The sequence below is a fragment of the Terrabacter sp. 05T424 genome (genome assembly GCF_056396225.1).
The window spans coordinates 1-86,062 of the sequence record NZ_JBFTLB010000016.1; the positions used below are offsets into that span (position 1 = coordinate 1).

At 71.7% G+C, this 86,062-nt stretch carries 78 protein-coding genes, 1 tRNA gene, 2 pseudogenes and 1 riboswitch; of the genes and pseudogenes, 40 read left to right on the plus strand and 41 right to left on the minus strand.

The window, feature by feature from the left end; genetic code table 11:
- Positions 1 to 569 (minus strand): annotated as a pseudogene (locus AC1DE0_RS21325) (helix-turn-helix domain-containing protein); the annotation flags it as partial.
- Positions 570 to 1,383: 814 nt separating this feature from the next.
- Between AC1DE0_RS21325 and AC1DE0_RS21330 the strand changes: the two are divergent.
- Entirely contained in the window at positions 1,384 to 1,524 is a 141-nt protein-coding gene (locus AC1DE0_RS21330) for a hypothetical protein (protein ID WP_478105437.1), read from the plus strand.
- Positions 1,525 to 1,585: 61 nt separating this feature from the next.
- Here AC1DE0_RS21330 and AC1DE0_RS21335 read toward each other — a convergent pair whose 3' ends face one another.
- Positions 1,586 to 1,867: a hypothetical protein gene (locus AC1DE0_RS21335; RefSeq protein WP_478105439.1), complete on the minus strand. Its 282-nt coding sequence runs from the start codon at positions 1,865 to 1,867 to the stop codon at positions 1,586 to 1,588.
- 111 nt (positions 1,868 to 1,978) lie between these two features.
- Between AC1DE0_RS21335 and AC1DE0_RS21340 the strand changes: the two genes are divergently transcribed.
- The 6 genes from AC1DE0_RS21340 (at position 1,979) to AC1DE0_RS21365 (ending at position 8,386) form a co-directional block, all read left to right on the plus strand.
- On the plus strand, positions 1,979 to 2,140 hold the full coding sequence (locus AC1DE0_RS21340; protein WP_478105441.1) for a hypothetical protein: 162 nt from the start codon (positions 1,979 to 1,981) through the stop codon (positions 2,138 to 2,140).
- A 249-nt stretch (positions 2,141 to 2,389) separates the two neighbouring features.
- The gene (locus tag AC1DE0_RS21345) at positions 2,390 to 3,562 is read left to right on the plus strand and encodes a magnesium and cobalt transport protein CorA (protein ID WP_478105443.1); all 1,173 of its coding nucleotides are present in this window, start codon (positions 2,390 to 2,392) and stop codon (positions 3,560 to 3,562) included.
- 34 nt (positions 3,563 to 3,596) lie between these two features.
- Positions 3,597 to 4,436 (plus strand): DUF72 domain-containing protein, encoded by an 840-nt coding sequence (locus AC1DE0_RS21350; protein WP_478105445.1) that lies wholly within the window; start codon positions 3,597 to 3,599, stop codon positions 4,434 to 4,436.
- Between the two features lie 138 nt (positions 4,437 to 4,574).
- The gene (locus tag AC1DE0_RS21355) at positions 4,575 to 5,111 is read left to right on the plus strand and encodes an OsmC family protein (RefSeq protein ID WP_478105447.1); all 537 of its coding nucleotides are present in this window, start codon (positions 4,575 to 4,577) and stop codon (positions 5,109 to 5,111) included.
- 9 nt (positions 5,112 to 5,120) lie between these two features.
- Complete coding sequence (gene pta / locus AC1DE0_RS21360; RefSeq protein WP_478105449.1) at positions 5,121 to 7,208, plus strand: phosphate acetyltransferase; 2,088 nt, start codon at positions 5,121 to 5,123, stop codon at positions 7,206 to 7,208.
- A complete protein-coding gene (locus AC1DE0_RS21365; protein ID WP_478105451.1) occupies positions 7,205 to 8,386 on the plus strand; it encodes an acetate/propionate family kinase in 1,182 nt (393 codons plus the stop codon). Before pta ends, AC1DE0_RS21365 begins: the two co-directional genes overlap by 4 nt.
- On the opposite strand, the gene AC1DE0_RS21370 is transcribed toward AC1DE0_RS21365, so the two are convergent.
- Positions 8,383 to 9,249 carry an SDR family oxidoreductase gene (locus tag AC1DE0_RS21370; protein ID WP_478105453.1) on the minus strand — a complete coding sequence of 289 codons (867 nt, stop codon included), beginning with the start codon at positions 9,247 to 9,249 and terminating at the stop codon, positions 8,383 to 8,385. The two genes, AC1DE0_RS21365 and AC1DE0_RS21370, sit on opposite strands and share 4 nt — an antisense overlap.
- A gap of 124 nt (positions 9,250 to 9,373) precedes the next feature.
- Here AC1DE0_RS21370 and AC1DE0_RS21375 point away from each other — a divergent pair, with 124 nt between their 5' ends.
- On the plus strand, positions 9,374 to 10,588 hold the full coding sequence (locus tag AC1DE0_RS21375) for an AI-2E family transporter (RefSeq protein WP_478105455.1): 1,215 nt from the start codon (positions 9,374 to 9,376) through the stop codon (positions 10,586 to 10,588).
- A 327-nt stretch (positions 10,589 to 10,915) separates the two neighbouring features.
- Here the strand turns inward: AC1DE0_RS21375 and AC1DE0_RS21380 are convergent, their stop codons facing one another.
- The 5 genes from AC1DE0_RS21380 to AC1DE0_RS21400 form a co-directional block, all read right to left on the minus strand.
- Positions 10,916 to 12,031: a hypothetical protein gene (locus AC1DE0_RS21380; RefSeq protein WP_478105457.1), complete on the minus strand. Its 1,116-nt coding sequence runs from the start codon at positions 12,029 to 12,031 to the stop codon at positions 10,916 to 10,918.
- A 70-nt stretch (positions 12,032 to 12,101) separates the two neighbouring features.
- Positions 12,102 to 12,734, minus strand: a complete 633-nt coding sequence (locus AC1DE0_RS21385) for a GNAT family N-acetyltransferase (RefSeq protein WP_478105459.1) — start codon at positions 12,732 to 12,734, stop codon at positions 12,102 to 12,104.
- Between the two features lie 70 nt (positions 12,735 to 12,804).
- A complete protein-coding gene (locus AC1DE0_RS21390) occupies positions 12,805 to 13,299 on the minus strand; it encodes a MogA/MoaB family molybdenum cofactor biosynthesis protein (RefSeq protein WP_478105461.1) in 495 nt (164 codons plus the stop codon).
- A complete protein-coding gene (gene moaC / locus AC1DE0_RS21395; protein ID WP_442293122.1) occupies positions 13,292 to 13,717 on the minus strand; it encodes a cyclic pyranopterin monophosphate synthase MoaC in 426 nt (141 codons plus the stop codon). The genes AC1DE0_RS21390 and moaC overlap by 8 nt, the downstream gene beginning before the upstream one ends.
- Positions 13,718 to 13,818: 101 nt before the next feature.
- Positions 13,819 to 16,461, minus strand: a complete 2,643-nt coding sequence (locus AC1DE0_RS21400) for a UTP--glucose-1-phosphate uridylyltransferase (protein WP_478105463.1) — start codon at positions 16,459 to 16,461, stop codon at positions 13,819 to 13,821.
- A 59-nt stretch (positions 16,462 to 16,520) separates the two neighbouring features.
- Here AC1DE0_RS21400 and AC1DE0_RS21405 point away from each other — a divergent pair, with 59 nt between their 5' ends.
- Positions 16,521 to 17,150 carry a 5-formyltetrahydrofolate cyclo-ligase gene (locus tag AC1DE0_RS21405; RefSeq protein ID WP_478105465.1) on the plus strand — a complete coding sequence of 210 codons (630 nt, stop codon included), beginning with the start codon at positions 16,521 to 16,523 and terminating at the stop codon, positions 17,148 to 17,150.
- A 10-nt stretch (positions 17,151 to 17,160) separates the two neighbouring features.
- Here AC1DE0_RS21405 and AC1DE0_RS21410 read toward each other — a convergent pair whose 3' ends face one another.
- The gene (locus tag AC1DE0_RS21410; RefSeq protein WP_478105582.1) at positions 17,161 to 19,692 is read right to left on the minus strand and encodes a penicillin acylase family protein; all 2,532 of its coding nucleotides are present in this window, start codon (positions 19,690 to 19,692) and stop codon (positions 17,161 to 17,163) included.
- 218 nt (positions 19,693 to 19,910) lie between these two features.
- Here AC1DE0_RS21410 and AC1DE0_RS21415 point away from each other — a divergent pair, with 218 nt between their 5' ends.
- The 5 genes from AC1DE0_RS21415 to mscL all read left to right on the plus strand — a co-directional run bounded on the left by AC1DE0_RS21415 (position 19,911) and on the right by mscL (position 24,060).
- A complete protein-coding gene (locus AC1DE0_RS21415) occupies positions 19,911 to 21,431 on the plus strand; it encodes a potassium/proton antiporter (RefSeq protein WP_478105466.1) in 1,521 nt (506 codons plus the stop codon).
- 43 nt (positions 21,432 to 21,474) lie between these two features.
- Positions 21,475 to 21,876, plus strand: coding sequence for an FmdB family zinc ribbon protein (locus AC1DE0_RS21420; protein WP_478105468.1), 402 nt, complete (start codon positions 21,475 to 21,477; stop codon positions 21,874 to 21,876).
- Between the two features lie 72 nt (positions 21,877 to 21,948).
- Complete coding sequence (locus tag AC1DE0_RS21425; RefSeq protein WP_478105470.1) at positions 21,949 to 22,815, plus strand: S-methyl-5'-thioadenosine phosphorylase; 867 nt, start codon at positions 21,949 to 21,951, stop codon at positions 22,813 to 22,815.
- Complete coding sequence (locus tag AC1DE0_RS21430; protein ID WP_478105472.1) at positions 22,815 to 23,501, plus strand: SAF domain-containing protein; 687 nt, start codon at positions 22,815 to 22,817, stop codon at positions 23,499 to 23,501. The genes AC1DE0_RS21425 and AC1DE0_RS21430 overlap by 1 nt, the downstream gene beginning before the upstream one ends.
- Before the next feature lie 193 nt (positions 23,502 to 23,694).
- Entirely contained in the window at positions 23,695 to 24,060 is a 366-nt protein-coding gene (mscL, locus tag AC1DE0_RS21435; protein ID WP_478105474.1) for a large conductance mechanosensitive channel protein MscL, read from the plus strand.
- A 118-nt stretch (positions 24,061 to 24,178) separates the two neighbouring features.
- Here mscL and AC1DE0_RS21440 read toward each other — a convergent pair whose 3' ends face one another.
- The 4 genes from AC1DE0_RS21440 to AC1DE0_RS21455 form a co-directional block, all read right to left on the minus strand.
- Positions 24,179 to 24,604: a tetratricopeptide repeat protein gene (locus tag AC1DE0_RS21440; protein ID WP_478105476.1), complete on the minus strand. Its 426-nt coding sequence runs from the start codon at positions 24,602 to 24,604 to the stop codon at positions 24,179 to 24,181.
- Between the two features lie 75 nt (positions 24,605 to 24,679).
- Positions 24,680 to 28,831, minus strand: coding sequence for an AAA domain-containing protein (locus AC1DE0_RS21445; protein ID WP_478105478.1), 4,152 nt, complete (start codon positions 28,829 to 28,831; stop codon positions 24,680 to 24,682).
- Positions 28,832 to 28,974: 143 nt separating this feature from the next.
- Complete coding sequence (locus tag AC1DE0_RS21450; protein WP_478105480.1) at positions 28,975 to 29,460, minus strand: hypothetical protein; 486 nt, start codon at positions 29,458 to 29,460, stop codon at positions 28,975 to 28,977.
- A 269-nt stretch (positions 29,461 to 29,729) separates the two neighbouring features.
- Entirely contained in the window at positions 29,730 to 30,002 is a 273-nt protein-coding gene (locus tag AC1DE0_RS21455; RefSeq protein ID WP_478105482.1) for a hypothetical protein, read from the minus strand.
- Between the two features lie 187 nt (positions 30,003 to 30,189).
- Here AC1DE0_RS21455 and AC1DE0_RS21460 point away from each other — a divergent pair, with 187 nt between their 5' ends.
- From AC1DE0_RS21460 to AC1DE0_RS21485, 6 genes are all read left to right on the plus strand, one after another.
- Positions 30,190 to 30,771, plus strand: a complete 582-nt coding sequence (locus AC1DE0_RS21460) for a DinB family protein (RefSeq protein WP_478105484.1) — start codon at positions 30,190 to 30,192, stop codon at positions 30,769 to 30,771.
- Between the two features lie 20 nt (positions 30,772 to 30,791).
- The gene (locus tag AC1DE0_RS21465; RefSeq protein ID WP_478105584.1) at positions 30,792 to 31,292 is read left to right on the plus strand and encodes an NUDIX domain-containing protein; all 501 of its coding nucleotides are present in this window, start codon (positions 30,792 to 30,794) and stop codon (positions 31,290 to 31,292) included.
- 99 nt (positions 31,293 to 31,391) lie between these two features.
- The gene (locus AC1DE0_RS21470; RefSeq protein WP_478105486.1) at positions 31,392 to 31,721 is read left to right on the plus strand and encodes a hypothetical protein; all 330 of its coding nucleotides are present in this window, start codon (positions 31,392 to 31,394) and stop codon (positions 31,719 to 31,721) included.
- Positions 31,722 to 31,774: 53 nt separating this feature from the next.
- Positions 31,775 to 31,900 (plus strand): hypothetical protein, encoded by a 126-nt coding sequence (locus AC1DE0_RS21475; protein WP_478105488.1) that lies wholly within the window; start codon positions 31,775 to 31,777, stop codon positions 31,898 to 31,900.
- Between the two features lie 265 nt (positions 31,901 to 32,165).
- Positions 32,166 to 32,241: transfer RNA gene (locus AC1DE0_RS21480), tRNA-Arg, on the plus strand.
- Between the two features lie 80 nt (positions 32,242 to 32,321).
- Entirely contained in the window at positions 32,322 to 32,711 is a 390-nt protein-coding gene (locus AC1DE0_RS21485; RefSeq protein ID WP_478105489.1) for a hypothetical protein, read from the plus strand.
- Positions 32,712 to 32,964: 253 nt separating this feature from the next.
- Here the strand turns inward: AC1DE0_RS21485 and AC1DE0_RS21490 are convergent, their stop codons facing one another.
- Together AC1DE0_RS21490 and AC1DE0_RS21495 are read right to left on the minus strand one after the other, a co-directional pair.
- Positions 32,965 to 34,299, minus strand: a complete 1,335-nt coding sequence (locus AC1DE0_RS21490; protein WP_478105491.1) for a SpoIIE family protein phosphatase — start codon at positions 34,297 to 34,299, stop codon at positions 32,965 to 32,967.
- Positions 34,300 to 34,425: 126 nt separating this feature from the next.
- Entirely contained in the window at positions 34,426 to 35,268 is an 843-nt protein-coding gene (locus AC1DE0_RS21495; protein WP_478105493.1) for a hypothetical protein, read from the minus strand.
- Between the two features lie 277 nt (positions 35,269 to 35,545).
- Between AC1DE0_RS21495 and AC1DE0_RS21500 the strand changes: the two genes are divergently transcribed.
- Both AC1DE0_RS21500 and AC1DE0_RS21505 read left to right on the plus strand, forming a co-directional pair.
- Positions 35,546 to 37,666 carry an ATP-binding SpoIIE family protein phosphatase gene (locus tag AC1DE0_RS21500; protein WP_478105495.1) on the plus strand — a complete coding sequence of 707 codons (2,121 nt, stop codon included), beginning with the start codon at positions 35,546 to 35,548 and terminating at the stop codon, positions 37,664 to 37,666.
- Positions 37,663 to 38,202, plus strand: a complete 540-nt coding sequence (locus AC1DE0_RS21505) for an STAS domain-containing protein (RefSeq protein ID WP_478105497.1) — start codon at positions 37,663 to 37,665, stop codon at positions 38,200 to 38,202. The genes AC1DE0_RS21500 and AC1DE0_RS21505 overlap by 4 nt, the downstream gene beginning before the upstream one ends.
- Here the strand turns inward: AC1DE0_RS21505 and AC1DE0_RS21510 are convergent.
- The 6 genes from AC1DE0_RS21510 to AC1DE0_RS21535 all read right to left on the minus strand — a co-directional run bounded on the left by AC1DE0_RS21510 (position 38,187) and on the right by AC1DE0_RS21535 (position 44,079).
- Positions 38,187 to 39,521: a zf-HC2 domain-containing protein gene (locus AC1DE0_RS21510; protein ID WP_478105499.1), complete on the minus strand. Its 1,335-nt coding sequence runs from the start codon at positions 39,519 to 39,521 to the stop codon at positions 38,187 to 38,189. The two genes, AC1DE0_RS21505 and AC1DE0_RS21510, sit on opposite strands and share 16 nt — an antisense overlap.
- Positions 39,522 to 39,743: 222 nt before the next feature.
- Positions 39,744 to 40,427: a DsbA family oxidoreductase gene (locus tag AC1DE0_RS21515; RefSeq protein WP_478105501.1), complete on the minus strand. Its 684-nt coding sequence runs from the start codon at positions 40,425 to 40,427 to the stop codon at positions 39,744 to 39,746.
- 85 nt (positions 40,428 to 40,512) lie between these two features.
- Positions 40,513 to 41,295, minus strand: a complete 783-nt coding sequence (locus tag AC1DE0_RS21520; RefSeq protein WP_478105503.1) for a C40 family peptidase — start codon at positions 41,293 to 41,295, stop codon at positions 40,513 to 40,515.
- 2 nt (positions 41,296 to 41,297) lie between these two features.
- A riboswitch (cyclic di-AMP (ydaO/yuaA leader) is annotated at positions 41,298 to 41,468 on the minus strand.
- 197 nt (positions 41,469 to 41,665) lie between these two features.
- Complete coding sequence (locus AC1DE0_RS21525; RefSeq protein ID WP_478105505.1) at positions 41,666 to 42,361, minus strand: iron-dependent transcriptional repressor DtxR; 696 nt, start codon at positions 42,359 to 42,361, stop codon at positions 41,666 to 41,668.
- Positions 42,362 to 42,390: 29 nt separating this feature from the next.
- The gene (locus AC1DE0_RS21530; protein WP_478105507.1) at positions 42,391 to 43,662 is read right to left on the minus strand and encodes an MFS transporter; all 1,272 of its coding nucleotides are present in this window, start codon (positions 43,660 to 43,662) and stop codon (positions 42,391 to 42,393) included.
- A 78-nt stretch (positions 43,663 to 43,740) separates the two neighbouring features.
- The gene (locus tag AC1DE0_RS21535; protein ID WP_478105508.1) at positions 43,741 to 44,079 is read right to left on the minus strand and encodes a hypothetical protein; all 339 of its coding nucleotides are present in this window, start codon (positions 44,077 to 44,079) and stop codon (positions 43,741 to 43,743) included.
- A 3-nt stretch (positions 44,080 to 44,082) separates the two neighbouring features.
- Between AC1DE0_RS21535 and AC1DE0_RS21540 the strand changes: the two genes are divergently transcribed.
- Both AC1DE0_RS21540 and AC1DE0_RS21545 read left to right on the plus strand, forming a co-directional pair.
- The gene (locus AC1DE0_RS21540; RefSeq protein WP_478105510.1) at positions 44,083 to 45,261 is read left to right on the plus strand and encodes a hypothetical protein; all 1,179 of its coding nucleotides are present in this window, start codon (positions 44,083 to 44,085) and stop codon (positions 45,259 to 45,261) included.
- Positions 45,258 to 45,500 (plus strand): hypothetical protein, encoded by a 243-nt coding sequence (locus tag AC1DE0_RS21545; RefSeq protein ID WP_478105512.1) that lies wholly within the window; start codon positions 45,258 to 45,260, stop codon positions 45,498 to 45,500. The genes AC1DE0_RS21540 and AC1DE0_RS21545 overlap by 4 nt, the downstream gene beginning before the upstream one ends.
- Before the next feature lie 193 nt (positions 45,501 to 45,693).
- Here AC1DE0_RS21545 and pdxH read toward each other — a convergent pair whose 3' ends face one another.
- Positions 45,694 to 46,431 carry a pyridoxamine 5'-phosphate oxidase gene (gene pdxH / locus AC1DE0_RS21550; RefSeq protein WP_478105514.1) on the minus strand — a complete coding sequence of 246 codons (738 nt, stop codon included), beginning with the start codon at positions 46,429 to 46,431 and terminating at the stop codon, positions 45,694 to 45,696.
- A 108-nt stretch (positions 46,432 to 46,539) separates the two neighbouring features.
- Between pdxH and AC1DE0_RS21555 the strand changes: the two genes are divergently transcribed.
- Positions 46,540 to 46,944, plus strand: a complete 405-nt coding sequence (locus tag AC1DE0_RS21555) for a hypothetical protein (RefSeq protein ID WP_478105516.1) — start codon at positions 46,540 to 46,542, stop codon at positions 46,942 to 46,944.
- Between the two features lie 45 nt (positions 46,945 to 46,989).
- On the opposite strand, the gene AC1DE0_RS21560 is transcribed toward AC1DE0_RS21555, so the two are convergent.
- Positions 46,990 to 47,616 carry a pentapeptide repeat-containing protein gene (locus AC1DE0_RS21560; protein WP_478105518.1) on the minus strand — a complete coding sequence of 209 codons (627 nt, stop codon included), beginning with the start codon at positions 47,614 to 47,616 and terminating at the stop codon, positions 46,990 to 46,992.
- 108 nt (positions 47,617 to 47,724) lie between these two features.
- Between AC1DE0_RS21560 and AC1DE0_RS21565 the strand changes: the two genes are divergently transcribed.
- The 4 genes from AC1DE0_RS21565 (at position 47,725) to AC1DE0_RS21580 (ending at position 53,967) form a co-directional block, all read left to right on the plus strand.
- Positions 47,725 to 48,846, plus strand: a complete 1,122-nt coding sequence (locus tag AC1DE0_RS21565; protein ID WP_478105520.1) for a citrate synthase 2 — start codon at positions 47,725 to 47,727, stop codon at positions 48,844 to 48,846.
- A 210-nt stretch (positions 48,847 to 49,056) separates the two neighbouring features.
- Positions 49,057 to 51,021 (plus strand): PQQ-dependent sugar dehydrogenase, encoded by a 1,965-nt coding sequence (locus AC1DE0_RS21570; protein ID WP_478105522.1) that lies wholly within the window; start codon positions 49,057 to 49,059, stop codon positions 51,019 to 51,021.
- 235 nt (positions 51,022 to 51,256) lie between these two features.
- The gene (gene serC / locus AC1DE0_RS21575; RefSeq protein WP_478105586.1) at positions 51,257 to 52,381 is read left to right on the plus strand and encodes a phosphoserine transaminase; all 1,125 of its coding nucleotides are present in this window, start codon (positions 51,257 to 51,259) and stop codon (positions 52,379 to 52,381) included.
- A 215-nt stretch (positions 52,382 to 52,596) separates the two neighbouring features.
- On the plus strand, positions 52,597 to 53,967 hold the full coding sequence (locus AC1DE0_RS21580; RefSeq protein ID WP_478105524.1) for a lytic transglycosylase domain-containing protein: 1,371 nt from the start codon (positions 52,597 to 52,599) through the stop codon (positions 53,965 to 53,967).
- Positions 53,968 to 54,095: 128 nt separating this feature from the next.
- Here the strand turns inward: AC1DE0_RS21580 and AC1DE0_RS21585 are convergent, their stop codons facing one another.
- The 3 genes from AC1DE0_RS21585 to AC1DE0_RS21595 all read right to left on the minus strand — a co-directional run bounded on the left by AC1DE0_RS21585 (position 54,096) and on the right by AC1DE0_RS21595 (position 57,525).
- On the minus strand, positions 54,096 to 55,394 hold the full coding sequence (locus AC1DE0_RS21585; RefSeq protein ID WP_478105526.1) for an MFS transporter: 1,299 nt from the start codon (positions 55,392 to 55,394) through the stop codon (positions 54,096 to 54,098).
- Positions 55,391 to 55,840, minus strand: a complete 450-nt coding sequence (locus tag AC1DE0_RS21590; RefSeq protein ID WP_478105528.1) for a MarR family winged helix-turn-helix transcriptional regulator — start codon at positions 55,838 to 55,840, stop codon at positions 55,391 to 55,393. The genes AC1DE0_RS21585 and AC1DE0_RS21590 overlap by 4 nt, the downstream gene beginning before the upstream one ends.
- A gap of 185 nt (positions 55,841 to 56,025) precedes the next feature.
- The gene (locus AC1DE0_RS21595; RefSeq protein ID WP_478105530.1) at positions 56,026 to 57,525 is read right to left on the minus strand and encodes an NCS2 family permease; all 1,500 of its coding nucleotides are present in this window, start codon (positions 57,523 to 57,525) and stop codon (positions 56,026 to 56,028) included.
- A 59-nt stretch (positions 57,526 to 57,584) separates the two neighbouring features.
- Here AC1DE0_RS21595 and AC1DE0_RS21600 point away from each other — a divergent pair, with 59 nt between their 5' ends.
- Positions 57,585 to 57,836, plus strand: a complete 252-nt coding sequence (locus AC1DE0_RS21600; protein WP_478105532.1) for a DUF2530 domain-containing protein — start codon at positions 57,585 to 57,587, stop codon at positions 57,834 to 57,836.
- A 21-nt stretch (positions 57,837 to 57,857) separates the two neighbouring features.
- Here the strand turns inward: AC1DE0_RS21600 and AC1DE0_RS21605 are convergent, their stop codons facing one another.
- From AC1DE0_RS21605 to AC1DE0_RS21615, 3 genes are all read right to left on the minus strand, one after another.
- Complete coding sequence (locus AC1DE0_RS21605; protein ID WP_478105534.1) at positions 57,858 to 58,778, minus strand: DUF3027 domain-containing protein; 921 nt, start codon at positions 58,776 to 58,778, stop codon at positions 57,858 to 57,860.
- Between the two features lie 4 nt (positions 58,779 to 58,782).
- Entirely contained in the window at positions 58,783 to 59,175 is a 393-nt protein-coding gene (locus tag AC1DE0_RS21610; RefSeq protein ID WP_478105536.1) for a cold-shock protein, read from the minus strand.
- A 114-nt stretch (positions 59,176 to 59,289) separates the two neighbouring features.
- Entirely contained in the window at positions 59,290 to 60,231 is a 942-nt protein-coding gene (locus tag AC1DE0_RS21615) for an aldose 1-epimerase family protein (RefSeq protein ID WP_478105538.1), read from the minus strand.
- 70 nt (positions 60,232 to 60,301) lie between these two features.
- Here AC1DE0_RS21615 and AC1DE0_RS21620 point away from each other — a divergent pair, with 70 nt between their 5' ends.
- Entirely contained in the window at positions 60,302 to 62,608 is a 2,307-nt protein-coding gene (locus AC1DE0_RS21620) for a helicase-associated domain-containing protein (RefSeq protein ID WP_478105540.1), read from the plus strand.
- Positions 62,609 to 62,614: 6 nt separating this feature from the next.
- On the plus strand, positions 62,615 to 62,989 hold the full coding sequence (locus AC1DE0_RS21625; protein WP_478105542.1) for a DNA polymerase ligase N-terminal domain-containing protein: 375 nt from the start codon (positions 62,615 to 62,617) through the stop codon (positions 62,987 to 62,989).
- A gap of 5 nt (positions 62,990 to 62,994) precedes the next feature.
- Here AC1DE0_RS21625 and AC1DE0_RS21630 read toward each other — a convergent pair whose 3' ends face one another.
- Complete coding sequence (locus tag AC1DE0_RS21630; protein ID WP_478105544.1) at positions 62,995 to 63,927, minus strand: hydroxymethylglutaryl-CoA lyase; 933 nt, start codon at positions 63,925 to 63,927, stop codon at positions 62,995 to 62,997.
- A 113-nt stretch (positions 63,928 to 64,040) separates the two neighbouring features.
- Between AC1DE0_RS21630 and AC1DE0_RS21635 the strand changes: the two genes are divergently transcribed.
- The gene (locus AC1DE0_RS21635; protein ID WP_478105546.1) at positions 64,041 to 65,693 is read left to right on the plus strand and encodes a DNA repair helicase XPB; all 1,653 of its coding nucleotides are present in this window, start codon (positions 64,041 to 64,043) and stop codon (positions 65,691 to 65,693) included.
- A 39-nt stretch (positions 65,694 to 65,732) separates the two neighbouring features.
- On the opposite strand, the gene AC1DE0_RS21640 is transcribed toward AC1DE0_RS21635, so the two are convergent.
- Complete coding sequence (locus AC1DE0_RS21640; protein WP_478105548.1) at positions 65,733 to 66,500, minus strand: sulfite exporter TauE/SafE family protein; 768 nt, start codon at positions 66,498 to 66,500, stop codon at positions 65,733 to 65,735.
- A gap of 258 nt (positions 66,501 to 66,758) precedes the next feature.
- Here AC1DE0_RS21640 and AC1DE0_RS21645 point away from each other — a divergent pair, with 258 nt between their 5' ends.
- From AC1DE0_RS21645 to AC1DE0_RS21670, 6 genes are all read left to right on the plus strand, one after another.
- Positions 66,759 to 67,481, plus strand: a complete 723-nt coding sequence (locus AC1DE0_RS21645) for a response regulator transcription factor (protein WP_478105550.1) — start codon at positions 66,759 to 66,761, stop codon at positions 67,479 to 67,481.
- An 11-nt stretch (positions 67,482 to 67,492) separates the two neighbouring features.
- Positions 67,493 to 69,013, plus strand: coding sequence for a sensor histidine kinase (locus AC1DE0_RS21650; RefSeq protein ID WP_478105552.1), 1,521 nt, complete (start codon positions 67,493 to 67,495; stop codon positions 69,011 to 69,013).
- 68 nt (positions 69,014 to 69,081) lie between these two features.
- On the plus strand, positions 69,082 to 70,374 hold the full coding sequence (locus tag AC1DE0_RS21655) for a S1C family serine protease (protein WP_478105553.1): 1,293 nt from the start codon (positions 69,082 to 69,084) through the stop codon (positions 70,372 to 70,374).
- A gap of 230 nt (positions 70,375 to 70,604) precedes the next feature.
- Entirely contained in the window at positions 70,605 to 72,125 is a 1,521-nt protein-coding gene (locus AC1DE0_RS21660) for an SDR family NAD(P)-dependent oxidoreductase (protein ID WP_478105555.1), read from the plus strand.
- A 463-nt stretch (positions 72,126 to 72,588) separates the two neighbouring features.
- Positions 72,589 to 72,990, plus strand: coding sequence for a VOC family protein (locus AC1DE0_RS21665; RefSeq protein WP_478105557.1), 402 nt, complete (start codon positions 72,589 to 72,591; stop codon positions 72,988 to 72,990).
- Between the two features lie 103 nt (positions 72,991 to 73,093).
- Complete coding sequence (locus AC1DE0_RS21670) at positions 73,094 to 73,915, plus strand: nucleotidyltransferase domain-containing protein (RefSeq protein WP_478105559.1); 822 nt, start codon at positions 73,094 to 73,096, stop codon at positions 73,913 to 73,915.
- Positions 73,916 to 73,994: 79 nt separating this feature from the next.
- On the opposite strand, the gene AC1DE0_RS21675 is transcribed toward AC1DE0_RS21670, so the two are convergent.
- The 4 genes from AC1DE0_RS21675 to htpX form a co-directional block, all read right to left on the minus strand.
- Positions 73,995 to 74,540 carry a GNAT family N-acetyltransferase gene (locus tag AC1DE0_RS21675; RefSeq protein WP_478105562.1) on the minus strand — a complete coding sequence of 182 codons (546 nt, stop codon included), beginning with the start codon at positions 74,538 to 74,540 and terminating at the stop codon, positions 73,995 to 73,997.
- On the minus strand, positions 74,537 to 75,379 hold the full coding sequence (locus AC1DE0_RS21680) for a nucleotidyltransferase domain-containing protein (RefSeq protein ID WP_478105564.1): 843 nt from the start codon (positions 75,377 to 75,379) through the stop codon (positions 74,537 to 74,539). Before AC1DE0_RS21680 ends, AC1DE0_RS21675 begins: the two co-directional genes overlap by 4 nt.
- A gap of 4 nt (positions 75,380 to 75,383) precedes the next feature.
- Positions 75,384 to 77,894, minus strand: a complete 2,511-nt coding sequence (pepN, locus tag AC1DE0_RS21685) for an aminopeptidase N (protein WP_478105566.1) — start codon at positions 77,892 to 77,894, stop codon at positions 75,384 to 75,386.
- Between the two features lie 82 nt (positions 77,895 to 77,976).
- On the minus strand, positions 77,977 to 78,852 hold the full coding sequence (gene htpX / locus AC1DE0_RS21690) for a zinc metalloprotease HtpX (protein ID WP_478105568.1): 876 nt from the start codon (positions 78,850 to 78,852) through the stop codon (positions 77,977 to 77,979).
- Between the two features lie 186 nt (positions 78,853 to 79,038).
- On the opposite strand from htpX, the gene AC1DE0_RS21695 reads away from it, so the two are divergent.
- A complete protein-coding gene (locus tag AC1DE0_RS21695) occupies positions 79,039 to 79,626 on the plus strand; it encodes a hypothetical protein (protein WP_478105570.1) in 588 nt (195 codons plus the stop codon).
- Between the two features lie 125 nt (positions 79,627 to 79,751).
- Here the strand turns inward: AC1DE0_RS21695 and AC1DE0_RS21700 are convergent, their stop codons facing one another.
- From AC1DE0_RS21700 to AC1DE0_RS21725, 6 genes and pseudogenes are all read right to left on the minus strand, one after another.
- Positions 79,752 to 81,362 (minus strand): NADH-quinone oxidoreductase subunit N, encoded by a 1,611-nt coding sequence (locus AC1DE0_RS21700; protein ID WP_478105572.1) that lies wholly within the window; start codon positions 81,360 to 81,362, stop codon positions 79,752 to 79,754.
- A complete protein-coding gene (locus AC1DE0_RS21705) occupies positions 81,359 to 82,864 on the minus strand; it encodes a complex I subunit 4 family protein (RefSeq protein WP_478105574.1) in 1,506 nt (501 codons plus the stop codon). The genes AC1DE0_RS21700 and AC1DE0_RS21705 overlap by 4 nt, the downstream gene beginning before the upstream one ends.
- Complete coding sequence (locus AC1DE0_RS21710; RefSeq protein WP_478105576.1) at positions 82,855 to 84,852, minus strand: NADH-quinone oxidoreductase subunit 5 family protein; 1,998 nt, start codon at positions 84,850 to 84,852, stop codon at positions 82,855 to 82,857. Before AC1DE0_RS21710 ends, AC1DE0_RS21705 begins: the two co-directional genes overlap by 10 nt.
- A complete protein-coding gene (nuoK, locus tag AC1DE0_RS21715) occupies positions 84,849 to 85,244 on the minus strand; it encodes an NADH-quinone oxidoreductase subunit NuoK (protein WP_478105578.1) in 396 nt (131 codons plus the stop codon). Before nuoK ends, AC1DE0_RS21710 begins: the two co-directional genes overlap by 4 nt.
- Positions 85,241 to 85,795 carry an NADH-quinone oxidoreductase subunit J family protein gene (locus tag AC1DE0_RS21720; protein WP_478105580.1) on the minus strand — a complete coding sequence of 185 codons (555 nt, stop codon included), beginning with the start codon at positions 85,793 to 85,795 and terminating at the stop codon, positions 85,241 to 85,243. Before AC1DE0_RS21720 ends, nuoK begins: the two co-directional genes overlap by 4 nt.
- Positions 85,792 to 86,062: pseudogene (locus AC1DE0_RS21725) on the minus strand (hypothetical protein); the annotation flags it as partial. The gene AC1DE0_RS21720 and the pseudogene AC1DE0_RS21725, both read right to left, overlap by 4 nt.

An 86,062-nucleotide genomic window follows, 5' to 3' on the forward strand; every position in this document is an offset into this window, starting at 1 on the left:
GAGGTGGCCCGCTCGATGACATGGGCCAGCACGCAGAACCTCGAATGGTCATCCACCCCCGTCACGAGCTTCGCGTCCCGCACCACCCCGGTGGCCACGTCGACCAACTGGATCCCGCCGACGATGTCGATCCCTCACAGCTGCATCGGCCCCGGACGCTCGAACCGCACATACGCGCTCTTCGGCTTCTTCCGCGGCCGGGTCCGCAGCAGGCCCTGCCGGATCAAGATCCGATCGATCGTGCGCTCCGCCGGCACCGTCACCCCCTCCACGGGGTGACGCATCAACTCCATCCGGATCCGACGCGACCCCCACCGCGGATGCCTGCGACGCATCTCCACGACCGCTGCCTCGACCACCGAAGCCACCTGCTGCGGACACGACACCGGCCGATGTGACCGGTCCGCCAAGCCCGCCAGCTGATCGGTCAGGTACCGACCCACCCACCGATGCACGCTCGAGCGATGCACCCCACACCCCGCCGCGACCTCGGTGACATCCGCACCAGCCAACACCGCCCGGACCGCGTCCAACCGCTGCTCGATGACAGACAAGACAACCAGTGCCAATCCCGGCCTCCTCGAGTCCGGACGCCCCACGGAGACGCCCGAACCCACGGTGCCGAACCACGCCCCTGTCGCACATCACCTGACGGACGACTGTCGCGCATCACCTGAGGGAGGACAGCAATCGGGATACGAGTCGGTGAGGAGTTTCTGTACTGGTTCAAGCTACGCCTCCGGCGCAGAAAAGCGCGGGGACCCGCGGCAGGGACCCCGCGCTGCGGGCGGCGCTGGCGCGCCGTCCTCGCGCACCCCGCCGCCCCCACGCTTCCAAGAGCTCAAGGCGGCGCCCGACCCGTCGAGAACGCTCCCCACGGCAGGCTCAGCGAGCCGTCGTCGAGACACAAGCGCCTGGACGAGGGAAGCCCCAGCCGTCGCCGCTCCAGTCGAGCCCCAGGGAGGACCACTGCCCACCTCGAGCGCGAGGTGCCCGCTCCAGCCCGCGCGGCTGAGTCGATCAAGCGCCTTCTGCGCGGCGCCGCCCAGCGCGGAGCCTTCCCGTCACTGCGCAGACCCGCGTGCTCGAGTCGTGTCCCCCCGGTGTCCCCCGGGCCCCAAAACGCCCACCCGTCAAGGGTGCCCAGGAAACGCATGCAGCGCACCAGGACGAGCACGACAACGGCCCCGCACCTGTTCGCAATGAGAAGGTCAGGGGTTCGAATCCCCTCAGCTCCACAACATGAAGAAGGACCGGACACGCTTTCTGTCCGGTCCTTCTTCATGTTCTGGATGCTTATGGGCGGATTCGGGGAGGAGCCCGGAGCGCGGCGGAGGGCGACGGCTCCCCCTCAGTTGCACTGGACCTGCTCGCCCGCGACTTGTGGAAACGGCGCTGGCCTGGGGCGCGGGGGGAGACTTCGCCATCGTCTCCTCCGGCATGCGCGAGTGCCTCACGTCGCCAGATGGAATCAGCGCCGAGGACCAGTCCACCATGGAGAAGCTCTTCCTCACCCTCGCCTGACAGTGACGGTCCCGGTCGAGGAGACCGGGACCGCCAAGGTCGAGAACACACACAGGCGTGCTCACGGCGGACTGCGCTCCCGACCACGGCGCCGGAGCGCAGTGGTGGTCTGCGAAGACGCACAGCGCGTCGGCCGGGACTCGAGGGCTGCGCCGCATGCAGGACGTGCCGGCTCGGAGGCGGGCGGCTCGAGGGAGGGTGTCCGCGCGCCGAAGCCGGCTTGCATCAGGGCCTCGAACTCGAGGCGGACGAGCTCGTCGTCAGCCAGTACCAGTTCCATGAAGGCCGCATCGACGTCGCGCTGCGGCGCCGGCATCGCCGTCGTCATCATCATCGTCGTCACCTCCGTCACTCGTCGAGCGCCGTCCTGGATCCCAGCCAGATCTGTGGTGGATGCGATAGATTTTTTGTAGCACCAGCAGGACGCTGATGCAAGACCCGGATCCGAGGCACCGTGAACCCAGCGCCCGTCGGCGAGGACGACCCCGAGCTCGGCCTCTACGGCATCACCGTCGCAGCCGAGCTCGTCGGCGCAGGCGTCCAGAACTTGCGGCTCGAGGCGCGCGTCCAGGACCTCGAGTCGGAGGCCGGCCTCCACGGGCGTCGGCGGCGCTGAGCGCCGGGCCCGCAGTGGCCTGACTCGGAACGCGCCACGCCGACCCCGCCCGCAGGTCTAGACTCCCCCAGGCGACGGCATACGGGCGGGTCGCGGCGACAGCAGGAGGTGGGTCCCCATGTGTGGCGAGCCTCCCAGTCATACGACCCACGAGAGCTGACCGCTCGAGACCCAGGCACCACCGACCGGGCTCGCAGCGGCTCTCGTGACGCTGTCCGCCGCCCCTTCGTCCCGCCACGGGAGGTCGCCATGTCCGAGCGCACCCGCACCACCACCCGCAACCCCATCCGCACCCTCGCCGGCCGGGTCCGGCGACCCGGCGCCGCGAACGACACGTCGCAGCCGTCGCAGCCGTCGCACCCGAACGACCAGCCGGGCTCCAGCCGCCAGCGGCGACAGGGCGCCAGCGTCGTCGACAGCGCCATCTACGTCGACGGCCGGCGCACGTCGTCACCCGAGGGCCTGGCCGACACGTTCCGCGCCCTGCGTGAGCTCGACAGGTCGATGGGCTGGATCGGGCTCTACCGACCGACGCAGGACGAGCTGGCCGCTCTCGCAAGCGAGTTCGACCTGCACGAGCTCGCCGTCGAGGACGCGATCGTGGCCCACCAGCGCCCGAAGATCGAGCGCTACGGCGACACCCTCTTCGTCGTGCTGAGGGCCGCACGCTACGTCGACGCGTCCGAGCAGGTCGAGTTCGGCGAGGTCCACCTCTTCGTCGGCCCCGACTTCGTCATCACCGTGCGCCACAGCGAGGCGCCTGACCTGTCCGCGGTGCGCCGGCGCCTCGAGAGCGACCCCGAGCTGCTCGCGCGGGGTCCCGAGGCGGTGCTCTACGCCATCCTCGACCGGGTGGTCGACGGCTACCTGCCCGTCGTGCGGGGGCTGCACAACGACATCGACGAGATCGAGACGGAGGTGTTCCGGGGCGACCCGGCGGTCTCGCGACGCATCTACGAGCTGAGCCGCGAGGTCATCGAGTTCGAGCGTGCCGTGCGGCCCCTCGCCACGGTGATCCAGTCGCTGTCGGCCGGGTTCGAGAAGTACGGCACGGACGAGGAGCTGCGCCGCTACCTGCGCGACGTCGAGGACCACCTCACCGCGGTGCGCGAGCAGGTCGAAGGCTTCCGCCACCTGCTCCGCGACATCCTCACGGTCAACGCCACGCTCGTCGCGCAGAAGCAGAACGAGGAGATGAAGACCCTCACCGAGGCGAGCATGGACCAGAACGAGGAGGTCAAGAAGATCTCGGCGTGGGCCGCCATCCTCTTCGCCCCGACCCTGATCGGCACGGTCTACGGGATGAACTTCGACGCCATGCCCGAGCTGCACTGGCGCCTCGGCTACCTGTTCGCGCTCGGCATGATGGGCGTCGTCAGCGCCGCCCTCTGGGGCGTCTTCAAGGGCCGCCGCTGGATCTAGCCACGCAGGGGAGCCGGCGGGGTATGGGTGCAGCATGCCCCGTGCACTCGTCGGCGTCTCCGGGTGGCGCTACCCCTCCTGGCGGGGTGACTTCTACCCGAAGGGGCTCCCCCAGCGGCTCGAGCTGACGTATGCCGCCGAGCGGATGTCGTCGATCGAGGTGAACGGGTCGTTCTACTCCCTCCAGCGCCCGAGCTCGTATGCGGCGTGGCGGGCCGCCGCTCCTCCCGACGTCCTGTTCGCGGTGAAGGGCGGACGCTTCATCACCCACCTCAAGGCGTTGCGAGACGTCGAGACCCCGCTTGCCAACTTCTTCGCGAGCGGGGTCCTGGCCCTCGGTGCGCAGCTCGGGCCCATCCTCTGGCAGCTGCCCGAGCGCCTGCACTTCGACCACGACCGCCTGGCCTCCTTCTTCGAGCTGCTGCCGACCACCACGGGTGCGGCGGCCACCCTCGCCGCGAACCACGACGACAAGGTCAAGGAGGACCGCAGTCTCACGACGACCGAGGTCGACGTGCCACTGCGCCACGCCCTCGAGCCGCGCCACGAGAGCTTCGACTCGGACGAGGCCCGGGGGCTGTGCGCGGAGCACGGAATCGCAATGGTCGTGGCCGACAGTGCCGGGAAGTGGCCCGTGATGCACGACGCGACGAGTGACTTCCGCTACGTGCGCCTCCACGGCGAAACCGAGCTCTACGCCAGCGGCTACACCGACGAGTCGCTCGACCGGTGGGCCCAGACGTGCACCGGATGGCTCGACGAGGGGCACGACGTGCACGTCTACTTCGACAATGACGCCAAGGGCCACGCACCTCACGACGCCCTGCGCCTGCTCGCCAGGCTCGGTATCGACCGCGTCCCACGCGAGCCGTAGACCATGCGCGGCCCTTACCGGGCGGGGCGCGAGCGCCGACGGCAGCAGACCGCATACGTTGGCTGTGACCGCGTCCGTCGATCAGGGAGGGCCCATGAGCGACCACGTCCAGCACGCACCACGCCCGAAAGCGCACGGATGAACCGCGACGAGCTGCGCGCCGCGCAGACACCGCTCAAGCAGCGCTACCGCGACGAGCCTGCGAGCGCACTGACACCCGTCTCGGCGACCGCGACGTTCGATGTGCCGCCGACCGTCGAGGTCGCCACCTGGGCGGGCCCCGTGCGCGCCGGACTGCACCGCGCCACGGGTGGCGACGGCACCGACGCGTGCTCGGGCGACATGCTCATGGAGGCCCTCGTCGCGTGCGCCGGCGTCACGCTGCACACGGTCGCCGTCGCGTTCGGCGTCGACCTGCGCGACGTGACGGTGCGTGCCGAGGCCACCTTCGACGTACGCGGCACGCTCGGGATCGACCGGGACGTCCCGGTGGGCGTCATCGCGCCACACGTCGTCGCCGAGGTGACGACCGATGCCGACGACGCCACCCTCGAACGGCTGGCGACGGCGACGGAGCGCTACTGCGTGGTCGGGCAGTCGCTGAGCCAACCACCGACCTTCACGGTGTCGCGCCGTGACCCCGGTGCCGACCCGACGCCGGTGGCCGTTCGCTAGGTTCGTGTCGTGAGCCGAAGCGTCTACGTCACCTCTCCGGAGGGCCTGACGGGCAAGTCCGCCGTGGCCCTCGGCCTGCTCGACGCCCTCCTCCGCGAGGTCGGTTCGGTCGGCGTCTTCCGACCGCTGACCACCCTCGGTGGGAGCGGCCCGGACGACGAGGTCGACCACATCGTCGAGATGCTCGTGAGCCAACCGGGCATCGACCAGACGTACGACGAGGCCATCGGCGTCACCTACGCCCAGGCGCACGACGACCCCGACGAGGCGCTGCACGTCATCGTCGAGAAGTTCGGGGCACTCAGCTCCCGCTTCGCCGTGGTCGTGGTGGTCGGCTCCGACTACACCGACGTCTCGACGGGAACCGAACTGTCGTTCAACGCCCGCATCGCCGCCAACCTCGGCTCGGCCGTCGTCCTCGTCGTGCACGGCCGTGGCCGCACGCCGGACCAGATCCGGGTGGCGGCCGACGGCGCGGTCGCCGAGCTGCGCGCCAACCACGCCCAGACCGTGGCCGTCGTCGCCAACCGCGTCGAGTCCGATGACCTCGGCGAGGTGCGAAGTGCGTTGTCCTCGTTGCCTTTTCCCGTCACTGGCGCGATCCCCGAGAACGCCCTGCTGTCGGCCCCGAGCTTCCGCGCGCTCGCCGAGGCCATCGACGCGCGGCTGGTGCTCGGCAGCGAGTCATGGATGGACCGCGACAGCCTGGGACTCGTCGTCGCGGCAATGAGCCTGCCGAACGTGCTCGCCCGTATCGGCCCCGACGTCACGATCATCGCCCCGAGCGACCGCAGCGACCTCATCCCGGGCCTGCTCCTCGCGCACCAGTCGGGCACGTTCCCGACCCTGGCCGGCATCATCTTGACCGGCGGCTATCCGATCCCCGAGACCATCGCACGGCTCTCGGCAGGCGTGCAGCAGGACCTGCCGATCGCGCTCACCGACGACGGCACGTTCCGCACGGCCGAGCGGCTCATGCAGGTGCGCGGGCCGATGACCAAGGGGTCACGCAACAAGATCGAGACGGCCCGACGCCTCTTCTCCGAGAGCATCGACGTCACGGCCCTGCTCGCAGCCGTCGACGTCTCCGCGTCCGAGGTGCGCACGCCGCTGATGTTCGAGTTCCAGCTGATGGAGCGGGCCCGCGCCGACCGGCGACACATCGTGCTGCCCGAGAGCCAGGACGACCGCATCCTCCAGGCCGCCGACGTCCTGCTGCGCCGCGGCGTCGCCGACCTGACGCTGCTCGGTGACGAGACGAAGGTGCGCGCCCGCGGCTCGAGCCTCGGTCTCGACCTCGACGCCGCAGCCGTGGTGTCGCCCACCGACCCCGACCTCGTCGAGCGCTTCGCCACGGAGTATGCCGCCGCGCGGGCCCACAAGGGCATGACCGTCGAGCGCGCCCGAGAGGTCGTCACCGACATCTCCTACTTCGGCACGATGATGGTCCACCTCGGCCTCGCCGACGGCATGGTCTCGGGCGCGGTCAACACGACCGCACACACCATCCGCCCCGCCCTGGAGTTCGTCAAGACGGCCGACGGTGTGAAGACCGTGTCGAGCGTCTTCCTCATGTGCCTCGCCGACCGCGTGCTCGTCTACGGCGACTGCGCCGTCATCCCCGACCCGACCGCGGAGCAGCTCGCCGACATCGCGATGTCCTCGGCCCAGACGGCGCACCAGTTCGGCATCGAGCCGCGCGTCGCGATGCTGTCGTACTCCACCGGCGCCAGCGGATCGGGTGCCGATGTCGAGAAGGTCAGGGCCGCAACGGAGCTCGTCGCCCAGCGCTCGCCCGAGCTCGCCCTCGCCGGGCCGATCCAGTACGACGCCGCCATCGATCCCGACGTCGGCCGGGCCAAGATGCCCGACTCCCCCGTCGCCGGGCACGCCACCGTGTTCGTCTTCCCCGACCTCAACACCGGCAACAACACCTACAAGGCGGTCCAGCGCAGCGCCCACGCCGTCGCCGTCGGACCTGTGCTTCAGGGTCTGCGCAAGCCGGTCAACGACCTGTCGCGTGGCGCACTCGTCGACGACATCGTCAACACCGTCGCCATCACGGCGGTCCAGGCCCAGCAGGGAGCATCCCGTTGACCGACACCAACGCCCAGACCTCCGGCGCCGCCACCGCGGCTCCGCCGGTGCTCGTCCTCAACGCCGGGTCGTCGTCGCTCAAGTTCCAGGTCGTGGTGCCCGAGACCGGTGAGAAGCGGGCAGGCGGCACCATCGAACGCATCGGTGAGTCGGGCAGCGACGTTGCCGACCACGCCGCCGCCCTGAAGCGGATGACCGACGACCTGCGCGCCGACGGCGTGGACCTCGACAGCGTCCCGCTGCGGGCCGTCGGGCACCGGGTGGTCCATGGCGGTCCCGACTTCTCCGAACCGGTCGTCATCGACGACGCCGTGCTCGAGCGCGTTCGCGAGCTGAGCGCCCTTGCGCCCCTGCACAACCCGGCAGCCGTGACCGGAATCGAGGCGGCGCGCGAGCACTTCGACGTGCCGCACGTGGCCGTCTTCGACACCGCCTTCTTCTCCTCCCTGCCGCCCGAGGCGTCGACGTATGCCGTCCCGCGCGACCTCGCGCGCAAGCACGCGATCCGCCGCTATGGCTTCCACGGCACGTCCCACCAGTGGGTCTCCCGAGCTGCGGCCGACCTGCTCGGACGGCCGGTCGGCGAGCTGCGCCAGGTCGTCCTGCACCTCGGCAACGGCTGCTCGGCCTCGGCCGTGCGCGGCGGCGTGGCCGTCGACACCTCCATGGGCCTGACGCCGTTGCAGGGACTCGTCATGGGCACCCGCTCGGGTGACGTCGACCCCGGCCTGCACGCATACCTCGGTCGTGAAGCCGGCCTGTCGCTCGACGAGATCGACACGCTGCTCAACAAGAAGTCCGGCGTGCTGGGACTCAGCGGTGTCAACGACTTCCGCGAGCTCGAGAAGCGGCTCGCCGACGGCGACACCGAGGCCCGCCTCGCGTTCGACGTCGTCGTGCACCGGCTCAAGCACTACGTCGGCGCCTACCTCGCGGTGCTCGGCGGCATCGACGTGCTCGTCTTCACCGCCGGCATCGGAGAGAACAGCATCGCCCTCCGCGCCGCCGTCACCGAAGGGCTGGAGGGACTCGGCATCGCGATCGACCGCGCCCGCAACGGTGCCCGATCGAGGCGGGCACGCGTCATCTCGCCCGACGGGTCACCCGTGGTCGTCGCGGTCGTGCCGACCAACGAGGAGCTCGCGATAGCCCGCCAGACCGCCGAGCTCGTCGGTTAGCCGCGCTTCGACTCGAGGTAGGCCCGCAGCGACAGCGGCGGCCGGCCGGTGAGCCGCTCGACGTCGTCGGTGACGCCGTCGAGCTCGCCCTTCGCTACGGCCGTGTAGGTCGAGACCCAAGCATCCACCTGCCAGTCGGGTGCCCCGTAGACCGCGCGCGACGCGTACGCCTCCTCGAGGGTCTCGTCGTGGAAGGTGACCTCGCGTCCGGTGACCTCGCTGACGACGGCTGCCATCTCGGCGAAGGTCAGCGCCTCGGGCCCGGTCAGGCTGTAGGTCTGACCGGCGTGCGACTCGGGGCCGATGAGCACCGCGGTCGCCACCCGCGCGATGTCCTCGTGGGCGACCACCGCTGCCTGCCCGTCCCCGGCCGGCCCGCGGATCACGCCGTCCTCACCCATCATCTGGTCGACGAACTCGAGGTAGAGGTTGTCGCGCAGGAACGTCCACGCCATGCCCGAGTCCCGCAGGCGCTGCTCGGTCGCCGCGTGGTCTCGGGCCAGCGTGAAGGTCGCGTCGGGCGCGGCCCCGAAGAACGACACGTAGACGACGTGCCGCACGCCCGCGGCGGCCGCGGCCTCGATGAAGGCGTAGTGCTCGGCGAGGCGATCCGCGTTCTCGGCGGCCGAGACCATGAAGAGGGTCTCGACACCCGCCAGCGCGCTCTCGGCGGCGACCCGGTCGGCGTACGCGGCCTGCACCGGCCACGCGCCCGGGAGGTCGGGTGCGCGACCGACGTCACGCACGAGGAGCCGCTGCGGCACTCCACGGTCGGCGAGCTCGCGGGCGACGAGCCCGCCCAGCCATCCGGTCGAGCCGGTGACAGCGAGGGTCGGGCGGCCGGTGACGGATGCGTCGCTCATCCCCCGAGCGTACGCAGCCGTGCCGTTCTGCCGATGCGCGATCGTGATCGTGACGCCGGGTTTCACGGCCGCATGGGGAAGGGTCGTTGCCCCGTGGCCGCGCCGGGCAGCATACGGTGTCACCGTGACCGACAAAGCGGCTGACGCCCCCTCCGTCCGGACGCCCGAGCCAGCGGCCCCCGCACCGACCGCGGCCGGCGACGTGACCCCTCCCCTCGCGCCCGAGCTGCCCGGCATCGAGGCGGCGGAGGTGCCGCCCGGCATGCGGGTGGCGGCCGACTGGGCGTGGCGCATCGTGCTCATCGGGGCAGCCCTCTACGTGCTGTCGCAGGCGGTGCGCGCCGTCTCCGAGATCATCGTGCCGGTGGCCATCGCGATCCTGGTCACCGCCCTGCTGCGGCCGGTCGCCCTGTGGCTGCAGGCACGGCGGCTCAAGCCCGGCGGCGCCGCGGGCCTCACCGTCCTCGGTGTGCTGATCCTCGTCAGCGCGCTGTTCACGCTCGTCGGGTCGCAGTTCAGCAGCGGCTTCTCCGACCTCACCTCCCAGGTCGCGACCGGCCTCGAGCGCATCCGCGACTGGGTGCGCACGAGCTTCAAGATCACCGACGCGCAGTTCGACCAGTACTTCAACACGATCCGCGACAAGGTCAGCGAGTCGGGCAACCTCGGCGACACCGCCACGTCGGTCGGCCTCACGGCGACGCACTTCATCGCCGGCCTCTTCATCGCGCTCTTCTCCCTCTTCTTCTTCCTCTACGAGGGGCCGCGCATCTGGGGCTGGGTCGTGCGACTCTTCCCGCGCGCGACCCGCCCGCGCGTCGACTCGTCCGGCATCATCGCCTGGCACCAGCTGTCGGCGTTCGTGCGCGCGACGATGATCGTCGCCCTGGTCGACGCGATCGGCATCTCGGTGGGTGCCGCGATCCTCAAGGTGCCGTTCGCCTTCGCGATCGGCATCCTGGTGTTTCTGCTGGCCTTCATCCCCATCGTCGGCGCGCTGCTGTCGGGTGCGGTGGCGGTTCTGCTTGCGCTGGTCGCCCACGGTCCGGGCGTCGCGCTGATCATGCTGGCCGTCGTCATCGGTGTGCAGCAGCTCGAGTCGCACGTGCTCCAGCCGTTCCTGCTCGGCAAGGCGGTCAGCGTGCACCCGCTCGCCGTCATCCTCGCCATCGCGACCGGGTCGATCATCGCCGGCATCGTGGGCGCCCTCGTCGCCGTGCCGTTCGCGGCCGTGCTCAACGCGGTCGGCAAGCACCTGTTCAGCGACGAGAGCACCCGACAGCTCGACCGCGAGCTGTCCGACTCCGCAGACGAAGGCAGCTCCCCCGCCAACGCCTGACGTTTCCGTGGTCAAGACCTGTGGGGCCCGTATGCCGGCAGGCCCAGACAGGCGCCCACCCGTCGGATCCGGCGCCGCGGCCCCCAAACCGTCGCCCAGACCGACGCCCACCCGTCGGATCCGGCGCCACGGCCCCCAAACCGTCGCCCAGGCAGGCGCCCACCCGTCGGATCCGGCGCCACGGCCCCCAAACCGTCGCCCAGGCAGGCGCCCACCCGTCGGACCCGGCGCCACGGCCCCCAAACCGCCACCTGGACCGACCGATCCCGCGCGCCAATTCAGCCGGGGCCGGATTTGCGGCGGCTGCGGCGAAGGGTGGGACGGCTCTTACTGCGAGACGGCGCGGCGGGCGAAGAGGGCTCGGTCGTCGAGCTCCTCGGCCTCGTCGGCGAACTCGGGTGTGTCAAAGACGTCGGCGGGGATGCCGCCCTCGGTGAAGCGCGGCTCGGCCTTCGCCTTGAGCGAATAGGTGGGCTTCGGCACGGGGACCGGGCTCCAGCTGCCCTCGGGCGCCGCCTGCGGCTCGGGCTGCGCGGCGGGGGCCTCACCCGCGACCGGGGCCTGCACGTCGAAGACTCCGGGCTCGGCGTGCGCGGCTCCGGACGCCCCGACGGTGACCACCTGCTCCACACCGACGGCCACGTCCGAGACGGAGCTGCGGATGACCTGCGTGTCGTCACTCGACAGCACGGGCACGTGGGTGGCGGTCCAGTCGTACTCGTCGTTGCGGCGGTCGCGGCGACGACGGCGCTGTGACCCCGAGCGACCTCGTGCCTCGTCAGCCGACGTGCGCAGCTTGTCGGCCTGGGCCTCGGCCCGAAGCCACACGAGGACGGCGCCGACCGTGAGAACGGCGAACGGGATGGAGACCCACATGAGCAGGCCGGTCACGGTCAGCACGATCGAGGTCGGGAGCCACACGATCGCGGCAAGGAGAAGAACGGCGCGAATGCGCCTCTGCGACATCGGGACTCGAGCAGGGGCCGGAGCACTACTGGGCCGGCGGTGCGGCCCGGTGATGCTCGACTGGCGCGCTGACTCGTGCATGCGGTCCACCTCGGTGGCGTTGGGGGCGATGTCGTGGTCGTCGTGACTGGGGAGTGCAAAGACCGTCTCGGCCAGGTCGGCAGAGAGCACCTGCTGGTCTGTGCGACGAGCCACCAGCGGAGAGTTGCGGCGCGAGGTGCCGGCGGGGACGGCTCGCTTCACGTCGACGGTCGGGCCGCCCACCCGAGCCGGCTTGACGGCATACGAGTGGGGCCGCGGGGTGCTCAGCTCGGCCTTGGGCAGCGAAGGACGCTTCTCGAGGACGCGCATCGCCTCGGAGAAGCCGTCGACGGAGCGGGTGGCTGCGGCATCCTCGCGGCGACGGGCCCAGTGTTGGATCAGGTAGGCAGCCCAGATCGCCACGATGACGACGAAGATGAGGCTGCTGACTGGCACGTGACCCACGGTAGGACGCGCCTCGACGCCCGCCTCGCACATTCGAGGCGTGTCGCGCAAGAGGCTGGTGTTACACCTGTGACAGGCGTGCCATGAGAGTCGCGCCCCGGAGGTCCTCGCTCGTCACCGCGAACGACCGGTGGTCGCGCCACGCACCGTCGATGTGGAGGAAGCGACGGCGTACGCCCTCGTCGCGCAGCCCGAGCCGCTCGGCCACCCGCAGCGACTTCTCGTTGTCGAGCCGGATGTTCACCTCGACACGGTGCAGCCCGCCCTCCCCCAGGGCGTGGTCGACGGCCAGCGCCAGAGCCCGCGTGGCGATGCCCCGCCCGGTCACCGACTCGTCGAGCCAGTAGCCGGCAGCGCCGGACTGCTGTGCTGCGCGGACGATTCCGAAGAGGTGCACCTGCCCGACGATGCGGCCACCGACCTCGATGCACCACGGCAGCGCCCGGTCGGCGCGCGCTTCGGCGTCGAGGTCGCGCACGAACTGCCGAAACGACACGGGCGTGCGCGGCGGCGCTCCCGGCGGCAGCGTCGGTTCCCACGGTTGGACGTGGGCAGCGTTGTCGCGGCGCACCCGCTGCCAGTCACGTTCGTCGTCGATGCGCAGGGGCCGCAGCACCACGACGGGATCGACCGAGGCGTCGCGCAGGACGATGGGCCAGCGAGCCTGACCGTCGCGGTGGGGACGCCACGGCATCCTCATCGCGTCACGCCCGCCGTCGCTGAGCGGTGAATCGCTTTGGCCTGCACGCCTACCCATCTGGTCATCAGTGGTCGCTGCCCGGGACCTGGTCGAGCGCATGCCCCAGCACCGGCTCGAGAACCTCGAGAGCGTCGACCACGCCCCCTCGAGACCCGGGCAGGTTCGCCACGAACGTGCGCCCGGCGAGACCGACCAGGCCTCGCGACAGCATCGCGGTGGGAACTCCCGTGGCGACGCCTGCCGCCCTGATCGCCTCCGCCACCCCGGGCACCAGCCGGTCGAGCAACGGCGCGGTCTGCTCGGGCGTCACGTCGGTGGGCGTGAGGCCGGTGCCGCCGCTGGTGAGAACGAGCTCCGGCTCGGTGGCCAGCGCCTCTCGCAGCGCACGGCCGAGCTCGTCGCCGTCCGGCACCACGACCGGGCCGGTGACCTCGAAACCCCACGCGCGCAACCGTTCGGCGATGACCGGCCCGGACCTGTCCTCGTAGACACCTGCCGCCGCGCGGGTCGACGCCGTGACAACGACGGCCCGCCGACCCGAGCCGAACCCCTTACTCACGCCAGTCCCCCGAGCGGCCACCGGACTTCGCCGTGACGCGGACGTCGGTGATGCGGGCGTGCTTGTCGACCGCCTTGACCATGTCGATGAGCGCGAGGGCAGCGACGGACACGGCGGTCAGCGCCTCCATCTCGATGCCGGTGCGGTCGGCGGTGCGCACGGTCGCCGAGATGTCGGCGCCGTCGTCGGCCACCGTGACGTCGACCTCGACGCCGTGGACGGCGATGGGGTGGGCCAGCGGGATGAGCTCGGGGGTGCGTTTCACCGCCTGTATGCCGGCGATGCGGGCCACCGCGAGAGCGTCACCCTTGGGCACGGCACCCGATCGCAGGGCAGCCACGGCGTCGGCGGACAGGAGGACGCGCCCGGCCGCACTCGCCTCGCGGGCCGTGACCGCCTTCGCCGAGACGTCGACCATGTGGGCGCTCCCGTCGGCGCGCACGTGGGTCAGCCAGGGGTCGGTGGGATCGGGCGGGTCGCCCGGGTCTGCCGGACCGGGGACCTGTGGCTGCTCCCCCATCACGCCTCCCGGTCGAGCACGAGCACGTCGACGACCTCGCCGGCGACGAGCTCGGTGACGTCCTCGGGCACGACGAAGAGTGCGTTGGCCTTGGCGAGGTCGGCCACGAAGTGCGAGCCCTGCCCAGCGACCGGCACGGCGACGAGCGTCCCCTCGGCCGAGCGAGAGACGACGGCGCGACCGAACTGGCGTCGACCGCCGAACGACTCGACACCGGAGATCAGGGTTGCAGGCCGGAGCCGGCGCTTCTCGGGGCTCAGGCGCATCAACCGCCGCAGGGCCGGTCGGACGAAGACCTCGAACGACACGAACGACGACACGGGGTTGCCCGGCAGCGCGAACAGCGGCACACGCCGTCCGCCCGGCCCCGTGAGCAGCCCGAAGCCCTGCGGCTTGCCCGGCTGCATGGCCACCTTGACGAAGTCGACGCCCTCACCCTTGAGCGCACTCTTGACGACGTCGTAGGCCCCCATCGACACGCCCCCGCTCGTGATCACGACGTCGGCCTGGCCGACCACCTCGTCGAGCGCCCTGACCAGCTCGTCGTCGGAGTCACCCACCGCCGCGCGGATCTCGGCCGACGCCCCCGCCCCCACCGCGGAAGCCCAGAGCATGGACGAGTTCGAGTCGTGGATCTGTCCGGGCTGCAAGGGTTTTCCGGGCTCGACGAGCTCGGCCCCGGTCGAGAGGACGACGACGTGCGGACGGCGGTGCACCTCGACCTCGGCATAGCCGCACGCGGCCAGCAGCGCGATGGTGCGGGCGCCCACCACCTCACCGGCCGAGACGACAACGCTCCCGGAGGTGACGTCCTCACCACGCGGGCGCACGTAGCGCCCAGGGTCGACGGCGACCCGGCACTCGACCTCACCAGTCGCTGCGCCGTCTGTGTCCTCGACGGCGATGACGGCGTCGGCCCCCTCGGGCATGGGGGCCCCGGTCATGATGCGGGCAGCCTCGCCCTCTCCGACCGAGAAGGTCGGGTCGACTCCCGCTGCGACCTCACCGACGATGCGCAGCCTGACCGGCGTGTCCCCCGCTTCGGCGAGCGAGGCGGCGCGGACGGCATACCCGTCCATCGACGAGTTGTCGAAGTGCGGGAGGTCCACCCTGGCGCGCACGTCGCGGGCCACCACGAGGCCCAGGGCGTCGGTGAGCGGAGTCCACTCGGTCGGCGACGGCTCGAGCATGGACAGGATCGCCTTGAGGTGCTCGTCGACCGTGCGGACGTCGCCGGGCGTCGCGATGGGAACCGTTGCAGGAGTGGGCAGCTCACCGAGCACGGCGTCGTCGAGGACCCGCCTGTAGCCGTCGATGAGGACGTCGCCGACACACCTGACGTTGCGCCCGAAGACGGGGTCGCCGATGACGCGCAGGCTGGTGCATTCGCGCATCGAGGGCACCCCCTTGGGGAACCGCTTCTCGAAGCCGGGCACGAACCGGTAGGCGGAGTCGAGGTCGACGAACGGCTCTGGCCCGTCGACGGCCGCGACGACGTGGAAGTCGTCGTCGAGCGAGAAGAAGTCGGAGCGGATGACGAGCAGGTCGTTCGTCGTCTTCACCGGGCGGAACCGCGTGCGCGGCACGAGGATCGCCTCGGAGCCCTCGAAGACCTCGATGGCCGTGCCCATCGCCGACTCCATCTGGATGACGTCGGGCGAGGTCGGGTCGGCCGGGTCGACGGTCTTGTGGTTCACGATGATCGGCAGGCCGAGGACCCCCTGCTTGGCGGTCATCCGCTCGCGCAGCACCTTCAGGTCGATCCAGACGTTGTTGGCGTTGAAGGTGCTGTGCCGCTTGATGTCGCGGAAGTGCCGCTCGTCGCCCTCGGCCACCTGGGCGGTGTCGCGCAGCACGATGCGCCCGTCGGACTTGCGGACGGCCAGGTGACCACCCTTGCGGTCGCTCTTCGTGCGCTTGCAGACCTCGGCGACGTAGGGCAGGCCGTGCTCGACCATCCACGCGGCGACGTCGGGGTCGCAGGTCGCGCCGAGGTTGTCGGAGTTCGAGAGGAACGCGTAGTGGATCCCCTTCTCCAGCAGCGCATCGAGGACTCCGGAGGTGACGAGGGAGACGTAGACGTCGCCGTGGCCGGGTGGGCACCACTCGAGCTCGGGGTCGGCCGGCCACTGGACCGGTGTGAGGTCGTCGGGGCTCAGCTTCGGCTCGGCGTTCTGGATGAAGTCGAGGGGCAGCCCCTCGACCGGCAGGTCGGCGTACTTCGAGAGGATCTTGAGCGACTCCTCCGACGTGCGGAAGGAGTTCATCAGCACGAGCGGCAGCTCGACGCCCCACCGCTGCCGGAGGGCGAGCACCTGCTGGGCGATGATGTCGAGGAAGGTCAGCCCGTCCTTGACCTCGAGGGCGGACTTGGCCCCCGACATCCCCATCCCGGTGCCGAGGCCTCCGTTGAGCTTGATCACCGCCGTGCGCGACAGGGCCTCGCGGGCCTCCTCGTCGGAGACCCTGACCTCGCGCAGCGTCTGCACCTCCCCGAGGGGCTCGATGGAGTCCTCGGGGATGGTGCCGAGCGCGCCGTCCTGCAGCTGCGCGTAGTAGTGCTCGAACACCGTGATCGCCTCGGGACCGAGGCCCCGTTCGCGCATCAGTGCGACGGACGCCTGGAGCCCCTGGTCACTCATGGCCATCACCTTACGATGGGCCGTATGTGCGGCACCCCAGGGCGCGGGATGTGGGCCCCGTGAACGCTCCCGGCAAGCGTGACCTCCGTCACGCCGCACGCGCGCGGCGGCGCGAGCTCGCCGCCATGATGGACCTCGAGGCGTCCTCGGCGGCGCTGGCCGAAGCAGTGCTGCGCTTCGTCCCCGACCCGTCGCGCGTCGCCGTCTACGAGTCCCTGCCCGACGAGCCGCCGACCGGCCGGCTCGTCGAGGCGCTCCTCGACGCCGGGCACGAGGTGATCGTGCCCGTGGTCCTCGACGACTACTCCCTCCAGTGGAGGTATGCCGTCCGGGGCGCCTCGGGCGACCGCGCGACGGTGAGCCGCCCCAGCCGCCTGCGAGAATCCCCCGACTCGACCGTAGACACCGTAGACACCGCCGACGAGCGCAGCGGCTGGCTCGGCACCGACGCGCTCGCGACGTGCGACCTCGTCGTCACCCCGGGCCTGTCCGTAGACGGCCACGGCACGCGCCTCGGGCAGGGCGGCGGCTGCTACGACCGGGCCCTGCTGCACCGCGACGCCGTGGCACCGGTCATCACGCTGCTCCACGAGGGCGAGCAGAGCGAGGCCGACCTGCCCGTCGACCCCCACGACGTGCCCGTCGACGGCTACGTGACGACGACCGGCCGCGTGGTGCGGCTGCGCTAGGTGGACTCGGCTAGGGCGTCGTCGCCGTCCGCGGCGGGACGAGGGTGAGCTCGTCGGCGGACGCCTCGCGTACGGCGTTCTGGCTGAACGGCCACGGGAACGTCTCGTTCGCCGCCCACGCATCGACCTGGTCGGAGTAGTGGTCGTCGTAGGTGTGCCCGGACTGGCCGGTCGAGTTGACCCAGCGTGACGCGTCGAGGTTGCCGAGGTCGACGACCATGCGCATGGACGGGCCGTTGGTCACGTCGTAGCCGGGCTTCGAGGCGTTCCACGAGTTGGCGTTGACGATGGAGTTGCCGCCGCCGAGCTCGATGTCCTGGCGGTTGAAGAGGCTCTGCACCAGCGAGGGCACGCCGTCGGCACCCATCACCTGGTGCTTGAGGTCGAGCTGGTGCAGCCTGCCCCAGCGCCACGTCGCCGGCACCTTGCCGAGCTCGCGGGCCAGGTCGAGACGGGCCTCGACGAGCGCACGCTTGAGGATCTCGCCCGACCCCTCGGTGAGCCCGGGCGTCGTCTTGTCGTCCCACCAGTCGTTCTTCGGGTCCTTGAGCAGCTGCTCCATGACGACCATCCACCGGCTGCCGCCGTCGGGGGCGATGTCGGGCGGGAGCTCGTCGAAGGTGAACTCGAGCAGGTACTTCCACACGGCGTTGTAGTACGCGGCCGAGGCGGAGTCGCGGGACTTGTCGTTCGGCTGGCTGCCGTCCCAGTCGCGCAGGAGCCGCTGGGCCTGGGCCGTGAAGTCGTCGACCTGGACGGCGAGGAGCCGCTCGACGAGGCCCGGCGCGTACGTGTTCCGGCTGTCGCCCTGGATCTGCGTCATCGTCTCGGGCGAGACCTTCGGTGTCGCGGCGAGCAAGGTGCGGATGCGCTGGGCGCGGAAGCCGTAGTCCCACTCCGAGGTGAGGAACGGGGTCTGGCCGGCGGTGACGGCCTGGTTGGCGGTGACGATGAAGCCCTCCGCCGGGTCGAACGTCTGCGGCAGGTCCTCGAACGGCACGTAGCCCTTCCAGTCCCACTGCGAGTCCCAGCCCGGCGCCGGCCAGAAGCCGGGGGGCGCCCCCGGGGTCGAGGAGCGCCGGACCGGGATCTTGCCGGGCGCCTGGTAGCCGATGTGACCAGCGGTGTCGGCATAGACGAGGTTCTGGGACGGCACCGAGAAGAGCGCGGCCGCCTTGCGGAAGTCGGACCAGTTGCCGGCCCTGTTCAGGGCGAAGATCGCGTCGGCCGTGGTGCCCGGCGTCAGCGCCGTCCAGGCCAGCGAGACGGCATACCGGTTGGACTGGGCGGCGCCACGCACGACGCTGCGGTCTCCCGCGGTGTCGATGTCGGGCACGACGTCGGACAGGATCGGCCCGTGCACCGTCGAGCGCACGGTGATCGGCACGTCGGCCCCGCCGGCGACCTTTATGACCTCCTTGCGCTGGACGAGCGGCGTGTTCTCGCCGTCGCGGAGGTATGCGTCGCCGGTGACCTGCTCGAGGAAGAAGTCGGTGACGTCGGGCCCGAGATTCGTCATGCCCCAGGCGACCTTGTCGTTGTGGCCGATGACGACGCCGGGCAGTCCCGAGAAGGTGAACCCCGAGACGCGGAACGGGCACGCGGGGCTGACGGTGCGGCACTGGAGGTTCACCTGACCCCAGATGCCCGGGATGCTGAGGGCGAGGTGTGGGTCGTTGGCGAGCAGCGGCTTGCCGGTGGTCGTGCGGCGGCCCGACACGACCCAGGAGTTCGAGCCGATGCCGTCGCCGCGACCGAGCAGGGCCGGCACGGCCTCGACCGACGCGAGCGCCGACGAGACGGCGGTGTTGCCGTCGGCCGACCGCAGCTGCTTCAGAGCGGCTGGTTCGGCGCTGGCGGCCTGGTCGGCCTCGGCTGCGGGCTGCCAGTCCTGCGCGGAGAGGATCGGCAGGTTGCGGTCGACGGGGTAGGGCGGGTAGAGCAGGTTGATCTGCTTGAGCGAGCGGGTGGTCCGTGACAGCTGCGCGCGGGCCAGCTCGTCGCGGTAGTCGCCGCGCAGGTCCCACGCCATCGCCTTGAGCCAGGCGAGCGAGTCGACGGGCGTCCACGGCTCGACGCGGTAGTTCGGGTTGCGTCGTGCGAGCACCGTGTACTCGAGCGACATGTTCTCGGGCGAGCCCGCCTGCTTGATGTACGCGTTGACACCGTCGGCGTACGCCTGGAGGTACTGCCGCGTCTCGGGGGCGAGCTTGGGCAGCTCCTGCTCGGCGACGCGGCGCCACCCCATGGTGCGGATCACCTTGTCGGTGTCGACGCCGGAGCTGCCGACCATCTCGGAGAGGCGCCCGGCGGTCACGTGCCGACGCAGGTCCATCTCGAAGAAGCGGTCCTGGGCGCTGACGAAGCCCTGCGCGCGGAAGAGGTCGTTGGCGTTGTCGGCGTAGATGGACGGGATGCCGCGGCCGTCGCGGTTGACGGTGACCGAGCTGGTCAGGCCCTCGATCTGGAGCTCGCCGCTGGTCTCGGGGAACGACTGTCGCACGACCGAGATCGCCACGATGCTCGTCCCGACCACCGCCATGACGAGCAGGACGGCGATGAGCAGGACGATCTGACGGGCGCGCTTCAACCGTGACACGCGAACGAGCCTAGGCCACGGCCGAGCGCCCGAGCCGCCGCCTTCGGAGTGCCGCGCCGCATCGTTTCCGAACCGTCTCGTCGGGTTGCGACGGGCGCGGACACCCTTCCCGCAGCGGCCCACCGGGATGGTTGGATTGCCCCACACCTGAGGAGTCGCCTTTGCCCGCACTCGCGTCCATCACGTCGTCGAGCATGAGCCTCGACGACCTGACACGTGTGCTCCTCATCGGTTCGCTCGTCCTGCTCGTGGCGGTCGCGGCCGTCCGCCTCTCGGTGCGTTCGGGCCTGCCGTCGCTGCTCATCTACCTGGGCATCGGCCTGGCCCTCGGCAACGCCGGCGCCGGCATCCAGTTCGACGACGCGTCGACGACACGAGTGCTCGGCTACGCCGCACTCGTGCTCATCCTCGCCGAGGGTGGCCTCACGACGTCGTGGAGCAACATCAAGCGATCGGTGGCCCCTGCTGCGGTGCTCTCGACGGTCGGGGTCATCGTGTCGGTGCTCGTGGTCGCGGTCGCCGCCCACACCTTCCTCCCCCTGTCGTGGACGATCTCGTTGCTCATCGGCGCGGTCGTCAGCTCGACGGATGCCGCCGCCGTCTTCGCCGTGCTGCGCAACGTCGCGCTCCCCCGCCGCATCTCGGGCATGCTCGAGGCCGAGTCCGGCTTCAACGACGCCCCCGTCGTCATCCTCGTCGTCGCGTTCTCCGCACAGGGCATGCCCGGAGGCACGGCCGACCCGTGGTGGGTCCTGCTCTTCCACACCGCGGTCGAGCTCGCCGGTGGCGTCCTCGTGGGTGGGGTCGTCGGCTGGGTCGGCGGCCAGCTGCTGCGTCGCGTGGCGGGTGCGTCGTCCGCCCTCTTCTCCATCGGGGTCGTGTCGCTCACCGTGCTCGCGTATGCCGTGGGCGCCGCCGTGCACGTGTCCGGCTTCCTCGCGACGTACATCGCCGCGCTCGTGCTCGGCAACATGGGCCTGCCCAACCGGGTGGCCTTCCAGAGCTTCGGCAACGCGATGGGCTGGATCGCGCAGATCGGCCTGTTCGTGCTGCTCGGCCTGCTCGCCGACCCCAGGCGTCTCGACGAGATGTTCGTCAAGGCGCTCGTCATCGGGCTCGTGCTCCTCCTCGTCGCGCGACCGCTCTCGGTCATCGTCTCCGTGTCGTGGTTCCGCGTGCCCTGGCGCGAGCAGGCGTTCCTGTCGTGGGCCGGGCTCAGGGGCGCCGTGCCCGTCGTGCTCGCGACCGTTCCAGGCGTGACGGGGACGCCCGACACCGAGTGGATCTTCGACCTCGTCTTCATGCTCGTCGTGGTCTTCACCATCGTGCAGGGGCCGACCCTGCCGTGGGTCGCGAAGCGGCTCGGTCTCACCGAGCAGGTCCACTCGGTCGACGTCGACCTCGAGTCGACCTCGCTCATGGAGATCAGCGCCGACGTCATCCAGGTCACGGTCGGGGCCGAGTCGCGACTGCACGGGGTCGCCGTCTTCGAGCTGCGCCTGCCCAAGGGGGCCAACGTCACCCTCGTCGTCCGGGGCGGCGAGGGCTTCGTGCCCGAGCCGCACACGACGATCCGGCACGGCGACCGGCTGCTCGTCGTGACGACTTCGAAGGTCAAGCAGCGCACCGAGCGCCGCATCCGCGAGATCAGCCGGGGCGGACGCCTCGCCGGCTGGCCGTAGACTGACCTGCGGCTCATCCCCTTTCAACGTCCGAGGTTCACCTGTGCCCACCTACTCCTACGCCTGCCAAGAGTGCGGCCACGCCTTCGACATCCGCCAGTCGTTCACCGACGACTCGCTGACGGTGTGCCCCCACTGCGGTGAGGCCCGGCTGCGCAAGGTGATCCACCCCGTCGGCATCGCGTTCAAGGGCTCTGGCTTCTACAAGACCGACTCGCGGGCATCTGCCAAGGGCAAGGCCGGTTCGACCTCGGCCAACGGCTCCGGCGCCGAGAAGAAGGACTCCTCGGCCTCCACCTCGTCAGGCTCGACCTCCTCGGGCTCGTCGCAGTCCACGGGTGGCGCGTCGACGTCGTCCTCCGGCTCTGCCGCATCGTCGGGCTCGACCAGCTCGTCCACGGGATCCGGCGGCGCGTCCTCGTCCTCGTCGTCCACAGCCTCCTGACGACCGGGGGCGTTGTCCCCACCCCTGGCGTGGGTCGCGCGGGCCGGTCGGTGACCGCCCTAGGCTCGCCGCATGATGACTGACCAGGTGCCCCTCCCGACGATGCCCGACCCCGCCGGCCAGCGCGCCGAGATCGGTGTCATCGGCGGCTCAGGTCTCTACGAGTTCCTCGACGACCACGAGACGGTCGACGTCGACACCCCGTTCGGGCGCCCGAGCGACCCGCTCGTCGTCGGCGAGGTCGAGGGGCGCACCGTCGCCTTCGTGGCCCGCCACGGCAAGGGGCACCGGTTCGCACCCCACAAGGTGAACTACCGAGCCAACCTCTGGGCCCTGCGCGCCGTCGGCGTGCGCCAGATCCTCTCCCCGTGCGCGGTCGGGTCGCTGCGACCCGAGCACGGCCCGGGCACCATCGTCGTGCCCGACCAGGTCGTCGACCGCACATGGGGGCGGGCGCACACCATCTACGAGCAGGAGGGCCCCGTCGTCCACGTCGGGTTCGCCGACCCCTACTGCCCCAACGGGCGCCAGGTGGCGATCGACGCCTCGCGACTCTCCGACCTGCAGGTCGTGCCCGAGGGCACGCTCGTCGTCATCAACGGACCTCGTTTCTCCTCGCGCGCCGAGTCCGTCATGCACCAGCAGGCCGGGTTCGGCATCGTCGGCATGACGGCGATGCCCGAGGCGGCCCTGGCCMGTGAGCTCGCGATGTGCTTCACCACCATCGCGATGGTGACCGACCTCGACGCCGGCGTCGAGGGCGGCGACGCCGTCACCCACGAGGAGGTGCTGCGCGTCTTCGCCAGCAATGTGGAGCGGCTGAGCGGCATCCTGCGCGACGCCATCGGGCAGATGCCCGCCTACGAGCCCGACGACTCCGCCACCTGCCCGTGCCGCCGCAGCCTCGACGGGCTGGAGCTGCCACTGACGCTGCCCTGATGTTCGGGGTGCACCGGCCCCGCACGGGGTCACGCTCGCAGTGGCCCGACGGCCCGCGCCGACGAAGCGCGCGACGTTCGCGGTGGCGGCGCTGGGCCGCCGCCATCCTGGCCGGGGCCGCGGTGCTCGTCACGGTCGGGGCCCTGCGGCCCGCCCCTGCGGGTGGGGCCGGAGCGCCGACGCTCGTGATGGTGCGCGATGTGGCCGCCGGTCAGGTGGTCTCGGGCGACGACGTCGAGCTCGCCCTGCGACCGCGTGGTCAGCGCCCCGCGACGGCATTGACGACGGCCGCAGAGGTCGTGGGCCGCACGGCTTCCGGCCCGCTCGCGGCGCAGGAGGTGCTGACACCCGAGCGGCTCGTCGGGGGCGACCTGCTGGTCGGCCAGCCAGCCGACCGCGTCGCACTGAGCGTCCCGGTGGTCGACGCCGGCTCGGTCGGCGTGCGGCCCGGCGACCACGTCGACCTCTATGCCACCGGCACCGGCACGCAGGTCGCGTCCGACGTCGTCGTGCTGGCCGTCCACGACTCCGGGCAGACGACGGGGCTCGGGGTCGCGGCGCCGCCCCGACTCACTCTCGCCCTCGGCCCGCAGCAGGCTTCCGACGTCGCCCGAGGCCTCGGTGCCCTCGAGGCGGGTCAGAGTCTCGTGCTCGCCATCCGGCATCCCGGCATCGTCGCGCAGTAGGGTTCTGCCGTAGTCGCACCAACCACAGGCGTCACGCGCGACGCGGGTGGAAAGACTGACCGAGTGATATCGGGGGGCACCGCCGAAGGCACGGCCGAAGTCCGGGGCGAGCACGAGCGCACCACCTCCCGGCTTGGCCAGGCACCAGCGTCGCCTGTCATCTCCTCCACGGTCACAGAGATAGGACTATCGCATGATCAAGGGCTTCAAGGACTTCCTGATGCGTGGCAACGTCGTCGACCTCGCGGTCGCGGTTGTCATCGGCACCGCGTTCGCCAAGGTTGTCGACTCGTTCGTGGCCGTCATCATGGACCTGATCGGCAAGGTCGGCGGCACGCCGGACTTCTCCAACTGGACGCCGGGTGGCGTCAAGTTCGGCGCCTTCCTGACGGCGCTCATCGGCTTCATCATCGTCGCAGCGGCGGTCTACTTCATGGTCGTCGTGCCGCTCAACAAGCTCGCCGAGCGCCGCAAGGCCGGCGTCGAGCCGGAGCCCGAGGCCCCCTCGGAGGAGGTCATCCTCCTGCAGGAGATCCGCGACGCCCTCCGCGTGCGCTGATCTGGGCAAACCCCGCGTCAACGCTGTCGCGCCCACCGGGCTCGCAGCAACGAGTGCCCACTTCCCGACACGTCGGAAAGTGGGCACTCGACTGTTTGGGGTCAGGTCGGGGGGTGGGTCAGGTCGTGGCGGGGGTCCCGGGCTCGGCCGGGGCCACCTCGTTCGTGCCATAGGCCTGAGGACGCTCGTAGCCGCCGAAGATCTCGGCCAGAGCCAGAGGCCGTGCCGCGTCCGCGTGGCGACCGGCCCGCTGCAGGGTGCGGCCCAGGAGCAAGTGCGCGTACGCGTCGGTCGGGGCGTCCTCGATGACGCGCACCAGCGTCGCCTCGGCGCGGCCCAGCTGGGCCGACCTGAAGTAGGCCCGCGCGAGCAGCAGCCGCAGCTCGGTCACCGAGTGCAGGACGCCGTCGGACGAGGCCTGCTCGGCGGAGTCGATCTCGTCGACGAGGGCCGCAAGCGCCGTGGCAGCGGCAAGGAAGTCACCGCGTTCGAACAGACCCTCGGCCCACGAGAGTCGCAGCGTGAAAGGAGTCGTCGTGTTCATGCGACCCACAACGCCCACCGCCCATTGAACATTCCACTACCTTGTCGGCCCGCGAGGTCGGCCGCCAGAGGAGGTTCACTCGTAGTGCGGCGGACGCTGCTCCTCGAGCCAACGGTCACCGACGCCTGAGCCGGCGGGACGCTCGCCCCACCCGAGATCCAGCTCGTCGCTGCTGGCACGGAGCGCCGCACCCGGCTCACTGTCGTCACCCTGACCGCTCGCGGCCGCACCGTCTGCGCTCTCGGCCGTGCCCTTGCGGAAGACCCGGCGGCGCTTGCGCTTCGCGGGACGTCCGGGAGCGGTCGTGTCACCGGGCTTGCCGTCATCGGCCTGAGCCCCACCGCGCGACCCGTCGGAGTCCCCCCGCGCAGGCGCCTTGTCCGCGGCGGTCTCCGCGCCCGACGCGCTCTCGTCACCGGAACCGCCCGCCTTGGCGTCGGCCGCCGGCTCTCGGGGCGCCGGCGCCTCGGGAGGTGGCGGCGGGGATGCCGTACGGGCGACGGTGAGCAGTCGCGCGATCTCGCGGGCGGGGTCGCGGAACAGGTCGGTGCTCCACACCCGCTCGTGCACCCAGCCCAGACGGGCCAGCTGCTCGGGGCGCAGGCGGTCACGGTCGCGCGTGCTGCGCAGGGCGGCATACCGGTCGCCGTCGGTCTCGACGGCCACGAGTGCGCGACCTCGGTGGTAGGGGTCCTCGATCGCGATGTCGATGCGGTGGCTCGCCGTGCCGAAGTCCTCGTGCACGGTGAGCCCCTCGCGCCGCAGACGGTTGGCGAGGTCGGTCCGCAGCGGGTCGCTCGTCGTGGTGGTGGCGGAGAAGAGCGTGCCCTCCTCGGCAGCGACACCGCGGCTCTCGGCATACGCCAGGAAGTCGCGGAGCATCGTCGCGCCTCGGGCCTTGAGCCGGCTCGGGTCGAGGTCGGCTGCCCGCAGGGCCGAGACGACGGTCATCCGCGCGCGGGCACGGGTGATGGCGACGTTGAGGCGCCGCTCGCCGCCCTCGTTGTTGAGCGGACCGAAACGGTGCAGCACCCGACCGTGCGGGGTCTTGCCGTAGCCGATCGACACGATGATGGCATCGCGCTCGTCGCCCTGCACCCGCTCCAGGTTCTTGACGAAGAACCGCTCCTCACGGGCCTCGTCGAAGAACGGAGCGACGTCGGGCGCGCCGCGCAGGGCTGCGGTGATGGCGTCCTCGAGACGGTCGGCGTGCTTGATGCCGAGGGCGATGACGCCGAGGGACTCGGTGGGCCGGCTGCGGGCGTGCTCGAGCACGAGCTCGACGACGCGGGCCACCTCGCTGTCGGTGGTCTCGATGGCATCGACGCCCGGCTGCACCTCGGCCTGGCCGTCGACCGGCTCGAAGGTGACAGCCGAGTCGATCGAGGTGCCCGGGAAGGTCGTGAGCCGGCCGTCGTACATCGTCTGGTTGGCGAAGGCGATGAGGCGCTCGTCGCGGCTGCGGTAGTGCCAGGTGAGGTTGCGCGTCGGGAGCGCTGCGGCAAGCACGTCGAGCACCGACTCGAAGCCCTCGGTCAGGGTGTCGTCGGCGCCGGCTGCGGTGTCGGACTCGTCGTCGGAGACCACCGTGAAGAAGTTCGTCGGGGGCAGCTGGCGCTCGTCGCCGGCGACGACGACCTGACGCGCCCGCGAGATCGCCGAGATCGCCTGGGCGGGCTGCACCTGCGAGGCCTCGTCGAAGATCACGACGTCGAACCAGCGGCCCGGCGGCAGGGTCGAGGCCACGACGAGCGGACTCATGGCCCAGCACGGCTTGATCGCCGTGAGGGTGGTGGCAGCCTGCGGCATGAGGTCGCGCAGTGGCTTGTGGCGCCGCGCCTTGCCGGCCTCGGCCCGCACGAGGGCCTCGTGGGACGGGTTGTCCGCGAGCACCTCGCGCACGTTGCGGGCGACGGCGGAGCGCACCCGGGCGACCGTCGCCGCCTGGTGGTCACGGTCGGCCTCGGCGAACTCGGCCACGTCGCGGCGCAGGCCGACGCCGTCGTGGGCGCCGTAGGCCGGGTCGCGCACCGTGATCTCCTGCGCCAGAGATGCCCACCAGACGTGCTCGACCTCTGCGGTGACCTGGTCCGTCGCCGTGCCACGGCGCGCCAGGTCATCGACCAGGGGGCCAAGGCCGGTGGCGCGTACCTCGTCGAGGACGGTGGTCACCTGCGGCAGCACGGCGATGCGGTCGGGCCGGGCGGCGAGCGCCGCCAGCCGGTCGCGGAGCTGGGCCAACGGCAGCGAGGTGAGGGTCTGCCCGTCGGGCCCGGGCCGCAGCCGGTCGTCGAGCCACTCGAGGTCTGCGGTGAGGCCCCCGAGCAGCGCGAGGCCCTCGTCGAGCCGCGGGGAGATCTCGGGTCGGCCTCCGCCGCCCACGAGCTCGAACCAGTGCTCCCGCTGCTCGCTCGCCGACACGAGCTCCTCATGGAGGTTCGCCGGTGGACGGCCGGGTCGCAGCAGCCGCTTGGTCTGCTGGCGGATGCGCCACCGCTCGATCCAGCCCATCTCGATCTCGCGGTTGTCGCGCCAGTCGCGGGTCGCGGTTGCGGCGATGTGCTCCTTGAGCGGGATGTCGAAGACCTCGGGGCGGAACACGTCCAGGGTCTCGCGGACGTTGGCCATGGTCGCGAACGCGGCCTTCCAGTCCTCCAGCGAGTTCGCCTCTGGCACATGGGATTCCGATAGGATCGTGTTGAGCTGCCGGGCAGCGTCGTCGAGCCCGCTCGTGCTGTGGCGGCTCGTGATGTCGAGAGCGCGGGAGGCGTCGTCGGCGGTGAGGATGCGGGCGGCATACCAGGGGTCGTCGCCGTCGCGGGTCCATGCGCCGAGGCCCGCGACGTCGCGGAGACGCCGGGCCAGCTCGACGGTGCGGTTGCGACTCAGGCCGGCGAGCTCGCGGCCCCCGAGGCGTACGTGGCTCGTCGGCGCCGGGGTGCGCGTGCCGAGCTCGACCAGGGCCTCCTGGGCCTCGTGCGCGGAGACGCCCCACGGGTCGCGGACCGCGTGCAGCGCCTGCACGTGCGCCTGGAGCCGAGCGCGCCGCTCGCGCAGCGTCGCCGTGGTGCGGTCGCTCACCGGAGAGTCGTTCTCGACCGCGGCGTCGAGGCTCTTCGCGAACTGCTGCGCCGTGGCGCGCTTGTTGGTCGGGCCGTCGTACGCGTCGAGGACGAGGTCGCCGAGACCGAGCCGGTCGAGCCGGCTGAGGACGGCGTCGATGGCGGCGCGCTTCTCCGCGACGAAGAGCGTCGACTTGCCCTCCGCTGCGAGCGAGGCGATGAGGTTGACGATCGTCTGGGACTTGCCGGTGCCCGGCGGCCCCTTGATGACGAGGTGGGCGCCGGCGCGCACGGCGTCGATGGCCGCATGCTGCGAGGAGTCGGCGTCGAGGACGAGGTGCTCGTGCTCGGGGTCCGGGTCGGGCTCGCTCTCGGGCACGCGCATCCGCACGGCGCCGAGTGCCGACTCGTCGCCGGCGAGAGCAGCCACGACGTCGTGGTTCGCGAGGGTGTCGCCCTGCAGACCGAGGTCGGCCACCATGGGCAGCTTGGCGTAGGAGAAGGTGCCGAGCACGAGCCGAGGCGCGATCGAGAAGTCGGGCACGCCGGCGCACTCGTGGCCCAGCGCGGCATACACGGGATAGGGGTCGAAGCCGTTGCCGACGGTGGCGAGGTCGGCGAGCGAGTCGCCGTCGATCTCGATCCCCTGCTCCGAGCGAAGGTACTCGCGCAGCACCGGGTTGAGCTCGACCTCCGGGCCCAGGTCGATCTCGAAGTCCTCCTGTGCCGCGCCCGTCGGGCGGAGCACGCACGAACGCAAGAGCACAGGCGCGGCCGGGGGTCGAGCCGCGCGCGGCACCGACCACGTCGCCATGCCGATGGCGACGAAGCCCGCCGCGATGCCGCGCTCCTCGCGCAGCTCGAGGGCCTTGGACCGGATCGCACGGACCCGACGTCGCGCCTCGTCGAAGGCGACCGGCTCTCGCACGAGGTCGGACAGCCGGGTGCGGCGCCCGGCGAGCAGCATCGAGACGCCGCCCGGGTGGGCGGTCGTGAGATCGAGCGTGCCCGAAGGCAGGTCGCGGTACCAGAGCAGGGTGTTGCGCCCGCCGAGGTCGACGAGCGTCCGCTGCCACGTGCGCACCGCCGCCGTGACGCGGTCAGCGCGGGGATCGCCCGACGACTCGGCCTGGAGGGCAGGGTCGGTCCTGGGGGCGTCCGTCATTCCAGCAGGCTAACCAACGAAGCCGTGCGGGCCCGCCATCGACAGACCCGCACGGCGGAATCACTCGCCTGCAAGGCGGCATACGGCCCCCGGGACCGGGCGATCGGGCTCGGCCATGGGGCAAATCCCGGAAGGAAGAGCGGTCAGGCCTCGATGGGGTGGCCGCTGAAGGACCCGGTGCCGCTGTCGACGACGGCCCCGGAGGGGTCGAAGACCGAGAAGCGGTAGGTGCCCGAGACCGTGTACCTGCGCGCCTTCCCACGCGCGCGTACGCGGATGGAGACGCCCGGGCTGCCGGGCCCGCCCGGCCCGGGTTGGCCGAACCAGAACGTCGCCTTGAAGGCGCCATCTCCGAGTGACGCCCATGTCCCGGTGCCGGGGGGACCGGCTGGCGCGATGTCATGCGAGAGGAAGACACGACCCCCCGCGAAGCTGATCACCGTCGTCACCTTGGTCGGGTCGCCCGGCGGGTCGTCCTTGCGGGTGATGACCCAGCTCCCGCTCGGTGCAGACCCTCTGCCCTCACTTGCAGATGCCGACGACGCGCTCGCCACGCTGCCGACGGCCACGGCACCAGCGGCGCCCGCCCCCACCAGAACTCGCCGACGGTTCACTACCTGTTCGTCCATTGCGACCTCCTCGTCGAGACCCGGATGGGCCTCGTGCAACATCCAGAGTCGAGTCCTGTCGGAGCACGCGTCAAGAGCCGAACTTGCTTTTGCGCAGCATGCGTGCTATGTGATCCATGCGGCGTGCCGGCGGAACGGTGTAGTGCACTGGTCCTCGAACCAGGCGTGCTCGCCGAGTGCCTCGCGCAGTCGCTCCATGAAGGTCCACGGAGCGTCGCCCTCCGGTTCCAGCTGCGCCATCACCGAGCCTGCCGTGAGTGTGACGCCCGTCAGGCGGAGTGCAATCGTGCGGTGTCGTCGGCCGCGGTACGCATCGCCGAGGTCCAGGCGCGGGACGCCGCCTGCTCGGGGTGGGCTGCGTCGCGGTAGGTCTCGAGGGCCCGGATGGTGATGTGGCTCGCGTCGATCCGCACCGTGAGGAAGTGCCCCGGGCCGCCGAGCTCGCAGGCCTCCCCCATCCACCGCTCCAGGGTCGTGCGCGTCGACAGCGGCGGGATGGAGACGACCGTCACCGGCCAGCGACCAAAGTCCTCGGGCGGCACGTCCTGCCCGTGGCGACGGGCCAGCACTGCCGCCCGCCCTTCGGCTAGAGCCGGTCGAAGACCTCGTTGCGTGTCGCGATCTCTCGCACGTCGCTTGTTCCTTCCCTGACCGGTGGCGTGTGCTCCGCGGATCTTGCCAGAACCGCTCGTCGGCAGGGTGTGGGTGGGCGGTGACAGAGTTGGGCGCATGGTGGACAACCCCGCAGCTGGCGAGGCCCGGTCGGAATCCGGCCTGACCGACGATGACTTCGCGCCCGTCTGGGTCGATGACGACCGTCCGCGCATCCCCCGCGTGGCCGGCGAACGGGAAGCCCTGACGGCATACCTCGAGTACTACCGCGCCACGGTGGACATGAAGTGCCGAGGTGTCACGGCCGACCAGGCCCGCGCGCGCTCCATGCCGCCGTCGACGATGTCGCTGCACGGGCTGGTGCGCCACCTCGCCGGCGTCGAGCGGTGGTGGTTCCAGCAGAACTTCGAACGCCGCGACGTGCCGTTCCTCTTCTTCACCGAGGACCAGCCCGACCTCGACTTCGACCCGCCCGCCGACGCCGACTTCGCCGAGGACCTGGCCACGTGGCGTGCGGAGTGCTCGGTGTCCCGCGACATCGTCGCCGCCCACGACCTCGACGACACGGCGCGGCCGCTCGACTGGCACGAGGACGTCGACCTGCGCTGGCTGGTGCTGAGGATGGTCACGGAGTACGCGCAGCACTGCGGGCACCTCGACCTCCTTCGCGAGGGCGTCGACGGCAGGACTGGCGCGTGACCTCATCGACGCCACCGGCCGTGGCTCGCGTTAGACGTGCCGTCCGGGCTGTCATCCTGGCCGATGACGACCGAGTCCTGTTGTGCCGCTTCAGCTTTCCCCATCCAGCCGTGCCGGCGGGCGCAACGGTCGTGTGGGCGGCCCCCGGTGGTGGCGTCGAGCCCGGTGAGCTGCCGCTGGCGGCGCTGCGTCGAGAGCTGCACGAGGAGACAGGGCTGGTCCTTGACCGCGACCCGCCTCACGTCTGGCACCAGGCGGTCGTCACTCCCGGCCGCCCGGACGGCTACGACGGGCTGGTCAACGACTACTTCCTCGTCCGCACCACGCACTTCGATCCTCGCGGCGCGTTCTCCGACGACGAGCTCGCCGCCGAGCACATCAGCGGGATGCGCTGGTGGCCCCACGCAGACATCGCCACCTACGGCGGCACCGACCTGTTCTCGCCACGCGACATCGCCACACCGCTCGCGGCGTTGATCGCCGGCGAACTCCCTGACACTCCGTTGCTGCTGGGTCTGTAGTTCCGACCCTCGCGACTGCCGCGACCTGGCACGTCCCTGGGACGATGCTCCATCACGAGTGGACGAGACAGGGGTAGCGCCATGCGACCGATTCGAGCGATGGCCACAGTGGCCATGTGCGCCGTCCTGGCCCTCGCGGACTGCACCTCCACGCAGCAGTCGCGAACCCCGATCGCGGACGGAAGCACCGCCGTCGACCTCTACACCCACTGCGGCATCCGCTACCTGCAGATCGGTGTCGACTGGTTCGAGCGCGTCGGCGGGCCGTTGGACGACGCAGGCAATCCACCGTCCGGTTGGGCCAATCCGAATCAGCCCGGCCGGGTGACCGTGACTGGTGACATCGCGACCTTCACCGATGACGCGGGGCACAAGGAGTCGTTCAAGAAGCTCGAGAATCCGTCCTCGTCCGATACCAACTGCGCCTGACGAGGCCAAAATGCTGGTGATGGCCGGCGAGTCCGCTCGGTAGCCTGCCCCTCATGCCCGCCGAGACCACGACGGTCTGCAGCCGGATTCTGGACTGCCGAGAATCGGGCATGGACATCTGGGTCGTCGGCGAGGAGGACAAGGAGCCCCCGTTCGGCCAAGTAGCTATTCAGGGCTAACCGCCTACGAACCTGCCTATCCGTGTCGCGCGCGAGTCGCGCCTGCTGCTGGAGCGTGAGGTCACTCCTTTCAGCGGCCTTCTCACCTGCACGAGGCTGGGGCTGCGCAGCCCGCCAAGGTGGCGCGCCGATGGCAGCCGCGCGCGGGCGGATCCTCGCGGTCCAGTAGCCTGTCCCCGTTGGCCGGCCCTGAGAGGCCTCGTTACAGCGAGGGTTACAGCGATCCTTGCAGCGAGGTTTCCAGCGAGGGTTTCAGCCATGCCCCGCCCTCGTAGCTCAGGGGATAGAGCACCGCTCTCCTAAAGCGGGTGTCGCAGGTTCGAATCCTGCCGGGGGCACCACACGTTTGTATGACTCCCCGAAGTAGCCACCGCTGAGTTGTCCGGCTGGCATTCTCTCTCCCATGCGCCGAATCACAGGGGTGACGGGGGCCGCGCTCGTCGTGCTGGGATTCGTCGGCTTCATCGTCGGCGGTTCCATTGAATCCATTGCCGGCGGGTGGCTGGCTCTACTGACCTTGCTCATGGTGACGATCGGCTTCGTCTTCATGTGGGAAGCACACATCGCGTGGCCCGACGATGGAACGCCCTACGCCTGGCGACGGAGGTTGACCGGGCTGGGAGTCGGTCTGGCCACTGTGGCGTCTGCGGTCCTTGCACGAGTGGTGCTCTCAGCGATCCTGCCGAACACCTGGATCGCTCACACCATTGCGCTGCTCGCCGGTGTCGTGGCTGGCGACTTCGCCCTCAGACGGCTCCGCAAGGCCTTCAGTCGGCGCTTCCGTGCAGCTGACGCCGCCGAGGCCGGTTGAGCACCAGACGCCATCACGAGGCGCCGAAGCCGCGGGGGTCACCGACATCCGACCGAGCGGGCGCAGCAACGGCGGCGCGCACGCACCTCGGAGCCATCCGCACACCCGGTTCGAGGTGCGCGTCGCCCGCAGGGGTGCGGCTTGACCTCAAAGGTGGGCGTTGCATCGACCACCTCGCCGGGAACCGCGCACTCCTGAGGGAAGCGCGAGCCAACAGGACGGGCCCAGCGCGCTCAACGCGTACGCCAGGGGTTCAGATTCGCAGCACGATGAGGGCGATGTCGTCGCGCAGCGACGAGCGCGGCGGCAGCTCCGAGAGCAGCCGGTCGGCGACCGAGTCGACGTCCAGGTCGCGGAGGCGCACCAACGCATCCGAGAGCCGGGCGATCCCGAGGTCGAGGGGCTCGCCACGTCGCTCGACGAGTCCGTCGGTGTAGAGCACGAGCGTGTCACCGGCACGCAGGATCGCAGTGCCGAGCGGCCGGCTCATCACCTTCTGGGTCACCGCGAGCGGTGGCCCGAGAGCCTGGTTCATCGTGTGGATGGAGCCGTCGACCCTGAGGATGAGGGGTGGCAGGTGGCCGGCGCTGCTGTAGATGGCGAGGTCCAGCGCCGGGTCGATGACGACCTTGACCGCCGTCGACGCCGTCGCGTCGGGACTGTGCCGCGCCACCCGGTCGAGGGCCGTCATGGCCGCGGCCGGGCCGACGTCTGCGACGGTGAGGGCGCTGAGCGCGCTGCGCAGCTGTCCCATGATCGCCGCCGCACGCAGTCCGTGACCGACGACGTCCCCCACCGCGACGGCGAGCCGTCCCTGGCCCAGGTCGGCCACGTCGTACCAGTCCCCGCCGACGCGAAGCGCGTCCGAGGCCGGCTGGTAGCGGACCGCGATCTGGACGGACTCCCGCACGCTGAGCGGCACCTCGGCGGGGAGCATGACCTCCTGGACCGCGATGCCGAGCTGTCGCTGGGTCTCGAGTGCGATGTCGAACAGCTGGCTCTGCTCGGCGACGGCGGTGGCAGCGACGACAGCCGCGCGCGCCTGCCGCCCAGCGGGTTCCAGGGGCGCGCTCAGGGCCGTGGCGAGGTGCGGCACGAGTGCTGTCACGTCGTGCACGTTGTAGAGCACGTGCCGCGGCACGCCGGACGAGTTCGGCACTGGCACAGCGGTGCCGATCCAGTAGTGCCCGCCACCCGCCTCTGCCTCCGCCGCGGGGCGACCCGTGTCGCTGTCGTAGCGCTGCAGACCCACCACGACCGATCGGCCGGTGTCCAGAGCCGACCGCACGGCGCGCCGGACCGTGTCTGCCACCGGCTCGGACCCGGGCACCGTCTCGGGCCCGGCCGGCCGGCTGGGCAGGACGTCGGCGAGGCTCGTGCCGACCAGCTCGGTGCGGCTGCGGCTCACGGCCTTCACGTAGGCGTCATTGCAGTCCTGGATGATCAGGCCGATGTCGACCACGACGCACGGGCTCGGCACCGCATGGAAGAGCGCCCCGAAGTCGAGCTCCCCGGACCCGCCGCCGCCAGGTCCCGGGGCAGCCACCAGTCGGGGCTGGAACTCCGGGTGCGGGTGCGGCGACGACACGAGCCAACGCTAAGCGCGGTCCGACGCGCGTGCGGACCACTTGGGAAAACTCATCGACGCACGTTCCGCGCAGGGCGCGGAAGTGCGTCGACCGGATGCGACACTCGAGCGGCCCGACCCCCTGCGTCAGACCGGGCCGCCCGAGCGGGCCATGAACAGCGGGGCGCGCCGCGCGAGCAGCCACCACGGCACGAGCCCCACTGCCGCGAGCACCAGGAAGGGCGCCACCAATGCGGTGGACACCACGGTTGATGCGGGGTCCGCCAGCGCGCCGAACCACTGGTCGACCGCGATGCTGACCCCCTCGATGACCCACATGCCGAGAAGCGCAGTGACCACGACACCTCCGCGCGCCTCTCGCCGCCACAGCCAGAGGGCGGCCACGGCCGCGAGCGGGAGCCAGACGGCGAGGTCCTGGACGTAGATGGCGTTGGTCTCCACCCCGGTCCCCTCGAGCATGGGGGTCGGGTAGGCACCGAGCGACGGGACGATGCGCGCCAGCCAGGCGATCGCGTTGAGGCCGGCGACCACCCAGACGTATGCCGCCACGCCGCGCACCGGTGCCCGCTCCACCACGCCCTGCCCGACCGCCCAGACCTCGCACGAGGCGCGCAGGTGCCCGACTGCCCACAGCGCCAGGCCCAGCAGCGCCACGTACAGGAGGAAGGCCGCGTTGAACGGGGTGAGGAACAAGAAGAGCACCGCGTTGTACACGACGTACAGCAGGGCGCCGAGGGCAGCGAGCAGGGCCGGCCCCGATCCGCGAGCGGCCTTCCACCACGACCCGACAAAGACGGGCAGGGCGACGACCAACAGCACCAATGCGGTGCCCCTCGCCGACCCCTGCATCGCATCCGGCCCGTGGAGCAGACCGGGGTCGGCGAAGGTCCAGACTCCGGCAGCGGCCCCCGCCGCCGCCGTGGCCACGGACAGGCTGCGCGCCGTCCCCAACGCGTCGCGACTGGCCATGACCCCTCCTCTACTACATATAGTAGTAGAGGAGGGGTCATGGCGACCCACAACACCGGCGGACGTGACCCATCGCACTCGTGGCGGCCCGTGGCCGGGGCCGTGGACCCGTCCGGACCCGGGCAGTGTGCGCGAAACTCTCGTCACGGGAGCCGCGTTTCCCTAGGCTCGCTGCCATGGGGACGCGCGGGCGCTTGGGTGGCGTCCGACAATGACGGCGGGCGTGGGGACGGCTGAGTCCTCGGGCACCGTCAGCGCGCTCTCGGAGAGGGTGGCGGTGCGCCGGTTCTTGGTCCTCGGGACCGTCGGCGTCGCCTACTACTACGGCGGAAAACTCGGGCTCGAGCTCTCGCTGGTCGGCAACGACGTCACACCCCTCTGGCCCCCCACCGGCATCGCCGTGGCGGCCCTGCTCGTCTTCGGCCGCTCGTACTGGCCTGCGATCGCGGTGGCGGCCCTCGCCGTCAACCTCCCGATCAGCGCCACCGTCGTCACAGCCCTGGCCACCGCCGTCGGCAACACCCTGGCGCCGGTCGTCGCCGTGACCCTGCTGCATCGGGTCGGCTTCCGCCGAGAGCTCGACCGCCAGCGTGACGCGATCGCGATCGTGTTCATCGGAGCCCTCGCGAGCATGCTCGTCAGCGCCACCATCGGATCTCTGGTGCTGCTCGGGTCCGGCTCGATCCAGGCGGGCCAGCTGCCGACCGCGTTCGCGGTCTGGTGGACCGGCGACGCCATGGGCGTGCTGGCCTTCACCCCGTTCCTGCTGTGCCTGCCCCTCTTCTGGGAGCAGCGGCGGTGGCCCCTGCGCCAGTGGCTGGAGGGCGCCGTGATCCTCGTCGCCGTCGCGCTGACCCTCTCCTGGACGGTCTTCCAGATGCGCATCCTCTTCGTGGCGCTGCCCCTCCTCGGGTGGGCGGCATGGCGCCTGCAGCTGCGCGGCGCGGCACCCGCTGCCCTCATCGCCACCCTCGCCGCGACCTGGGCGGCGGCCAGCGAGCGTGGCCCTTTCGCGGGAACCAGCCGCCTCGAGCAGATGGTCACGCTGCAGGCCTTCAACGCGTCGGTCGCCCTGACCACCTTCTTCCTTGCCGCCCTCGTCAGCGAACGGACCAAGGCCGCGGCCGACCTCGCTGTCGCCGCGACCGAGCTCGAGCACCGCGTCGAGACGCGCACGGCGCAGCTGTCCGCCGCCAACCTGCGCCTCGTGCAGGAGATCCACGAACGCTCCGAAGCCCAGGAGCTGCTCAGCCACGAGGAGGCGCGGGCCCAGCGGGAGCACCAGATCGCCGAAACGCTGCAGCGCAGCCTCCTGCCCGACCGGCTGCCCGACGTGCCCGGCGTGGCGCTCGCTGCCCGCTACGTCCCCGCGACCGCGGACGTGCAGGTGGGCGGCGACTGGTACGACGTCGTCCAGCTGCCCCAGGGCCTCATCGGGCTCGCGATCGGCGATGTCGCCGGCCACGGCCTGCAGGCGGCCGCGACGATGGTGCAGGTGCGGATGGCCCTACGCGCGTACGCCCTCCAGGACCCTTCGCCACCCGCCGTCATGCACGGCGTGCACCAGCTCGTCGCGCAGCTCCCCGTCCCCGAGATGGTCACGCTCATCTACCTCGTCTTCGACCCCTCCACGCGTGAGCTGCGCTGGACCAACGCCGGCCACCCCCCTGCCCTCGTCGTCGCCGACGGCCACGGCACCTACCTGACCGGGGCGCTAGCCCCGCCGGTCGGGGTCACGCTCGACGGCTCCTTCGTCGAGGAGACCCACGTGCTCCAGGCCGGGGCGACATTGCTGCTCTACACCGACGGTCTCGTCGAGCGCCGCGGGGTGTCGCTCACCGTCGGCCTGGACCGGCTCAGCCGCGAGGCCACGGGGGCGCGTCCCTCCCCCGCCGACGAGGGAGACCTCGAGCTCCTGTGCGACCGGCTCCTCGTGACCTTCCTCGACGAGGACCACATCCCCGACGACGTCGCCCTGCTGGCGATGCGACCGGCTGTCTCGGTCGAGGGCGAGCTCTCCCTGCGCCTCCCGGCGGAGGCGCGCAACCTCGTGAAGCTGCGCGGTGCCCTCCGCCGGTGGCTGCACGAGTCCGGCGTCCCCGAGAGTGAGGCCAACGAGGTGCTCGTCGCGAGCGGCGAGGCGTGTGCCAACGTCGTCCAGCACGCGTACAGCGGTGCTGACACCGCCGGCCCGCTGGAGCTCATCGCCCGTCTCGCCGGCGACGACCTCGAGGTGCAGGTGCGCGACCGCGGCAACTGGCGCGCGGCCGCCGACCGAGGTGGCGGGTGGGGACTACAGCTCATGCACGCGCTCATGGACGAGGTCGAGGTCGAGCACGCGTCGGCGGGCACGGAGGTCCGGCTCACCCGCCGCGTACGCCTGGGAGCCCGCCCATGAGCGAGCTAGCCCGGGTGCGCACACACCGCGAGGGGTCCACCCAGGTCGTCCGCATCACCGGCGAGGTCGACCTCTCCAACGCGCGTGACGTCATCGATGCCGTGGGCCACGCCGTCCCCGAGGACGTCACCCACATCGTCCTCGACCTCACCGACACGACGTACGTCGACAGCGCCGCCATCGCCACCCTCTTCCGGCTCTCCGAGCGCCTGCGCGACCGCCGTCAGGACCTGCGCCTGGTCGTCCCGAAGACCTCGCCCATCCGCGCCGTCATCGAGCTCACGCGGCTCAGCCACGTGATCCCCGTCGACGATGTCACCCCCTCCGGGCCCCCGCTGTCGCCGGTGTCGCCCGAGTCCCCGGTGTCCGGGGTTCCCCCGCTGCCGTATGCCGCCGTGCCCGAGACCACGACTCCGGCACCGTCCGACCGTGGCGGGGTCGACGGGCACGACGGGCGGGACGGGCGGGACGGGTCGCGCGGCGAGCCGGACCCCGGCCCAGACGGCTGGGACGGCTCGGGTCAGCGCAGGGTGTAGGTGCCCGACGCCGGAAGAACCGAGCCGGCCCGGCCCACGAACGCGGCCACCAGGGCACCCGCCGGCGGGGCATCCGCCACCCTCGTCACCTCGACCACGACACGACCCGCGTGCATCCGCTTCTCGAACAGGGCCGACGGCGTCGAGACGTGCTCGATGGCGCGATGGCCCACGTCGTCGACCACCGAGGTCACGAGCCAGCCCGGGCTCACCGACAGACGCGTGAGGAACGACCCGCGGTCCGCGGGCTCGAAGGTCAGCGTCGTCACGACCACACCGCCGGGCCGGGCCACGACCGGAGGGGGCGGACCCGTAGGGCCGGGCAGAGCCGGCGGTCGGGCGGACGTCGGTGGCCTGCCGGCCACCGAGGACGTACGCGGCGTGGACGGCGCGGCTGCCAGTGCGGTCGTCCGTGCCGTACCGGGCACGGCTCGCACGCTCAACCCCGTGTTGGGTCGCGAGCGGCCGGCCTGGACCCGCCCTGCCTCCCGGTCGCCCGAGACATCCTCGGCCACCGCCACGCCGATGACCGGCCGCAGGCCGGACGCCCCTCTGCCCGAGCCTGCCGGGCCTGGCGCTGCAGCGCCGGAGCCACTCGTCGCGGGCTGGCCGCGCGGGGCCGGCGCTTCGGCCGCCACCGTGCCATCGGGGCCAGGCTCGAGCAGGAAGGGCGTCATCGTCAGCGCCAGCGCCAGCGCCGCGGCCGCCGTCACCAGCACGGCCCCACGAACCGGCACCGACAGCACCCGAGCCTCCAGGGGCGCTCCGGAGCCCGAGGCGCGGGCGGCCTCAACCGCCACGCGGTCGGGCAGGCCCAATGGGGCCGCGGCCCCGGCGGCCACCCCGGCGGCGGGGGCGTCGGTCGTGAACGCTCCCGGCAGCAGGGCGGGGGCGACCCGCAACCGGATCGCACCGTCGACGTCGTCGAGGACGGACGCGGCCGCCCGGCACGGCGCGCACCGCGCGAGGTGCTCGTCGACCTCCGGCCGGTCACGTCCCGGGGGCGAGCCACGCAGGTGGGCTCCGAGCGTCCGGCGGATCGACGCGCAGTCGGGCTCCTCCGCCCTGGCGACGAGCTCGGACAGCAACCCGAGCCGCAGTCGGTCGCGAGCCCGGTCACCCGGGTCGTGCGGGCCCTGCCTCGTCGCTCCACCCCGGGGGACGAGCCGGCGCGAACCCTCGTCGTGCATGACGAGCCGCCAGAGGAGCGCCCGCGATTCGCTCGGCAGCGACCTCCAGGCGGCGAGCACCGCCTCACCCGTCTGGTCGTCGACCGCGCGCGGAGGCTCACCGGCGAGATCGTCGCGCGCCCGTTCCACCATCTCCCGTCCCGAGGTCCACCGGGCTGTGCCCGGCCGCAGTCCGCCAATGGAACCCCCCAGTGCGCGACCTCACGGGGCGGGAAGACCGTCGCGCGAGCAACGCACCTGCTGCATCCTCCACCCCGACCGGGTTCCGTGTCGCCAAGGCTGGCGCGACATGCCAGCAGGTGGACGAATCTCCTTGCGCAATGGGCGGTTTGCGGTTTTTGCCCCAGCTGCTCAAATCGTCTGTGTGGCGACGCCGCGCAGCAGCGCGAGGTAGTCGTCGACGGGACGCGCACCCGACACGGCGGCATACGCGTTGGCCACGACGAAGGGCGTCGAGCTGACGCCCATCGAGCGGGCCTGCTGCTCGTCGGCCCGCACCTCGTCGGCGTACTCGTCGGACGCGAGGACGGCCGAGACGCGCCGCTCGTCGAGACCACACTCGGCGGACAGGCGCTGGAGCACCTCGTGGTCGTCGATCGCGAGCCCCTCGCTGAAGTGCGCCGACTGGAAGCGCTCGACCGCGGCCGAGCGCAGGGCAGGCCCGCCCATCTCGCCGGCCAGCGCACACAGGCGATGGGCGTCGAAGCTGTTGGCCCGCACGGCGCGGTCCCAGTCGAAGTAGAGGTCATCGGCCTCGGCGACCTCGCTCGCCCTGGCGTTCATGAGCCGCCCCGTCTCGCCGTCGCCGCCGTGGCGCACCGACAGGTGCTCGCTGACAGGCACGCCACCGCCCCGCGGGGCCTCGGGATCGAGCTCGAAGGAACGCAGGCGCACCGTGACGTCGTGCGGCCGCTCGAAGGCGGCGACGGCGGCCTCGACGCGCCGCTTGGCCACCCAGGACCAAGGGCAGACCAGGTCGCTCCAGAGCTCGAGCTCGATGAGGGTCGTGGACTCGGCAGCAGGCTGGTCGGTCATCGACTCAGTCAACCATGGCCCCGAAAAGCGTTGTGCCCCCGCCGGAGTCGGCGAGGGCACAACGAACAGAGAGGTCGAGCGAGGCTCAGAAGCGGCCGTAGCCCGAGGGCGCCGTCCAGATCGAGTGGTTGCCGATGACGGTGCCGGGGCGCTGGGCGTCGATCATGCGGCCGGGGCTGACGTAGATGCCCACGTGGTAGGCCGGCGAGCCGAAGAAGACGAGGTCACCCGGCTGCGGGTCGCTGACGCGCGTCGCCGCGGCCTGCTGGGCCGAAGCCGTGCGCGGGATCGAGATGCCCGCCTGGCGGTAGACGTAGGACGTGAAGCCCGAGCAGTCGAAGCCCGACGGCGACGAGCCGCCGTAGACGTAGGGAACGCCGAAGAAGGACTGCGCGATGCCGACGATGCCGGAGGCGCTGGGGATCTTCGCGTTGTTGAGGGCGACCCGAGCGGTCGACCGGGACGCACGGTCGGCGGCGGCTGCGCGAGTGACGGCCTTCTCGGCAGCCTTCTCGGCGGCAGCCTTCTCGGCGGCGGCCTCGGCGCGCTCGCTCTTGACCTTGATGTCCTCGATGACGAGCGGCTTGGACTTGAGGGCCGGCTTGCCGTAGCCGATGGCCGACAGGGCGCTCGACGCCTTGAGGGTGCCCACCTGCGGACCGACCACAGCGGGGCCCGCGGCGGCGCTGTTCACACCGTCTGCGGCGTTCGCCGTGCCGGCGAACGAGGCGACGAGGCCACCCGAGGCGGCGACGATCGCAGCACCCTTGACGGCCGGCTGGGCCGACTCCCTGGCGATCGTCTTGAGCTCCGAGATCGCGTTGAATCGACCGGGGGCGCGGTGGCGCCCGGGAACGTTCTGAGCCACGTTTGACCTCTCGACGCCTACGAGGTGAGCTGTCGGGTTCGGGCTGGAGGTACTTGCCCGGCCTTCACTCGGACCATGTCGGTCCACGGAGGGCTTCACCCCGAGGACGTCTCTCGACGTCCGGAGAAAGTGGTTCCCCCGCTCCTGCCATTGCGGTTCGTCACTGGCCACAGGTCGATGGCAGGACTCGGCGGTCCGACCCGGGGCACTCGCTCGACGGGGAGAGCAAGTGCCGCCACGCTACCCAACCGGCCGGAGGTTGTCACCTCCAGGTCCACAGAATTCGGAGAACTTCCGGCCACCCGGACAAATGTGGCAAGGCATGCCAAGTCACCCCCACCAAAGGGGGCACACCTTGACGTACGGGTCGTCAGGCGGTCTGGCAGTAGACGTGGACCGCGACCTCGTCGGGCAGCGAGACGGCCGTGGAGGGCTCGCCGCCGTCGCGGACCACCATGACCCAGGCACCGTCACGCGCGACGTCCACACGGGCTCCGGGCATGACTCCCGCGCTCGTGAGGAGTCCGAGCGCCTCGGGGTCGACCTGCACGGGCTCACCGATGCGGCGGATCGTCACGCTCGCGGCGCTGTCGCGCACGGCAGTGGTGAGCGGGATCAGTCCGGTGAGGAAGTCCTCGTCCTGGTGCATGCCGAGCTCGTCGAGACCGGGGATCGGGTTGCCGTAGGGCGACTCGAGGCCGTCGCCGATGAGTCCGAGGATCTTGCGCTCCACCTTCTCGGACATCACGTGCTCCCAGCGGCACGCCTCGTCGTGGGCGTACTCCCACTCGAGGCCGATGACGTCGACGAGGAGCCGCTCGGCGAGGCGGTGCTTGCGCATGACGCGGGTCGCGAGCAGCCGACCGTGGTCGGACAGCTCGAGGTGACGGTCGCCGGAGACGGCGACGAGGCCGTCGCGCTCCATCCGGGCCACGGTCTGCGAGACCGTCGGGCCCGAGTGGCCGAGACGCTCGGCGATGCGTGCCCGCAGGGGCACGATGCCCTCTTCCTCGAGCTCGTAGATCGTCCGGAGGTACATCTCGGTGGTGTCGATCAGGTCCGTCACGGTCATACCTTCTCAGAATCCTCGGACGGTCAGTGACCGCCCGTCGCTGTGCCGGTGGAGGTGCCTGCCCTCGAGCCCGGAACCCGTGCCCGAGTCGGGTCGTGCCGAGGCACCCAGACGCGCAGCCATCCCGCCCCCACGACCGCGCCCGCGCCGAGCACGACGGCGGAGGCGCCGAGAGACATGACTGCGCTCAGACCTGACAACGCCAAGGGGCCCGCGGCCCTTCCCAGGTCGGCGCACAGCCGCCAGCCACCGAGGAACTGGGCGCGGCCGTCGGCGGGCGACGCATCGGCGCCCAGCGTCATGATCAGGCCGGCCCCGAGCCCGTTCCCCACACCGAGCACGGTCGCGGCGGCCGTCACGGCGACGAGGCTCGTCGCCAACGGGAGCAGCGCCATCCCGAGGCCCAGCACGAGCATGCTCGGCACGGCTGCCGCCACCCGTCCGTAGCGGTCCATCAGCCAGCCGGACGGATAGAAGAGGGCCATGTCGATGGCGCCGGCGACGCCGAACACGAGCGAGGTCTGCGCCGGCGTGAACCCGACCGACTCGGCCCACAGCGGCACGAGCGCCTCACGGATGGCGCGCGCGCCCGCCACGCACATCGCCCCGGTGCCCAGCGTCAGCAGCACGTGCCGGTGCTGCACCAGCACGGACGCGACGCTCCTCGGGACGCCGGCCGTCGCGACCCGGTGCGCCGAGCCGGTGATGTCGGGAGCCACGAGCACGAGCACGAACGCCGCGATGCTCGCGACCCCGCCGACGGCGTACGCGGACTCGATGCCCCAGCGCGTGATGACGAGGGAGCCGATGAACGGCCCGACGAAGTAGCCGATGCGGTGGACGCCACCGAGGGTCGAGAGCGCGCGGGCGCGCATGGCGACCGGCACCGCTTCGGTCAGGTAGGCCTGCCGCGCCAGCCCGAAGAGCGAGCCTGCGAGCCCGATGACGAGGACGCCGACGAAGAGCATGACGAGGCCGCCCGCGAGCGCCGAGACGACCATGCCTACGGCCTCGACGACGGCTGCGACCAGCAGCGCCCGACGCTCCCCGATGCGGGCGGCGAGGGCCCCGGACGGAAGGTCACCGAGCAGTTGCCCCACGCCCATCATCGCCACGAGCAGAGCCGCGACCCCGACCGAGGCGCCGAGCTCGCGGGCCGACACGGCCACGATCGGAGAGACGGCCCCGGCACCGGTCGACCCCAGGAGCGTGGGGCCGTACGCCGACAGCGCGATCGCACGCAGGCTGCCGGTGCGTTCGCCCCCGCCGTCCCCCTCGCCGCGAATCTCGGTCACGCCACAGGACCCTAACGATCGGGTTACTCGGCTGGCCCGCTCGTCCGGGCGACGGAACGATTGGCGCGTGACCGGGAGTCAGGGGACGAGCAGTCCCGCGGCGGTGGACAAGGCGTTGGCGGCGACGACCGCGAGCGCCAGTGTCGTCGTCTCCTCCCGGCCCCTCACCCGCCACCACCGAGTGAGCAGCGCCGTCTCCACCACGACCACGACGACCTCGGCCGCCACCAGCTGGGCCGACGAGGAGAACCGCGTCGAGACGGCATGCAGCAGCGGTTGCGTGAGCACGTTGACTCCCACGGCCGCAGCCACCGCGCGGCCCCACGCCGCCCACTCCGCGTGGCGCGCGAACCCCACCAGCACCGGGGTCTCGACGGCGATGGTCACGACGAGCGCCTCCCACGCGCGGACGGTCACGGCATGACCGGCGTGTCTGCCGGGACGCAGCGCTGGCGCACCGTGACGCTCCTCGTGCTCGGGGCCGTCGGCGCATCGCTCGCCCTGGCACTCGGCGCGCCCGTCGCGACGGCCGTGATCGGCCTGATCCTCTTTGGCATCCTGCACAACCTGCTCGAGATCCGCTACGTCGCCGGCCGCTTCTCGGGGCTCCTCGGCCGCCCCTTCCTCGACCTGCTCGTGGCCCTCGTCACGGTGATCGTCATCTGCCGCTTGCTGTCGGGCGTCGTCGGTCGTCCGGCCCAGCTGGCCGAGATCCTCCTCGGCTACGGGGTCATCGCCCTCGCCGCCCGCTACGGCCTCGAAGGCCGGCGCCGCCACGTGGTGTGGGGAGTCGTGGCCGCTGCCGCGGTGCTCTCCCTGACCTTCCCGGCGTACCACTTCGTCGTGCTCACCCACCTCCACAACGTCGTCCCGCTCTTCTTCCTCTGGGAGTGGTCGCGCCGCATCACCTCGCGCCGCGGACGACAGGCCTTCCGCGCCGTGCAGCTGCTCTGGGTGCTCGCCATCCCGGCGGTGATCCTGCTCGGGCTCCTCGATGGCTCGCTCACGACCGACCCGGGCATCGTGCGCAGCGTCGTCGGTGACGGGCAGACAGTGCTGGCCACGAGTGCACCGCCGGGAGCCGCGGCCACCCTGCTCGGGAGCCGGTTCCTCACGGTCTTCGCCTTCATGCAGACGATGCACTACGTCGTGTGGGTCGCCCTCATCCCCCGCGTCGCGCCCGACGCCACCGCCTCGTTCGAGGCCCGGGTTCCGTGGGTGACCGGCCCGCGGCTCTGGGCCGTCGGCTTCCTCGTCGCGGCCGTCTTCGCCGTGCTCTTCGGCGTCGACTTCGTCCAGGGCAAGGCGCTGTATGCCGCCCTCGCCAGCTACCACGCCTACCTCGAGCTGCCGGTGCTGCTGGCCATGCTCATGGGGGCGCGCAGCCTCCTGGCGCCGCCCGCCCCGGCTGCAGCCGACACCGAAGCGACCGGGCAGACTGGGCACACTGGGCCGACGGCGACGACCGTGCCGACGGTGCCGACGGTGCCGACGGTGCCGATCGTCTCCCGGCTGCCGGCCGGTGGCTCGGGATCGATCGGGCCCACACCCGAGACCGCCGCGGTGGCCGTGGCGCCTGAGCCCGAGGTCGGCACATGACCCTGCTCGTGCCGTTCGACGCGGCTGCGCCGCCGCAGGACACGTGGGGGCCGATGCTGGTCGTCGCCCTCGTCGTGGTCGCGGTCGTCGCCATGATCCTCGGCTTCGGCCGGATCACCCGACGCCGCGCCCCCGACGGCGAGGTGGCCGGTGATCGTCCAGGCGGCACGGAGACGGAGTCCGGGTCCACCGGCCCCGCGACGACGAGCGACGACGAGCTGCCCACCGACCCTGTGTAAAAGGTCTTGCCGCCCCATTCATCCCGACGTAGGTTCGAGGAGTCGAACCGAAGGGAGGTGATCCGTGAAGTGATTTCTTCCGGAACGTGTGAGGTGGCCACGCGATAGCCGCGTCCCCATCTACACCATGGATGAGGCAGGGCAGTCCGACTCGTCGGGCTGCCCTGTTCCATGTCTCGTCATTCCGGCCTCGTCAGGGCTGCAGGCGCACTCGGGTCCAGGCTCCGACAGCTGCGAGGTCGCCCGGCCCCGTGCGACGGAAGACGATGCGGTCGTGCAGCCGGTTGCTCCGGCCCGCCCAGAACTCCACCTCGTCGCACACGATGCGCCAACCACCCCAGAAGTCGGGCACCGGCACGTCGTCGTCGCTGCCGGTGTCGGGGAAGCGCTCCAGCACCTGCTGCCACCGGCGCTCCAGCTCGGCCCGGTCGGCTGCCGGGCGTGACTGGTCGGAGGCCCAGGCCGACAAGCGCGAACCGTAGGGACGCGACGCGAAGTAGCCCTCCACCTCGTCACGCCCGAGGGGCTCGGCGGTGCCGCGGAACCGGATCGCCCGATAAATGGAGGGCCAGGTCAGACTGGCCGCCACCCGCGGATTGCCCTGCAGCTGCTGGCTCTTCGCCGAGCCCAGGTTGGTCACGAAGCCGGGGCCTCGCTCGTCGAAGAACCGCATCAGGACGGTGCGCACGTCAGGCGCGCCGGACTCGTCGACGGTGGCCACCGACAGCGCCGACGGCTCCGGCACGTCGGCTCTCTCCTCGGCGGCCGCCTGCGCTGCGTCCACCCATGCCCGTGCCTGGAGGTAGGGCGACTCGGCGACGTCGGCCTCGACGAGACCGTCTCCGGAGTAGTCGAGGCGGCGCACCTCATGAGCCGTGCGCGTGGGCTTGCGGGCCGGCTCGTCGGCCGACGCCACCGGGGTGTTGTCCATGAGCCCAGACTAGGGTTGGCGACAGGAAGGCCCGCACGAGCGTCAGGCCACGGCGCGTGCGGACCCAGCGAGAGCCCCGGCCGTCCGGGGCCGGTGAGGAGTCGGACGATGGCAGGCAAGGGAAAGCTCGTCACCCAGACCGTCAAGCTCGGGATCAAGTACGGCCCGCAGATCTGGGTGGCCAGCCAGGCGCTGCGTGAGCCCGCCAAGGAGGCTGCCAACAAGGCCATCTCCAGCGAGCGGGCCAGGCGTCAGGCGATGGACCACGCCAGGTCGCTCGCCGACGGCAGCATCCTCAAGGTCTACAAGGGCGACGCCGCGCACTGGGTCGTCTTCAGCGGCGACGAGCCCGTCGCCGTGCACCCGGCGACCGACATGCTGCTCACCACCCTCGTCGCGCGTGCCGACCTCACGAAGCGCATCCGTCCGCAGGACAAGGTCAAGGCGACGGAACGCGCCAAGGACGCCGCAGCAGCAGCCCTGCGCCGCGGCAAGCCCAACCAGATCAACTGACCACCCCTGCCCCCACCCAGCGCGGCCCCGCGGACGTGCGGGCGCTCAGTCGGCGACGAGGATGCCGAGCTCGGCCGCGAAGGCGTCGGCGAGGTCGATCACCTGCGGGCGGCTCAGGGTCGCCCCCTTGAGGCCGGCCAGCCCGACCGGCGACCTGAGCGTCGCCCCGGAGAGGTCGAGGCCGGCATACGTGCCGCGACCGAAGGACGGCTGCTGCAGCGTGCAGCCCTCGAACGTCAGCCCGTCGACGACCGCCTCCTGGAGGTCCAGCTCGACGACGACGCAGTCGACGAAGGCGACGTCCTTGAGCCTGGCGCCGCGCAGGTTGAGGAAGTCGACCTTGCCGCCCACCACCGTGACGTCGCGCCAGGTCGAGCCCCAGGCCGACACCGCGGCGAGCCGGCAACCGTCGATGATCGTCTCGACCAGGCTGGCCTCGACGAGGCTCAGGCCGACGCCGTGGACGCGCTGCCATTCGCACTCCGACCAGCGGGAGCCCGAGAGATGCGCCTCGTCGAGGGTGGCCCCAACCAGCGTGCACTCGAGGAACGAGGCACCCTCGGCGTGCGCGCCGCTGAAGTCGGTGCCCTCGAACCGGACGGCGTCCTGGTGGAGGTCCCGTGTGGCGAACACGGCGTCACGAAACACGGTCTGGTCGGCGGCTGACGGCATACGGTGAAGTCTGGCAGCCACGACCCATTCCCACCCACGCCCACCCCGACGGCCGTTGGCTGCTGGCCTCCACACCGCGGTGGTACCGCCTGCACAGCAAGGACGCACATGGCAGACAGCACGCCCGATCCCGACTTCAAGCCAGGACTCGAGGGCGTCATCGCCTTCGAGTCGACCATCGCCGAGCCGGACAAGGAGGGCGGGGCGCTGCGCTATCGCGGCGTGGACATCAACGACCTCGTCGGCCACGTCGACTTCGGCCACGTCTGGGGCCTGCTCGTCGACAACGAGTTCGACCCCGGCCTCCCTCCCGCCGAGCCCTACCCGCTGCCCCTGCACACGGGCGACGTGCGCGTCGACGTGCAGTCGGCCCTCGCGATGCTCGCGCCGGTCTGGGGGTTCAAGCCGACCCTCGACATCGACGCCGAGGAGGTGCGCGACAACCTCGCCCGGGCCGCCGTCATGGCCCTCTCCTTCGTAGGCCAGTCGGCCCGCGGCCTCGACAAGCCGATGGTGCCGCAGCGCGAGGTCGACAGGGCCTCCACCATCACCGAGCGCTTCATGATCCGCTGGCGCGGCGAGCCCGACCCCAAGCACGTCGAGGCCGTCGACGCGTACTGGGTGTCCGCGGCCGAGCACGGCATGAACGCCTCCACCTTCACCGCGCGCGTCATCACCTCGACCGGCGCCGACGTCGCTGCCGCGCTGTCGGGTGCGGTGGGCGCGATGTCCGGGCCGCTCCACGGCGGGGCTCCGTCCCGCGTGCTGCACATGCTCGACGGCGTCGAGCAGCAGGGCGACGCGACGGCCTACGTCAAGGGCGTGCTCGACAAGGGTGAGCGCCTCATGGGATTCGGCCACCGCGTCTACCGCGCCGAGGACCCGCGTGCCCGCGTGCTCCGGTCCGCCTGCGAGCGCCTCGGGGCGCCGCGCTACGAAGCCGCGGCCGCGCTCGAGAAGGCCGCACTCGACGAGCTGCACGCCCGCCGGCCCGACCGCGTGCTCGCGACGAACGTCGAGTTCTGGGCCGCGGTCATCCTCGACTTCGCCGAGGTGCCGGCGTCGATGTTCACCCCGATGTTCACGTGTGCGCGCACGGCCGGCTGGTCGGCGCACATCCTCGAGCAGAAGCTGACCGGGCGCCTCATCCGGCCGTCGTCGCGCTACATCGGCGAGGGGCCGCGCAAGCCCGAGGACGTCGCCGGGTGGACGGCCGACATCGGCCACTGACCGCACCGGGTCGGTGAGCGTCGACCGAAGGACGTATGCCGCTGGGCCTGGTCACACGACCGGGCCCAGCGGCATACGTGCTCGGTGACGTCGGATCTCGGCGCGCGCCGTCGCACGGGCGCGCGTAGCCTCCCAAATGGGAGCAAGCGGGACACCGAGTCGGGAGCCATCATGGTGCAGCGTCTACGAGTCCGAGGATCCATCGCCCTGGTGGGCGCACTGCTCGCCGGGGCCGCACTGGCCGTGGAGCAGCCCGCCGCCGAAGCGGCACCCACCGTGCGGGTCACGACCATGGTGTCGGGCCTCAGCAACCCCTGGGACCTGACCTGGGTCGGCGGGCTCATGCTCTATGACCTCCGCGCCGGCCAGGTGTGGAGCAAGCGCGGAGCCAATGCCCCACGGAGAGTGACCATCTCGGGGTTCCCGTCGATCTTCGCCCAGAGCGAGGGCGGGCTGCTCGGCATCGTCGCCGACCCGGCCGCCTCGACGAACAGGCGCTTCTACACCTGCCAGTCGGTGCGCACCTCCGCCGGCAACCCGCTCGACGTCCGCGTTCTGCGCTGGCGGCTGACGAGCGACACCACGGCGGTCTCCGACGGCGCCCCCGTGGTGACGGGCATCCCGCTGTCCAGCGGCCGGCACTCGGGCTGCCGGCTGCGCTTCGGTGGTGACCGCCGCCTCTACGTGGGCACCGGCGACGCGGCCGTCGGCACCAACCCGCAGAACCTCGGCGCGCTCGGCGGGAAGGTGCTGCGGGTCAACTGGGACGGGAGCATTCCGACCGACAACCCCTTCTACTCGCGAGGCGGCAACGCCCGGTACGTCTGGAACTACGGACACCGCAACATCCAGGGTCTCGCGCTGCGCCCCGGCACGTCCGAGCTGTGGTCGGCCGAGCACGGCTCCGACCGCGACGACGAGATCAACCTGTCGGTGCGCGGCAGCAACTACGGCTGGGACCCCGTGCCCGGCTACAACGAGGCCACCCCGATGACCGACACCGCGAAGTTCCCGAACGCCCGCCGGCCTATGTGGAGCTCGGGCTTCCCGACCGTCGCCACGAGCGGGGCGACGTTCCTGCAGGGTGCGGCCTGGGGTGAGTGGCAGGGCGCGCTCGCCGTCGGCCTGCTCAAGGGCGAGGGCATCTACCTCATGCGCTTCGACCCGACCCCGGGCACGAGCCGGGTCGCCCGCGTCGTCCGGCTGCCCGGCGCGCAGGGCTTCGGCCGCATCCGCACGGTGCAGACCGGGCCCGACGGGGCGCTGTGGTTCACCACGTCCAACGGCACCAACGACCGCATCGTCCGCGTCGCGCCCACCGCCACGCCGCCGACGGTGCGGCGGGGCTCGCTCGTGTCGCCGAGTGGGGTGGGTGCGGTGCGCACGGGCAGCGAGATCTGGGCGTTCGTGCGCGGCACCGGCGACGTCGTCCAGTACCGCCGCAGCCGCGACGACGGGGCGACGTGGTCCGCGTGGACGTCCGCCGGCGTCACCAGCACCGATGCGCCGTCGGCTGCGTCGTCATCGGCCGGGCGCATCGACCTGTTCACCCGCAACGCCTCACGGCAGGTCGTGCACACGTGGTTCACCGGCGGCGTTCGACGGGGCTCGACGCTGCTCGGCGGTGGGGTCATCGCCCAGCACGGCAGCTCGGCAGGCGGCGGCACGCTCGACGTCTGGGCCGTCGCCCCGAACGGCACGGGCTGGCGCGACCACCACGACGGGCGGCGCTGGTCCGGGTGGAGGCAGGTCGGGGGCATCTTCACCTCGGGACTCTCGGCCTCGGCCAACCTGACGACAAAGGTCACCACGGTCTCCGGTCGCGGCCAGCTCCCGGTCACCTACGAGCGCACCTTCACGGCCCCCGGGGCGAGCCCCAGCGGCTGGGTCCCACGCGGCGACGGGATGTCCGCCTGGTCGTCGCGCGCCATGGCCGACACGACCGGCGGGCAGGCGCGGATCGCGGTCACCACCGGGCCCGACCGGCAGGCAGTCGTGCAGCGCAGCGCCCTGCAGCTCGGGGTCACCGCGATGTACACCTCGGCCACCGACGTGGTCAGCCGGCCGAACGGCACCTTCGTGATGTTCGGTCGGGGCAGCGACGGGACGCTCTGCTACTACGACGCCAGGCCCGGTGGCTACGTCAACCGGTCGCTCGGCGGCGTCGTCCGCTGAGTCAGCCCGACGCGTACGCCGTCTGCTCTGGTCGGCGGAGTGTCCCGAGCGGGCAATGGTGCGGGCTCCCTGCAGAGGTCACCGGTCCACGAACCGAGCGGCGGTGTCCAAGGGGTGGGCACGTGAGGTTGAATGGGCCGCGGTGACGACGGCGTCATCCGAACTCAACACGACCCGCCGCATCCACGTGACGTGGCCGCATCCGCAAGGTGAACCCGTGACCGAAGCACCAGCTGTGACCCAGCCCATCACCATCCCGCCCGAGCTCCTGCCGGCCGACGGACGGTTCGGCTCCGGGCCCAGCAAGGTCCGCCCCGAGCAGGTCGAGTACCTTAGCTCCCTCGGGCGCACGATCCTCGGGACCTCGCACCGCCAGGCGCCGGTGAAGAACCTCGTCGGCGAGGTCCGCCAGGGCCTGCGCGACCTCTTCTCGCTGCCCGAGGGCTACGAGATCATCCTCGGCAACGGCGGCTCCACGGCGTTCTGGGACATCGCCGCTTTCGGTCTCGTGCGTGACCGCGCGCAGCACCTCGCCTTCGGTGAGTTCTCGAGCAAGTTCGGCAACGTCACCCAGGCCGCGCCGTTCCTCGGTGAGCCGACGATCGTCAAGGCCGACCCGGGCACGCTTGCCGCGCCCCACGCCGAGGCGGGCGTCGACGCCTACGCCTGGCCCCACAACGAGACCTCGACCGGGGTCATGGCGCCGGTCAAGCGCGTCGAGGGGGCCGACGCCGACGCGCTCGTGCTCATCGACGCCACCTCCGGCGCGGGCGGACTGCCGGTCGACATCACCCAGTCCGACGTCTACTACTTCGCCCCGCAGAAGTGCTTCGCCGCCGACGGCGGGCTGTGGCTCGCCGCGTTCTCACCCGCCGCACTCGCCCGCGTCGACGAGATCGCCGCCAGCGGCCGTTGGGTGCCGGACTTCTTCAGCCTGCCGACCGCGATCGACAACTCGCTCAAGGACCAGACCTACAACACGCCCGCCCTCTCGACGCTCGCCCTGATGAAGAGCCAGCTCGACTGGATGAACGGCAACGGTGGGCTCGAGTTCACGACCGGCCGCACGAAGGACTCCTCCACCCGCCTCTACACGTGGGCCGAGCAGACCGACTACACCACCCCGTACGTCGCCGACCCGGCCGCCCGGTCGCAGGTGATCGGCACGATCGACCTCGACGACGCGATCGACGCAGCTGCGGTTGCCGCGACCCTGCGTGCGAACGGCATCGTCGACGTCGAGCCCTACCGCAAGCTCGGCCGCAACCAGCTGCGCGTCGCGATGTTCCCGGCCGTCGACCCCGAGGACGTCACCACGCTGACGAAGGCCATCGACCACGTGGTCGCGCAGCTCGCTTGACCGAACGGCAACCGAAGGAGCGATTCGTCCCCGCTCCAGCGATGGACACCCTTCGCTGGCACAGGACGAATCGCTCCTTCGATTGATCGGGAAGCGCAGGGATCGCTTTCACGATGGGACCAAGGAACGTCCTCACCGTCGCGTGACCTTTGCGGGTATGCCTCGTTGACCAGCACAGACCGCCAATGGGGGCGGCCGTCACCGAGGAGTCATCAATGGTCCGCATCGTCCGCGCCGGCACCACCGCGCGCAGGATCGCTGCCGCCGTGCCGGTCATCGCCCTGGCCACGGCCGGCATCGCGTTCGCCGCCACCAGGGGCGCCGACCAGGGCGCCCTCGCGCCGACGTCCATCACCGTTCCCGACACCGCGATCGCCGAGGGCAGCCCGACCTACCCGCAGGCCGGCCCCGCCCCGGCGCCCATGCAGCTGCCCCCGATCTACGACACCTTCACCAAGGACTACGCCCGCGTCGGAGTGCCGCCCGAGGCCCGGGCGGCGATCTCGGCCATCGGCTCGTTCGCCCCCGTCCGGCTGGACGCCAACGGCATACCGTCCGTGGCCGTCGCGGCCTACCAGCGCGCCGCCGGCGTGCTCGGCAGCATCAAGCCCGGATGCGGCATCGACTGGGCACTGCTCGGCGCGATCGGCCGGGTCGAGAGCAACCACGCCCGCTTCGGCGGCAACGTGCTCGATGCGAACGGCATCGCCCGCCCCGGCATCATCGGCATCCCGCTCGACGGCTCACGCGGCACGACCCGCATCACCGACACCGACGGCGGCTCCCTCGACCGCGACACGACGTTCGACCGCGCCGTCGGGCCCATGCAGTTCATCCCCACCTCGTGGGCGCTGGCCGGCCGTGACGGTGACGGCGACGGCGTCGCGAATCCGCAGAGCCTGACCGACGCCGTCACCGGCGCCGGCGTGCTGCTCTGTTCGGGCGGCGCCGACCTGCGCCAGCCCGGGGCCGCCTACAACGCGGTGATGCGCTACAACCACTCCGACTCGTACGTCCGCACCGTGCTGTCGATCGCCGACGCGTACCGCCGCGGCGTCACCGTCCTACCCATGAACGCGCTGCCCGCCGCCCGCCCGGCCTCAGGCACCGGGTCTGCCACTCCTGAGGGCTCGGGCTTCGCGTATGCCGGTTCGCCGGCTCCCCGTTCGACGGCTTCGTCGAGCGCCCGCCCCACACCGGGCGCCTCGGCGAAGCCGTCACCGGCGCCCGCCGGCAAACCCAGCCCCTCCTCGCCGAAGCCCGCTCCGAAGCCGGCACCCAAGCCCGCGCCGAAGCCGGCACCGGTCCCGAGCAGGCCCGGCCCCGGCCTGCCGCTCCCGCTGCCGAGCGTGCCCGGTGTGCCGCTGCCGAAGGTGACGCTGCCTCCACCGCCGGTCAAGCTGCCCACCCCGACCCTGCCCGCCGAGATCGTGCGCCTGCTCGCGCTGCCACACCTGCCCCTGCTGCCGGCCGACCCGAAGGACCTCGTGCGCGTCCTCGACCCCCTCAAGGGGGCCAAGGGCACGATCACCTGCCTGCTCGACAACACGGTCGTCACCTGCCCCTCCGGTGGCCTGCTCGGCTGACTCCCCCACCCCCGGCCGGGCTCGCGCCACGAGGCAGGAGCGGCCGCCCSTCACCGGCGGCCGCTCCGGGGGTGTGGCGATGAAGAGCACGAGCGCCGCGAGGGTGGCGCGGTGGCGGAACTTGAAGTTCACTTCGTCACCTCGGGTGACGTGGGCACCGTCGTGGGGCCCGACGAGGCGAGCTGGATGCGCAGCCGGGGGTGGCGCTGGGTCTGGATGGTCACCGCGACATTCTGCCGACGCGCGAACCACAGGGCCACCGCCACCAGGCTGAGACCGACCGCGATGGTGCCGATCGCGATGGTCCAGCGCGGACCCCAGACGTCGCCGATCCAGCCGATCATCGGGGCACCGAAGGGCGTGCCGCCCATGAAGATCGCCATGTAGAGAGCCATCACCCGGCCGCGCATGACCGGGTCGACACTCACCTGCACCATGGCGTTGGCCGTGGTGAGGGCGGTGAGCGCGGACAGGCCGGTCGGCACGAGGAAGATCGCGAACAGGACGTAGTTCGCTGCCGTCGAGAGCAGCGCGGTCGAGACGGTGAAACCGACGAGCGCGGCGAGCAGGATGCGCAGGCGTGGCCGTGCGCGGCGGGCCGAGAGCAGGGCGGCAGCGAGCGACCCGATGGCCATGATCGAGCCGAGCAGGCCGTACTCGCCCGGCCCCTTGTCGAAGACCTTCGTGGCCATCAGGGCCATGGTGACCTGGAAGTTCATGCCGAAGGTGCCGAGCACGAAGACCAGGGCCATGATGAGCACGAGGTCGGGGCGGCCCTTGACGTAGCGCAGGCCGGCGCGGATCTGGCCCTTGCCGCGGGCCCTGGGCGATGGCGTGAGCAGCTTCGCATCGAGGCGCAGCAGGGCGACGAGCACGAACACGAACGTCGCGGCGTTGGCATAGAGGGCCGGCGCGATGCCGAACCCCGCGATGACTAGGCCGGCCACGGCGGGCCCGATGAGCCGACCGAGGTTGAACGAGGCGCTGTTGAGGGCCACGGCGTTCGGCAGGTGCTCTGTGTCGACCATCTCGGAGACGAAGGTCTGGCGAGCGGGGTTGTCGACCGCTGTCGCGACACCCTGCAGGAAGGCCAGTGCGTAGACGTGCCAGAGCTCGACCACGTCGGTGGCCGTGAGCACGGCGAGGAGCAGCGCGGTGACGAGCAGCGCGGTCTGGGTCATGAAGAGGATGCGGCGCTTGGGGAACCGGTCGACGATCATCCCGGCGAACGGCGCGAGGATGAGGAACGGCAGGAACTGCAGGCCGGTGACCAGGCCGAGCGCCGTGGCCGAGTGGTCGGTGAGGACGGTGAGGACGAGCCAGTCCTGGGCGACGCGTCCCATCCACGTGCCGACGTTGGAGACGATCGCACCGGAGGCGTACACCCGGTAGTTCGGGACGGACAGGGAGTGGAAGGTCGGGCTCACTTGGTCGCCACCTTCGCCAGGACGGCGGCGGCTTGCTGGAGCAGCTCTCGCTCGTCGTCGGTGAGGGTCTCGAAGCGCGCGAGCAGCCACTCGTCACGATGGCGGCGGATGCGGCGCAGCACCTTGCGCCCCTCGGCGGTGAGCGACAGGATCACCTGCCGGCCGTCGGCGGGGTCGTCGGCGCGCGCGATGTATCCGGCCTCGACGAGCGCACTCGTCGTGCGCTTCATGCTCGGCGCCGACACCTGCTCGATCTCGGCGAGCTCGCTGTTGGTGCGGTGGGTGTCCTCGAGGCGCGCGAGCACCGAGAACTGGTGCGGCGGCAGCTCGCGGTCGGACTCGAACCGGACCCGGCGCGAGATGCGCATGCAGGCCAGTCGGATGTCGTTGGAGAGCGAGACGAGCTCGGCCCTGGAGAGGTGGGTGGTCGACGTCTTGGTACGCAAGGGGCGGGTCCTCGGAAGTGCTGTCTGGGGTGGTACTTAGCCTAACTCATTACCTCGGCTAACCATTCCAAGATGTCCAGGGTGCGGTATGCCGGTGGTGACCCACGAAGGCCCCCTCCCGAGCGGGAGAGGGCCTTCACGGCATACGTGGTCGGTAAGGCGGCCGCTCGGTGCGGCAGGACGGCTCAGGTGAAGAGCGCCTCGAGCGGGGTCTTCGCGAAGTAGAGCACGAACAGGCCCGAGACCACCCAGAGCAGCGGGTGGATGCGGCCCGCGTGGCCCTTGGCGATCTTGACGAGCACCCACGCGATGAAGCCGGCACCGATGCCGACGGTGATGTTGTAGGTGAACGGCATGAGCACGATGGTGAGGAACGCCGGGAGGGCGACCTCCATGTCGTGCCAGTCGATGTTGGTCACCTGGGTCATCATCAGGAAGCCGACGATGACGAGCGCCGGCGCAGCGGCCTCCGACGGGACCACCGCGAAGAGCGGCGCCAGGAAGGTCGCGAGCAGGAAGAGGATGCCGGTGACGATCGACGCGAGACCGGTGCGGGCGCCCTCCTCGACGCCGGAGGCCGACTCGATGTAGGACGTGTTGCTGCTGACGCCACCGGCGCCACCGGCGATCGCGGCGACCGAGTCGACCACGAGGATGCGGTCGGTGCTGGGCGGGTTGCCCTCGTCGTCGAGCAGCTCGGCCTCGGTGCCGATCGCGACGACCGTGCCCATCGTGTCGAAGAAGTCGGCGAGCAGCAGCGAGAAGACGAAGAGCGACGCGGTGATGATGCCGAGCTTCTCGAACGAGCCGAGCAGGCTGAACTGGCCGAGGATGCCGAGGTCGGGCGTGTTCGTGACGGAGCTCGGCAGCGCCGGGACGGTCAGCACCCAGGTGTCGGGGTTGGTGAGCACGCCCTTGGCGTCGTAGACGCGGGGGCCGAGCTTGAAGATCGCCTCGATCACCATGGCCAGCACGGTGGCGGCGACCATGCCGATGAGGATCGCGCCCTTGACCTTGCGGATCAGCAGGACCGCGATGAGGAAGACGCCCACGACGAAGACGAGCGTCGGCCAGCCGCTGAGGCTGCCACCGATGCCGAGCTCGCTCGGCACCGACCCGGGCGTGCTGGGCCGGCGCGCGAAGCCGGCGTCGATGACGCCGATGAAGGCGATGAACAGGCCGATGCCGACCGAGATGGCGACCTTGAGCGGCGCCGGGATCGCCTTGAAGACGGCCTTGCGGAACCCGGTGAGCACGAGCACCAGGATGATGACGCCCTCGATGACGACGAGGCCCATGAGGTCGGCGTAGGTGATCTTGTCGGACGAGTGCGTGATCACCATGCCGGTGATGAGGCCGTTGATGCCGAGGCCCGCGGCGAGGGCGATCGGGAAGTTCGCGAAGAGGCCCATCGCGATCGACATGACGCCGGCGATCACTGCGGTGCCGACGGCGACGAGCAGCTTGCTCTCCACGAGGTTGGTGGTGCCGCCGATCATGTTCCCGGAGCCGTCGATGACCCCCGAGAGGATGATCGGGTTGAGCACCACGATGTAGACCATCGTGAAGAAGGTGACGACGCCGCCCCGCACCTCGCGCGCCACGGTGGAGCCGCGCTCGGTGATCTTGAAGAAGCGATCGAGACCGGATGCCGTGTCCGGGCGTGTGGTGGTATCGGCTGACATGCCGCACACCTTAGTGGTGCCGTGTTCCGGCCGCGTTCCGAGACCGTAGGCTGGCGGGCGTGACCGAGCCGTCCCCCGCCCCACCGGCCACCCCGGAGCAGATCGAGCCCCTGCACGTGCCGATGCTGCGCATCATCGAGGTCGGGCTGGCCGCATGGGTCGTCGCCCTGGTCGTGACGCTCGTGGTGCCCTCGCTGCACGAGGGCGACCGCGGCTGGTGGCCGTGGGCGTGCGTCTCCGGCTTCGTGCTCGGCGGCATCGGGTGGGCCTACGTACGCCGTGGGCGCGGCAACGCGCGCGACGCCGCCTGAGCGCGGGAGCGCGCGCCTCGGTCAGTCGGTGACGGGGTCGTCGGAGCCGTGCTGCCCGGGCTCGTCGACCTGCTGCGCCTCGTCGGAGGACTCGGCGGGCGCCTCGTCGGTCGGCCCGGCGGCCTCCTCGTCACCAGGCTCGTCGCCCGTGGTCGCCTCGTCGGAGACATCGTCGGCCTTCGTCTCGGACGGCTCGAGGTCGACGGCGAACTCGTCGACGATCGGGTCACCGACCGAGGCCGGCTCAGGGTGCTCGACGTCGGTCTCGGAGTGGGCACCGCAGCCGTGGTCGAGCGAGACGACCCGTCCGTCGGAGGGGCTCCACTCGTTGGCGCACACCCCGAACGTGGCCCGGAGCGCCCCGGCCATCGGCAGGAAGTAGCCGCACGTCGTGCACCGCTCGGTGGCCTTGGCTGCGACCTCGGCCGTGGGGCCGTGGTCACCGTCGTACCACCGCGAGGCAGCGGTCTCGCGGCCCTCGGCGGAGAGCACCCGCGGGCGGCCGAGGCCGAGCTCGAAGAACGCCATCTGGTCGACGTCCTCGTCGCCGGTCGCCTCGAAGCCCGCCTCGAGGTTGGGGTCGTCGGGGCGGAAGGGCAGCACGTCGCCCGCGCCGAGGTCGCCGGGAGCGAGCCGGTCGGCATACGGGAGCCACTCGGGGGCGAGCACGGCCTCGGGACCGGGCAGCAGGTTCGTCTCGCAGACGGTCGCGACCTTGGCGCGGGGCACACGCGCGACGCTGACGCCCCAGCGCCAGCCGCGGTAGCCGGCTGACGTGCACTCGAACCAGTGCATGCCGAGCCGCTCCTCGAGCACGTCCATGCCGAGGTGGGCGCCGACGGTGTGCGGCTCGGCGACCTCGTCGAGGGCGCCTCGGGCGAGGTCGACCGCCGCGAGCAGCACGGGGTCCTTCTTCGTCGAGGGGGCGGCGTTGACGGTCATCAGGTCACTTCTCCAGCTCGTCGGCGAGGCCGTGCAGGGCGCGCGCGAGGTTCGACGCGAGCTTGCGCTCGGGTCGGCGGCCCGCCCGGTAGACGTTGCTCGCGCCGTCGAGCAGCTGGACGACGTCCTCGATGATGACGACGAGCTCCTCGGGGCTCTTGCGCTCGCGGGCGGTCTTGTTGGCGACGACGGACTGGACCGGGTCGAGCACCTTCACCGACAGCGCCTGCGGGCCCTTGCGGCCGTCGACGACGCCGAACTCGACGCGCGCCCCGGGCTTGACGGTGACGCCGGCCGGTAGGGCGTTCGCGTGCAGGAAGACGTCGGCACCGGACTCGTCGGTGATGAACCCGAAGCCCTTGTCGGCGTTGTAGAACCTGACCTTGCCAGTCGGCACAGTCCACCTCGTTGCGTGTCGTCGCGTCGCGCATGTGACGGCACGACTCGATGGCGCTCCTTGCGCTCGGTTCAAGCCTAACGGCTCAGGGCAAGCCGGATTTCCGGTCCGTGCTCAGGCCGGGGTGATGCCCCAGGTGCCGGTCCACTCCTCACCCGGCTCGAGCACGACCAGGCCCTCGCCGGAGTTGAACGCGTCGGCGGGGCAGCTCATCGGCTCGACAGCGATGCCGACCTCGCCCTTGCGGTCCTCGGCGATCGCGGTGAAGACCTGCAGCCAGGGGAACGCGGCGTCGGCCCAGAGCGTGGCCGAGCGGTCGGCGGCGGTCACCGTGCACCGCCACATGCCGTCGTCGTCGCGCACCACGTCGGTGTAGGCGGTGTCGAGGCGGACGTCACCGACCGGGTGGGGCTCGCGGAAGTCGAGGGGCTCGCCGTCCACGGGCAGCGTTGCGCTCGGCAGCAGACGGTCGTCGACCTGCACCCAGCTGTCCGCCGGGATGGTCAGCCCGACGTCGCGCAGCAGGGTGTCGCCGATCGCCAGGTAGGGGTGGGCGCCGTAGCCGAAGGGAGCGACCGACGGCCCCACGTTGCGCGCCGCCGCCGTGACGACGAGACCGGAGTCGTCGAGCAGGTAGGTGGTGCGCAGGTCGAGGAAGTGGTCCCAGCCCGGCTGCGGGTGCAGGCGGTAGCCGACGGTGACCATCTCGTCCTCGATCTCGACGAGCTCCCACAGGGCCCACCGCACGAGGCCGTGGCTCGCGTTGCCGCGCGGCACCTCGGTGATGGACAGCTGGTGCTCGGTGCCGGCGAACGTGTAGCGGCCGTCGCGGACCCGGTTGGGCCAGGGCATCAGCTGCTGGCCCCGGCCCGACGCGCACGCCTCGTCGGCGGCATACCCGGCGACGACGTCGACGCCGTCACGCGACAGCGTGCGCAGGCCTCCTCCGACCTCGACGACCGTCGCCTCGAACGGACCGTGCCCGATGGTCCACTGCTGGCCGGTGGGCTGGGCCGATGCGGCACCGGCGGCGGACGCGGGCGAGAGCGCGCTCATGGGGGCAACGCTAGCGGGCGGCCTTCCCGGGTGAACGGAGGCCTGACGAAACGGGCACTAGGTTGGGAGGATGGCCACCCCGAGCCGCAGCCTCGCTGACGACATCCGCGGTCGCAGCGACGCCCAGCTCATCGACCTGGTGCTCGCTCGCCCCGACCTCGCGCGCCCCGCGCCCGCCGACCTGACCTCCCTCGCCGCCCGCGCCGGCACGCGCGCCAGCGTGCAGCGCGCCGTCGAGGCCCTGGACTGCGGGCACCTGCAGGTGCTCGAGGCGGTCGTCGTCGCAGGCGACGCCGTCGACCGGGCCGACCTGCTGCACCTGCTCGGCAGCGACGACGCCGCCACGGTCGAGACGCTGGTGCAGGACCTGTGGCGGGCCGCGCTCGTGTGGCGCGGGGCCCACGGCCACCACGTCGTGCGCACGGTGCCCGAGGTGCTCGGCTCGTCCATCGCGGGGCTCGGGGCGCCCATGCGTGAGCTGCGTCCGTCGGCGCCGGCCGAGCAGGTCACTCCTGAGCAGGTCGCCGCTGCGATCGCCGAGGCTCCCGAGGACTCGCGTGCGATGCTCGAGCGGATGACGTGGGGCCCGCCGTTCGGGGTGCTGCCGACCGCGACGCCCGGGCGCACCACCGCGCGCTGGCTGCTCGAGCACCACCTGCTCGTCCCCGTCTCCGCCGACCGGGTCGCGCTGCCGCGCGAGGTCGGGCTCGCGCTGCGAGGTGGCCGACTGCACCGGGCCCCCGAGCTGACCCCGCCCGCCCTCGAGGCCCGCTCGGTGTCACTCGTCGACGCCGCCGCGGGCGGGGCGGCGAGCGAGTGCCTCACCCACCTCGACGAGCTCGCCGCGGCCTGGGGGGCCGACCCCCCGCGGGTCCTGCGCGCCGGTGGTCTGTCGGTCCGCGACCTCCGCGTGGCCCAGATGGCGCTCGACGTCGAGCCCGAGCACGCAGCCTTCGTGGTGGAGCTTGCGTATGCCGCCGGGCTCGTCGCCGACGACGGTGAGGTCGTGCCGGTGTGGGCTCCCACGTCGGAGATCGACGACTGGAGCTCGAGCGAGGCGGGGCACCGCTGGGCCGGCCTCGCCCTGGCGTGGCTCGCGTCGACGCGCGCCCCGCACCTCGTCGGGCGCCGCAGCACGGGCACGGGTCCGGCCAACGCGCTCGGCCCCGACGTGCAGTGGCCGGCCATCCGCGGCATCCGCCGGGAGGTGCTGCGTGAGCTCGCGTCACTCGAGCCCGGCAGCGCCCCGGCGCCCGAGTCGCTGCGCGAACGGCTCGCCTGGCGACGCCCGAACCGGTCGGCAGGCGTGCTCGACGAGGCCGTCGACGCGGTGCTGCGCGAGGCCGAGTGGCTGGGTGTCACGGGGCGTGGAGCCCTCTCGGACGCCGGCCGCGCCCTCGTCGTGACCACCCCGCAGGCCACGTCCACCCCCGAGGAGGAGGCGGGCGCCACGGCGCCGCTGCTCGACCGTGCCGCCGCCGCGATGTCGGCGCACCTGCCCTCCCCCGTCGACCACATCCTCGTCCAGGCCGACCTCACCGCCGTCGCGCCCGGCCCGCTCGTCGGTGGCCTCGGGTCGTTCATGCGCCTGGCCGCCGACGTCGAGTCGCGCGGCGGCGCCACCGTCTACCGCTTCACCCCCGAGTCGGTGCGTCGCGCCCTCGACGCGGGCTGGACCGCCGCCGACTTCACCGAGACGGTGCGCCGGTCGAGCCGCACGCCGCTCCCCCAGCCCCTCGAGTACCTCGTGTCGGACGTCGCGCGCAGGCACGGGCAGACCCGCATCGGCGGCGCGGCGGCATACATCCGCTCCGACGACGAGGCCGTGCTCGACACGATGCTCGCCTCGCGCGAGCTCGCCCCCCTGCGGCTGCGGCGCCTCGCGCCCACCGTGCTGGTGTCGTCGGCCGACCCCCGCGTGCTCGTCGACCTGTTGCGCGACAACGGTTTCGCGCCCGTCCACGAGGGACAGGACGGCGCGGTCGTCCACGCCGAGGCACCTCGCCGCCGCGCAGGAACGCGCCGACGCGGTCCCGGGCCGTCGGTGTCGCCGGTCGACCGCGACTACACGCAGACCCTCGTCGACGGGTTGCGTGCCGCCGAGGCGACGGCAGACCAGCGGCGTGCCGAGGACGAGTCGAGGCCGGGTCCGCGCATCCAGACCATGGACCCGGTGGTCACGCTGTCACTGCTGCGCGATGCGGTCGCCGAACGGCACGGCGTCTGGATCGGCTACTCCGACGGCCACGGCGCGACCAGTCGGCACCTGATCCACCCACAGCGCGTCGAGGGCGGTCGGGTGCGTGCCACCGACGAGTCCGGCCACGAGAAGTCGTTCTCTGTGCACCGCATCGTCGGCGCCACGCTCGAGGGCTGAGCAGCCTTGGCAGGCAAGGGGGCTCGCGACGGCGACCGGCCGGCATACGTGCTCCACGACCACCGCAAGCCGCGGCCGCACTTCGACCTGCGGCTCGAGGAGGGCGGCGTCCTCCGCTCGTGGGCGGTGCCGAAAGGACTCCCCACGAGCAACCGCCACGACCGGCTCGCCGTCGCGGTCGACGACCACGAGCTCGACCACCTCACCTACACCGACGAGCACAAGTCGGTGGCCGAGGCGGGCTGGTGGGAGGAGGAGTCGCGCGACGACCACCGGATCGTCTTCGTGCTCCACGGGGGCAGCGGCCCACGCCGGTTCGCGCTGATCCGCACCGACCGCGACTGGCTGCTCCACCTGACCAAGGACCAGCCGCCGGCCTGACCGCGTCAGCCGCCGGCGAGGGCGCGCACGACGTTCGACGGGCTGGGCCGCCCGAGCTGACCGGCCATCCACACCGAGGTCGCGACGAGCGCGTCGAGGTCGACACCCGTCGCGACGCCGGCACCGTGCAGGGCCCAGACGAGGTCCTCGGTGGCGAGGTTGCCAGTGGCCGACTTCGCGTAGGGGCAGCCGCCGAGGCCACCGGCGGCCGCGTCGACGACCGACACCCCGTCACGCAGGGCCGCCATCGTGTTGGCGAGCGCCTGGCCGTAGGTGTCGTGGAAGTGCACGGCGACCCGGTCGGTGCCGATGCCGCGGGCGGCGAGCGCCTCGAGCAGCCGGTGCACGTGACCGGTCGTGCCGACGCCGATGGTGTCGCCGAGGCTGAGCTCGTGGCAGCCGAGGTCCATCAGCCGCTCGGCCGTGTCGACGACCTGCTCGACCGGGACCGGGCCCTCCCACGGGTCGCCGAAGCACATGGAGACGTAGGCGCGCACCCACATGTCGTCGGCCAGCGCGCGTTTCACGACGGGCTCGAACATGGCGTACTGCTCGTTGACCGACCGGTTGAGGTTCTTCTGCGCGAAGGTCTCGGTGGCCGAGCCGAAGATGGCGATCGCCGAGAGCCCGAGCTCCTCGGCACGGTCGAGGCCGCGCTCGTTGGGCACGAGGGCGGGCCGCTGCCGCCCCAGCCCGTCGGTGCCCAGCGCGCCGAGCACCTCCTCGGCGTCGCCCATCTGCGGCACCCACTTCGCCGGCACGAACGACGTCGTCTCGATGGTGCCGAGCCCCGCCGCCTCGAGCCGCCGGATGAACTCGACCTTCGTCGCGGCCGGCACGACGGTCTTCTCGTTCTGGAGGCCGTCGCGTGGGCCGACCTCGTAGATCGTCACCTGGGGCGGCAGCCCCGTCGCCGCCTCGACCTGTGGGGATCGCATTCGCCCATACTGTCACCACGACAGAAGGCCCCGGATCGCCCCCGGATCGATGTTTCCGGCGGTCACGGGCGACCTCGGAATACATCGAACGGCGGAGGAGGTTGGACGAGTCGATGAATGACGGACCCCTGATCGTGCAGAGCGACAAGACCCTCCTGCTCGAGGTCGAGCACCCGCGCGCCGAGGAGGCCCGCCGCGCCATCGCGCCCTTCGCCGAGCTCGAGCGCGCCCCCGAGCACGTGCACACCTACCGCATCACACCGCTCGGCCTGTGGAACGCCCGCGCCGCCGGGCACGACGCCGAGCAGGTCGTCGACGCCCTGATGACGTTCAGCAGGTATGCCGTCCCGCACGCCCTGCTCGTCGACGTGGCCGACACGATGGACCGCTACGGGCGCCTGACCCTCGAGAAGGAGGGTTTCGCCGACTCGGAGGACGGCACCCGGCTCGTGCTGCGCACGACCGACCGCCCGGTGCTCGAGGAGGTGCTGCGGCACAAGAAGATCAAACCGCTCACGGGCGAGCGCATCGACGACCTGGCGGTCACGGTGCACCCGAGCGAGCGTGGCACCCTCAAGCAGGAGCTGCTCAAGATCGGCTGGCCCGCCGAGGACCTCGCGGGCTACGTCGACGGTGAGGCGCACCCGATCGACCTCCAGCAGGACGGCTGGCACCTGCGTCCCTACCAGCAGCACGCCGTCGACGGCTTCTGGCACGGCGGCTCGGGTGTCGTGGTGCTCCCCTGCGGGGCGGGCAAGACGCTCGTCGGTGCCGGCGCGATGGCCGCGGCCAAGGCGACGACCCTCATCCTCGTCACCAACACCGTCAGTGCGCGGCAGTGGAAGGACGAGCTGCTCAAGCGCACGACCCTGACCGAGGACGAGATCGGCGAGTACTCCGGTGCCCGCAAGGAGATCCGCCCCGTCACCATCGCGACCTACCAGGTGCTGACGACGAAGCGGAAGGGCGCCTACGCCCACCTCGACCTGCTGGACGCCCGCGACTGGGGCCTCGTCGTCTACGACGAGGTGCACCTGCTGCCGGCGCCGATCTTCCGCATGACCGCCGACCTGCAGGCCCGCCGCCGCCTCGGCCTGACCGCGACCCTCGTGCGCGAGGACGGCCGCGAGGCCGACGTCTTCAGCCTCATCGGCCCGAAGCGCTTCGACGCGCCGTGGAAGGACATCGAGGCGCAGGGCTACATCGCCCCCGCGGACTGCGTGGAGGTGCGGGTCACGCTGCCCGACGGCCAGCGCATGGCGTACGCCGTCAGCGAGCCCGAGGACCGCTACCGCCTCGCGTCCTGCACCGACGCGAAGCTCGGTGTCATCGAGAAGCTCGCGGCGCAGCACGTCGGCGAGCCGACGCTGGTCATCGGTCAGTACCTCGACCAGCTGCACGAGGTCGCCGAGCGGCTCGGCGCCGACGTCATCACCGGCGAGACGACGGTCAAGGAGCGCCAGCGGCTCTACGATGCGTTCCGCGCGGGAGAGATCAGCACCCTCGTCGTCAGCAAGGTGGCGAACTTCTCGATCGACCTGCCCGAGGCGAGCGTCGCGATCCAGATCAGCGGCACGTTCGGGTCGCGCCAGGAGGAGGCCCAGCGCCTCGGCCGGGTGCTGCGCCCCAAGGGCGACGGTCGCACGGCGCACTTCTACACGATCGTCAGCCGCGACACCGTCGACGCCGACTTCGCCGCGCACCGCCAGCGCTTCCTCGCCGAGCAGGGGTACGCGTACCGGATCGTCGACGCCGACGACCTCTGAGCCGCCCGGCCGGGATCTCGAAACCGCCCGCCGGGCCCGTCAGGCCCGGAGCGCCTCGACTCCGACGACGACGGCGAGCACGGTCAGGACGATCGCGAACGCCCGCAGCAGCACCGGGCCGCCGGCGCGACCCGAGACCCGGCTGCCGAGCCAGGTGCCGAGACCGGTGCCGAGAGCGAAGGTGGCAACGAGGCCCCACGGCAGGTGGCCGATGCCGCCCCCGAGCGCGCGGGTCGCCAGGGCTGCTGTCGCGTTGACCGCGATGACGACGAGGCTCGTCGCCGTGGCGACGACCACGGGCAACCGCATCACCACGGCGAGCGCGGGCACGGTGACGAAGCCGCCGCCCACCCCGAAGAACCCGGTCAGGGCGCTCACACCGAAGGCGGTCGGCACGAGCTGCGTGAGCGACACCTCGCCTGATGCCTCCCCGGACGCCTCCGGTCGGCTGGCGTGCAGCCAGGTGAGCACCCCGACGACGGCGAGCAGCACGGCGAAGCCGGCCAGCAGCAGCGCCGGGTCGACGAGCACCGACCCCCTCGAGCCGAGCACCGACCCGCCGAGGCCGAGGCCGCCGAAGACAAGACCCGTCCGCCAGTCGACCCGACCGCTGCCCCGCAGGCCGACGAGCCCGACCACGGCACCGAAGAGGACGACGACGAGCGAGATCGTCGTGGCCTCGCGCACGGGCTGGTGCAGCAGGTAGACGAGCACCGGCACCGAGACGACGGCGCCGCCACCCCCCAGCGCACCCATCACGAGCCCGACGAGCAGGCCGATCAGGGGGGCCAGCAGCAGGACGATCATCGGCGCCCACGCTAGGGCACCGTCGGGGGAGCAGACCGTCGGCCTCACCGGGGCAGCGGTGGGGCCCGCGGGATCGTCCCGCTGGAGCGGTCGGCGGAGGGGTCGGCCAGCGGTCAGCCGGACTGGTCAGCGGGAGTGGTCAGTGCCGGTCGCCGAAGCGGGCTGCCCCCGTCGTGACGATCACCGTCGCGATGGTTACCCCTTCGCACCGAACGCATCTCCCAGCGAACTCCCAGCAAACACCCTGACACTGAGTTCGTGGACACCCAGACAGCGCCCGCGCCCGAGGCGCGCCTGCTCGTCGTCGAGGACGAGCCGAACATCCGTGAGCTGCTCGCGACGTCGTTGCGCTTCGCCGGCTTCGAGGTCGAGACGGCCGGCGACGGCACGACCGCCCTCGCCATCGCCGCCGAGTCCGAGCCCGACCTCGTCGTGCTCGACGTCATGCTCCCCGACGTCGACGGCTTCGAGGTGACGCGACGACTGCGCGACCGTGGCCGCCAGCAGCCGATCGTCTTCGTCACGGCCCGCGACGCCACCGGCGACAAGATCCAGGGCCTCACGGTCGGCGGTGACGACTACGTGACCAAGCCGTTCAGCCTCGAGGAGGTCATCGCCCGCATCCGCGCGGTGCTGCGCCGCACCCGCGGCCAGGTCGACGACGGCGCGACCCTGAGGTTCCACGACCTCGAGCTCAACGAGGACTCCCACGAGGTGCGTCGCGGTGGCCGGGTCATCGACCTCTCCCCCACCGAGTTCAAGCTGCTGCGCTACCTGCTGCTCAACCCCAACCGGGTCCTGTCGAAGCTGCAGATCCTCGACCACGTCTGGGACTACGACTTCCGCGGCGAGTCCGGCATCGTCGAGTCCTACATCTCCTACCTGCGCCGCAAGATCGACGCCGACGGGCCGTCACTCATCCACACCAAGCGCGGTGTGGGTTACGTTCTGCGAGTGCCACCCGAGCTGACCACCCCCTGACACGGGCCGACGTGACGTCACGGACGGCCCCCTCACCCTCGAGCGCTCGACGGTCCCTGTCGGGCCGGCTGGGCGCGGTGCCGCTGCGCTGGCGACTGCTCGGCGTGACCCTCGGGCTCATCGCCGTGGCGCTGGCCGTCACCTCGATCGTCGTCGGCGCCCTGCTCCGCTCCTACCTGGTGAGCCAGGCAGAGCAGGAGGTCAAGGTGTATGCCACCAGCCTGGCCTCGGTCGAGCCGGACGAGCTCTCCAAGTCCGGTGCGAACCTGCCGACCGCAGGCTTCACCGCCCGTGCCGTCAACATCAGAACCGGCCAGGTCGTGCAGCTCAGCGAGGCCACGCTGGAGAGCGCACGCGCCGTGCTGCCCAATCTCACCGTCAACAGTCCGGAGGTGAGGGAGCGCAAGACCTTCCAGGTCGGCTCCGTCAACGGCACGGACTCGTGGGTCGCGTACGCCGAGGTCAACGATCGCAACACCTACATCATCGTGGTGGCGCTGCCGCTCCGCCCCCTGGAGTCGACGGTGGGCCAGTTCCTCGTCTACGCCGGGCTCATCGGCGCGATCACGCTGCTGATCACCGCGCTGCTCGGCTGGTTCCTCGTGCGTCGTACCTTCCGCCCCCTCACCCGCATCGAAGACACCGCCGCCAAGATCGCCGTCGGTGACCTCACCCAACGCATCGACGTGCCCGACACCGACGACGAAGTCGCCTCGCTCTCGCGGTCGCTCAACGCGATGCTCGCCCGCATCGAGCAGAGCTTCGCGGTGCGCGAGGCGAACGAGGCGAAGATGCGCCGCTTCATCGCGGACGCGTCGCACGAGCTCCGCACCCCGCTCGCGGCCGTCGGCGGCTACGCCGAGCTCTATCGCCAGGGCGCCCTGTCGACCGCCGACGCCGTCACGGGGGCGATGGGGCGCATCGAGTCCGAGGCGACCCGCATGAGCGGGCTCGTCGAGGACCTGCTCACGCTCGCCCGTCTCGACGGCGAGCGGCCCCTCGAGCTCCAGCCCGTCGACCTCGCCGTGCTCGCGGCCGACGCCGCTCAGGACGCCCGCACCATCGCGCCGGGGCGCCACATCGTGGCGACCGGCATCAACGGCCCCATCGAGCCGACCGAGCTGCGCGCCGACGAGCAGCAGCTGCGCCAGGTGGTGACGAACCTCGTGACCAACGCCCGCGTGCACACCCCCGACGGCACCCCGATCGAGATCCTCGTCGGTCGGCTCGACGTGGGCCACGTCGCGCTGCACGTGCGCGACCACGGGGCCGGCATACCCGTGCACGACCGGCAGAACGTCTTCGAGCGCTTCTACCGCGCGGACTGGTCGCGCAGCCGCGGCAAGGGTGGCGGCAACGGCCTGGGCCTCGCCATCGTGCAGGCCATCGTCGCGGCCCACGGGGGTCGCGTCCGCGTCCAGGAGACCCCGGGTGGAGGGGCGACCGTCGTCGTGGAGCTACCGCGACGGGTCAGCCCCGAGGGCGACGCCGTCGGATCCGGCCCGAGCCGCCAAGGCACAGCGGATTCTTAGGAAGGCCACAACGCCGTCCAAAGCTGGGTCGATGTCATGGGGACAACACACCAGATCGAGGAGGAGCCATGACCCTGGCACCCGAGGACCGCACACAGCAGATCCCGCAGGCCGACTACTACAGCCAGTCGGCCCCCACGTCCCCGCCGGCGCCGCCTTCCGCGCCCACGCCGCCGCTCGGCGAGGGCAGCCGTCCCGCTCCCAAGCGTGACCGACGCTTCGGCCAGACGGTCGGCGTCGCCCTCCTCGCAGCCGTGCTCGCGAGCGGCGGCACGTATGCCGTCACCCAGCTCGACGGCCAGGGCACGGCCACCGGCACGACGCCCTCCGCCACCACGACGACGACGAACCAGAACTCGTCGCCGACTGTCGTGCAGGGCAACGCGACCGCTCCCGACTGGGGCGCCGTGGCCGCCGCCGTCGCCCCCAGCGTCGTCAGCATCGACGTGACGACGCAGCAGAGCTCGGGCGCCGGCTCGGGTGTCGTCTTCGACAACAGCGGGCACGTCCTCACCAACAACCACGTGGTCGAGGGCGCGACCGGCAACGGGTCGATCACGGTCACCCTCAGCGACGGCCGCACGTACGGCGCCACGGTGGTCGGCACCGACCCCTCGACCGACCTCGCCGTCGTCAAGCTGACGAACGCCCCGAGCGACCTCACCCCGATCACCCTCGGCGACTCCGAGTCGATCAAGGTCGGCGACCCGACGATGGCGGTGGGCAACCCCCTCGGCCTCTCGGGCACCGTGACCACCGGCATCGTCTCGGCGCTCAACCGGCCCGTCAGCACGGGCACCTCGAGCGACTCGCCCTTCGGCCAGCAGCAGCAGCAGTCCGACGCCGTCGTGACGAACGCGATCCAGACGTCGGCCGCGATCAACCCCGGCAACTCCGGTGGTGCCCTCGTCAACGCCAAGGGCGAGCTGATCGGCATCAACTCCTCGATCGCCTCGCTCGGCCAGAGCCAGGGCAGCCAGAGCGGCAACATCGGCATCGGCTTCGCGATCCCGGTCAAGGAGGCCAAGTCGATCGCCGACCAGCTGATCAAGAGCGGCAAGGCCGAGCACGCCTTCCTCGGAGTCAGCACGCGCGACACGGTCGTCACCGACGGCTCCGCCAAGCGCGCCGGCGCCCAGGTGGCAGCGGTGAACAGTGGGACCCCGGCCGCCAGCGCCGGCATCAAGACCGGCGACGTCATCATCGCCGTCGACGGCCAGCGGGTCGACTCCGCGACGGCCCTCGTCGCCCAGATCCGCGAGATGACGGCCGGAGACAAGACGAAGCTGACGATCATCCGTGGCGGTTCCCGCCAGGACGTCGAGGTCACGCTCGCCGTCAAGCCGGCCAGCTCCAGCTGACCGGACCACGATCCCCGCGCCGGGGACGCGAGAGGGTGTGCACCGCCCCCACGTGACCCCGGGCGAGGCCCAACCATCCCGACCACGTATGCCGTCGGGCCGCCTCGGTCGCCAGCCACCACGCTCCCGGTGGCTGGCGACGACGCCGCCCGGCGGCATACCTGCGCCGTGGGCGGTCGCGCTCCGTCGACGATTCGGGGAGCACGCGGCCCCACGCGTACCCTTGCGCGGTGAGTGAGACCGAGAACGAGCTGGACCCCGCTGCCGTCGTGCACCTCGACCCCGAGGACGTCGCCACCGCCGTGCGGGTGCTCGCCCTGGCCCCCTCGCTCGAGATCGACGACCCCGACTTCGAGACGCTCAGGCGGGCCGCGTCGCTGATGTACAAGCGGCTCAAGAAGGACCGGCGCAACGCCAAGACGTGGGCCGAGCGCAAGGCCGACCGTCAGGTCATCGAGTCGACCGCCACCGGGTCGCCCATGCGCATCGACGACGAGACCAAGGGAATCCCCTTGGTGTCCAATGCTTCTGGCGCGTTCGCGGGCGAACTGGTCAACCCGCGCGGGTGCTACATCTGCAAGAGGGACTACACCCTCGTCGACGCGTTCTACCACTGGCTGTGTCCCGAGTGCGCGGCCCGCAGCCACGCCAAGCGCGACCAGCGCACCGACCTCAGGGGCAAGCGCGCGCTGCTGACCGGAGGCCGCGCGAAGATCGGCATGTACATCGCGCTGCGGCTGCTGCGCGACGGCGCCCACACGACGATCACGACTCGCTTCCCGAAGGACGCGATGCGCCGGTTCGCCTCGATGGACGACTCGGCCGACTGGATCCACCGCCTCAAGGTCGTGGGTATCGACCTGCGCGACCCCACGCAGGTCGTCGCCCTCGCCGACGAGGTGTCGGCCGCCGGGCCGCTCGACATCCTCGTCAACAACGCCGCCCAGACGGTGCGCCGCTCCCCCGGCGCCTACAGCAACCTCGTCGAACTCGAGTCCGCGCCGCTGCCCGACGGTGTCGCGCTCCCCGAGATGGTGACGTTCGACCGGATCAGCGAGGCGCACCCTGCCTCGATCGCCGGCGCCCTCGGCACCCATGCCGTCGCTCACCACGACGGCGAGTCGGTCGAGCACGCGATCGCCGCCCAGACGGCCGCCTCGATGACGGCCCTGGCGCTGTCGGCCGGCCACGCGAGCCTCGAGGCCCACCGGGCCGGCACCGCCGTCGATGCGGGCGGTCTGCTCCCCGACCTCCAGCGCAACAACTCGTGGACCCAGAAGGTCGAGGAGGTCGACCCGCTCGAGCTGCTCGAGGTGCAGCTGTGCAACTCGACCGCGCCCTTCATCCTCGTGTCGCGGTTGCGACCGGCGATGCGCGCCGCGATCGAAGGCGGGGCCCGGCGCGCGTACGTCGTCAACGTGTCGGCCATGGAGGGCCAGTTCTCCCGCCGCTACAAGGGGGCCGGGCACCCGCACACCAACATGGCCAAGGCCGCGCTCAACATGCTGACCCGCACGAGCGCCGGTGAGATGTTCGAGACCGACCGCATCCTCATGACGGCCGTCGACACGGGCTGGATCACCGACGAGCGCCCGCACGACGAGAAGCTGCGGATCGCGGCCGAGGGCTGGCACGCACCGCTGGACCTCGTCGACGGCGCCGCGCGGGTCTACGACCCGATCGTGCGCGGTGAGGCCGGCGAGGACCTCTACGGCTGCTTCGTCAAGGACTACGAGCCCAGCCCCTGGTGACGCCCTCCGGCCGGGGCGCGGCGACGCCGGGCGGCCCGCGGTCCGGATCTGCGCCTAGGACTGGGGCAGCGTGCTCACGTCGCCGGTGCGGACCACGTCGTCGGCGATGTCGCGAAGCTTGCGGTTGGCGTCGTTGCTCGCCGCCCTGAGGACCTCGAACGCCGGCGGTGGTCGGCGTTCGCGCGGGCCCGAAGGGCATCCAGGTCCGCGCGGTTGGCGGCGACTCGCGCAGTCAGCTCGTCGAGCTGCTGCCGTGTCTCGGTGCCCTCGTCCGGCCGGGCGTCGTCCATAGGGCCAGATTATTACCGCCTCGCGACCCCAGGAGGGGTAGGAGTGGAGACATTGCCCGCCGTTTCGGCGGGACGGACTGGGACTCGACGGGTACAGGCTCAGCAGGGCGTCGGGTCAAAGAGCGGCCCGGCGCCCGCAGACTGAGCTCAGCGGGCGGCGTAACGTCCGGGTCATGATCACCGCCGTGCACAACCTCGTCTACTCCGACGACCCCACAGCGACCCGGACGTTCTTCCGCGACGTGCTGCGGTGGCCGTTCGTCACCGACGACGCCACCAGCCCCGGCGCCACCGGGCCCGACGCCTGGCTCATCTTCGGCACCGGGCCCAGCGAGGTCGGGGTGCACCCCACCCGTGGGCCCGAGGGCTCCGGCTGGAGCGCACCGCGCCACCACGCGATCTCGCTCATGTGCGACGACCTCGCCGCCACCATGGCCGACCTCGCGTCACGGGGTGCCGTCTTCACCACGGAGCCTGCAGACCACAGGTACGGCCTCGTCGTCATGATGGCCGTGCCGGGGGCCGACGACATCCAGCTCTACGAGCCCCGGCACACCACGGCCTACGACCGCTGACCGCGCCTCCGACACGCACGGTTGGCCACGACCGTGCCCGACCCGGCAGGTCGTGGAGGTTTTGCCGGCACCAGATGCCGACAGGGCTCCACGACCCGGCAGGATGGCCGGTGTGCGCCAACTGAGCCCCGACCTCGATCCGGACGTCGTGCGACAGATCGACGCCCGGCTGGCCGGGGTCGTCGCGGATCACAGGGTCGCCATCCCGTGGGCGATCGAGAGCGGGAGCCGGGCCTGGGGCTTCCCGTCACCCGACAGCGACTACGACTGCCGGTTCTTCTTCGTGCGTCGACGTGACGACTACCTCGACCCGTGGCCGCCTCGCGACGTCATCGAGACTTCGCTCGACCCCGTGCTCGACGTCAACGGCTGGGACCTCGTCAAGGCCGTGCGGCTGGTGGCCAACGGCAACGCCACTGTCGGCGAGTGGCTGCGCTCCCCCATCGTCTACGCCGGCGAGGCCGACTTCCGCGACGCCCTCCAGGCGGTCTGCGACTCGCTCCTCGACCTCCAGCTCGTCGGCCGCCACTACCTCCACGTCGGCGAGGGCCAATGGGCTCGCAGCGGCGCTCCCGACGGCGGGGACGTCGTGCTCAAGCGCGTGTTCTACGCCCTGCGTCCGGCGGCCGCCCTGCACTGGATGGGCGTGCACGGTGCGGCGACGCCGCCGATGAACCTCGGCGAGCTGTTCGACGCGGCGCCTCCTCCGGACCCGGTGATCGAGGCAGTCGACCGCATGGTCGCGGCCAAGGCGGTGACTCGCGAGCTCGGCACCGGCCGTGTCGACGCGGCCGTGGCCGAGTGGGTCACTCGCCAGTTCGCTGACGCCGCGACGAGGTACGACCTGGCGGCGTCCGTCCGCTCGGCCCGTCCTGCGGCCGCCGCCGCCTTCCGCGACCTCGTGGAGGCCTGGGCTCCCTGCTGACCTGCCAACCTGCCGGGAACTGAGCACTTGACTGGAGGGGGACGGTCGAGTGCCCACTTCCCTGCGCACGCCGACCCCCTCAACCGCCGTCGTTCGGGGACAGGTGCTTGGCGTACCAGACTTCGGCGTAGGGACCGTCGCTGAACGCCGGGACCTCGTCGTAACCATGGCGCCGGTAGAGGGCCCGGGCCTCGACAAGGTCGAGGCGCGTGTCGAGCCGAACCTCCGTCGCGCCCCAGACCCGGGCGATCTCCTCGGCGCACAGCAGCAGGGCCGACCCCAGCCCGGTGCCGCGGCTCTCGGGTCGCACGTACATCCGGCGCAGCTCGGCGACCGGCCTGCCGTCGTCGTCGCGAAGCCGTCGCAGACCGACGCAGCCGGCGAGCACGGACGAGTCGTCGGCGCTCCGGGCCACGACGAACTCGCCCGTCGGGGGTGCCAGGTCGTCGCTGCGCATCCGGGGGAAGCCGGTCTCGATCTCCTCCGACGTGGAGTCGCGGCCGTGACGCAGCCGGTGCCACCGGTCGCTCACCTCGACGTAGTAGTCGCGCAGCATCGCCTCGCACGCGAGGCTCCCGACGTCGGCCAGCTCGATGACCCAGGGGCCGGCTGCGGCACCGGTCATGTCGCGGATGCTTGCCGTCCGGGCGCTGACCCTGACCGCGTCAGCCCGTCCGCGATGACCTCACTCATCAGCGCGACGAGGTCACGGCGCCTGCGGTCGGGCTCGGCGGCATACGTCGACGGGTCGTCGGGACGCTCCCGCACCCGGAGTGCCTCCTCGAGGATCTCGCGGTGGGCCGGGTAGGCCCCGAGTGCCCACCGCCCCGCCCGCGACTTCGACGTCGGACGACCGGTGACGAGCAGGTGCACGAGCCGCGACGCCCCGAGCGCGCCCCACTCGGCGGCCTGAGGGAGCGAGGCCTCGCGAGGGTGGTGCTCCATCGCCTCGAGCTGCGAGCGCCAGTACGTGTCGAGGTTGTCGAGGGTCGCCGCGTGCAGCGCGGCGTCATCGCTCCAGATGGTCAGGTCGCGGAGGTCCCTGCCCCACAGGGTGACTCCGTGGTCGCGCAGCTCGCGCCAGGTGATGTGCTTGAGGTCGGCGTGGGTGCCGACGTCGAACCACTGGTGCAGCACCCCGGGCCCGTCGGGCACGACGTCGGGCGAGCCGGCGAGGTCGCCCGCGGTGACGTAGAAGCCGTCGTATGCCGGCTCGGGCCACCGCTTGTCGAGCTCCGCGTGCACCTGCCGGAGCGCCTCGGTCTCGTCGTGCGTGGGTCGACGGCTCGTGACGGCGACGAAGTCGATGTCGCTGCTGCCGTGGAACTCGCCGTCGAAGCCGAGCGAACCGTGGAGGTAGAGCCCATCGACGAGCCCGGGAGTCCGCTCGTCGAGCAGCGCGAGGTGCGCGTCGCTCACGGCACGGACGACGCCGGGCAGCTCGTCGCGGCTCGGGGTGCCCACGCCGTCAGACGGTCGCACCGAACGTCGCGCCGAACGTCGCACGGGACGCGAGCGCCTCACGCAGCTCGGCGTCGGCGTCGACGAGGGAGCGGTGGACGGCGGGCGTCAGGTCGTCACGGGCTATCGCCTCGGCGCTGAGGCGCGCCGTCTCGTCGGTGAAGACGCGCGGGAAGGCGACGAGCACGACGCGAGACAGGGCGTCCTCCCCCACCCAGCCCGACATGGCCGGCACGTCGGCGAAGTAGCGCGGCACGTAGTCCTCGACGAGCGCGTCGTCGGGCGCCACCCAGAAGCCGCGGGCCAGGTGGACCATCTCGTAGTTGGAGCGTCCCTGACGTGTCGTCAGCTGCTCCCACGCCCACGCCTTGGCCTCGGCCTCGGGCAGGCTGGCGCGACACATGAGGGCGTTGAGGCCGCCCTGCAGCGTGTCGTCCTTGGACCGGAAGTCGTCCACGTCGGCGACACCGACGAGGCCGCGCGCCGCGAGGTTGCGCACGACGATCCAGCGGAAGTCCCCGTCGTCCTCGAGGCCGGCGGGCAGGCCCTTGCCGTCGGCCCACGCGCGCAGCAAGGTCTCGTCGTCGCTCGTGCCGGCGACGAGACGGGCCGCCCCGAGCGACTCCGTCGTGCCTGCGGTCGCGCGCTCGAGCAGCCCCACGGCGGCACGGTTGAGGCGGGCGACAGCGGCGTCCTGCTTGTCGCGCGGGACGAAGTACGGCACGACGCGGTGCTCGGCGTAGGCCGCGACGCGCGTCAGGATCGAGGAGTTGGACTCGTGCGGCCACGCGGCGTCGAAGACGTCGAGGAACGCGTCAGGCGAGACCGCGGCGCCGTGCACGCCGTCGATGAGCGACGACCACACGACGGCCCGCGCCTGCGCGTCGGGAACCTGGGCCAGCTGCGACGGCAGCGCGGCCACCGTCGAGTCGGAGAGGCGCACCCGAGCCCACGTCAGGTCGGACGCGTTGGGCACCACGATGGCCGGCTCCGGCGTGCCCTCCAGGTCGCCGAGCGTGGTCACGGGACCGGTCACCGTCACCGAGGCACGGGCGAGCTCGCGACCGTCGGTCCAGCCCGCGACGTCGAAGGCGTGCGGCCGGTCTGCAGGGCGGTCGGCGGGCGACTCGCGCCGCACGACCGCGGACTCGACGACCCCACCCTGCTCCTCGACGTCGACCGAGATCGTGTCGCGGTCGGCGGTGAGCAGCCATGCCCTCGACCACGCCTCGAGGTCCTTGCCGCTCGCCCTCTCGATGGCGCCGAGGAAGTCGGCGAGGGTGCCGTTGCCGTACGACTTGTCGGTCAGGTAGGCGCGGACGCCTGCGATGAACTCGTCGTCGCCGACGTACGCGATGAGCTGGCGCAGCGTGGCCGCGCCCTTGGCGTACGAGATGCCGTCGAAGTTCTGCAGCGCGCTCTGCGCGTCGAGCGCCTCGACGCCGGCGACGGGATGGGTCGACGGGGAGCGCTCGGCGCCGTAGCCCCAGACCTTGCGCACGATCGAGGAGTCGACCCACGCGTCGGTGTACTCGGTCGCGTCGACGAGGGCGCGGTGCGACATGTACTCGGCGAACGACTCGTTGAGCCAGAGGTCGTCCCACCACTGCATCGTCACGATGTCGCCGAACCACATGTGCGACATCTCGTGGCTGACGGTGTTGGCCCGCGTCAGCAGCTCGTCTCGAGTGGCCGCGCCGCGGTAGAGGTACTGGTCGCGGAAGGTGACGCAGCCCGGGTTCTCCATCGCACCGGCGTTGAACTCGGGGACGAAGACCTGGTGGTACTCCCCGAACGGGTAGCGGATGCCGAAGAGCCCGTGGAAGTAGTCGAAGGACCGCTTCGTGACGTCGAAGAGCTCGGCCGCGTGGCGCTCGAGCGGCTCACGCAGCGACGCCCGGGCGTGGATGCCGAGCGGGATGCCGTCGTGCTCGTCGCGCACCGAGACATAGGGTCCGGCGCAGACCGTCAGGAAGTACGTCGCGAGGGGCTTGGTGGTCGCGAGCGTCCACGTGCCGGGGGCCGTACGCGTCGCCGCGCCGTTGCCGAGCACCGTCCAGTCGAGGGGGGCGCGCACGGTGACGTCGTAGGGGGCCTTGAGGTCGGGCTGGTCGAAGCAGACGAAGACGCTCGGCGCGGCGTCGAGGAACAGGTGGCCGTAGACGTAGTCGAGGTCGTCGGCGGGGTCGGTGGCCCGGTGCAGACCCTGGCCGTCGTGGCTGTAGGCCATCGTCGCGGCGACGACCAGCTCGTTGTCGGCGGCGAGGCCCGTCAGCGGCAGGCGGCCACCGGACACCTCGGCGGGGTCGATCGGCTCACCGTTGAGCGAGATCGTCTCGACCGAGTGCGCCTTGAGGTCGACCCACGAGTCCGCACCCGGCCGGTTGCACGAGAACCGCACCGTCGCGTGGGAGCCGAAGACCTCGGCACCTTGGTCGAGGTCGAGCTCGACGGCATACGACGTGACGGTGATCAGCGAGGATCGCTCGCGGGCTTCGGCCAGGGTGAGACTGCGCATAGGGGCGAGCCTGCCAGATCGGCGGGCTGTTCGTCGCACAGGTTGCGCAGCATCCGTCCTGACGCGCCGGGTCCGCTCAGGGTCAGCGCTGGAAAGGCCCTCCCGCCATGTTCTCGAGCCGCGCGATCCGCTGCTCCATCGGCGGGTGCGTCGACAGGAACCGCGTCACGTCCTGGGCCCGGAAGGGGCTGGCGATCATCATGTGGCTCGCGTTGACGATGTCCTGCTGCGGGGCGAGGGGTGCCCGTGCGACGCCCGACTCGAGCTTGCGCAACGCCGACGCGAGAGCCAGCGGGTCGCCGGTGAGCCTGGAGCCGTCCTCGTCGGCGTCGTACTCGCGGGTGCGGCTGATCGCCATCTGGATCATCATCGCGGCCATCGGCGCGAGCAGGCTCATCGCGAGCAGCGCGATGGGGTTGGGGCGGTCGTCGTCGGAGCTGCCGCCACCGAACATGCTCGTGAACATGAGCATCTGGCCGATGGAGGTGATCACGCCGGCAATCGCGGCGGCCACCGAGCTGGTGAGGATGTCGCGGTTGTAGACGTGCATGAGCTCGTGGCCCAGCACGCCGCGCAGCTCGCGCTCGTCGAGCAGTCCGAGGATGCCCTCGGTGCAGCAGACGGCGGCGTTCTGGGGGTTGCGCCCGGTCGCGAACGCGTTCGGGGCCTGCGTCGGGCTGATGTAGAGCCGCGGCATGGGCTTGCCTGCGGCAGTGGAGAGCTCGCGCACGATGCGATACATCGCCGGCGCCTGCGCCTCACTCACGGGGTAGGCGTGCATGGCGCGGATGGCGAGCTTGTCGCTGTTCCAGTAGCCGTAGAAGGTCGTCGCGACCCCGATGAGCGCGAAGAGCCAGATGAACCGCCCGCCACCGACGAGGGCGCCGATGCCGAGCAGGAGGGCCCAGATGCCGCCGAAGAGGGCGGCGGTCTTGAGCCCGTTGAAGTGGTTGTGCATGCCGGTTGAACGACCGGTCCGAGGCAACCGTTCCCAGCCCGCACCCAGCCAGGAGGAGGCCGTGAGGAGCCTGGCAACCCGCTGTGACGCGAATCTCCCTCATTACGTTTTTCAACTACTACACGTAGTAGTAGGTTTGGAGCCAACGGGGAGACCGACACTCCCCACCGATGAAAGAAGAGAGCGATGCGTAAGACCCTCGACAAGCTGATCTCCTGGACCGGCCTCATCCTCGCGGCCGTTCTCGTCGTGGCCGGCGGCCTGCTCACGTATGCCAGCAGCTTCGTCGCCGACAACGTCAAGGAGCAGCTGAGCCAGCAGAACATCACGATGCCCGTGGCCGCGGCGCTACAGACCCAGGAGCAGAAGGACGCGCTGCTCCCGTTCGCCGGCCAGAAGATGGAGAACGGCGCCCAGGCCAAGGCCTTCGCCGACCACTACATCCTCGTGCACATGAACACCCAGTCGAACAACAAGACCTACTCGGAGGTCTCGGGCGAGTTCCTCAAGCTCTCCAAGGACCCCAACGCCGACCAGGCCCAGGTCACGGCCCTCGGTGAGCTCCGCCAGAGCCTGTTCATGGGCAACACCCTCCGTGGCCTGCTCCTCAACGCCTACGCCTTCGGCACCATGGGCACGATCGCCCTCTACGCCGGCATCGGCGCCTTCATCGGGGCAGCGATCTTCCTGGTGCTGGGTCTGCTCGGCCTGCGGCACGCAAGGACCGTGGCCGACTACCCGGTCGTGGCCCAGCGGGCTCCCGCGACCGTCTGACTCTCCTGGGGGAGAACGAAGGGGCCGTCCAGGTGCGGACGGCCCCTTCGCCGTGCGAGGGCCACTGTCCCTGTGCACCGGCAGGCTTCGGAGGCCGGCCCACCACGGGTGGGGCCCGCCTCCGCTCAGCCGAGCAGGCGCACGAGCAGGTCGGGCTGAACGCTGACCACGACGAGGACGGCCGCGGCGAACGCGAGCGCGGCCACGACGACCGGTCGGCGCGAAGGCGGCTTCGTGCCGACACCGCCGACAGGGCTGACGCCCTCGCCAGGGCCAGCGCCCTCGACCCGTGTCGGGTCGGGCTCGGTAATGACGGCGCGCAGCCAGCGCAGGTAGACGGCGACCCCGATGACGGCGTTGACGGCGGCGATGACGGCGAGCCACACCCAGCCCTCGGCGACGACGGGGCGCAGCGCCGTGACCTTGCCGACGAGTCCGATGATGCCGGGCGGCAGGCCCGCGAGCGAGGTGAGGGCGAGCATGAGTGCCCCGGCCCGCCAGGGGCTTCGCCGCCACAGCCCTTCGTAGGCCGCGAGGGTGCGGCCGCCCGCGGGCTGGTCGCGCAGGGTCACGGCCACGACGGCGAAGGCGACCAGGGTGGCCACGACGTAGGTGAGCAGGTAGGTGGCGCTCGCACCGACCCCGAGCGCCGAGATGCTGACGAGCGGCAGCACGACCCAGCCGGCCTGGGCGACGGTGGACCAGGCGAGCAGGCGCACGACGTCGTCCTGCCGCAGCGCCATGACGTTGCCGAGGGTCATGCTCAGCGCGGCGAGCACGGCGATCGCGAGCAGGGCCGGCGTGCCGAGGACGGCGACGGCGCGCAGCACGACGAGCAGCGCGGCGAGGGCGGCGACCTTCGAGACCGTCGCGAGGAACGTCGCGACAGGAACCGACGAGCCGGAGTATGCCGTTGGCGTCCACGCGTGGAACGGCACGAGCGAGAGCTTGAAGCCGACGCCTGCCATGAACAGCACGGTGGCGAGCGACACGAGCCCGGACGACACGGACGGCAGCACGACGCTTGACGGCCCGCCGGTCGCGGCGAACGCCCCCGCCGACGACAGGGCGGCGTCGGGAGTCAGGAACGGGCTGCCCGTGCCGGCGAACCAGAGGGCGACGCCGAGCACGAGCAGGGCGAAGGAGACGAGCGAGGTCACGAGCAGCTGGGTCGCCCCGGCGGCGGCCGAGCGTCGCCCGGAGAGGGCGACGAGCGCGATGACGGGCAGCGTCGCCAGCTCGAGCGCGACGAGCCAGGTGCCGACGTCGCGGCTGGCGGCGACGACGACCGTGCCGGCGAGGGCGGCCAGGAGCAGCACCGCCTCCACCGGCTCGCGCGTGCCGTGCTCGGGGCGGGGGCGACGGCGTCGGGCACGCGGCCACCCGAGGGCGATGCAGACGAGGGCCGAGACCGCTGCTGCGAGCTGCAGGGTGGAGCCCAGGGCGTCGGCCTGCCAGAAGCAGACCCGGGGCAGGCCCTCGACACCGGGCAGCCTCCCACCGCCCGGGGGCACAGCTGTCGGGATGATGCAGAACGTCTCGCGGGTGGAGCCGCCACCGAGGGCCAGGCCCGGCAGCGTGGCCACCGCCGACGCGAGCGCCGCGAGGCCGGCGATGCCCCACGGCAGGCGGCGCCCATGTGGAGCGAAGAGGTCGGCGACGAGCACGAGCACCAGGCCGGCGACCGGCAGCAGGGCCGGCAGGAGGACGCCGTAGTCGATCGAGAGACCCTTCACGGCGTCACCCCCAGACCCGCGAGCAGCCCCGTCGTGGCGCTGTCGGAGAGGCCGAGCAACAGGTGTGGCAGCACACCGAGAGCGATGACGACCACGACCAGGGTCATCACGACCGCCCACCGGGCACCGCGTGCGTCGCCGACCGGTTCAGCGGCGACGCCCTCGGCGCGGTCGCTGCCCTCGCCGGCCCAGACGATGCGGGCGACCCTGAGCGAGTAGGCCGCCGCGAGCGCGAGCCCGACGGCGCCGAGCACGACGCAGACGCGCAGCAGCGCGACGGGACGCCCCGGCGCGGGCGACCAGGCGGCATACAGGGCGAGGAACTCACCCCAGAAGCTGACCAGGCCGGGCAGGCCAAGGGCGGCCGCGAGGCCGACGACGAGCGCCAGCCCGAAGCGGGGAGCCTTGTCGCGCAGAGCCGCACGGGCGACCCGGAGGTCGGTCGAGCCCCACTGCTCCTTGAGGTCACCGACGACGAAGAAGAGCAGGGCAGCGACGACGCCGTGGGCGATGTTGCCGAAGAGCGCTGCCTGCAGCCCGGTCTCGCTGCCCGACGCGATGGCGAGCGCCACGAAGCCCATGTGCGCGACGGAGCTGTAGGCGATGAGGCGCTTGAGGTCGCGTTCCACAAGGCACGCCAGACCTCCCCACAGGATGCCGACGACCCCGAGGAGCGCGAGCAGCGGACTCAGCTCGGCGACCCCTCTGGGCACGGTCGCGACAGCGAGCCGCACGATGCCGTAGGTGCCCATCTTGAGCAGCACCGCGGCGAGCAGCACCGAGCCCGCGGTCGGCGCGATGGTGTGCGCGGACGGCAGCCAGGTGTGCAGCGGCCACAGCGGCACCTTGATGCCGAGACCGAGCAGCAGCACGGCCGCGATGACCACCTGCAGCGACCGCGACAGGCCGGTGCCGTGTCGGGCCGCGAGGACGCCGAGGTCGCTCGTGCCCTGGTGGTGCACGAGCAGCAGGATGCCGACGAGCATCAGGGTCGAGCCCAGCACGGTGAAGAGCACGAAGCGACCAGCCGCGTCGGCTCGCGCCTCGTCGCGCACGTGGTCGTCGCCGAACCGCCGCACGAGCACCCACATCGGCACGAGGACGACCTCGAAGGCGATGAAGAAGAGGATCGCGTCGCGGGCCAGGAACGTCGCGAGTGCGCCGGTCTCGACGAGCAGGATGCAGCCGAGGAACGTCGAGCCGCTGCCGCCCTTCGGGATGGGCCCGGAGAGGGCGTGCGCGACGACGGCCACAGTGAGCAGGGCGGTCATCAGCACGAGCGCGGCCGAGATGCCGTCGACCCCGAAGTTCCAGCGCACGCCCAGCGCCCGGATCCATGGGACGTCGACCTCGTGGCGCCCCCACACGACGACGACGGCGAGCACCGCGGTGACGACCGTGGCTCCCAGGGCGATGCCGCGCTCGACGCGCGTCTCGCCGGGGATCGCGATGAGGGCGATGGCCCCGAGCAGCGGCAGCAGGAGCATGAGTGTCAGCGCCATGCGGTCACCCCCAGGATCGCGATGACGACGACGCCGCCCAGGAGCCCGAGCAGCGACAGGGACGGGACAGCGCGGTGGCTGCGCTCCCCCGCGCGGCCGGCTGCACGGGCGACCGCTGCGGTGGCTCGTGGGTAGGCGTCGACGACGTCGCGGTCGAGCGCCACGACCAGACGGGCCAGCGCGGTGACGGCACGTCCGACGCCGACGTATGCCGTGTCGACACCGAAGCCCCGCACGGCCCGGTCGCGCAGCAGCCCGGGAACGCGGTCGGCGACGTCGGACCGGCCGCGGTCGCTCGCGACCCAGACGGCGGCCGCGGCGCCCGCGACGAGCAGCAGGGAGAGCAGGGCACTGAGCAGACCCACGTGCACCCCGCCGCGCAGACTCGCCAGGAACAGCGTGCCGACCACGGTGAGGGCCGCCAGCACCGCGACCACGAGGGCCGCGGGGAAGGTGATCGGCGCGTGGCCGTGCGCGTGGACGCGTTCGACCTCGGCGTCGTCAGCGCTGTCGGCGACGGTGACGACGGCGACCTGCTCCTCGGGCACGACCGGGACGACCGGGACGACCGGGACGACGGGGACGACCGGGACGGTCTGCGTGGGTGCGGGCTCGAGGACGGGGCCGGTTGCCGGGTCGGTCGGGGCGTGAGGTGACGCCTCGACAGGCAGGTCGGCGGCGAGAGGCGTGTCGAGCAACAGCCAGGCCCGCGTGCAGTAGGCCGCCGTCAGGGCCACGGTGAGGAACAGAGCGATGGTCACGACGATCGGACCCGCACCGCTGCCCTCGAGCGCAGAGTCGATGACGGTGTCCTTGGTGAAGAAGCCGATGAGAGGAGGCACCCCGGCCAGGGCGGCCAGCCCGATGCCGGTCGCCCAGCGCAGCGCCCCCGTGGGTCGTAGTCGACCGCGCAGCGCGGCCAGGGCCGTGGCCCCTCCGAGCACCGAGAGCCAGCCTGCGGCGAGGAAGAGCAGGGCCTTGAAGAAGGCGTGGCCGAGGAGGTGCGAGATGCCGGCACCCGGTCCGAGCTCGGCCGGTGCGGCGGCCAGGGCCGACAGCATGATCGCGATCTGGCTCAGAGTGGAGTAGGCCAGCATTCGCTTGAGGTCGGTCTGCACGAGGGCGAGCAGGGCGGCATACACCATCGTGACGGCGGCAAGGACTGCCAGCACCAGCCGGGCGCCGTCGTGCTGGGCGTAGAGGGTGAAGAGCCGCGAGACGAGGTAGGTACCGGCCGCGACCATGGTGGCCGCGTGGATCAGGGCAGACGCGGGGGTGGGGCCCTCCATCGCGTCGGGAAGCCAGTCGTGGAAGGGGACGAGACCCGACTTGCCCGCCACGCCGACGACCACACCGACGAGCCCGAGGGTCAGGGCCGTGTCGTGCCCCGACGCCGTGAGCACGGCCATCAGGTCGGTGCTGCCGGCGCGCACGGACAGAGCCACGAGACCGACCACCATCCCGATGTCGGCGACGCGCGTGACGAGGAACGCCTTGTAGGCGGCGCGACGCGCGGCGGGCCGCTCGCTGTCGTGGCCGATGAGCAGCCACGAGCACCAGCCCATGATCTCCCAGCCGACCAGCATGAGCACGAGGTCGCCCGACTGCACGAGCAGCAGCATGCCGGCAGCGAAGAGCGACACCGCCGCGGCGAACCGGCCGTAGCGCGGGTCGTCGCGGAGGTACCAGACAGTGAAGACCTGGATCGCGAGCACGACGAGGGCGACGACGAAGGAGACGAGTCCCGAGACGCGGTCGGACAGCAGGTGCAGCGGCACGGCGAGGCCGCCGCCGAGCGGGAGGCTGCCGAGCGTGTCGATGTCGGCCGTGCGTGCCGGCGCGACCCACTGGATCAGCCCGAGCACCATGACGTACGCCGACACCGAGACCGCGACCGCGGCGGCCACCGCGCGTCGGCGGTGCACGATCAGGCCGACGAGGCCGGCCAGGGCGGGGAGCAGGACGATCATCCGCACGATCCAGCTCACGACGCCCCCTCCCCCGACCGGGCCGGCTGGCGCGCCGCATCGGCCCGCTCGCCCTCGCCGTCGGGGTCGTGGGGCTCGTCGGGGTCTTCCGTGAGGTCGGGCACCGCCGTGAGGTCGATGTGCCCGGTCCGGCGGAACAGCACGAGGATGATGGCGAGGGCCACGGTGATCTCGGCGGCCGCGATGGTGATCACGAAGAGGGTCAGCACGGCGCCGGCCGAGAAGGGCGCACCGGGGCGCGAACCCGCAGTGACGAGCAGCAGGTTCGCGGCGTTGAGGATGAGCTCGACGCCGATGAGCACGAGCACCGCGTTGCGACGCGCGAGCACACCGTAGATGCCGATGCCGGCGAGCAGGGCCACGAGGGCGCCCGGGAGCGCGAGGTGGATCACCGGCGGGCGCCTTCGCTCAGGTCGGCGACGGCGGCCGGGTCGTCGCGGTCGAGCACGAGCCGCGACACGGCGAACGCGCCGACGAGCGCGACGAGGAGGAGCACGGAGAGCAGCTCGAACGGCCAGACCCAGGTGCCGAAGACGGCCTGCGCGATGCGCGGCGTCGTCGCGGAGGGCGTGTCGAGGTCGGCGGTCGCACCCGACAGGAGCGGGAGCAGGAGAGACGCCAGCAAGGCCGTGGTCGCCGCCCCCAGCAGGGCGCCGACCGCGCGCTGCCACCTGGGCGTGTCGATCTCGGCGCGCGGGCCGATCGGGGCGCGGGTGAGCATCAGGGCGAAGAGCACGAGCACGACGATCGCCCCGACGTAGACGAGCAGCTGCACGAGCCCGACGAGCTCCTGGCCGAGCACGAGGTAGGCGCCGGCGAGCGAGCCGAGCGACACGAGCAGCCACAGGGCGGCGTGCACGACGTGCTTCGTCGTCACCGAGAGCAGGGCGGAGAGAGCGGTCACGACGCCGACGGCGACGAAGACGATGTCGCGGGTCGTCACTCGCGACCCTCCTCGTTGGGCGGAACCGGCGGGACAGCGGGCAGGACCTGCGTCGACTCCGCTTCTGCCGCAGGGCTGCCCGCGTCGCCGACCGCCGGCATGGGCTTGGTCGCGTCGAAGGCCTCGCCGTCGGGTCGGGGGCGTTCGGGCGCGCCGGGTCCGGGCTCGGCTGCCCGCTCGGGGCGCACCCGAGCCGGGCGGGCAGCGGGACCGTCGGCACGCGTACGGCCTGGGGTGCTTGCGGCTGGGGCGCCCGCTGCGCCGGCG

Coding starts and splice junctions, on each gene's coding strand:
- AC1DE0_RS21345 (WP_478105443.1), top strand. CDS start 2,390: ATGTCCGAGCGCACCCGCACCACCACCCGCAACCCCATCCGCACCCTC.
- AC1DE0_RS21350 (WP_478105445.1), top strand. CDS start 3,597: ATGCCCCGTGCACTCGTCGGCGTCTCCGGGTGGCGCTACCCCTCCTGG.
- AC1DE0_RS21355 (WP_478105447.1), top strand. CDS start 4,575: ATGAACCGCGACGAGCTGCGCGCCGCGCAGACACCGCTCAAGCAGCGC.
- AC1DE0_RS21370 (WP_478105453.1), bottom strand. CDS start 9,249: ATGAGCGACGCATCCGTCACCGGCCGCCCGACCCTCGCTGTCACCGGC.
- AC1DE0_RS21385 (WP_478105459.1), bottom strand. CDS start 12,734: ATGCCGTGGCGTCCCCACCGCGACGGTCAGGCTCGCTGGCCCATCGTC.
- moaC (WP_442293122.1), bottom strand. CDS start 13,717: ATGGTCGACGTCTCGGCGAAGGCGGTCACGGCCCGCGAGGCGAGTGCG.
- AC1DE0_RS21400 (WP_478105463.1), bottom strand. CDS start 16,461: ATGAGTGACCAGGGGCTCCAGGCGTCCGTCGCACTGATGCGCGAACGG.
- AC1DE0_RS21410 (WP_478105582.1), bottom strand. CDS start 19,692: ATGGCGGTGGTCGGGACGAGCATCGTGGCGATCTCGGTCGTGCGACAG.
- AC1DE0_RS21430 (WP_478105472.1), top strand. CDS start 22,815: ATGTTCGGGGTGCACCGGCCCCGCACGGGGTCACGCTCGCAGTGGCCC.
- mscL (WP_478105474.1), top strand. CDS start 23,695: ATGATCAAGGGCTTCAAGGACTTCCTGATGCGTGGCAACGTCGTCGAC.
- AC1DE0_RS21440 (WP_478105476.1), bottom strand. CDS start 24,604: ATGAACACGACGACTCCTTTCACGCTGCGACTCTCGTGGGCCGAGGGT.
- AC1DE0_RS21445 (WP_478105478.1), bottom strand. CDS start 28,831: ATGACGGACGCCCCCAGGACCGACCCTGCCCTCCAGGCCGAGTCGTCG.
- AC1DE0_RS21450 (WP_478105480.1), bottom strand. CDS start 29,460: ATGGACGAACAGGTAGTGAACCGTCGGCGAGTTCTGGTGGGGGCGGGC.
- AC1DE0_RS21460 (WP_478105484.1), top strand. CDS start 30,190: ATGGTGGACAACCCCGCAGCTGGCGAGGCCCGGTCGGAATCCGGCCTG.
- AC1DE0_RS21470 (WP_478105486.1), top strand. CDS start 31,392: ATGGCCACAGTGGCCATGTGCGCCGTCCTGGCCCTCGCGGACTGCACC.
- AC1DE0_RS21475 (WP_478105488.1), top strand. CDS start 31,775: ATGCCCGCCGAGACCACGACGGTCTGCAGCCGGATTCTGGACTGCCGA.
- AC1DE0_RS21495 (WP_478105493.1), bottom strand. CDS start 35,268: ATGGCCAGTCGCGACGCGTTGGGGACGGCGCGCAGCCTGTCCGTGGCC.
- AC1DE0_RS21505 (WP_478105497.1), top strand. CDS start 37,663: ATGAGCGAGCTAGCCCGGGTGCGCACACACCGCGAGGGGTCCACCCAG.
- AC1DE0_RS21515 (WP_478105501.1), bottom strand. CDS start 40,427: ATGACCGACCAGCCTGCTGCCGAGTCCACGACCCTCATCGAGCTCGAG.
- AC1DE0_RS21540 (WP_478105510.1), top strand. CDS start 44,083: ATGACCGGCGTGTCTGCCGGGACGCAGCGCTGGCGCACCGTGACGCTC.
- AC1DE0_RS21545 (WP_478105512.1), top strand. CDS start 45,258: ATGACCCTGCTCGTGCCGTTCGACGCGGCTGCGCCGCCGCAGGACACG.
- pdxH (WP_478105514.1), bottom strand. CDS start 46,431: ATGGACAACACCCCGGTGGCGTCGGCCGACGAGCCGGCCCGCAAGCCC.
- AC1DE0_RS21555 (WP_478105516.1), top strand. CDS start 46,540: ATGGCAGGCAAGGGAAAGCTCGTCACCCAGACCGTCAAGCTCGGGATC.
- AC1DE0_RS21560 (WP_478105518.1), bottom strand. CDS start 47,616: ATGCCGTCAGCCGCCGACCAGACCGTGTTTCGTGACGCCGTGTTCGCC.
- AC1DE0_RS21565 (WP_478105520.1), top strand. CDS start 47,725: ATGGCAGACAGCACGCCCGATCCCGACTTCAAGCCAGGACTCGAGGGC.
- AC1DE0_RS21580 (WP_478105524.1), top strand. CDS start 52,597: ATGGTCCGCATCGTCCGCGCCGGCACCACCGCGCGCAGGATCGCTGCC.
- AC1DE0_RS21595 (WP_478105530.1), bottom strand. CDS start 57,525: ATGTCAGCCGATACCACCACACGCCCGGACACGGCATCCGGTCTCGAT.
- AC1DE0_RS21605 (WP_478105534.1), bottom strand. CDS start 58,778: ATGACCGTCAACGCCGCCCCCTCGACGAAGAAGGACCCCGTGCTGCTC.
- AC1DE0_RS21615 (WP_478105538.1), bottom strand. CDS start 60,231: ATGAGCGCGCTCTCGCCCGCGTCCGCCGCCGGTGCCGCATCGGCCCAG.
- AC1DE0_RS21620 (WP_478105540.1), top strand. CDS start 60,302: ATGGCCACCCCGAGCCGCAGCCTCGCTGACGACATCCGCGGTCGCAGC.
- AC1DE0_RS21630 (WP_478105544.1), bottom strand. CDS start 63,927: ATGCGATCCCCACAGGTCGAGGCGGCGACGGGGCTGCCGCCCCAGGTG.
- AC1DE0_RS21635 (WP_478105546.1), top strand. CDS start 64,041: ATGAATGACGGACCCCTGATCGTGCAGAGCGACAAGACCCTCCTGCTC.
- AC1DE0_RS21640 (WP_478105548.1), bottom strand. CDS start 66,500: ATGATCGTCCTGCTGCTGGCCCCCCTGATCGGCCTGCTCGTCGGGCTC.
- AC1DE0_RS21655 (WP_478105553.1), top strand. CDS start 69,082: ATGACCCTGGCACCCGAGGACCGCACACAGCAGATCCCGCAGGCCGAC.
- AC1DE0_RS21665 (WP_478105557.1), top strand. CDS start 72,589: ATGATCACCGCCGTGCACAACCTCGTCTACTCCGACGACCCCACAGCG.
- AC1DE0_RS21670 (WP_478105559.1), top strand. CDS start 73,094: ATGGCCGGTGTGCGCCAACTGAGCCCCGACCTCGATCCGGACGTCGTG.
- AC1DE0_RS21675 (WP_478105562.1), bottom strand. CDS start 74,540: ATGACCGGTGCCGCAGCCGGCCCCTGGGTCATCGAGCTGGCCGACGTC.
- pepN (WP_478105566.1), bottom strand. CDS start 77,894: ATGCGCAGTCTCACCCTGGCCGAAGCCCGCGAGCGATCCTCGCTGATC.
- htpX (WP_478105568.1), bottom strand. CDS start 78,852: ATGCACAACCACTTCAACGGGCTCAAGACCGCCGCCCTCTTCGGCGGC.
- AC1DE0_RS21695 (WP_478105570.1), top strand. CDS start 79,039: ATGCGTAAGACCCTCGACAAGCTGATCTCCTGGACCGGCCTCATCCTC.
- AC1DE0_RS21705 (WP_478105574.1), bottom strand. CDS start 82,864: ATGGCGCTGACACTCATGCTCCTGCTGCCGCTGCTCGGGGCCATCGCC.